This window comes from Sphingomonas sp. 1185 (assembly GCF_040544655.1).
Lineage (GTDB): Bacteria > Pseudomonadota > Alphaproteobacteria > Sphingomonadales > Sphingomonadaceae > Sphingomonas.
The window spans coordinates 1-113,820 of record NZ_JBEPKL010000007.1 but is presented as its reverse complement, the minus strand read 5'-3'; the positions used below and the strand labels follow the sequence as shown (position 1 = coordinate 113,820).

The 113,820-nt window shown below is 66.6% G+C and carries 104 protein-coding genes, 1 tRNA gene, 1 pseudogene and 1 riboswitch (1 of these 107 only partly in view); of the genes and pseudogenes, 47 read left to right on the top strand and 59 right to left on the bottom strand.

All coding sequences use genetic code 11. From position 1 onward, the window contains the following. Positions 1-122: the end of a Ros/MucR family transcriptional regulator gene (locus tag ABIC44_RS07675; RefSeq protein ID WP_307102164.1), read on the top strand. Its footprint begins 370 nt before the window's first position; only the last 122 of its 492 coding nucleotides appear in the window; its start codon lies off the left edge, out of view; it ends in the stop codon at positions 120-122. Between the two features lie 195 nt (positions 123-317). On the opposite strand, the gene ABIC44_RS07670 is transcribed toward ABIC44_RS07675, so the two are convergent. The 13 genes from ABIC44_RS07670 to flgB form a co-directional block, all read right to left on the bottom strand. Then, complete coding sequence (locus ABIC44_RS07670) at positions 318-1,211, bottom strand: flagellar motor protein MotB (RefSeq protein ID WP_354294659.1); 894 nt, start codon at positions 1,209-1,211, stop codon at positions 318-320. 3 nt (positions 1,212-1,214) lie between these two features. Beyond that, positions 1,215-2,078: a flagellar motor stator protein MotA gene (gene motA / locus ABIC44_RS07665; RefSeq protein ID WP_219018840.1), complete on the bottom strand. Its 864-nt coding sequence runs from the start codon at positions 2,076-2,078 to the stop codon at positions 1,215-1,217. 100 nt (positions 2,079-2,178) lie between these two features. After that, entirely contained in the window at positions 2,179-3,072 is an 894-nt protein-coding gene (gene flgL / locus ABIC44_RS07660) for a flagellar hook-associated protein FlgL (RefSeq protein ID WP_354294657.1), read from the bottom strand. 5 nt (positions 3,073-3,077) lie between these two features. Further along, positions 3,078-4,430, bottom strand: a complete 1,353-nt coding sequence (gene flgK, locus ABIC44_RS07655; protein WP_354294655.1) for a flagellar hook-associated protein FlgK — start codon at positions 4,428-4,430, stop codon at positions 3,078-3,080. Between the two features lie 15 nt (positions 4,431-4,445). Further along, positions 4,446-4,787 (bottom strand): rod-binding protein, encoded by a 342-nt coding sequence (locus tag ABIC44_RS07650; protein ID WP_307102154.1) that lies wholly within the window; start codon positions 4,785-4,787, stop codon positions 4,446-4,448. Further along, positions 4,784-5,878 (bottom strand): flagellar basal body P-ring protein FlgI, encoded by a 1,095-nt coding sequence (locus ABIC44_RS07645; protein WP_307102152.1) that lies wholly within the window; start codon positions 5,876-5,878, stop codon positions 4,784-4,786. The genes ABIC44_RS07650 and ABIC44_RS07645 overlap by 4 nt, the downstream gene beginning before the upstream one ends. A gap of 11 nt (positions 5,879-5,889) precedes the next feature. Further along, positions 5,890-6,549, bottom strand: coding sequence for a flagellar basal body L-ring protein FlgH (locus ABIC44_RS07640; RefSeq protein WP_307104708.1), 660 nt, complete (start codon positions 6,547-6,549; stop codon positions 5,890-5,892). A 74-nt stretch (positions 6,550-6,623) separates the two neighbouring features. Further along, complete coding sequence (gene flgG / locus ABIC44_RS07635) at positions 6,624-7,412, bottom strand: flagellar basal-body rod protein FlgG (RefSeq protein WP_309691588.1); 789 nt, start codon at positions 7,410-7,412, stop codon at positions 6,624-6,626. Between the two features lie 13 nt (positions 7,413-7,425). After that, positions 7,426-8,181: a flagellar basal body rod protein FlgF gene (locus tag ABIC44_RS07630; protein ID WP_309691587.1), complete on the bottom strand. Its 756-nt coding sequence runs from the start codon at positions 8,179-8,181 to the stop codon at positions 7,426-7,428. Positions 8,182-8,223: 42 nt separating this feature from the next. Further along, the gene (locus ABIC44_RS07625; protein WP_307102149.1) at positions 8,224-9,516 is read right to left on the bottom strand and encodes a flagellar hook protein FlgE; all 1,293 of its coding nucleotides are present in this window, start codon (positions 9,514-9,516) and stop codon (positions 8,224-8,226) included. Between the two features lie 29 nt (positions 9,517-9,545). Further along, on the bottom strand, positions 9,546-10,241 hold the full coding sequence (locus ABIC44_RS07620) for a flagellar hook assembly protein FlgD (RefSeq protein ID WP_309699786.1): 696 nt from the start codon (positions 10,239-10,241) through the stop codon (positions 9,546-9,548). Positions 10,242-10,243: 2 nt separating this feature from the next. Next, positions 10,244-10,654 (bottom strand): flagellar basal body rod protein FlgC, encoded by a 411-nt coding sequence (gene flgC, locus ABIC44_RS07615; protein WP_307102145.1) that lies wholly within the window; start codon positions 10,652-10,654, stop codon positions 10,244-10,246. Between the two features lie 3 nt (positions 10,655-10,657). Next, positions 10,658-11,014 carry a flagellar basal body rod protein FlgB gene (gene flgB / locus ABIC44_RS07610; RefSeq protein ID WP_307102142.1) on the bottom strand — a complete coding sequence of 119 codons (357 nt, stop codon included), beginning with the start codon at positions 11,012-11,014 and terminating at the stop codon, positions 10,658-10,660. Between the two features lie 291 nt (positions 11,015-11,305). Between flgB and ABIC44_RS07605 the strand changes: the two genes are divergently transcribed. From ABIC44_RS07605 to ABIC44_RS07565, 9 genes are all read left to right on the top strand, one after another. Then, complete coding sequence (locus ABIC44_RS07605; RefSeq protein ID WP_309691582.1) at positions 11,306-12,013, top strand: motility protein A; 708 nt, start codon at positions 11,306-11,308, stop codon at positions 12,011-12,013. Then, positions 12,010-12,558: a flagellar motor protein MotB gene (locus ABIC44_RS07600; RefSeq protein ID WP_307102137.1), complete on the top strand. Its 549-nt coding sequence runs from the start codon at positions 12,010-12,012 to the stop codon at positions 12,556-12,558. Before ABIC44_RS07605 ends, ABIC44_RS07600 begins: the two co-directional genes overlap by 4 nt. After that, positions 12,558-13,055 (top strand): flagella basal body P-ring formation protein FlgA, encoded by a 498-nt coding sequence (locus ABIC44_RS07595; RefSeq protein ID WP_307102135.1) that lies wholly within the window; start codon positions 12,558-12,560, stop codon positions 13,053-13,055. The genes ABIC44_RS07600 and ABIC44_RS07595 overlap by 1 nt, the downstream gene beginning before the upstream one ends. Before the next feature lie 165 nt (positions 13,056-13,220). Then, the gene (gene flgM / locus ABIC44_RS07590) at positions 13,221-13,457 is read left to right on the top strand and encodes a flagellar biosynthesis anti-sigma factor FlgM (RefSeq protein WP_354294651.1); all 237 of its coding nucleotides are present in this window, start codon (positions 13,221-13,223) and stop codon (positions 13,455-13,457) included. Beyond that, positions 13,454-13,765: a flagellar protein FlgN gene (locus ABIC44_RS07585; RefSeq protein WP_307102131.1), complete on the top strand. Its 312-nt coding sequence runs from the start codon at positions 13,454-13,456 to the stop codon at positions 13,763-13,765. The genes flgM and ABIC44_RS07585 overlap by 4 nt, the downstream gene beginning before the upstream one ends. 213 nt (positions 13,766-13,978) lie before the next feature. Continuing rightward, positions 13,979-14,845, top strand: a complete 867-nt coding sequence (locus tag ABIC44_RS07580) for a lytic transglycosylase domain-containing protein (protein WP_354294649.1) — start codon at positions 13,979-13,981, stop codon at positions 14,843-14,845. A 3-nt stretch (positions 14,846-14,848) separates the two neighbouring features. Continuing rightward, positions 14,849-16,915, top strand: coding sequence for a flagellar biosynthesis protein FlhA (flhA, locus tag ABIC44_RS07575; RefSeq protein WP_307102126.1), 2,067 nt, complete (start codon positions 14,849-14,851; stop codon positions 16,913-16,915). Further along, entirely contained in the window at positions 16,912-17,721 is an 810-nt protein-coding gene (locus ABIC44_RS07570) for a sigma-70 family RNA polymerase sigma factor (protein ID WP_354294647.1), read from the top strand. The genes flhA and ABIC44_RS07570 overlap by 4 nt, the downstream gene beginning before the upstream one ends. A 95-nt stretch (positions 17,722-17,816) precedes the next feature. Then, positions 17,817-19,043: an ABC transporter permease gene (locus ABIC44_RS07565; RefSeq protein ID WP_354294645.1), complete on the top strand. Its 1,227-nt coding sequence runs from the start codon at positions 17,817-17,819 to the stop codon at positions 19,041-19,043. Between the two features lie 137 nt (positions 19,044-19,180). Here the strand turns inward: ABIC44_RS07565 and ABIC44_RS07560 are convergent, their stop codons facing one another. Beyond that, a complete protein-coding gene (locus ABIC44_RS07560) occupies positions 19,181-20,029 on the bottom strand; it encodes a flagellin N-terminal helical domain-containing protein (RefSeq protein ID WP_309691570.1) in 849 nt (282 codons plus the stop codon). A gap of 212 nt (positions 20,030-20,241) precedes the next feature. After that, positions 20,242-21,102, bottom strand: coding sequence for a flagellin N-terminal helical domain-containing protein (locus ABIC44_RS07555; protein ID WP_354294643.1), 861 nt, complete (start codon positions 21,100-21,102; stop codon positions 20,242-20,244). A gap of 285 nt (positions 21,103-21,387) precedes the next feature. On the opposite strand from ABIC44_RS07555, the gene ABIC44_RS07550 reads away from it, so the two are divergent. From ABIC44_RS07550 to ABIC44_RS07465, 18 genes are all read left to right on the top strand, one after another. Continuing rightward, positions 21,388-22,671: a sigma-54 interaction domain-containing protein gene (locus ABIC44_RS07550; RefSeq protein ID WP_354294642.1), complete on the top strand. Its 1,284-nt coding sequence runs from the start codon at positions 21,388-21,390 to the stop codon at positions 22,669-22,671. After that, the gene (fliE, locus tag ABIC44_RS07545) at positions 22,668-23,042 is read left to right on the top strand and encodes a flagellar hook-basal body complex protein FliE (RefSeq protein ID WP_307102113.1); all 375 of its coding nucleotides are present in this window, start codon (positions 22,668-22,670) and stop codon (positions 23,040-23,042) included. The genes ABIC44_RS07550 and fliE overlap by 4 nt, the downstream gene beginning before the upstream one ends. A 1-nt stretch (position 23,043) precedes the next feature. After that, entirely contained in the window at positions 23,044-24,867 is a 1,824-nt protein-coding gene (gene fliF, locus ABIC44_RS07540; protein WP_354294640.1) for a flagellar basal-body MS-ring/collar protein FliF, read from the top strand. After that, the gene (gene fliG / locus ABIC44_RS07535) at positions 24,867-25,880 is read left to right on the top strand and encodes a flagellar motor switch protein FliG (protein ID WP_309699813.1); all 1,014 of its coding nucleotides are present in this window, start codon (positions 24,867-24,869) and stop codon (positions 25,878-25,880) included. The genes fliF and fliG overlap by 1 nt, the downstream gene beginning before the upstream one ends. After that, complete coding sequence (locus ABIC44_RS07530) at positions 25,873-26,676, top strand: FliH/SctL family protein (RefSeq protein WP_309691562.1); 804 nt, start codon at positions 25,873-25,875, stop codon at positions 26,674-26,676. Before fliG ends, ABIC44_RS07530 begins: the two co-directional genes overlap by 8 nt. Beyond that, a complete protein-coding gene (locus ABIC44_RS07525; RefSeq protein WP_307102105.1) occupies positions 26,670-28,007 on the top strand; it encodes a FliI/YscN family ATPase in 1,338 nt (445 codons plus the stop codon). The genes ABIC44_RS07530 and ABIC44_RS07525 overlap by 7 nt, the downstream gene beginning before the upstream one ends. A 21-nt stretch (positions 28,008-28,028) precedes the next feature. Beyond that, positions 28,029-28,466, top strand: a complete 438-nt coding sequence (locus ABIC44_RS07520; protein ID WP_307102103.1) for a hypothetical protein — start codon at positions 28,029-28,031, stop codon at positions 28,464-28,466. Between the two features lie 10 nt (positions 28,467-28,476). Continuing rightward, on the top strand, positions 28,477-30,012 hold the full coding sequence (locus ABIC44_RS07515; protein ID WP_354294637.1) for a flagellar hook-length control protein FliK: 1,536 nt from the start codon (positions 28,477-28,479) through the stop codon (positions 30,010-30,012). A 10-nt stretch (positions 30,013-30,022) separates the two neighbouring features. Next, on the top strand, positions 30,023-30,706 hold the full coding sequence (locus ABIC44_RS07510; RefSeq protein ID WP_354294636.1) for a flagellar basal body-associated FliL family protein: 684 nt from the start codon (positions 30,023-30,025) through the stop codon (positions 30,704-30,706). A 3-nt stretch (positions 30,707-30,709) separates the two neighbouring features. Next, positions 30,710-31,696, top strand: a complete 987-nt coding sequence (locus ABIC44_RS07505; protein ID WP_354294634.1) for a flagellar motor switch protein FliM — start codon at positions 30,710-30,712, stop codon at positions 31,694-31,696. Then, entirely contained in the window at positions 31,693-31,983 is a 291-nt protein-coding gene (fliN, locus tag ABIC44_RS07500) for a flagellar motor switch protein FliN (protein ID WP_007406148.1), read from the top strand. The genes ABIC44_RS07505 and fliN overlap by 4 nt, the downstream gene beginning before the upstream one ends. Positions 31,984-31,991: 8 nt before the next feature. Further along, positions 31,992-32,348, top strand: coding sequence for a flagellar biosynthetic protein FliO (locus tag ABIC44_RS07495; RefSeq protein WP_307102093.1), 357 nt, complete (start codon positions 31,992-31,994; stop codon positions 32,346-32,348). After that, entirely contained in the window at positions 32,345-33,226 is an 882-nt protein-coding gene (gene fliP / locus ABIC44_RS07490; protein WP_354294632.1) for a flagellar type III secretion system pore protein FliP, read from the top strand. The genes ABIC44_RS07495 and fliP overlap by 4 nt, the downstream gene beginning before the upstream one ends. Positions 33,227-33,418: 192 nt before the next feature. After that, on the top strand, positions 33,419-33,688 hold the full coding sequence (gene fliQ / locus ABIC44_RS07485; RefSeq protein WP_307102089.1) for a flagellar biosynthesis protein FliQ: 270 nt from the start codon (positions 33,419-33,421) through the stop codon (positions 33,686-33,688). An 18-nt stretch (positions 33,689-33,706) separates the two neighbouring features. Further along, positions 33,707-34,480, top strand: a complete 774-nt coding sequence (gene fliR, locus ABIC44_RS07480; RefSeq protein ID WP_354294631.1) for a flagellar biosynthetic protein FliR — start codon at positions 33,707-33,709, stop codon at positions 34,478-34,480. Next, positions 34,480-35,607 carry a flagellar biosynthesis protein FlhB gene (gene flhB / locus ABIC44_RS07475; RefSeq protein ID WP_307102086.1) on the top strand — a complete coding sequence of 376 codons (1,128 nt, stop codon included), beginning with the start codon at positions 34,480-34,482 and terminating at the stop codon, positions 35,605-35,607. The genes fliR and flhB overlap by 1 nt, the downstream gene beginning before the upstream one ends. 100 nt (positions 35,608-35,707) lie before the next feature. After that, the gene (gene fliD, locus ABIC44_RS07470) at positions 35,708-37,162 is read left to right on the top strand and encodes a flagellar filament capping protein FliD (protein WP_354294630.1); all 1,455 of its coding nucleotides are present in this window, start codon (positions 35,708-35,710) and stop codon (positions 37,160-37,162) included. A 1-nt stretch (position 37,163) separates the two neighbouring features. Next, positions 37,164-37,583: a flagellar export chaperone FliS gene (locus ABIC44_RS07465; protein WP_307102081.1), complete on the top strand. Its 420-nt coding sequence runs from the start codon at positions 37,164-37,166 to the stop codon at positions 37,581-37,583. A gap of 408 nt (positions 37,584-37,991) precedes the next feature. Here ABIC44_RS07465 and ABIC44_RS07460 read toward each other — a convergent pair whose 3' ends face one another. From ABIC44_RS07460 to argH, 5 genes are all read right to left on the bottom strand, one after another. After that, positions 37,992-38,945 carry a zinc transporter ZntB gene (locus ABIC44_RS07460; RefSeq protein ID WP_354294628.1) on the bottom strand — a complete coding sequence of 318 codons (954 nt, stop codon included), beginning with the start codon at positions 38,943-38,945 and terminating at the stop codon, positions 37,992-37,994. Further along, positions 38,942-39,715 carry a precorrin-2 dehydrogenase/sirohydrochlorin ferrochelatase family protein gene (locus tag ABIC44_RS07455; RefSeq protein WP_354294626.1) on the bottom strand — a complete coding sequence of 258 codons (774 nt, stop codon included), beginning with the start codon at positions 39,713-39,715 and terminating at the stop codon, positions 38,942-38,944. The genes ABIC44_RS07460 and ABIC44_RS07455 overlap by 4 nt, the downstream gene beginning before the upstream one ends. A gap of 124 nt (positions 39,716-39,839) precedes the next feature. Next, complete coding sequence (lysA, locus tag ABIC44_RS07450; RefSeq protein ID WP_354294624.1) at positions 39,840-41,102, bottom strand: diaminopimelate decarboxylase; 1,263 nt, start codon at positions 41,100-41,102, stop codon at positions 39,840-39,842. Continuing rightward, a complete protein-coding gene (locus tag ABIC44_RS07445; RefSeq protein WP_307102074.1) occupies positions 41,102-41,338 on the bottom strand; it encodes a hypothetical protein in 237 nt (78 codons plus the stop codon). The genes lysA and ABIC44_RS07445 overlap by 1 nt, the downstream gene beginning before the upstream one ends. After that, complete coding sequence (argH, locus tag ABIC44_RS07440) at positions 41,335-42,702, bottom strand: argininosuccinate lyase (RefSeq protein ID WP_354294712.1); 1,368 nt, start codon at positions 42,700-42,702, stop codon at positions 41,335-41,337. Before argH ends, ABIC44_RS07445 begins: the two co-directional genes overlap by 4 nt. 16 nt (positions 42,703-42,718) lie before the next feature. Here argH and ABIC44_RS07435 point away from each other — a divergent pair, with 16 nt between their 5' ends. Next, on the top strand, positions 42,719-43,318 hold the full coding sequence (locus tag ABIC44_RS07435; protein ID WP_354294623.1) for a TlpA family protein disulfide reductase: 600 nt from the start codon (positions 42,719-42,721) through the stop codon (positions 43,316-43,318). 3 nt (positions 43,319-43,321) lie between these two features. On the opposite strand, the gene ABIC44_RS07430 is transcribed toward ABIC44_RS07435, so the two are convergent. Further along, on the bottom strand, positions 43,322-43,552 hold the full coding sequence (locus ABIC44_RS07430) for a hypothetical protein (RefSeq protein WP_354294622.1): 231 nt from the start codon (positions 43,550-43,552) through the stop codon (positions 43,322-43,324). Between the two features lie 256 nt (positions 43,553-43,808). Here ABIC44_RS07430 and ABIC44_RS07425 point away from each other — a divergent pair, with 256 nt between their 5' ends. After that, positions 43,809-45,320, top strand: coding sequence for an OpgD/OpgG family glucan biosynthesis protein (locus tag ABIC44_RS07425; RefSeq protein WP_354294621.1), 1,512 nt, complete (start codon positions 43,809-43,811; stop codon positions 45,318-45,320). Continuing rightward, entirely contained in the window at positions 45,317-47,116 is a 1,800-nt protein-coding gene (gene mdoH / locus ABIC44_RS07420; RefSeq protein WP_354294620.1) for a glucans biosynthesis glucosyltransferase MdoH, read from the top strand. The genes ABIC44_RS07425 and mdoH overlap by 4 nt, the downstream gene beginning before the upstream one ends. A 109-nt stretch (positions 47,117-47,225) precedes the next feature. On the opposite strand, the gene ABIC44_RS07415 is transcribed toward mdoH, so the two are convergent. Continuing rightward, entirely contained in the window at positions 47,226-48,224 is a 999-nt protein-coding gene (locus tag ABIC44_RS07415; RefSeq protein WP_354294619.1) for a ligase-associated DNA damage response exonuclease, read from the bottom strand. Positions 48,225-48,243: 19 nt separating this feature from the next. Here ABIC44_RS07415 and ABIC44_RS07410 point away from each other — a divergent pair, with 19 nt between their 5' ends. The 4 genes from ABIC44_RS07410 (at position 48,244) to ABIC44_RS07395 (ending at position 55,813) form a co-directional block, all read left to right on the top strand. Beyond that, positions 48,244-50,655, top strand: a complete 2,412-nt coding sequence (locus tag ABIC44_RS07410) for a ligase-associated DNA damage response DEXH box helicase (protein ID WP_354294618.1) — start codon at positions 48,244-48,246, stop codon at positions 50,653-50,655. Between the two features lie 231 nt (positions 50,656-50,886). Further along, on the top strand, positions 50,887-52,986 hold the full coding sequence (locus ABIC44_RS07405) for a RelA/SpoT family protein (protein WP_309699845.1): 2,100 nt from the start codon (positions 50,887-50,889) through the stop codon (positions 52,984-52,986). A 384-nt stretch (positions 52,987-53,370) separates the two neighbouring features. After that, the gene (locus tag ABIC44_RS07400; RefSeq protein WP_354294616.1) at positions 53,371-54,786 is read left to right on the top strand and encodes a M48 family metalloprotease; all 1,416 of its coding nucleotides are present in this window, start codon (positions 53,371-53,373) and stop codon (positions 54,784-54,786) included. 34 nt (positions 54,787-54,820) lie between these two features. Beyond that, positions 54,821-55,813, top strand: a complete 993-nt coding sequence (locus ABIC44_RS07395; RefSeq protein ID WP_354294614.1) for a glycosyltransferase family 2 protein — start codon at positions 54,821-54,823, stop codon at positions 55,811-55,813. Positions 55,814-56,121: 308 nt separating this feature from the next. Here the strand turns inward: ABIC44_RS07395 and pnp are convergent, their stop codons facing one another. The 4 genes from pnp to ABIC44_RS07375 form a co-directional block, all read right to left on the bottom strand. After that, positions 56,122-58,446: a polyribonucleotide nucleotidyltransferase gene (gene pnp / locus ABIC44_RS07390; RefSeq protein WP_354294613.1), complete on the bottom strand. Its 2,325-nt coding sequence runs from the start codon at positions 58,444-58,446 to the stop codon at positions 56,122-56,124. Between the two features lie 250 nt (positions 58,447-58,696). Further along, entirely contained in the window at positions 58,697-58,966 is a 270-nt protein-coding gene (gene rpsO, locus ABIC44_RS07385; RefSeq protein ID WP_261268525.1) for a 30S ribosomal protein S15, read from the bottom strand. Between the two features lie 12 nt (positions 58,967-58,978). Further along, positions 58,979-59,980, bottom strand: coding sequence for a tRNA pseudouridine(55) synthase TruB (truB, locus tag ABIC44_RS07380; protein WP_354294611.1), 1,002 nt, complete (start codon positions 59,978-59,980; stop codon positions 58,979-58,981). A 27-nt stretch (positions 59,981-60,007) separates the two neighbouring features. Then, complete coding sequence (locus tag ABIC44_RS07375) at positions 60,008-60,616, bottom strand: thymidine kinase (protein ID WP_309691510.1); 609 nt, start codon at positions 60,614-60,616, stop codon at positions 60,008-60,010. A gap of 52 nt (positions 60,617-60,668) precedes the next feature. Here ABIC44_RS07375 and ABIC44_RS07370 point away from each other — a divergent pair, with 52 nt between their 5' ends. Then, positions 60,669-61,259 carry a YceI family protein gene (locus ABIC44_RS07370; protein ID WP_354294609.1) on the top strand — a complete coding sequence of 197 codons (591 nt, stop codon included), beginning with the start codon at positions 60,669-60,671 and terminating at the stop codon, positions 61,257-61,259. Positions 61,260-61,574: 315 nt separating this feature from the next. Here ABIC44_RS07370 and rbfA read toward each other — a convergent pair whose 3' ends face one another. The 6 genes from rbfA to rimP form a co-directional block, all read right to left on the bottom strand. Continuing rightward, the gene (gene rbfA, locus ABIC44_RS07365; RefSeq protein WP_307102046.1) at positions 61,575-61,976 is read right to left on the bottom strand and encodes a 30S ribosome-binding factor RbfA; all 402 of its coding nucleotides are present in this window, start codon (positions 61,974-61,976) and stop codon (positions 61,575-61,577) included. Positions 61,977-62,077: 101 nt separating this feature from the next. Further along, positions 62,078-64,963, bottom strand: a complete 2,886-nt coding sequence (infB, locus tag ABIC44_RS07360; RefSeq protein ID WP_354294607.1) for a translation initiation factor IF-2 — start codon at positions 64,961-64,963, stop codon at positions 62,078-62,080. Next, complete coding sequence (locus ABIC44_RS07355) at positions 64,960-65,763, bottom strand: DUF448 domain-containing protein (RefSeq protein WP_502959827.1); 804 nt, start codon at positions 65,761-65,763, stop codon at positions 64,960-64,962. Before ABIC44_RS07355 ends, infB begins: the two co-directional genes overlap by 4 nt. Continuing rightward, on the bottom strand, positions 65,744-65,980 hold the full coding sequence (locus ABIC44_RS07350; protein ID WP_307102042.1) for a tautomerase family protein: 237 nt from the start codon (positions 65,978-65,980) through the stop codon (positions 65,744-65,746). The genes ABIC44_RS07355 and ABIC44_RS07350 overlap by 20 nt, the downstream gene beginning before the upstream one ends. Next, positions 65,980-67,596: a transcription termination factor NusA gene (gene nusA / locus ABIC44_RS07345; protein WP_307102040.1), complete on the bottom strand. Its 1,617-nt coding sequence runs from the start codon at positions 67,594-67,596 to the stop codon at positions 65,980-65,982. The genes ABIC44_RS07350 and nusA overlap by 1 nt, the downstream gene beginning before the upstream one ends. Continuing rightward, the gene (gene rimP / locus ABIC44_RS07340; protein WP_354294605.1) at positions 67,596-68,174 is read right to left on the bottom strand and encodes a ribosome maturation protein RimP; all 579 of its coding nucleotides are present in this window, start codon (positions 68,172-68,174) and stop codon (positions 67,596-67,598) included. The genes nusA and rimP overlap by 1 nt, the downstream gene beginning before the upstream one ends. A gap of 172 nt (positions 68,175-68,346) precedes the next feature. On the opposite strand from rimP, the gene ABIC44_RS07335 reads away from it, so the two are divergent. Together ABIC44_RS07335 and ABIC44_RS07330 are read left to right on the top strand one after the other, a co-directional pair. Next, positions 68,347-69,552 (top strand): PQQ-dependent sugar dehydrogenase, encoded by a 1,206-nt coding sequence (locus tag ABIC44_RS07335; protein ID WP_354294604.1) that lies wholly within the window; start codon positions 68,347-68,349, stop codon positions 69,550-69,552. Positions 69,553-69,710: 158 nt separating this feature from the next. Then, positions 69,711-70,964, top strand: coding sequence for an ROK family transcriptional regulator (locus tag ABIC44_RS07330; protein WP_354294602.1), 1,254 nt, complete (start codon positions 69,711-69,713; stop codon positions 70,962-70,964). Between the two features lie 101 nt (positions 70,965-71,065). Here ABIC44_RS07330 and ABIC44_RS07325 read toward each other — a convergent pair whose 3' ends face one another. Further along, positions 71,066-72,469, bottom strand: coding sequence for a sugar porter family MFS transporter (locus ABIC44_RS07325; protein WP_354294710.1), 1,404 nt, complete (start codon positions 72,467-72,469; stop codon positions 71,066-71,068). Between the two features lie 203 nt (positions 72,470-72,672). Then, the gene (locus ABIC44_RS07320; protein ID WP_307102032.1) at positions 72,673-73,740 is read right to left on the bottom strand and encodes a LacI family DNA-binding transcriptional regulator; all 1,068 of its coding nucleotides are present in this window, start codon (positions 73,738-73,740) and stop codon (positions 72,673-72,675) included. A 114-nt stretch (positions 73,741-73,854) separates the two neighbouring features. After that, positions 73,855-73,965, top strand: a riboswitch (SAM-I-IV-variant riboswitch). A 46-nt stretch (positions 73,966-74,011) separates the two neighbouring features. On the opposite strand from ABIC44_RS07320, the gene ABIC44_RS07315 reads away from it, so the two are divergent. Continuing rightward, a complete protein-coding gene (locus ABIC44_RS07315; RefSeq protein ID WP_354294600.1) occupies positions 74,012-75,082 on the top strand; it encodes a threonine aldolase family protein in 1,071 nt (356 codons plus the stop codon). A gap of 12 nt (positions 75,083-75,094) precedes the next feature. Here ABIC44_RS07315 and ABIC44_RS07310 read toward each other — a convergent pair whose 3' ends face one another. From ABIC44_RS07310 to ABIC44_RS07280, 7 genes are all read right to left on the bottom strand, one after another. Beyond that, positions 75,095-75,451 carry a hypothetical protein gene (locus ABIC44_RS07310; RefSeq protein ID WP_354294599.1) on the bottom strand — a complete coding sequence of 119 codons (357 nt, stop codon included), beginning with the start codon at positions 75,449-75,451 and terminating at the stop codon, positions 75,095-75,097. Between the two features lie 67 nt (positions 75,452-75,518). Continuing rightward, complete coding sequence (locus ABIC44_RS07305; protein ID WP_354294597.1) at positions 75,519-76,046, bottom strand: OmpA family protein; 528 nt, start codon at positions 76,044-76,046, stop codon at positions 75,519-75,521. A gap of 91 nt (positions 76,047-76,137) precedes the next feature. Continuing rightward, positions 76,138-77,217 carry an AI-2E family transporter gene (locus ABIC44_RS07300; protein WP_354294595.1) on the bottom strand — a complete coding sequence of 360 codons (1,080 nt, stop codon included), beginning with the start codon at positions 77,215-77,217 and terminating at the stop codon, positions 76,138-76,140. Positions 77,218-77,505: 288 nt separating this feature from the next. After that, positions 77,506-82,020, bottom strand: coding sequence for a glutamate synthase large subunit (gltB, locus tag ABIC44_RS07295; protein ID WP_354294708.1), 4,515 nt, complete (start codon positions 82,018-82,020; stop codon positions 77,506-77,508). Between the two features lie 47 nt (positions 82,021-82,067). Next, on the bottom strand, positions 82,068-83,519 hold the full coding sequence (locus ABIC44_RS07290) for an NAD(P)-dependent oxidoreductase (RefSeq protein ID WP_354294593.1): 1,452 nt from the start codon (positions 83,517-83,519) through the stop codon (positions 82,068-82,070). A 153-nt stretch (positions 83,520-83,672) separates the two neighbouring features. Beyond that, positions 83,673-84,482 carry an undecaprenyl-diphosphate phosphatase gene (locus tag ABIC44_RS07285; RefSeq protein WP_309699876.1) on the bottom strand — a complete coding sequence of 270 codons (810 nt, stop codon included), beginning with the start codon at positions 84,480-84,482 and terminating at the stop codon, positions 83,673-83,675. Between the two features lie 93 nt (positions 84,483-84,575). Continuing rightward, complete coding sequence (locus ABIC44_RS07280; protein WP_354294591.1) at positions 84,576-85,508, bottom strand: complex I NDUFA9 subunit family protein; 933 nt, start codon at positions 85,506-85,508, stop codon at positions 84,576-84,578. Positions 85,509-85,614: 106 nt separating this feature from the next. Between ABIC44_RS07280 and ABIC44_RS07275 the strand changes: the two genes are divergently transcribed. Next, positions 85,615-85,701, top strand: a tRNA-Leu gene (locus tag ABIC44_RS07275). A 519-nt stretch (positions 85,702-86,220) separates the two neighbouring features. On the opposite strand, the pseudogene ABIC44_RS07270 reads toward ABIC44_RS07275, so the two are convergent. After that, positions 86,221-87,246, bottom strand: a pseudogene (locus ABIC44_RS07270) (recombinase family protein); the annotation flags it as partial. Between the two features lie 458 nt (positions 87,247-87,704). After that, positions 87,705-88,595 (bottom strand): LysR family transcriptional regulator, encoded by an 891-nt coding sequence (locus ABIC44_RS07265; RefSeq protein WP_354294589.1) that lies wholly within the window; start codon positions 88,593-88,595, stop codon positions 87,705-87,707. Positions 88,596-88,686: 91 nt separating this feature from the next. On the opposite strand from ABIC44_RS07265, the gene ABIC44_RS07260 reads away from it, so the two are divergent. From ABIC44_RS07260 to ABIC44_RS07250, 3 genes are all read left to right on the top strand, one after another. Beyond that, positions 88,687-89,865 (top strand): epoxide hydrolase family protein, encoded by a 1,179-nt coding sequence (locus tag ABIC44_RS07260; RefSeq protein ID WP_354294587.1) that lies wholly within the window; start codon positions 88,687-88,689, stop codon positions 89,863-89,865. 15 nt (positions 89,866-89,880) lie between these two features. After that, positions 89,881-90,459: an NAD(P)H-dependent oxidoreductase gene (locus ABIC44_RS07255; protein ID WP_058745205.1), complete on the top strand. Its 579-nt coding sequence runs from the start codon at positions 89,881-89,883 to the stop codon at positions 90,457-90,459. A gap of 357 nt (positions 90,460-90,816) precedes the next feature. Continuing rightward, positions 90,817-91,743 carry a transposase gene (locus tag ABIC44_RS07250; RefSeq protein WP_354294585.1) on the top strand — a complete coding sequence of 309 codons (927 nt, stop codon included), beginning with the start codon at positions 90,817-90,819 and terminating at the stop codon, positions 91,741-91,743. Positions 91,744-91,877: 134 nt separating this feature from the next. Here the strand turns inward: ABIC44_RS07250 and ABIC44_RS07245 are convergent, their stop codons facing one another. The 13 genes from ABIC44_RS07245 to ABIC44_RS07185 all read right to left on the bottom strand — a co-directional run bounded on the left by ABIC44_RS07245 (position 91,878) and on the right by ABIC44_RS07185 (position 105,761). Continuing rightward, positions 91,878-92,501, bottom strand: a complete 624-nt coding sequence (locus ABIC44_RS07245) for a hypothetical protein (protein WP_354294583.1) — start codon at positions 92,499-92,501, stop codon at positions 91,878-91,880. A 465-nt stretch (positions 92,502-92,966) separates the two neighbouring features. Then, entirely contained in the window at positions 92,967-94,598 is a 1,632-nt protein-coding gene (locus tag ABIC44_RS07240; RefSeq protein WP_354294581.1) for a DUF6119 family protein, read from the bottom strand. 462 nt (positions 94,599-95,060) lie between these two features. After that, positions 95,061-95,798 carry an ImmA/IrrE family metallo-endopeptidase gene (locus ABIC44_RS07235; protein WP_354294580.1) on the bottom strand — a complete coding sequence of 246 codons (738 nt, stop codon included), beginning with the start codon at positions 95,796-95,798 and terminating at the stop codon, positions 95,061-95,063. Next, entirely contained in the window at positions 95,795-96,145 is a 351-nt protein-coding gene (locus ABIC44_RS07230; RefSeq protein ID WP_354294578.1) for a hypothetical protein, read from the bottom strand. Before ABIC44_RS07230 ends, ABIC44_RS07235 begins: the two co-directional genes overlap by 4 nt. After that, a complete protein-coding gene (locus ABIC44_RS07225; protein ID WP_354294576.1) occupies positions 96,142-96,771 on the bottom strand; it encodes an RNA polymerase sigma factor in 630 nt (209 codons plus the stop codon). The genes ABIC44_RS07230 and ABIC44_RS07225 overlap by 4 nt, the downstream gene beginning before the upstream one ends. A gap of 148 nt (positions 96,772-96,919) precedes the next feature. Beyond that, positions 96,920-97,414, bottom strand: coding sequence for a hypothetical protein (locus ABIC44_RS07220; RefSeq protein ID WP_354294574.1), 495 nt, complete (start codon positions 97,412-97,414; stop codon positions 96,920-96,922). A 105-nt stretch (positions 97,415-97,519) separates the two neighbouring features. Then, positions 97,520-98,155, bottom strand: coding sequence for a hypothetical protein (locus ABIC44_RS07215; protein ID WP_354294572.1), 636 nt, complete (start codon positions 98,153-98,155; stop codon positions 97,520-97,522). Next, positions 98,155-98,691 (bottom strand): hypothetical protein, encoded by a 537-nt coding sequence (locus tag ABIC44_RS07210; protein WP_354294570.1) that lies wholly within the window; start codon positions 98,689-98,691, stop codon positions 98,155-98,157. Before ABIC44_RS07210 ends, ABIC44_RS07215 begins: the two co-directional genes overlap by 1 nt. A gap of 202 nt (positions 98,692-98,893) precedes the next feature. Next, on the bottom strand, positions 98,894-99,319 hold the full coding sequence (locus tag ABIC44_RS07205; RefSeq protein WP_327556477.1) for a hypothetical protein: 426 nt from the start codon (positions 99,317-99,319) through the stop codon (positions 98,894-98,896). After that, the gene (locus tag ABIC44_RS07200; protein WP_354294569.1) at positions 99,316-99,771 is read right to left on the bottom strand and encodes a hypothetical protein; all 456 of its coding nucleotides are present in this window, start codon (positions 99,769-99,771) and stop codon (positions 99,316-99,318) included. The genes ABIC44_RS07205 and ABIC44_RS07200 overlap by 4 nt, the downstream gene beginning before the upstream one ends. A 12-nt stretch (positions 99,772-99,783) precedes the next feature. Next, positions 99,784-100,428, bottom strand: coding sequence for a hypothetical protein (locus ABIC44_RS07195; protein WP_354294567.1), 645 nt, complete (start codon positions 100,426-100,428; stop codon positions 99,784-99,786). 134 nt (positions 100,429-100,562) lie between these two features. Beyond that, positions 100,563-102,590, bottom strand: a complete 2,028-nt coding sequence (locus ABIC44_RS07190; protein ID WP_354294565.1) for a S8 family serine peptidase — start codon at positions 102,588-102,590, stop codon at positions 100,563-100,565. A gap of 900 nt (positions 102,591-103,490) precedes the next feature. Further along, on the bottom strand, positions 103,491-105,761 hold the full coding sequence (locus ABIC44_RS07185; protein ID WP_354294563.1) for a MobA/MobL family protein: 2,271 nt from the start codon (positions 105,759-105,761) through the stop codon (positions 103,491-103,493). Positions 105,762-105,984: 223 nt separating this feature from the next. On the opposite strand from ABIC44_RS07185, the gene ABIC44_RS07180 reads away from it, so the two are divergent. The 3 genes from ABIC44_RS07180 to ABIC44_RS07170 are packed head-to-tail and all read left to right on the top strand — an operon-like array spanning position 105,985 to position 108,204. Continuing rightward, positions 105,985-106,644 carry a hypothetical protein gene (locus ABIC44_RS07180; RefSeq protein WP_354294562.1) on the top strand — a complete coding sequence of 220 codons (660 nt, stop codon included), beginning with the start codon at positions 105,985-105,987 and terminating at the stop codon, positions 106,642-106,644. 1 nt (position 106,645) lies between these two features. Continuing rightward, on the top strand, positions 106,646-106,849 hold the full coding sequence (locus ABIC44_RS07175; RefSeq protein ID WP_354294560.1) for a hypothetical protein: 204 nt from the start codon (positions 106,646-106,648) through the stop codon (positions 106,847-106,849). After that, positions 106,846-108,204, top strand: a complete 1,359-nt coding sequence (locus ABIC44_RS07170; protein ID WP_354294558.1) for a hypothetical protein — start codon at positions 106,846-106,848, stop codon at positions 108,202-108,204. Before ABIC44_RS07175 ends, ABIC44_RS07170 begins: the two co-directional genes overlap by 4 nt. Positions 108,205-108,533: 329 nt before the next feature. Here ABIC44_RS07170 and ABIC44_RS07165 read toward each other — a convergent pair whose 3' ends face one another. From ABIC44_RS07165 to ABIC44_RS07155, 3 genes are all read right to left on the bottom strand, one after another. Next, positions 108,534-109,973 (bottom strand): P-loop ATPase, Sll1717 family, encoded by a 1,440-nt coding sequence (locus ABIC44_RS07165; RefSeq protein ID WP_354294556.1) that lies wholly within the window; start codon positions 109,971-109,973, stop codon positions 108,534-108,536. A gap of 628 nt (positions 109,974-110,601) precedes the next feature. Then, the gene (locus ABIC44_RS07160) at positions 110,602-112,329 is read right to left on the bottom strand and encodes a TonB-dependent receptor domain-containing protein (RefSeq protein WP_354294554.1); all 1,728 of its coding nucleotides are present in this window, start codon (positions 112,327-112,329) and stop codon (positions 110,602-110,604) included. 284 nt (positions 112,330-112,613) lie between these two features. Continuing rightward, positions 112,614-112,955, bottom strand: coding sequence for a hypothetical protein (locus ABIC44_RS07155; RefSeq protein ID WP_354294552.1), 342 nt, complete (start codon positions 112,953-112,955; stop codon positions 112,614-112,616). Between the two features lie 357 nt (positions 112,956-113,312). Between ABIC44_RS07155 and ABIC44_RS07150 the strand changes: the two genes are divergently transcribed. Next, on the top strand, positions 113,313-113,792 hold the full coding sequence (locus ABIC44_RS07150; protein WP_354294550.1) for a hypothetical protein: 480 nt from the start codon (positions 113,313-113,315) through the stop codon (positions 113,790-113,792). Positions 113,793-113,820 lie beyond the last annotated feature (28 nt).

Here is a 113,820-nt window from a genome sequence, read left to right as displayed (position 1 = left end):
CGGAAAGCCGTCGCGCGATGGCCAAGAAGATCGGCCTGGGCCGCAAGCCCGGTCCGCGCAACGCGGGCGCCGCGCCTGCCGCGCGCAAGCCGCGCAAGGCCGAGGCCGCCGACGCCGAATAAGCGACGGCGCGATCGACCGATCGCATGAAGGCCCGTCCGACCGTCCTGCTCGTCTCCCGGAGCAGGATGGTCGGGCGGGCCTTTTGCTTGGGTGGGGTTGTCATCCCTTCCCTCTCCCCGGACAGGGGAGAGGGAAGAATACCCATTACGGACTGTCGATCCCCCAAAGACGCCCGGACGAAACGAACCGCCCGCTTACTGCCCGAAAGCGCCCTTGCGGTAGAGCAGCGTGATCGCCACGCGGCGGTTGCGCGGGTCGGAGGGGTTGTTGGCGATCATCGGTTCGCGATCGGCGACGCCCTCGATCCGCTCGAACCGCGACTCCGGGAGCCCGCCCGATGCCAGCCGGCGGCGGGTCGCCTCGGCGCGGCTGGACGACAGCAGCCAGTTGTTCATCGCGCGCGGATCGCCGTAAGGCACGCCGTCGGTGTGGCCGCGGATCATGATGGTGTTGGGCACGTCGGCGACCGTCTTGGCGATGGTGCCGATCAGCTCGGACGCCTCCGGGGTCAGCGTCGTCGTCCCCATCGCGAACATCGAATAATTGGCATTGTCGACGAGGTCGATGCGCAAGCCGTCATCGGTCGGGATGAAACGCACCTGCTGCGCCAGCTTTTTGAGCTGGGGCGTGACCTCCATCTTCTTCAGGAGCTCACGCTTGACCGCGTCGAAGGTCTGCTGGTCGCGCGCCATGCTGTCGGGATTGCGCAGCGAGCCCTTGTTGCCGGTGCCCGGCTTGTTGCCGCCCTGGCCGTTGATCTTCATGACCATGGTCTGGGTGATGGCCGCGCTGCTTTCCTTGTGCATCTGGCCCAGCCCCGCGCCGCCGTTGAGGACGCCGCCGCCGATGCCCACCGACTTGGTGTCGAGCAGGGTCGGCGCGAAATAGTCGGCAATGCCCTTGCGCTGCTTTTCGGTGGTGGCACCCAGCAGCCAGAGCAGCAGGAAGAACGCCATCATCGCCGTCACGAAATCGGCATAGGCGACCTTCCACGCGCCGCCATGATGCCCGCCATGACCATCGGCGATGATCTTCTTGACGATGACGATCTTGGGCGGCTCGTTCTTGCCGTGCGGTGCGCGGGCCATGGCTTATTTGCCCCGCAGGCCGTCGAACACCTCGGCGAAGCCGGGCTGGTCCTTGTGCGCGATGCCGGAGCGTGCCGCCTCGATGACCAGCGGCTGCGGATGGCCGTGGAGCGAGGCGATGATGATCTGCTTGACCACGTGATAGATGGCCGCGTCGGCGTCGATCACCTGCTTCAGCCGCCCCGCGAACGGGTTCACGATACCGTATGCCAGGAGCACGCCCATGAAGGTGCCGACCAGCGCCGAGCCGATCATCCCGCCCAGCACGCTCGGCGGCTTGTCGATCGAACCCATGGTCTTCACGATGCCGAGCACGGCGGCGACGATGCCGAGCGCGGGCAGCGAGTCGGCCAGGCTCTGAAGCGTGCCCTGCGGCCCCTCGACCTCGTGGTGGTGGGTCTTGATCGCATTGTCCATCACCTCCTCGACCGCATGCACGTCGAGCGTGCCCGACGAGACGACGACCAGCCGCAGCGTGTCGGCGATCAGGTTGACGAGGGTATGGTCGGCGACGAGGCGCGGATATTCGGCGAAGACTGAGGAGGACTTCGGGTCCTCGACATGGGGTTCCAGCGCGATCGGGCCTTCGGTGCGCAGCATCTTCATCAGCTTCGAGACGAGGAAGATGACGTCGAGATAGTCCTGCTTCTTGTATTTCGGGCCCTTGAAGATCTTGCCCATCGCGCCGCCCAGCGCCTTCAGCTCCTTGCCGGAATTGCCGATGACGAGCGCGCCGACGGCCGCGCCGCCGATGATGAGCATCTCGTGCGGGATCGCCTCGAACACGGGGCCCAGCTTGCCGCCGGTGATGGCGAAGCCGCCGAACACCATGCCGAGCAGGATGACGAGGCCGATGGCAGGAAACATGGTGAACCGATTCTCCCGAAGACCGGCGCTGTGCCTGTCAGACCACCCGCCTACGCCTGTTAGGTCAAAATAGGGTTACCGGGCGCGGGCCCGGACAGCATCACTTGAGGTAATCGAACAGCGACAGGTTCGACAGCTTGGTGAAGCTGGCCTGGGTCGCCTGCAACACGGTCATCGTCTGCTGCAACTGGGTGATGGTCGTGACGGCATCGGCGTCCTCGACGCTGGAGCGGAGCGCCGTGCGGTCGGTGGCGGCCTTTTGCTGCAACCCCTGCTGCAATTCGACACGCGCCGCGCGCGCGCCGACCGAAGCCTGCACGCTCGCGATATTGTCGTTCGCGGCACTCAACTTGTTCATCGCGTCCTTGATGGACGCGCTGACGTCACCAGATCCTGACTGAAGTGCGGTAACCAGGTTGTTAAGCACGTTGAGCGTGTCGTCGCTGCCCGTCTTGAACACCCGGTCCGCGCCGACCGACACGTTGATCGACTGGCCGTCGGCAATCGGGATGTCGGAGACACTGGCCCCCGAATAGACATAGGTGCCGTTGACCTGCTTGACGGCATCGGTCCCCGCCGCCGCGCCGAACAGCGGCAGGCCGCGCGCATCCTTGGAATTGGCAAGCCCGACCAGCGCGTCGCGAATCGAGGCGATCTGGTCGCCCACGCTCGACCGGTTGGCGGCCGACAGCGTGCCGTTGGCGGCCTGGGTCGCCAGTTCCAGCGCCTTCTGCACCTGCTTGCCGATCTGGCCCAGCGTGGTGTCCGCCTGTTGCAGCAGCGATCCCGCCACCGTCAGGTTGGTCTTGTAGACCGCGTCATTGGCGTCGCGCCGGTTGAACTCGGCGATCTGGGCCGATGCGGCGGCGTCGTCGGACGGGGTCTGCAGCTTCTTGCCGGTCGAAATCTCGACCTGCAGCGCATTCGCCTTGCCCGTCAGCTCCGACATCCGGCGCGACGCCGTTTCATAGAAGACGTTGGTGGAAATCTGCATGGCCGTTACCGGAGCTCGAGAATGGACTGGAAGGTGTCGCGCGCGGCCTGGATGACGCGGCTCGACGCGGAATAGGCCTGCTGGAACCGCATCAGCGTCACCGCCTCCGAGTCCAGCGTCACGCCCGAAGCCGCCGACAGCGTGGCCTTGGCGCCGTCGCTGATCGCGGTCTGCGCGTCGGCGACGGTCTGGCGCTGCTTGAGCGTGGTGGCGTTGCCGGTGACGATCTGGGTCAGCCGGTTTTCGAAATTGCCGGTGCTCGTGTTGCTGCGCGCCTGTTCGAGCAGGGTCAGATTGTCGGCGTTGCGCGATCCCGCGCCATTGCTGGCCGCCGCGATGGCGGAGCCGCTGGTCAGCAACAGGCTCATATTGGCGGTGCCGTCGGTCAGGGCGAACATCTTCGCGCCCTGCTGACCGTTCACGTCCTGGCCGCCCGCCTGCAAGGTGTTGACGGTGTTGACGAAATCCTTCGCGACCTGGTTGAAGGCGCCGCGCGTGGCGTTGATCCGCTCCGCCCCGTCGAGCATCCCCGCCATCGACCCGCCGGTGGGGATGAAGTCGTGAAGCTCGCCCTGCACCGCCACCTTGAAGGCCACGCTGCCGTCGGTTCCGCGCTGGTAGGTCACCGAACCCGTCACATCGGGTGCGGCCAGCACCGGCCCGGCGCGATCGCCCAGCCGCACCGTCGCGCGCCCGAGATAGTCGGTGGTGCTGGTGATGTCGGCCAGCGCGCTCATCTTGGTCAGGATCTGGTCGCGCTGGTCGGTCAGCTGCGCCGCCGCCGCCGTTCCCGCCTGGGTCCGGCCCAGCCCGTCATTGACGCGCACCAGCGAGACGGCGAGCGAGGACAGGTCCTGCGCCGCCTGCCGCGCCTGGCCGTCGAAATCGGACTGGACCTGGTCGAAGGCCGCATTGGTCGCGCTGAAGGCGCTGGCGGTCGACCGCGCCGCCTCCAGCATCGTCGCGCGCAGCGCGTTCGAGCTCGGATCAGACGCCAGGGTGCGCGCGGCGGTGAAGAAGGAGGTCAGGCGGGTCTGCACCTGGTCGCCGGTCAGCGTGCTCTCGATCCGGCTCAGCCAGGTCGCCCCCGTCTGGGTCCGCGACAGGTCGGAGGTGGCGGCGCGCACCGCGGCGGTGGCATAGACGTCGGTCGAACGCGCGATGCCCAGCACCACCACGCCCGAGCCCGCCGACACCTTGTTCGCCGACAGCCCCGCCGCCGGCGAGACCTCCTGCGTCGTGACCGTCCGGCGCGAATAGCCGTCCGTCGCGACATTGGCGATATTCTCACCAACGGCGGTCAGCGCGGTTTGATATGCGCGGACGCCCGAAGCGCCGATAGAGAGCAGATCGCTCATGCGACTCGTGCTACATTATTTCTGGTTAACGGCAGGTTGAGATTTGGCGAGGAAGGCGGTGACCGCCTTGCCGATGCCCAGCGGCGCCTGGACCGCCATCGTCTGCGCGACCTGCTGATCCTGCATGTCGCGGAACGTGTCCAGCGCCTTGGATTCGAACATCGTGTCGCCCAGCTTGGTCTGGCGCATCGCCTTGAGCATCATGCCGGTGAAGATCGCCTCGAACTGGGTGCCCGCCTTGTCCAGATTGGCGCCGTTGGACAGCCGCCGGGTGTCGGTCGACACGCTTCCCGAAATCGCCGAGGCGGGGGCGGAAGTCGGCGAAATCGCCGAGCTGGGTGCGATGCTCTGGGTCACAGGACGATCAACTCCGCTTTCAGCGCGCCGGCTTCCTTCAGCGCTTCGAGGATGGCGACCAGGTCGGACGGGGCCGCGCCGATCGCGTTCACCGCCTTGACGATGTCGGCGAGCTTGGGACCGGGGGCCAGGACGAACATCGGGCGACGCTCCTCCTCGACCGAGACGCCCGATTTCTGGGTGATCGCGGTCTGGCCGCCGCTCAAGGGGCCGGGCTGGCTGACGCGCTGCTGCTCGTCGATCTTCACGGTCAGCTTGCCGTGCGTCACCGCCGCCGGGCCGACCCGGACCGCCGAGTTGATGACGACGGTGCCGGTGCGCGCGTTGACGATCACCTTGGCGGGCGGCTCGGCGGAGGCGACGTCGAGATTCTCGATCTCGGACATCAGCGTGGCGCGGACATCGGCACCCATCGGCGCGCGGACCGCGACCGACACGGCGTCCATCGCCTGCGCGATGCCCATGCCGAGGCGCGCATTGATCGCCTGCGCGACATTCTGCGCGGTGGTGAAGTCGGCGCGGGCGAGGTTGAAGGTCAGCATCGGCGCGGTGTCGAAGCCGGTCGCGACCGCGCGCTCGACCGTCGCGCCCTCGGGGATGCGGCCGGTTGAGGGGACGTTGACGACGATCTTCGACCCGTCCGCGCCCTCGGCACCCAGGCCACCGACCGCGAGATTGCCCTGCGCCATCGCATAGATCTGGCCATCGGCGCCCTGGAGCGGGGTGAGGATCAGCGCGCCGCCGCGCAGCGACTTGGCCTTGCCCATCGAGGACACGGTGATGTCCAGCTTCTGCCCCGGCTTGGCGAAGGGCGGCAGCTCGGCGGTGACCATCACCACCGCGGCGTTCTTCATCCCCGGATTGGCGCCCGGCGGCAGCTGCAACCCGAAGCGCGAGACGACGGCCTTCAGCGACTGGACGGTATATTCCAGATTGTCGTCGCCCGTACCCGGCAGGCCGACGACGACGCCGTATCCGGTCAGCTGGTTGGTGCGGATGCCCTGGAACCCGCCCAGGTCCTTGATCCGGTCGGCCGAGGCCGGGGCCGCGATCAGGAGCGTGGCGAGGAGCGTGAGGAGGAAGCGGATCATGTCTCTATGCCTCAGAACGGGCTGACGGCCTGGAAGAAACGGCTCAGCCAGCCCTGGCGGCTGGCGCGGGCGACGTCGCCCTTGCCGGTATAGGCGATCTGCGCATCGGCGACGCGGGTCGATTCGACGCGGTTGTCGATGCCGATATCGGCCATGCGGACCAGCCCCTTGATCCGGATGAACTCGTCACCGCGGTTCAGCGTCACGCGCTTCTGCCCCTGGACCAGCATGGTGCCGTTGGGGAACACCTGTGCCACGGTCACGCTGATCTCGCCCGACAGTGAGTTGGACTGGTCGGCCGCGCCCGAACCGTTGAAGTTGCGGCTGCCGCCCATGCCGATATCGGTCGACTTGAGCAGCGAGCCCAGCGGGCCGGTGGTCGGCGGATTGATCCCCAGATCGCCCTTCGAGCCGAGCTTGGAGGTCGCCGACTTGGACGCCGCCGTCCGCTCGACGAGGACGATGGTGAGGGGATCGCCGACCCGACGCGCGCGCCATCCCTCGTACAGCGCGGCATAGCCATCGGCCGCCTGGAAGATCGAGCCGTTGGCGGGCTGGACCGGCTGGGCGGGCATGGGCGCGGGGCGGGTGGTGGTGAAATCCTCGACCGGCTGCTTCTTGCCGAAGAGGCTGGCCTGCGCGGGCAACGGCGCGAGCGCGGCGACGACCATCGCGGCGGCCGCCGTCGACAGCGCCAGTTCGACCCAATAGTCGAAACGGGAAAGAGCCAGACGCATCACCGGCCTCACAGATTCTGGTTGGCGTATTGGAGCATCTCGTCGGTCGACTTGATCATCTTCGAGTTGACCTCATAGGCGCGCTGGGTCTCGATCATGTCGACCAGCTCCTCGACGACGTTGACGTTCGACCCTTCGAGCATGCCCTGGCGAATCTGGCCGCGCCCCTCGAGCCCGGCGACGCCCATGCCGACCGCGCCCGAGGCGGCGGTCTCGGTCAGGTAATTGTCGCCCTTGGACTGGAGGCCCGCCGGGTTGGGGAAGGTCGCGACCTGGATCTGGCCGATCTCGGCGGGGGCGACCTGGCCCTGGATGGTGGCCGACACGGTGCCGTCGGAGCCGATGGTGATCTGGGTCGCGCCCTGCGGCACGGTGATGCCCGGCATCACCTGATAGCCCTCGGACGTGACCAGCAGCCCCTCGGCCGAGCGGGAGAAATTGCCCGCGCGGGTATAGCCCAGCGTCCCGCCCGGCATCTGCACCTGGAAGAAGCCCTCGCCGTCGAGCGCCATGTCCAGGCTGTTGTTGGTGGTCTGCATCGACCCTTGCGTGTTGATCCGCGCGGTGCCCTGGATGCGCACGCCGGTGCCCAGGTTCAGGCCGGTCGCATATTTGCTCTCGGTCGAGCTGGCCGCGCCCGGCGCGGTGATCGTCTGATAGGCCAGCGTCTCGAACGCGGCGCGATCGCGCTTGAACCCGGTCGTGTTGACGTTGGCCAGGTTGTTCGAGATGACCCGCATGCGCATGTCCTGGGCGTCGAGCCCGGTGCGCGCGATGTGCATGGCGGCGGAAGACATAAACCCTTAATCCTCAGCTCGGCAGCCGCATCAGCGATGCGCTGTTCTCGTCCATCGACTTGGCCTCTTTCATGAGGTTGGCCTGCACCTCGTAGCTGCGCTGGTTCTCGATCATGTCGACCAGCGTCTGGGTCATGTTGACGTTCGACCCTTCCAGCGCGCCCGACTGGACGGTGGCGTCCATGTCCTGCGGCAGCGCCCCGCCGCCCTTGACGCGCAGCAGATTGTCCAGCCCCTTGACCGTCTGGCTGCCGCGCGTGTCGGCCAGCTTCATCCGGTCGATCACCTGCGGCTGGGTGCCGGGCCCTGCGCCCAGCGGCACGATCGACAGCGTGCCGTCGGGCGAGACGCTCATCGAATTATAGGGGGGCACGGTGATCGGGCCGTTCTGGCCGATCACCGGAAAGCCGTCGCCGGTCTGCAGCACGCCCGAGGCCGTGACCTCCAGGTCGCCGCGACGGGTATAGGCTTCCGACCCGTCGGGAGCCTGCACCGCCAGCCACGCGCTGGAGGTCGCGACCGCGACGTCCAGCGGATTGCCGGTATGCTGGACGGTGCCGGGCTGGCGGTCGGCGTCGGTCACTTCCTCGGCGGTGGGCATCCGCGCCTCGAACGCCGCGCCGCCGCCCTTGAGGTCGATACGGTCGAACACGACCCGGTCCGAACGGAAACCGATCGTCGAAGCATTGGCCATGTTGTTGGCGATCGCCGACTGCGCCGACATGTGCGCCCGCAGTCCCGTCGCCGCCGTATAGACCAGCTTGTCCATCGCTGCCCCCCGTTACCTGTCCCGTTACCCGGCCCGTTTCGCTTAGCTGCGGATGTTGAAGATGGTCTGCGAGATCTGGCTCGACGTATCGAGCGCCTTGGCGTTCGCCTGGAAGTCGCGCTGCGCGGCGATCAGGTTGACCAGCTCCTCGGTGATGTCGACGTTCGACCCCTCGATGGTGCTCGACCGGATCGCGCCGTACGCGCCCTGGTTGGCGGTGCCGAACTTGGCCGCGCCCGACTTGCCGGTCGCCTCCCAATAGCTGTTCCCCTCCTGGCGCAGGCCCGGCATGTTGACGAAGGTCGCCACCGCGACCTTGCCGAGCGCGGCGGTCTCGCCGTTGGAGAAGGAGGCGGTCACCAGGCCGTCGTCGCCGACCGACACGCCCGACAACAGGCCCACCGACTTGCCGTCCTGGGTGCGCGAGGCGACCGAGAAGATCGAACCCGACTGCGACGAGCCGGTATAGTCGATCGACAGCGGCTGCGACGTGGTCGAGGTGCGCGGGGTGAAATTGTCGAACTTGGTCGCCCCGGTCGGCGACTTCAGGTTGCCGCCCGAATCGAAGGTCATCTTGATCGGGTCCTTCGACCCGCCATTGGTCGTCATCTGCTGATCGCCGACGAAGCTGTAGACCAGCCAGCTGCTGCTGCCGTCCGAGGGCTGGATCGCATTGCCATTGGCATCGACCGGCAACGGCGCACGGACATAATAGTTGGTCAGCGTCATGGCGTTGCCCGCCGTGTCGTAGATCTTGGTCTGGGTCGTGTTGTTGTACGTGCCCATGTTGGTGCGGTCGAACGCGGCGGTCGGCGCGACGGCGGTGCTCGACAGGTTGATCGCCATCGTCACCTTCTTGGTGGCGACCGGCGTGCCGCTGGTCGTGGGCAGCTGAAGGCTGGTCAGGCCGTCATTGCCGAACGCGGTGACGTTGCCGTCCTTGTCGACCGGGAACACCTGGACGCGGTTGCCCTGCGTGTCGGTCACATAGTTCTTGGTGTCGACCTGGAACGAGCCGTTGCGCGTGTACTGGAGCGTACCCGCGGTGCCGCCCGCCTGCACCGTGAAGAAGCCGTCGCCCGAAATGGCGAGGTCCAGCGCGTTGGAGGTGCTGGTGTAATTGCCCTCCTTGAACTCCTGCCGGTTGGCCTTGACCACGGTGCCCGAGCCGACCTGCTTGAACGGGTCGGTGGCGAAATTGGCGGCCATCACGTCGGCGAATTCGGCGCGGCTCTTCTTGAAGCCGTTGGTGCCGACGTTGGCGAGATTGTGCGAGATGACCGACATGTCGGTCTGCGAAGCCTGAAGGCCGCTGAGCGAGGTGTAGAAGGACATGGGCTATCTTCCTGGTACGTGAAGGGGGATCAGCCGACGGCGCGGACGGCGGAGAGCTGGACCTGGCCCAGACCGGCGACGGTCAGGACCGGCGAGCCGGTGGAGGGCAGCGAGACGGACTGGACGGGCGCCCAGACCAGCGAGCGGCTGGTGACGGCGGTGCTGCCGTTGTTGGCGGACACCGAGATGGTGAAGGGCCCCGATCCGGCGCTCTTGCCGTCGGCGGTCTTGCCGTCCCAGTCATAGCTGGCCGCGCCCGCCTTCTGCGCGCCGAGTGACAGCGTCTTGAGGACCCCGCCGCTGGCATCGGCGATGGTCACCGTCACGTTGGACGCCGCGGCATCCAGTTCGACTTGGCCCGCCAGCCCGCCGCTGGTGCGGCCATAGGCGGTCGTGCCCTGGGTCAGCACGGTCTTGCCGACATAGTTCATCGCGGCCGCGGGCGTGGTCCCGGTCAGCTTGTTCGCGAGCGAGGTCAGCGTGGTGTTCATCTCGGAGATGCCCGCCACGCTGGAGAATTGCGCCATCTGGGCGACCATCTGGGTATTGTCCATCGGCGAGAACGGATCCTGGTTCTTCAGCTGCGCGGTCAGCAGCTTCAGGAAATCGGCCTGGCCCAGCGTCGTGGACTTCTTGGCCGCCGTGGTGGTCGAGGACGAGCCGGTCGACCCGGTTCGCGCGATGCCCAGACTGTCGAGCGTCGACTCGAGCGCGGTGGATGTCATGATCAGCGTCCCAGCTTGAGGGTATCGAGGATCAGCGACTTGGCCGTCTGCATGACCTCGACATTGTTCTGGTAGGTGCGCGAGGTCTCCATCATGTCGACCAGCTCGCGGGTCTCGTCGACGGCGGCCTCGTAGATATTGCCGTCCTTGTCGGCCAAGGGGTTGTTCGGATCGTGCCGCTTGGCGGGGTCTTCCCCGGCGGTCACGATCTTCTCGACATCGACGGTGGACAGGCCGGTCGCGGCGTCGAAGCTGGTGCGGAAGACCGGCTTCATCGTCTTGTACGCGGTCTCGGCCGACCCGGCGACGCCGCCCGCATTGGCGAGGTTCGACGCGGTGGTGTTCATCCGCACCAGCTGCGCCGACATGGCGCGGCCCGCGACCTGGAAGATGGAGAGAGGCGTGTCGGCCATCGCTTATTCGCCCTTCAGCGCGCGGGTGATGGTGGAGATGCGGCCGTTCAGGAACGACAGCGTCGTCTGATACTGGACGGCGTTTTCGGCGAAGGCGGTCTGTTCCTGGTTGAGTTCGACCGTGTTGCCGTCGAGCGAGGTCTGGAGCGGCACGCGATACTTCGTCGCGCCGGCGATCCCCTTGCCCTGGCCCTGGTCGGAGCCGCCCTCGATCGCGGCGAGCGCCGCCTTGAAATCGATGTCGCGCGCCTTGAATCCGGGGGTGGAGGCGTTGGCGATGTTCGAGGCCAGCACACCCATGCGCTGCGCCCGGACTTCCAGCGCCGCGCCGTGAATTCCGAAAAGCGTTTCTGCGGCCATCGTTCAACCTCCTTTCCCACGCGGATCATCGCGATAGCCGGGGATACGCAATCACCGTGCCAACCTGCCGAAAGGCGCGGAAAGGCGCGGGGTCGGGCTGGCCCACCCGCCCGGCCCGCCCGCCCTCCGGCAAGGCGTTGCCGCCTTTTGCCGGTCGGCGGCAACGAAGCGGCAGCGGGTTCCTGCCGCCCCGCCCGCGCCGCGCGCGCCGCGCCGACGCGCTCCCCCCAGCGGGTGCGACTTTGGCGAATCCGCACAGGCATTTGGCCTGGTCTTTGCGTGGCGGCGCGCATGATAGCCCTTCCACCGCTCCACCAGTTCTTCGACTCCGCGGCGCTCGCCATCGTGCTGGGCGGTACGCTGATCGCGACGCTGTTGCGCACGCCATGGCGTGACGGGCGGCGCGCGCTCCGGGCGCTGGCCGTACTGGCCCGGAAGCCCTTCGCCGCCGAGCCGCTGATCGAACAGATCGCGCATCTGTCGCGCGTCGCGCGGCGGCACGGGGTGCTGACGCTCGACCGTTCGGTCGTCACCGACCCCGATCTGGCCGAGGCGATCGCCGCGATCGTCGATGGCGAAGGGCCGGAGGCCGTGACCGCGCGGCTCGACCTGGCGCGGCAGGGGCGGATCGAGCGCCATGTCGCGGTCGCCGACATCTGGACCGGCGCGGCCGAGGTGGCGCCCGCCATGGGCATGGTCGGCACGCTGATCGGGCTGGCGGCGATGTTCGCGACGATGAACGATCCGCAGCGGATCGGCGGCGCGATGGCGATCGCGCTGCTCGCCACCCTCTATGGCGCGCTGTTCGCCAATCTGGTCGCCCAGCCGATCGCGATGCGGCTGCGTCGCGCCGCGCGGATCGAAGCGTTCGAGCGGACCCGCATCGTCGCCCCGCTCGCCGCCCTGGCCGCGCGCGAGGCCCCGCGCCCCTCGCGCGGATCGACGGCGTCGTCCAAGTCGGGCCCGTCCTCGCCGCCCAGCCTGATGAGCGTGGCATGAGCGATCCGGTGTTTCCCGATCCCGTGCCGTCGCGACCGATCTGGCTGATCACGCTGGCCGACCTTGCCCTGTTGCTGGTCGGCTTCCTCGTTCTGGTCCAGGCGACGGGGGCGGAGCGGCGGCCCGCGCTGCTCAACGGACTGCGCGCGCAGTTCGGCGCCAACACCGATCCCGCGTCGCAGGCGCTCCGCCTGCCCCCCGCCCCGCCGCCCGCCATGCCGGTCGCGACCGCCTCGTTGAGCTTCGCCCCCGGTTCGGCCGAGCCGGTCGATCCCGACCCGCTGCTGGGCCCCTGGGCGCGCGAGGCGCTGGCCGATCCGCGCATCCGCCTGTCGATCACCGGGGCGACCGACGGCAGCGCCGCCGATGTCGATCCCGTCACCCATAGCGCGGTCGTGCTGGCCGCCGATCGCGCCCGCGCCGCCGCCGCGCTGATCGGCCCCGCCGCCGCCGACCGCCTGATCCTTTCCACCGCCGCCAAGCCGGGCCCGCGCATCGCGATGGTCACGCTCGTCTTTGCCGGCGATCCGCCACGGAGACCCTGATGATCCTGTCGCTGCTTCTGGCCGGTGCCGCCGGCTTTCAGGATATTGCCGCGCTCGACGCCGCCGTCACCGCCTTTACCGGCCGCCCCGTCGGGGTGGAGGGGGGCGCCCGGTCGCCGGTCGATGCCAGGCTGAAGCTCAGCCAATGCCCCACCGTCGCGCTGTCGTGGCGCACCGAGATGCACGACGCGGTGGTCGTCACCTGTTCCAGCCCGCAATGGCGCATCTTCGTGCCGGTGCTGGCCGTGCCGAAGCCCGCCGCCGAGCCGCGCCCGATTCCCGTCGCCGCCGCCCGGGTGGAGCCGGTCATCAGACGCGGCGATCCGGTGGTGATCGAGGCGGGATCGAACGGCTTTTCGATCACCCGCGAAGGCGTGGCGATGGCCGATGCCGCGCCCGGCGCGCATTTCCTGGTCCGCATCGATTCGTCCCGCCAGCCGGTCCAGGCGGTCGCGCTGGCCAGCGGTCGCGCCACCCTGCCCGGCTGGGCCGAATAGCGGAATGCCCATCGGCCGGAAAATCGGGGGCGAGAGCGTAAATTCTCGCTAAAGATTCCCCGGATTCGGCCGTTACCCTCCATGTCAGCGGAACCAGAAGGTGCGGACATGGTGGATGTAACAAGGCTGAGTGCCGGGGAAGCGAGGATCGGGCGGATCGCCGCCGTGACGCGTCCCAACGCGCTCGCGGCGAGCACCCAGACCGCTCCGAACCCGGCCAAGGCGGCCAGCGAGACCAGCGGCGTCGGCAATCTGGCGCGCGACCTGGCGGCCCAGCCGCCGGTCGACATGGATCGTGTCGCCCAGATCAAGAAGGCCATCGCCAATGGCGATTTCCCGATCCTGCCGGCGACCATCGCCGACCAGATGATCGCCCTGAAGCTCGACTGGAACGGTAAATGACGCGCCGTGACGCCCTGATCCAGGTCATCGAGGCCCTGCACCGCGAAATCGCGGCGCTGAAGTCGAACGACGTGGTCGCCCTCGAACGCGCCACCTCCGAAAAGCTGGCCGCGATCGAACAGGTCGCCGCGCTGGGCACCGGCCCCGCCGGGCCCGAGCTGCGCGAGCTGGCAGACGAGGCCAACCGCCTGAACGAGACCTGCCGTATCTATGTGAACCTGATGGCGGCCAATGTCCGTCGCAAGCTCCAGACCCTGACCGGGGATGCCGGCATGGGCTATCGCCCCGCGATGCGCGCCTACGCCTGATTGCCGCTTGCCGGGCGGCAAGCCGTTGCCGCTTTGCCGCCAAACCCCCTGCCGACCCTGATGGCCGGTCCTGCCGGTCCCCAGCACGAAAGCCCGCTTTGCCGGGCTTTTTTCGTCTCCCGCGCCGGATTCGCACCGATCCCCGGCAGAGCCGCGGGAAATTGGCACGCCCTTTGCTGAGTAGAGCCCGAACAAGGGCTTTTACCGAACAGCATGACCGTCCAACCCGTCTCTCAAACCAGGATCCAATCGGCCATCGCGCTGGCGTCCAGCCGCACGGGTGTCGATTTCGGCTATCTGCTGGGGCAGGCCAAGCTCGAGTCCGGGCTGAACGCGAATGCCCGTGCGGGGACATCTTCGGCCTCGGGTCTGTACCAGTTCGTCGAGCAGAGCTGGCTCGCGGTGGTCAAGAAGCACGGCGCCGAGCATGGCCTGGGCTGGGCGGCGGATTCGATCGGCCAGTCGGGCGGACGCTATCATGTGTCGGGCGAGGCGCGCGCCGCCGTCATGGGGCTGCGCAACGATCCCACCGCCGCCTCGCTGATGGCGGCCGAACATGCCTCGGACAATAAGAGCGCGCTGGAGGCCACGCTGGGCCGCGAGGCGGGCGGCACCGACCTGTATATGGCGCATTTCCTGGGCCTGGGCGGCGCGACCAAGTTCCTGAGCACGATGGCCTCCAGCCCGCAGGCGACCGGCGCCGCGCTGTTCCCCGCCGCCGCGCGCGCCAACCGCTCGGTCTTCTACGCCGCGAACGGCCAGCCGCGCACGCTCTCCGACATCTACAACCGCTTCGCCGACAAGCTGGCGGGCAGCAGCGCCGACAGCGACGCGACCCGCGCCGCCAACCTGCAGTTCGCCGCACAGGCGCTCGCGCTGAAGGGCATGGGCGAGGATGCGACCGTCGTCACCGGCAACAACGAAAGCGCCGCCGACGCCATGGCCTGGGCCAACAGCACGATGAACCGGCTGGGCCTGCGCAACGGATCGGCCAGCATCACCGACAGCGACAGCGTGCTGCGCCCCAAGCCCGACCATGCGCGGCTGGCGTACATGATGCTCGCGAGCATGGGGGGTTAAACGATGGGCAAGCTGTTTTCCGGCGGCCGCACCATGGCCCTTCCCGCGGCGATCCTGCTGCTCGTCCTGGTCATGGTCGTGCCGATCCCGCCCGCGCTGCTCGACATCTTCTTCGTCGCCAATATCGCGATCAGCCTGGCCGTCCTGATGGTCGCGCTGAACGCCGAAAAGCCGCTCGACTTCTCGGCCTTTCCGACCGTCCTCCTGTTCGCCACGCTGTTCCGCCTGGGCCTCAACGTCGCCTCGACCCGTATCGTGCTGGTCCATGGTCATGAGGGCGAGAGCGCGGCGGGCCATGTCATCGAGGCGTTCGGCACCTTCCTGATCGGCGGCGACTATGTCGTCGGTCTCTTCGTCTTCGCGATCCTGATGATCATCAACCTGATCGTCGTGACCAAGGGCGCGGGCCGCGTGTCCGAAGTGTCGGCGCGCTTCACCCTGGACGCGCTGCCCGGCAAGCAGATGGCGATCGACGCCGACCTGAACGCCGGGCTCATCACCCCCGACCAGGCCAAGGCGCGCCGCGTCGAGGTGTCGACCGAGGCCGATTTCTACGGCTCGATGGACGGTTCGTCCAAGTTCGTGAAGGGCGACGCGGTCGCCGCGATGCTGATCCTGGCGGCCAATATCATCGGCGGCCTGATCCTGGGCCCGGTCAGCCACGGCATGGGCGTGGCCGATGCGGCCAAGACCTATATCCTGCTGGCCATCGGCGATGCGCTGGTCGCGCAGCTGCCCAGCCTGATGCTGTCGATCGCCGCCGCCGCCATCGTGACGCGCGTGTCGTCCGACAAGGATCTGGCGGGCCAGATCGGGTCGCAGTTCGGCGCGTCCAAGACCTGGATCCCGGTCGCGGTGATCCTGGGCCTGCTCGGCGCGCTGCCCGGCATGCCGCACCTGGTGCTGCTGCCCGCCGCCGCCATTGCCGGGTTCACCGCGTGGAAGCTGCGCCAGATCGAGAAGCGCCCGGTCCCCGTCCCCCCGCCCCCCGCGGCCGAGCCGGTCGATCCCTCGCGCATCGGCTGGGACGAGGTCATCGACGGGATGCAGGTGCATATCGATATCGGCTATGGCCTGGTGCCGCTGGTCGACGAGCGTCGCGGCGCCCCGCTGATGGCACGCATCACCGGCGTCCGCCGCCAGCTGTCCAAGGAACTGGGCTTCGTCGTGCCGCAGGCGCGGGTCCGCGACGACATCAATCTCGGGCCGTTCAACTACCGCATCCTCATCAACGGCGTCGTCGCCGCCGAGGATCAGGTGTCGCCCGACGAGATGCTGGCGCTCGACACCGGCCAGGCCTTCGGCACGCTGGACGGCAAGCCGGTCCAGGACCCGACCTTCGGCCTGCCCGCGACCTGGATCCTGAAGGGCGACGCCGATGCCGCCACCGGCATGGGCTATCTGGTCGTCGATCCGGGCACCGTCATGGCGACCCATCTGAACCATATTCTGGGCTCCAACGCCGCCGAGCTGCTCGGCCCCGACGAGGTCCAGTCGCTGCTCGACGGGCTGAAGGAACGCGCGAGCCAGCTCGCCGCCTCGCTCAGCCCCAACCCCCTGCCGCTCACCACCCTGACCCAGGTTCTCAAGGGCCTTCTTTCGGAGAATATCACCTTGAAGGAGTTCCGCCGCATCGCCAGCGCGATCGCCGTGGCGGCCCAGAAGACGCTCGACGCCGAAGAGATTGTCGAGCTGATCCGGCCGCAGCTGGGCGCGCTCATCATCCAGAAACTGTGCGGGATGCGCGAACCGCTGCGCGTCATGACGCTGGACGGCCAGCTCGAAGGGCTGCTGGGCCAGGCCATGCGCGCCGACACCGCGCGCCGCCATGTGATCGAGCCCGATCTGGGCCGCCGCATCACCGAGGCGCTGACCCATGCCGCCCAACCGCTGATCGCCGAGGCCAAGCCGTTCGCGCTGGTCGTCCAGCCGGGCGTGCGGCTCGCGATGCGCAAGCTGCTGCGCACCTGCATGCCCGACACGCCGGTCCTGTCCTTCTTCGAGGTGCCCGAGGAGAAGGCGGTCGAGGTCGTCGCCGTGATCGGCGCTCCGCAGGCGCTGGCCGCATGAGCGCGCATCCCCTGAGCGGCGCGTTCGTCAACGCCCAGAGCCTCAACCCGGCGAATTTCGATCCGGCGCTGGCCAACCCCACGGTCGCCGACCGCCCGATCACCTATCGTCCGGTCGTCCGTCGCCCCGGCGGCGACACCGATGCGATCATCCGCCAGCATCTGCCGCTGGTCCGCCGGATCGCGTGGCATGTGCACGGATCCATGTCGAGCCTGATCGAGGTCGAGGATCTGGTCCAGGTCGGGCTGGTCGCGCTGGTCGAGGCCGCCGCCTCGTTCGAGGAGCGCGGGGTCGAGTTCGGCCATTATCTGAAGTCGCGGCTGCGCGGCGCGATGATCGACGAGCTGCGCCGCCAGGCCACGACGACGCGCGGCGCGATGCGCCGCCGCCGCCAGTATAGCGAGGCGGTCACCACCCTGTCGCAGTCCGGCGGGCAGGCCCCGACCGACGAGGCGGTGGCGGAAAAGCTGGGCGTCTCGGTCGAGCGGCTGCGCGCCGACTACAAGACCGCCGAGGCGGTGCGGATGGAGGCGATCGACGATGTCTATGCCGACGACCTGCCCTGGTTCGCCGACGACACCCCCGACGCCTTCGAGCAGCTGGCCGAAAGCGACCTGCGCGACGCGCTGATCGCCGCCATCTCGGCGCTCCCCGAGCGCGAGGCGATGGTGATCCAGCTTTATTATGTCGAGGAACTCAACCTGGAGGAAATCGGCCAGGTGCTGGGCGTCGGCGCCGCGCGCATCTGCCAGATCAAGAGCGCGGCGCATGCCCGCCTGAAAAAGGCGCTCGCCAGCCAGCGGTAAGGCGATTCCTCCCCTGCGAGGGGGAGGAATGGGCCCGCGCCATTTCCGATGGCGCCATCTTCCTCTAAGCGCGTCCCCGATGACCGGGGACGCCGATGTTCGCACGCCATGAACGCCGACTGATCGCACGCTATCTGTGGCCGGGCGCGGGCGGGCGGCTGGTCCTGCTGGTTGCCGGGATCGGATGCACCGGCGTCATGATCGGCGTCGCCGCGCTGGTGCTGGTCATCGCGGTCATGAACGGCGCACAGACCAAGCTGGCCGACAGCGTCGCGCCGGTCGATGGCCATCTCAGCGTCATCGTGCCCGCCCGTGCCGCGATGACCGAGGGCCAGGTCGCCGCCGTCATCGCGCACCTGCCCGGCGTCGCGCGCACCGAGCCGATTCGCGAACTCACCGCCGCGCTGTCGATCGACGGGCGGATCACTCCCATCCAGTTGCAGGGCCGCGACCCGGCGACGCTCGCCCGGCTGGTCCCGACGATGCGGTCGGCGCTGGCCCATAGCCCGGACCCGGCGAACGCGGTCGCGATCGGACAGGATGCCGCGCTGCAACTGGGGCTGTTCCCCGGCGATACCATCGCGATCGGCCGGGTCCGTCTCGGCCCCGACCATATGCCGTCGCTCGACCTGTTCGACGCGAGGGTCGCCGCCTTCTATCCCGACGAGGACAAGGGGAGCGACCGGGTGACGGTGTTCGCGCCGCTCGATTCGCTGCCCATCCTGAAGGACGACGCCGCCGTCACCCGCCGGATCGCCGTCGTCCTGACCGATCCCGCGCGGGAGGCGGCGGTCGCGGCGGCGATCCGCAGGCGCCTGGGCCCCGGCTATCCGATCACCAGCTGGCGGCAGGCCAATCGCGCGCTGCTCGCCGCGCTCGTCACCGAGAAGATCGGGATGACGATCGCGGTCGGGCTGGTGACCCTGGTCGCGCTGTTCAACATCCTGTCGTCGATGACGCTGCTGGCGCGGGCCAAGCGGCGCGAGATCGCGATCCTGCGGACGATGGGCGTGTCGGTGGCGAGCATCGCGCGGATCTTCACGACGGTCGGCAGCATCATCGCGCTGACCGGCGCGGGCGTCGGCCTGGCGCTGGCGGCCGGATTGCTGACCCAGCGCGCCGCGATCGTCGCGGCGGTCCGCCATCTGTCCCCGGCGCGGCAGGCGGAATGGGACGTCTTCCTGTCCTTGCCGATCGGGATTTCGCGGACCGAGCTGGCCGCGATCGGCCTGAGCGTGGTGGCGGGGGCGGTGCTGGCCAGCCTCTATCCCGCGTGGCGGGCGGGGCGGACCTCGCCCGCGCTGGTGCTGCGCGCCGATTGAGCGCGGACATGAGTAAACCCCGGCGGCACGGCGGCCGCCGGGGTTTGTCCTGCAAACCGGCTTGGCGAGGGACTCGCGGCCGGTCGGCCCCGTCACCCGAGTGGGGGCGCGGTGCCGGGGCGCTCAGGAACCGGGTGTTACTGGCCGAGCAGCTTGAGCACGCCCTGCTGGGACTGGTTGGCCTGGCTCAGCATCGCGGTCGATGCCTGGCTCAGGATCTGGGCCTTGGCGAGCGCGGTGGTTTCCGCCGAGAAATCGGTGTCCTCGATACGGCTGCGCGCATCGGTCAGGTTCGTGACGTTGGAGGTCAGGTTGTTGACCGCCGACTGGAGCCGGTTCTGCGTGGCGCCGAGGCCCGCGCGGATATTGGCGACCTTGCCGATGGCCGAGTCGAAATTCTCGAGCGTCGCCGTGGACTTCACCGAGCTGGTCGTGCCGGCATTCGGATCGCCCAAGACCATGACGTTGGTCATTTCGGTCGCCGTCGTCAGATCGCTGAAATTCATGGTGATGGCGTCGCTGGTGTTCGCGCCCGCCTGGATCTGGACCGCGCCCGAATTGCCCGCGGTGCCGTTCAGCAGCTTCTGCCCGTTGAACTGGGTGTTGCGGAGAATCGTCGAAACCTGTGCCGCCAGGGCGTTCTGTTCGGCGGTAATGTTGTCCTTGTCGGTGGTCGAATAGATGCCATTGGCCTTCTGCACCGCCAGTTCGCGCATCCGCTGGAGCATGTTGCTCACTTCCTGGAGCGCACCTTCGGCGGTCTGCGCCATCGAGATGCCGTCGTTGGAATTGCGGATGGCCTGGTTCATGCCGCGCACCTGCGCCGACATCGAGGCGGCGATGGCGAGGCCGGCGGCGTCGTCCTTCGCGGAATTGATTCGCTTGCCGGTCGACAGGCGCTCCATCGACACGTTCAGCGCTTCCGATGCGGCGCCGTTGGCGCTCGACGCGCGTAACGCCGAAATATTACTGGCGATAACCGTCATGGTCGTTCTCCAAAGCCGGAGCTCTCCGCCGCCCCCAAGGCGAAGGTCGAGCTGCCAAGACGGGTAACGACCGCCTGGGACCAGACTTTAGAGAAAAGAGTCGTTTGGGCGCGTTTTTTCGGGCGGAGCCCCCCGGCACCCTATTATAAGGTACCGGGGGGTCCACCTTCCGCGACCGAGGGGATAACCGCGGTCGGCATTCGCCCAGGGCGTTAGCCGAGGAGCTTCAGCACGCCCTGCTGCGACTGGTTGGCCTGGCTCAGCATCGCGGTGGACGCCTGGCTCAGGATCTGCGCCTTGGCGAGCGCGGTGGTTTCTTCCGAGAAGTCGGTGTCCTGGATGCGGCTGCGCGCTTCGGACAGGTTGGTCATGTTCGACGTCGCGCTGTTGACCGCCGACTGGAGACGGTTCTGGGTGGCACCCAGGCCCGCGCGGATCTTCGACACGTCGGCGATCGCGGCGTCGTAATTGTCCAGCGTGTCCGACTTCAGCGAGGTCGAACCCGAAGCCGGGGCGAAATCGACCACTGCGCTCAGCTTCGAACCCGTGTCGGCCGCGCCGCCGGTACCGGCCGCATAGGTCGCGGTCATGTCGCGCAGATTGATCGAAACCGTATCGCTGCTGGTCGCGCCGGTCTGGATCGAGACCGAGGCGGCCGCATTGAACAGCGCCGTGCCGTTGAACTTGGTGTTCTTCACGACCGAGCTGATCTGGTCGGCGAGCGTCGTCTGCTCGTTGGTGATGTTCCTCTTGTCGTCGGCCGAATAGGTGCCGTTCGACGACTGGACCTTCAGCTCGCGCATGCGCTGCAGCATGTTGCTGACCTCGTTCAGCGCGCCTTCGGCCGTCTGCGCCATCGAGATGCCGTCATTGGCGTTGCGGATGCCCTGCGCCATGCCCTTGATCTGCGCGGTCATCGAGTTGCTGATCGCCAGACCGGCGGCGTCGTCCTTTGCCGAGTTGATGCGCTGGCCGGTCGACAGGCGCTCCATCGAGCTGCTGAGGGCCAAGGACGCCGAGGTCGACGCGGCGGTAGCACGCAATGCACTGATATTGCTGGCAATAACGGTCATGTGATGTCTCCAAATCTGCTCGGCGATCCGTCTGTGTCCCCTCTGGATCACCGAGCCGCCGAGTGGAGTAACGGCCGCTTTCCGGCAGGCTTTAGCCGGTGGCATGCAAATTTTTGCCGGTTGCCTTGCCGGTTTTGCCGGAACGGTCGCGCGCGCGCCGGTGCGTCGCGAGCACACATACGGGCGCGCGTCGCGCCCGGAAAAAACTTGCCGTTCGCGTTGCCGCATTAACCACGGTTTTACCAAAGAAGGGGCATTGGAGAGTCACGAAAGGACTCAAGCCCGATGTCGTCGATTTTCCCCTCCGCTGCGCTGGTTAAGCAGAAATACGCGCTGATTTCCGCGCTGCGTGCCCAGGGCCTGGCGATCGCCGAGTCGGGTGCCGTTCCCCAGGCCGGGGACATGTTCCTGCTGGCCGAGGGCGACCCGGTCGAGCATCCGGCACGCTCGGTCGTCGTCATCGACGGCCCGGCCCCCGCCATCGTCCCGGCAAGCGGCGGCCGCCCCGCCACCGTGACCTATTCGGCGGCCGAGGCGGGCGTGGGCAACAGCTTCGTGCGCGCACTGGTCGCCGGGCCGACCGTGCCGACCGCCGCCGACCCGGAGAGCCTGGCGCTGTTCACGCTGGCCGAGCGCGTCGCCCAGTCGGACATCACCGTCCTCATCAACGGCCCGACCGGCACCGGCAAGGAAGTGGTGGCCCGCGCCATCCACGCCCAGTCGGCCCGCGCGGCCAAGCCCTTCGTCGCGATCAACTGCGCCGCCCTGCCCGAGTCGATGCTCGAGGCACTGCTCTTCGGCCACCAGAAGGGCGCGTTCACCGGCGCGGCGCAGGCGGGCGAAGGCTTTTTCCGCGCGGCGGACGGCGGCACGCTGCTCCTCGACGAGATCGCCGAGATGCCGCTCCAGCTCCAGGCCAAGCTGCTCCGCGTACTGCAGGAGCGCGAGGTGATCCCGCTCGGCGCGTCGATGCCGCAGTCGGTCGATGTCCGCGTCATCGCCTGCGCCAATCGCGACCTCCAGGCCGAAGTCGCGGCGGGCCGGTTCCGCGCCGACCTCTACTACCGCCTGTCGGTCTTCCCGCTGACCACCAAGGCGCTGGGCGAGCGTCGCATGGACATTCCCGCGCTCGCCGCGACGATGATCCTGCGCCACGCCGCCGGCCGCACCGTCATGCCCTGGCCCAGCACCGCCGCGATCGAGAAGCTGGCGATGCACAACTGGCCCGGCAATGTCCGCGAGCTGGAGAATGTGATCCAGCGCGCGCTGCTCTTCGCGGGCGGTGCGACGATCGAGGCCGAGCATATCGTGTTCGACCGCCCGATGGTCGCCAACGACACCGATGACATGCCGCTGACCGTGACGACCGCGGAAGCCACGCTGGGCAAGGTCGTGCAGATGAGCGAATTCGCCGCGATCCGCGAGATGCTGGCCGCGTGCGGCGGCAACCGGGTCGAGACCGCCAAGCGCCTGGGCATTTCCGAGCGCACGCTGCGCTATCGCCTCGCCAAGGCGCGCGAGCAGGGCGAGGAGATCATCCGCCCCTCTAGCCGGGCCATGATGGCATGAGCGTCGGCGGTGTCGGCGGCGCGATGAGCGTCGACCGGGTGATGGCGCTTCGTGCCCAGATCCTGGAACGCAATCAGGCGCTCAAGGCGGCAAGCCAGGCCGGTGCCAATCAGGCGGCACAGGCCGCCCAGACTCAAGCCCCGGCCGCGCCGGCGACCTTCGCCGACACGCTGGAGTCCGCGCTGAAGGGCGTGAACGAGGGCCAGCAACAGGCCGCCCGCCTGTCCGAAAGCTATGAACGCGGCGAAACCGTCGACATCGCCAAGGTGATGATGGCCCGCCAGCAGGCGTCGGTCGGGTTCGAGGCGACGCTGCAGGTCCGCAACAAACTCCTGTCCGCCTACAAGGACATCATGAGCATGCCGGTGTAAGATGAGCACTGCCCTCACCCCCGCATCGACCAATCCCGCACCGGCCCTGCCGCCGCTGCCGGAAAAGTTCGCCAACCCGCTTCGCCAGATCAAGTCGGTGATGGCGCAGCCCGCCGTCCGCCGCTCCGCGCCGATGGCGCTGCTGATCGGGCTGATCGCGGCCGCCGCGCTCGCCTGGATGGCGCTGTCCAGCCCGACGCAGAAGACGCTGTTCGAGAATCTGTCGGACGCGGACAAGCAGGCGGTGACGACCGCGCTGTCGGCGGCGAACATCAAGAGCAGGATCAACGACGGCACCGGCGCGCTGACCGTCAACGAAGAGGATTATTCCCGGGCGCGGATGCTGCTGGCGGGCCAGGGGCTGCCGAAGCAGGCGCCCGGCGGCTATGCGATCCTCGACCAGTTGCCGATGGGCGTCAGCCGCGCGGTCGAGGGCGAACGGCTTCGCCAGGCGCGCGAGAGCGAGCTGGCCCGCTCGATCCAGGAGATCGATGCGGTGGCCGAGGCGCGTGTGCACCTCGCCACGCCCGACGCCTCGCCCTTCATCCGCGACAAATCCTCGCCCTCGGCCTCGGTGGTGCTCAAGCTGAATGCCGGGCGCTCGCTGTCGGAATCGCAGGTCCAGTCGATCGTCAACCTCGTCGCCTCGTCGGTGCCGGGCATGAAGCCCGAGGATGTGACCGTGGTCGACCAGATGGGCGGCCTGCTGTCCAAGAAGGGCGCCGACGGCGCGACCGGCGACGATCGCCGGATCGATTTCCAGCGCCGCATGGAAGAGAAATACCGCACCCAGCTGATCCAGCTGCTGACCCCGCTGGTCGGCGCGGGCAACTTCACCGCAGAGGTGCAGGCCGACGTCAATCTCGACGAGACCAGCGCCACGAGCGAGCGTTACGACAAGGACGGCGCGCTGCGGGCCGAAACCGGCAACTGGACCGGCAACCAGAAGGACCCGACCACCCCCGGCGGCATCCCCGGCGCGCTGTCCAACACGCCGCCGCCCGCCAGCACGCTGCAACAGCCTCAACCCGCGAACGGCGCGAGCGGCAACCCGCCCGCCGATGGCAAGCCGGTCGCCGGTGGCCCGGGCCTCAATCCGGAAAAGCAGTCCGACGCCTTCCAGCGCGCCTATGACCTGAACAAGGAGGTTTCGGTGACGCGGGCCACGCCGGGTTCGATCAAGCGGCTGACCGTCGCGGTCCTGCTGCGCGATCCCGCCACCGGCAAGCGCAGCCAGATGGAGATCAGCCAGATTTCCGACCTGGTGAAGTCGGCGGTCGGCTTCGACCAGCAGCGCAACGACAATGTCACCGTCATCAGCCGCAAGTTCGCCGACGCCAGCCTGGACGACAAGCGCGCCTGGTATGACAATAGCTGGCTGCCGATCGTCGCCCGCAACGCCACCGCGCTGGTCATCGCGCTGCTGGTCCTGCTGCTGGGCGTGCGTCCGCTGGTCAAGGCGATGACCCGCAAGAAGGCCGAGGCCGAGGCGGCCAAGGCGCTGCCCATGGGCGCCGCCGACGGCGCGGGCGCGGGCGAGGGTGTCGGCGAAGTGCTGATGGGCGCCGATGGCCAGCCGGTGATCGGCCCCAACGGCGAACCCGTGCGGATCGGTCCCAACGGCCAGCCGGTGTGGGTCGGCGCGGACGGCCAGCCCCTGCCCGGCATGATCGGCACGCAGCCGCCCGCCGTGACGCTCGACGAGATCGAGGACACGAACAATTTCAACGAGCGCATCACCAAGGTGCGCGGCTTCACCCGTGACAATCCGGCGCGCGCCGCGCTGGCCGTCCGCGACATGATCCGTTCGGAGGCGCAGCAATAATGGCCTCTGCCGAAGAAGGGCGCGTCTATTCGGGTGTCGAGCGCGCCGCGGTCCTGATGATGCTGGTGGGCGAGGAAGAAGCCGCCGCTATCCTCCAGAAGCTGGAGCCCGACGAGGTCCGCGAACTGGGCAAGGCGATGTATTCGATCGCCGATGTCAGCGAGCAGGATGTCGGCTTCGTTCTGGACGATTTCGTCGGCTGTGCCCGCGCCCGCGCCTCGATCGCGTTCCAGCCCAAGCCGATCGTCGAGAATCTGATGAACCGCGCGCTCGGCCCCGAACGCGCCGGCAGCGTGCTGTCGCGCATCGTGCCCACCGAGGCGCAGTGCGAGATCGAGATGCTCGGCTGGCTCGATCCCGTCGACATCGCCAAGATCGTCGAGAAGGAACATCCCCAGATCGGCGCGGTCCTGATCGCCAATTGCGATCCCGCCGTCGCGGGCAAGGTGCTGGAACTGCTTCCCGAGACGATGCAGCCCGACATCCTCCACCGCGTCGCGCGGCTGGGCCCGGTGACGCCGCAGGCGATCGACACGCTGAACGAGATCCTCAAGCGCTGGAGCGAGGGCAGTGGCGGCGGCCAGGGCCTGGCGCTCGGCGGTTCGCGCGAGGCGGCCAAGATCCTGTCGAGCGCGCGCAAGGCGACCGAGCAGCGGGTCATGCCCAAGCTCTTCAAGATCGACCGCGACGTCGCCAAGCAGATCGAGGAGGCGCTGTTCATCTTCGAGAACCTGCTCGACATGGACGACAAGAATCTGGGCACGCTCATCCGCAACGTCGACGGCGAAATCCTCACCCGCGCGCTCAAGGGCGCGGAAGAGGCCGCCCGCGAACGCTTCCTGGGTTGCATGTCGGCACGCGCGGCGGCGGGTATCCGCGACGAGATCGAGTCGCGCGGGCCGATGAAGCTGTCCGAGGTGCTCGAGGCGCAGAAGGCGATGATCACCGTCGCGCGCAATCTCGCCAAGGAAGGTACGATCATGATGGGCGGAGGCGAGGACGACTATGTCTGATTTCGTCGCGGGTTTCTCCGCACGCCAGAATGCCGCCGCGGCCGCGCTGCACCAGGCCTTCGCCCCGCCGGGCGGCTTCGCGCCGTCCAACATGGCGGGGCTGGGCATCGACCTGGGCTCGGGGCCGATCTCCTTCCGGCCGCAGGGACCGGCGGGCACGGGCGCGGGCCAGACCGGCGGCGCGCCCCGGCAGGCCGACGGGCAACCGCGCCACTTCCACCCCGCCAATCGCGACCAGGACCCGACCGAGGGCTGGGACCCGTTCGCGGCGTGCGAGGACGCGGCGGCCCCTGCAATCGATCCGATCACCGCCGCGCACGATGCCGGTCATGCCGAGGGCTATGCCGCCGGGCTGGCCGCCGCCGCCGCGCAGTTCCAGGCGCGGGCCGAGGCCGAGGCGCGCGACGGCCAGATGGTCGATGCGATCGCGCAGGCGCTGTCCTCGCGCGTCGACCGGTCGATGATGGCCGAACAGCTGCGCCAGACCGTCCTTGCCCTGGTCGGCAAGCTGGTGGGCGAGATCGGCGTCGATGCCGACCGGCTGACCGGCCGGATCGAGGCCGCGATCGACCTGCTGGCCGATGCGCAGGAAGCCGCGATGCTGCGCGTCCATCCGGACGATGTCGCGCTGCTCGAAGGCCGCCTGCCCCAGACCGTCTTCCCGGTCGGCGACCCCGCCGTGGAGCGCGGCGGCTTCGTCCTCGAAAGCGCGTCCACCATCGTCGAGGACGGCCCCTCGCTGTGGCTCGACCAGCTTTCCGCCGCGATCGACAAGGTGCCCGTTCCCCAATGCTGAACCGTTTCACCGCCGATTATCTCGATACGCTGGCCCAGGCCGACTTCGCGCCGCGTCCCGTGGTGGCGGGGCGGCTGGCCTCCTATGACGGGTTGCTGATGGAGGCGGTCGGCCTCTCGCTGCCGGTCGGTACGGTCTGCGCGATCGGCGAGAAGGGCGGATCGTGCGTCGAGGCCGAGGTGATCGGCTTCCGCAACGGCCGCACGCTGATGATGAATCTGGGCGGCCCCGCGCCGCTGCTCCCGCGCGCGCCGGTGCGCCCGCTCGGCCCTCCGGGCGAGGCGGAAGTAGGTGCGGCGATGCTCGGCCGCGTGGTCGACGGATCGGGCAAGCCGATCGACGGCCTGGGCCCCATTCGCGGCGCGGGCCGCTGGCCGCTGGCGGGCCGGATGCAGTCGCCGCTCGACCGGGGTCGCGTGCTGGAGCCGATGGATGTCGGCGTGCGCGCGATCAACGGCCTGCTGACCATCGGCCAGGGCCAGCGCGTCGGCATCATGGCGGGCTCGGGCGTCGGCAAGTCGGTGCTGCTGGGCATGATGGTCCGCGCCGCACGCGCCGACGTCATCGTCATCGGCCTGATCGGCGAGCGCAGCCGCGAGGTCGCCGACTTCCTGGAAACCAAGGTCGCCGGTGAAGCCCGCGCGCGCTCGGTGGTGGTCGCGGTGCCCGCCAACCATTCGCCGGTGCTGCGCATCCGCGGGGCCCTCCGCGCCACCGCCATTGCCGAGGCCTTCCGCGCCGAGGGCAAGAAGGTCCTCCTCATCATGGATTCGCTGACCCGCGTCGCGCATGCCGGTCGCGAGATCGGGCTGGCGCTGGGCGAACCCGCCTCGGCGCGCGGCTATCCGCCCTCGGCCATTGCGATGCTGCCCAATCTGATCGAGCGGGCGGGCGCCGATGCGCATGGGCCGGGATCGATCACCGCCATCTACACCGTGCTGGCGGACGGCGACGACGGCAACGACCCGGTGGTCGACTCGGCGCGCTCGATCCTGGACGGGCATATCGTGCTCAACCGCCATCTCGCCGAGCGCGGCGTCTATCCCGCGATCGACATCGGCCCCTCGGTCAGCCGCGTGATGACCGACATTGTCGGCAAGCCCCATGCCCAGGCCGCGCGGACGCTGCGTCGTCATCTGGCGACCTATGAGGAAAACCGCGATCTCGTCCTGATGGGCGCCTATCGCGCCGGCGCCGATCCCGCGATCGACGCCGCCATCGCCTGCCATCCGGCGGTGATGGAATATATCCGGCAGGACGCCGACGAGGTCGTGCCGCTCGATCATGCGGTCGAGGAACTGGTGGGCATTTTCGGCCAGCCGCTCGGCTGAGCCCGGTAAAGGGGGACATCCATGGCATCCCGGCAACAGACGATGCTGAACCGGCTCCACCGGGTCCGCACGCTGCAACTCAACCTGACGATGGCGGAGGAAGCGCGCGCGCAGGAACGCGTCGCCACCGAACAGCAACTCTCCCAGCGTATCGGCCAGCTGATCGAGGCGGTATCCCCCGCCCCGACCGCCAGCGCCTCGGCGGGGTCGCTGATGGCCAATGCGCATTTCCGCAACCGGCTGCTCGAATCGGCCGATGCCGCGACCATGCGCATCCAGGTCGCCGAACAGCGCGCCGCCCATGCGGGCGAACAGACCAAGGCCGCCAAGCGCGACCAGACGGCGGTCGAGAAGCTGCTCGACCGCGCGCGCCTCGCCGCGATCCGCGCCGAGATGCGCGCGCTGGAGGACATGCCGTCCAGCGGCGGCAACCGGCGCAATCGGCACGAACCTTGCTGACATGTCTGTCATGATGTCGCCCCTCGCCTCCGTCCCCGCTTCCGGCCCCTCCGCCGTCCGCTCGTCGCTGACGGCGGGCGCGGGCGATGCGATGAGCTCCGCCTTCGCGATGCTGTTCGCGCTGGTGCCCGGCATGGGCGGGGACGCCACGGCGGAGACGGGCCAGGCCGCGAAACAGGGCAAGGGCAAGACCGGCGGCGATACCGCCGGGAGCGGCAGCGAGACGGACAAGGACGGCAAGCCCTTGCCGAGCGACGCCACCCTCTTGCCGATGGCGGTGCCGCCGCTCCCGATCCTTCCGGTCGAGGAGACGACCGTGGCGGCACCGACCGATGCGGTACGCGCCTCGGCCGCCCCGATCACGACGCTGCTCGCCACCATGCCGGTTTCGCCGGAACAGGCGATGCCCGTGGCCACTTCCACCAGCGACGGCGCGGCACCCGCCGATGCGGTCGCGTCGAACGGTACGATAGGCCTGGCGAAGGTGCCCCGCTTCCCGTCCGAAGCCCTGCCGGTCGCTGCGGACATACCGGCACAGGCGATGGCTGCTGCCAGCGACGGGACGGTAACCGCCAATACGGTCGCGTCAAGCGACACGACAGGCTTGGCGAAGGCGCCCCGCTTCCCGTCCAGAGTCCTGCCGGTCGCTGCGGACATACCGGCACAGGCGATGGCCGCTCCCGGCGATGGGCAGGCCCTTGCGACCACGGCATCCGCGACACGGACCACCGCCCCCCTGCCCTCCGGTACGGGGTCCACCCTCCGCTCGACGGGGGAAGCGGTGTTGGCGACCCTGTCGACCGATTCGACCGTAACCCAAGCCACTCGGGAGCAGGGCCCGGCGCTACGCTCGGACGTGCCGGCGCGCTTTGCCGCCACGGCGCAGGCCGTGCCGCTTGCCCCGCCGCCGACCGCCGAAGCCTCCGCCGCGGTCCTGCAGACGGGCCAGACCGCGCCCGCCATCCAGCTGTTCGCCGGTGCCATGCGCGCGGCACAGGACGAACCCGAGGAGCGGTCCGGCCGCCGCAAGGATACAGGGCTGGGCGCCATCGACCCCGCGACGCTGGCCCGCGCCGATTCGCTGACCGCCGCGCCGGTCGCGGCGATGACGGGCGCCGAGCAGGCCCCGCTCGACATGACGCAAGGCCATTGGCCGCAGGGCATGATCGACCGGATCGAGCGGATGCGCGAGGACGCCGCCACCGCCGACACCCGGATCCAGCTGTCTCCCGACGCGCTGGGCGGCATCGCGGTCGCGCTGCGCCATGAGGACGGCGCGACTCATATCCACTTCACCGCCGACCAGGCGCAGACCGCGACGATGCTCGCCGATGCGCAGCCGACGCTCGCCCGGCTTGCCGAGGAAAAGGGCATGCGGCTGGGCCAGACGGCGGTCGATCTGGGCCAGTCGGGCGGCGGCGGCGGCGAGCGCCAGCCGCAGCGCCAGCCCGAACCCGTTCTGCCCACCCGCCCGGCGCTTGCCGGGGGGACGGCCTCCAGCGACGCCGGGGATGCCCCCGCCGACGCCACCACCCGAATCGCCTGAGGATCGAGACATGAGCGACGCCAAGGAAACCGAAGAGAAGGCACCCAAGAAGAAGGGCAAGCTGGGCAAGATCATCGTGATGGTGGTCGGCGTGCTCGTCCTGCTGGGCGGGGGCGTCGGCGCGGGGCTCTATGCCGCCAATTCGGGCCTGATCGGCGGCGGCCATGCCAAGGAAGAGGACCATGGCGCAGCCGAGGCCGAGGCCAACCACCCCGGCCCCAAGCTGGTGCCCAAGTCCGAGCAGAAGCGCGCGGGTGAAGGCGGCGAGGGCGAAGGTGGCGAGGGCGGCGGCCATGGCGGCGGCGAGGGCGGCGAAGGCGGCGAGGCCAAGGAGCATGTCGGCATGGCGACCCCGGTCGGCGACGGCGGCGAACGCTATGCGTCCAACTATTACGAGATGCCCAAGGACTTCACCTCGAACCTGCGCGACTCGGTGCATGTCATCCAGGTCGGGCTGGCGGTGTCGACCCCCTATGACGACACGGTCATCAACAATCTGAAGACCAACGACCTGGCGGTCCGCTCGGCGATCCTGATGGCGCTGGGCGATGCCAATGAGGAACAGGTGTTCAGCAGCGAGGGCAAGCGCCAGCTGCAACGCAAGCTGGTCGACGCGATCAACGAGATTCTTCGGCAAAAGGAGGGATTCGGGGGTATCGCTAACGTCTACTTTACCAATTTCGTTGTTCAGTGAGGCATGGTTAACGCCCCCGCCCAGGCCGACGAACGCGAGCGTCTTCGTCCCCAAAGCGCCGATCACGGCGTGCTGGGGACGACGAAGCTCAATCCGTTCGGCGACCTGCACACGATGCAGCATCTGTCCGCGCGCCTCGCGCGGTCGCTGCGGGGGCTGTTCGAATCGCTTCTTCGCGAAGAGCTGCGCTGCTGGGCCGAGCCTTTGGTCGTCCAGCGTTTTTCCGACTATCGCGCCGAGCGCGGCGACGGCCTGAGCGCGTGGTTGCCGATGGCGATGGTGTCGGTCGGCGGCCCGCCGATCCAGGACAATGCCCATGCGCTGTGCGTGCTGGAGGGCGGGTTCAGCCTGTCGCTGATCGACCTGCTGTTCGGCGGGAACGGCACCGCGCCCGACACGCTGCCCGGCGAGTTCTCGCCCGCCGCCGACGCGATGATCCGTCGCCTGGGCGGCATGATGGCCGAGCCGCTGCGCCGCGCCTGGGAATCGCTCGCCCGGATCGAGTTCACCGCGGGCCCGCCCGAATCCTCGCCCGCGATGCTGCCGGGCCTGGAGGGCGAGGATGCGATGATCGTCACCCGCTTCGGCATTGCGGGGCATAACCGCCGCCCGACCATGCTCGACATCCTCTATCCGGTCGCCGCCCTGAAGCCGCACGGCTCGGCGCTGACCGGCAAGGTCGTCGACAAGCAGGCCGAGGCCGATCCGACCTGGCGCGGCGACCTGACCCGCGCGGTGATGACGGTGCGTTTCCCGGTCCGCTCGGTGCTGGCCGAACCCGTCGTCTCGCTCAGCCGCCTGATGGAGCTGAAGATCGGCGACGTGATCCCGATCAGCTTCGGCCCCGAAGTGCCGGTGATGGTCGGCGGCGACCTGCTCGGCATGGGCACGGTCGGCACCGCCAATGGTCGCGCCGCCGTCCAGCTCACCTCGCTTGCCCGCTCGGACGAAGGTCTGGCGCAGAATTTTCACGAAGGACCCGTAGAATGAACGATATGGCCGGGGGATTCCCCGTCGACACGTCGGTCGCCGCCAATTTCCGGCTGCTCCAGGATGTCGATGTCAAGCTGACCGTCGAGATCGGCTCGACCCAGCTGTCGCTCCGCGAGCTGCTGGCGCTGTCCGAATCGAGCGTGATCGAGCTGGACCGCCAGGCCAACGAACTGCTCGACGTGCTGGTCAACGGCACGCTGATCGGGCGTGGCGAGGTTGTGACGGTCGGCGACCGTTTCGGCGTGCGCATGACCGAGCTGGTCAACCCCGACAAGCGCGGCTGACCCCCGCCATGCTCTGGTCCTACATCCTGAAGCTCGCCGTCCTGCTGCCGCTGATCTGCGGGCTGATGATCGGGTGCCTGTATCTGTGGCGGCGGCTGGAAAGCCGGATGCCGGGCCGTCCCGCGACGCGGCTGATCCATGTCCGCGAGACGATGATGATCTCGCCCGGCCTGCGGCTGGCGGTCATCGAGTTCGAGGGGCGCAACCTGCTCGTCTCGGTCGGGCGCGGCGGCGTCCAGCTGGTCGACAAGGTGGAGGGCAAGGGCCAGGCCCCGATCGCCCCCGCGCCCGTGCCGCCCACCCCCCCGCGCCGCGGCGACTTCGTCTCGCGCTTCGCACCCAAGCCGACATCGTTCGACCAATGAGCATTTCCGTCACCCGTCGCGGCACCGGCCCCGCGCTGATCCGCGCCCATAGCCAGGGTGCGCCGCGCCGCAGCCTGAAGCCGCTGTGGATCCTGCTCGCGCTGCTGCTGGCGCTGGTCATCGCCATGCCCGCCTTCGCCCAGGCCGCACCCGGCGCAGCCCCGGCCGCCGCCCCCGCACCGGGTGTCGGCGACGCGGTCGACCGCGCGCTGGGCCAGCTGGGCGGCGGGGCCAATGGCGGTTCGGGCTCGCTGAGCCTGTCGCTCCAGGTCCTGATCATCATGGGCCTGCTGACGATCCTGCCGGGCATCATCCTGATGATGACCAGCTTCACCCGGATCGTCATCGTGCTCGCCATCCTGCGCCAGGCGCTGGGCCTGCAACAGACCCCGCCCAACCAGGTGCTGATCGGCCTGTCGGTGTTCCTGTCGCTGTTCATCATGGCGCCGACCATCAGCCAGATCAACGCGAACGCGATCCAGCCCTATGCCGAGGGTCGCCTGCCCGGCACCGAGATGATCAAGACCGCCGGCGCCCCGCTCCACGCCTTCATGGCCAAGCAGACGCGGGTGAAGGACGTCACGATGTTCGCCGAAATGGCCAAGTCGGGCCCCTATGCCAGCCCCAACGACATTCCCTATGCCGTGCTGCTGCCCGCCTTCGTCACCTCGGAGCTGAAGACCGCGTTCCAGATCGGCTTTCTCATTTTCCTGCCCTTCATCGTCATCGATCTGGTGGTCGCCACCGTGCTGATGGCGCTGGGCATGATGATGCTGTCGCCCTCGATCATCTCGCTGCCGTTCAAGCTGCTGCTGTTCGTGCTGGTCGACGGATGGGCGCTGACCATGGGCAGTCTGGCGAACAGTTTCGCGACTTGAAGGGTGGGGCGTGGGCTTCGACTTCGCTCAGCCTGAACGGCTGTAGGGAAGAGCCCCCTCCCCTCATCGGCTCAGCCTGAACGGCCGTAGCGGAAGGCCTTCGTTAACCATTTTCGGACCATAACCCCGTTCAGCCTGAGCGAAGTCGAAGGCCATGGGAAACCCTGACCCACACGGGACAAAGACCGCATCATGGACGCCCAATATTTCCTGACGCTGGCCAACCAGACCATGTGGGTGCTGGCGCTCGCCGCCGCGCCGATCCTGCTGCCCGTGCTCGTCTCGGGTCTGGTGATCGGCATGATCCAGGCCGCGACCTCGATCAACGAGCAGACGCTGTCCTTCGTCCCGAAGCTGATCGTCGTCGCCGTCTCGATCCTGATCTTCGGCAGCCTGATCGTCGGGCTGCTCAGCGACTTCACCGTCAGCATGTTCGAGCGCATCCCGGACTTGGTTAAGTGAAGGTCCGGGTAAAGTAACATGCTGGGCTTCGGCCTCTCGATCGAGCCGCAGGCCTGGGCGATCCTGTTCCTGATGATCCGCATCGGGGCGGCGTTCATCACCGCGCCCGTATTCGGTGCGGTGTCGATCCCCCTGCCCGTCCGGATCAGCCTGGCCGGGGCCATCGCCTTCCTCGTCAATTCGGTCCATCCGGTGGTGCCGCCGCCGGTCATCTTCTCGGTCCCCACCATCCTGTCGGTCGCGGCCGAGGCGATCGTAGGGCTGGCGCTGGGGCTGATCCTCCAGGTCGCCTTCACCGCGCCGCTGGTCGCCAGCGAGCTGATCGGCGGGTCGATGGGGATCAACTTCGCCGCGACCATCGATCCGCTCAACGGCCGTTCGACCCAGGCGCTGGGCCAGTTCTTCACCGTCATGCTGACCCTGTTGTTCCTGTCGGTCGACGGGCATCTGGTCCTCGTCGAGACGATCGTGAAAAGCTATGAGGCGCTGCCCCCCGGCCAGGCCTGGATGGCCCCGACGCAGTTCAAGGCGATCGCACTGTTCGGCGGCTATGCGTTCCTCGCCGGACTGCTGCTGGCGTTGCCGGTCGGGTTCCTGCTGCTCTGCCTGAACCTGGTGGTCGGCATGATGAGCCGCGCCGCGCCCGCGCTCAACCTCTTCTCGGTGGGCCTGCCCGCCGCGCTCGGCGTCGGCGTCATCGCCATCGCCGTCGCCTTCCCCGCCATGGGCGATTACATGCTCGTCATCATCCGCGAGGCGCTGTCCGCCACCGAAACATTGGTGATCGGCTGATGTCGGAGGGCGGCGAGAAAACAGAAGCCCCAACCCAAAAGCGTCGCGACAAAGCGCGCGACGACGGGCAGGTGCTGCGCAGCCGCGACCTGGCGGCGGCCCTGGTGATGATGGCGGGTATCGCCTGGCTGATGTTCGCGGGGCCCACCTTGCTCGGCGCGTGCAAGGCGGTGATGGCGACCAGTTTCCAGTTCACCCATGCCGATGTCGAGGATTTCGAGCCGTTCCGCCCGCTGATGGAGGCGGGATGGAAGCTGCTGCCCTCGCTCGCCTCGCTGTTCGCGGTCACGATCGTCGCGACCATCGCGTCGCAGGCGGGGCTGGGCTCGCTCCACTTCAACGCCAAGGCGCTGGCGCCCAAGCCGTCCAAGCTCAACCCCGCCTCGGGGCTGAAGCGCATCTTTGGGATGCAGGGCTGGACCGAGCTTGGCAAGTCGCTGCTCAAGGTCGTGCTGCTCGGCGCGATCGGCGGCGTGCTGTTGTGGCGCTCGTCGCGCACCACCATGGGGCTGGCCCAGTCCGACCTGAACAGCGCGATCGGGTCGCTGGGCGGCACCTTCACCACCATCCTGCTGGTGATGGGCATGGGGCTGGTCCTGATCGCGGGCTTCGACGTGCCGATCCAGATCTTCCAGCTGATGTCGAAGCTCAAGATGACCAAGCAGGAGGTCAAGGACGAGCATAAGGAAAGCGAAGGCAACCCCGAGGCCAAGGCGCATATCCGCGGCAAGCAGCGCGAGATGTCGCGCCGGGCGGTGCGCGCGGCGGTGCAGGAGGCGCATGTCATCCTGACCAACCCGACCCATTTCGCGGTCGCGCTGCGCTACGAGCGGGGCCAAGACGAGGTGCCGGTCGTCGTCGCCAAGGGTCGCGGCGCCACCGCGCTGGCGATCCGCGAGCTCGCCGCCGAGCTCGACACGCCGGTGCTGGAATATCCGCAGCTCGCCCGCGCGGTCTATTATACCAGCCGCGAGGGGCAGGAAGTGCGCGCCGATTTGTATCAGGCGATCGCGGTCGTCCTGGCCTTCGTCTTCGGGCTCAATGCGGGCGCGGGCGGCACCGCCCAGCCGCCGGTCGAAGTGCCGGAGGGCGCCCGCTTCGACGAGAACGGCGTGGCCCAGCCATGAGGGGCGAGGCCGTGATCGCCGCGCTCCATTCGCCGCATCCGCCTAAAGTTCGGACGCAGGCGGCCGTTAAGGATGTCGGGCGCGTGCCGAAGGATTGCCGATGACTGATGTTTCCGTGACCGCGTCGTCGACCAGTACGACGACCAGTACGACCGCCAGCACCACCAAGACGGCCGCCCAGGCGCTGTTCAACTCGCTGCAGACGGGATCGGGCATCGACCTGTCGTCGGTCGTCCCAGCGCTGATCGAGGCCCAGTTCGCCGCGAAGACGGCGGCGCTGAAGACCCAGTCGGACACGCTGACCTCGAAGATTTCGGACGTGTCCTCGATCAAGAGCAGCATCACCGATTTCGCCTCCGCCCTGGCCTCGCTGGCAAAGGGGGGGACGCTCGCGACGCAGGCGGTCAGTTCGGACCCCAACAGCCTGTCCGTCACCACCTCGGCGGGCGCCAAGCTGGCGGGCATGTCCAAGTCGATCACCATCAACGCGCTCGCGACCGCGCAGGTCTCCTCGACCAAATCCTCCTATTCCTCGACCGCCTCGCTGGGCACGGGAAGCCTGTCGATCAAGGTCGGGTCGAAGGATGCGATTTCGGTCACCATCAACAGCGCCGATTCGACCCCGGCGGCGCTCGCGGCCAAGATCAATGCCGCCAATACCGGCGTCAAAGCCGCCGTCATCACCGATTCGTCGGGCAACGCCTATCTGTCCTTCTCGGGCGCGACCGGCAAGGACAACAGCTTCACCATCACCGCGAGCGAAGGCGACACGGCCGGCCTGTCACGGCTGAACGTGGGCAACAATGCGAGCGGCACCTCCACCTCGTCGACCGCGGCCAATGCCAGCATCACGATGGACGGCGTCACCGTGGAACGCTCTTCGAACACCGTCAGCGATCTGGTCCAGGGCGTGACCATGACCCTGTCGGCGGTGACCAGCAAGGCGGTATCGCTGACCGGTTCGTCGCCGACCACCGCGCTCAGCAATGTCGTGTCCAACTTCGTGTCGACCTTCAACGACAATATGAAGGCGATCACCAAGGCGACCGATCCGATCACCGGCTCGCTGCGCGCCGACCCCGCCGCGCGTTCGCTGGCCCAGACCCTGCGGACCATCACCACGACCAAGCTGGTGCCCGGCGATTCGGCGGCGGGCGCCCCGCTGACCCTGGCCGATCTGGGCGTGAAGACCGAGAAGGACGGCACGCTGACCGTCGACCAGACCCGCCTGTCGCAGGCGCTCAGCAAATATCCCGACGTGGTCGAGAAGATGTTCCGGGCCAGCGACGACAATGTCATTGGCCTGTCGGCCCAGATGAACACGATCCAGATGTCGTCGACCAGCAGCATCTATGGCCTGACCGCCTCCTATAACAATCTGACCCAGCAGAAATCGGATACGGCCCTGGCGCAGACCAAGCTGGCGGACTCCCGCCAGACGGCCAGCGACGCGCTGACCGCGCGCTTCGCGCAGATGAACAGCCGAGTCACCGCCTATAAATCGGTGCAGAGTTTCATGGACCAGCAGGTGAAGATGTGGACGAAGGGCAATTGAGATGACGTACGCCTCCGCCCTTCTGACCGATCCTGCCGCCGTCTATCGCCAGATCGATGTGGTCGGCCGCACCGCCATGGCCGATGGCCCCGCGCTGGTCACGCTTCTCTACGAGGAACTGGTCGCCGCGCTCCGCTCCGCCGCCTGGGCGACCGAACATGGCCAGCTGGCGCGCAAGAGCGAGCGGGTGACGCGCGCCACCGCGATCCTGTTCGCGCTGGAGGCGGGACTCGATTTCGAGAATGGCGGCGAGATGTCGATCACCTTCGCCAAGCTCTATGGCGGCGCGCGCAAGCAGATCGTCGACGCCTCGCTGGGCCAGAACGCCCAGGTGTTCCGCAACGTCGCGGCCAGCATCGCCGACATTGCCGAGGCGTGGGAGACGGTGCGCAAGATGAACAACCCCAAGAAGGACAGCTGAGCCCCTTTCTCCAGTCCTACCGGCCCCCCTCCCTCCGTTCAGCCTGAGCGAAGTCGAAGGCCACGGGATGACAGGGGGTTCCTGGCAAAACGCGGGACATGCGCTTCGACTTCGCTCAGCGTGAACGGCCGTTGGGACCGTAAAGCGGTATGACCCAGGGCCGATCGACATTCAGCGACGCCTTTCCGTCCCTCGCCCCTCGTAGAGGGGAGAGGGTTGCGCAGACTTGGTCTTTGCGAAAGCAAAGGCCTAGTCGGAGCTGGGTGAGGGGTGGGCGCTCGCTTGGCGAGCGCGCGAGCCTTTGCCCCTCCCCCAAGCTGCGCTAGCCAGCAGGCTGGCAAGCTTCGCTAACCCTCTCCCCTATCCAGGGGAGAGGGAAGAAGAAGCAATACTAAATGTCGATACGCCCTACCGCCGGAACCAGTGTTTCTGCACGAAGTAGATCACGATCCCCGCCGAGATCAGCGCGCAGGCGCCCAGGATCGCGTCGAACGCCCAGGGCTCCTCGGCATAGGGCAGGTTCTTGACGTTCATCCCGTACAGCCCGGTGATGAAGGTCAGCGGCAGGAACACCATCGCCACGATCGAGATGACCAGCGCGCGATTGTCGATCTGTTCGGCGCGCAGGTCGGTCAGCGTCTCGTGGATCAGCGCCGAGCGTTCGCGGATCGATTCGAGCTCCTCGGCCATGCGCGCCGCGCGGTCGGCGGCGGCGGCCAGATGCAGCCGGTCGTCATCGGCCAGCCAGTCGCCGGGCAGTGCCGCCAGCTTCTCCAGCGCGGCCCGCTGCGGATTGAGGAAGCGGCGGTATCCGATCGCGGCGACGCGCACCCGGCTGACCGTGCGGCGCAGCTGGAAGACGCGGCGTTCGTCCAACTGCTCCTCGCAATCGTCCAGATCGTCCCCCAGGCCCGCGACATCGGGGTCGAGATCGTTGGTGATCGCGGTGGCGAAGGCGGTGATCAGGTCGCCGGGATCGTCGATCGCGCCCTTCTCCACCTCCTGCCGCACCAGATCGACCGCCAGCAGCGGACGGCGCGTCACCGAATAGACCCGGCCCTTCACCGCCCAGATCCGCACCGAGGCGAGCATGTCGGAGCCGTCGAGCGGTTCGCTGCTCCGCCCGCGAAGATTGACGAACGCCCCCTCGCCCACCGCCTCGCACCGGGGACGCGTCTCGGTCGCGGTCAGCGCGTCGACGACATAATCGCCGACATGCGCCGAATCGTTCAGCCAGCGCTGCGCGACCGCGTCGTTGGTCTCCAGATGCACCCAGACCAGCCGGGCCTGAGTCGCGACCGCCTCGCGGATCGGAATCGTCGTCGCCTGGCCCTGATCGACGCGATAGGCAAAGCCGGTCATGCCGGGGTCGCCATCGCCAGATCGACCACCTGCCCCTCGCCCGGATCGGCGGGGGCGGCGTCGCTGGCGATCCGCACCGCATCGGCGCGCGCGCGGTCGAGGATCGCGCCCGGCACATCGGCGCGGTGATAGACCCGGTCGGCCGCAGCGAGCGAGCGCGCCTGGCGCAGCGTCAGGTCGTCGGGATCGGTCGAGGTCAACACGAACGCCTCGAACCGCGCCGCAGGCCGGTCCGCCCCCGCCAGCCAGGCGGCGACATTGCCCTCCGCCTTGAGCGGGTCGAGCGGCCCACCCGGCGACAGCGCCGCCCCGATCGCCCGCCGCCGCTCCGCCCCGTCGGGAAAGCGCGCGCGCAAACCCGCCCGCGCGGCATAGAGTCCCTCGGCCAGCGCCCCCAGCCCGGCGGGCAGCAACGCCTCCAGCCGCTGGCGCAAGGCCGCCGCCAGCCCGGCTGACACACCGCCGGTTCCGATCGCAACGATCACGGGGCCGCGCTCGACGATGGCGGGCAGGGTGAAGTCGCACGCCGCCGGACGGTCCACCGCGTTGACCAGCACGCCGCGCGCCTTCAGCCGGGCGATCGCGTCTTGCGCTTCATCCTCATCCTCGATCGCGACGATGGCCAGCGCGGCCTGCGCCTCCTCGCCGACGACCAGCGCGCCCGCCCGGTCGAGCAGGCGGCGCTTGGCCTCGGCGGGCTCGCCGTCGCCCAGCAGGATCACCGGACGGCCGCCCAGCCGGACGAACAGCGGCAGGCTGGCGAGGCTCAACACTCCGCCCCCGCACCGTCGCCCCAGCGCAGGCTGGGGCCTATGGCGACGGAGGCACCGAAAGCCGCCAGAGATCCCAGCCTGCGCTGGGATGACGGCTGAGACGGCGACCCCGCCCGGCGCGTCACTTCTTCAGCCACTCCGGCACGCGCTCGGCGGCGATGATCGTCTCGGCGGCGATGCGGTCGGCGACGACGGCGAAGCGGTCGCCCTCGACCATCACCTCGGGCACCAGCGGGCGGCTGTTATAGGTCGACGCCATGGTCGCGCCATAAGCGCCCGCAGTGCGGAACACGGCGAGGTCGCCCGACTTCACCACATCGATCTCGCGGTTCATCGCGAAGGTGTCGCCCGTCTCGCAGACCGGCCCCGCGATATTCGCCATCATCGTCTCGCCGGTCGGGCGAACCGCGACGAAGTCGTGATGCGCGTCATACAGCGCGGGCCGCATCAGGTCGTTCATCGCCGCATCGACGATGACATAAGGGTTGGCGACGCCGGGCTTCACCCAGACGACCTCGGTCGCCAGCACGCCCGCATTGCCCGCGATCACCCGGCCGGGTTCGAACATCAGCTCGACATCCCAGTCCTTGGTCACGCGCGCCACCATCTCGCCATAAGCGGCGGGGGCAGGCATCACGTCGCCGGGCTTGTACGGCACGCCCAGACCGCCACCCAGATCGACGCGGCTGATGCGGTGCCCCGCCCCGCGCAACTCGGCGACCAGCTCGCCGACGCGCTTATAGGCGGCCTCGAGCGGCGCGAGATCGCCCAGCTGGCTGCCGATGTGGCAGGCGACACCCTTCAGGTCGATGCCGGGCAGCCCCGCCAGACGATCGAACATGCCCAGCGCCTGGTCGATCGGCACGCCGAACTTGTTCTCCTTGCGCCCGGTCGAAATCTTCGCGTGGGTGCCCGCATCCACGTCCGGGTTCACGCGCAGCGTGGCGGGGGCGACCAGCCCGCGCTCATGCGCCAGCTCGGCCAGGACCGCGCCTTCTTCCTCCAGCTCCAGGTTGAACTGGCCGATCCCCGCCTCGAGCGCGGCGACCAGCTCTCGCTTCGTCTTGCCGACGCCCGAGAAGACGATATCCTCCGCCTTCATGCCCGCCGCCAGCGCGCGGCGCATCTCGCCGACCGAGACGACGTCGGCGCCATAGCCTTCATCGGCCAGCACGCGCAGCACGGCGAGATTGGGGTTCGCCTTGATCGCATAGGCCAGGTGGACGCGCGGCAGGCCCTTGAGCCCCTCGCGGAACACCTGCGCATGCCGCCGGAAGGTCGAGGCGGAATAAATATAGACCGGCGTGCCGACTTCGGCGGCGATCCGGGACACGGCCACGTCCTCCACATGGAGTTCGCCGTCTTGGAAATGAAAATGGTCCATCAGCGGGGGGGCAAATCAAATTCGTCCGAACGCCGTTCCTGCGACTGGGTCATCAGTTCGTCGGAGCGTTGCGGGCGTTGTTGGGGGGTCGGCGTCAGCAATTGCTGCGCCGTGGGGCGGACGGTGGCGCCGCGCGGCGCGACGGGCAGTTGCTCGCCCTTGGGCGGTTGCAGCCGGTTGGCCGCGCCGCAAGCACTCAGGCCCAGCGCGACCAGCAGGACGAGCGCCCGCCTCATGCGGGAAGGCCCCGCGCGGTCGCGATGGCGGCGCGGACATTGGCGGGCGCGGTGCCGCCGAAGCTGACCCGGCTGGCGACCGAGGCATCGACCGACAGCACGTCATAGATGCCGTCATCGATGCGCGCGTCGATGCCGGTCAGCTCTTCGATCGACAACTGGTGCAGCATCACGCCCTTCTCCTCGGCCAGCTTCACCGCGCGGCCGGTGATGTGATGCGCCTCGCGGAAGGGGATGCCGCCGACGCGCACCAGCCAGTCGGCCAGGTCGGTCGCGGTCGAGAAGCCCGCCTCCGCGACGCCGCGCATCCGTTCCGTGCGGAAGGTCGCGCTCTGGATCATGCCCGTCATCGCCGCGATCGACAGCGCCAGCAGGTCGTGCGCCTCGAACACCGGTGGCTTGTCGTCCTGCATATCCTTGGAATAGGCGAGCGGCAGGCCCTTCATCGTGACCATCAGGCTGGTCATGCAGCCCATGATCCGCCCGGCATGGCCGCGCACCAGCTCGGCCGCGTCGGGGTTGCGCTTCTGCGGCATGATCGAGCTGCCGGTCGACCATTGGTCGGACAGCGCGACGAAGCCGAAGGGCTGCGATGCCCAGAGCACGAACTCTTCCGCAAGCCGCGACAGGTGCAGCGAGCAGTTGGTCGCGGCCTGCAGATAATCGATCGCGAAGTCCCGGTCGCTGACCGCATCGAGCGAGTTGCGCGTCGGCGCGTCGAAGCCCAGCGCCGCCGCCGTCATGTGGCGATCGACCGGAAAGCCCGTCCCCGCCAGCGCCGCCGAGCCCAGCGGGCACTGGTTCATCCGCGCGCGCGCATCGGCAAAGCGGCTGGCGTCGCGCACGATCATCTCGTGATAGGCCATCAGGTGATGGCCCAACGTCACCGGCTGCGCCGATTGCAGATGGGTGAAGCCCGGCATCACGCTGTCGGCATGATCCTCGGCGCGGGTCAGCAATGCCTCGCGCAGGGCACCCAGCGCGGTCAGCGTCTCGTCGATCGCGTCGCGCACCCACAGGCGGAAGTCGGTCGCCACCTGGTCGTTGCGCGACCGCGCGGTGTGCAGCCGCCCCGCGACCGGGCCGATCAGTGCGCTGAGCTTCGCCTCGGTCTGCATATGGATGTCTTCGAGGGTCAGGTCCTCGGCCACGCCGTTCGCGGCATAATCCTCGGCGACGCGGTCCAGCCCGGCGGAAATCGTCGCGGCGTCCTCGGCAGAGACGATGCCCTGTTTGCCCAGCATGGCGACATGCGCTTTCGATCCGGCGATGTCCTGTTTCCACAGTCGCTTGTCGAAGGGGATGGACGCGTTTATCTCGCGCATCACCGCGGCGGGACCTTCTGCGAAGCGCCCGCCCCACATTGCGTTGGAGCCGCCCATGTCGTCGCGTACCGTGATCGCCTGTCTCCTGGGGCTGATGGTCGCCGGGTGCGATAAGCAAAGCCCCGCGCCGGAGCAAGCCGCCAACACCGCCACGGGTGAAGTTTCGAGCGGCGAAGTGACGGGTGGGGAAGTCGCCTCGACGCCCGACGCGCCCAAGCCCGCCGGAGCCGTCAACCGCAGCCACAAGGGCGAGGCCGCCCCGACGCTGGGCTTCACCACGCTCGACGGCAAGCCGACGACACTGGCCGATTTCCGGGGCAAGCCGGTGCTGGTCAATCTCTGGGCGACCTGGTGCGGTCCGTGCGTCGCCGAGATGCCGACCCTGGCCGCCACGGCCGAACGGTTGAAGGGCAAGGTCGCGGTGATCGCGGTCGCGCAGGACGAAGCCGCCAAGGTGAAGCCGTTCTTGGCGGGCCGGAAGCTCGACGCGCTGCCCGTCTATCTCGACCCCAAGCTGGGGTTGAGCGTCCATTATCAGGCCAATCTGCCGACCACGATCCTCTATGGCGCGGACGGCAAGGAGATCTGGCGGGTAACGGGCGGATTCGACTGGGCCGGGGCCGAGGCCCAAAAACTGCTGTCCGAGGCGAAATAACCGTCACAGCGGCGGGAATTTTCGATACACGGCGGGGGAGCGCCGTTCGCGATACGCGAAAAAAAGCCCCGCCCGGCATGAACCGGGCGGGACAGGCTGGGGTAAACGGTCGACGAAGCGGATCGCAAACGGCGCTCGCCCGCTTTCGTCCTGACAAGACAAACAGATGCCGCGCCGGTCATCGGCCGCCGAACAACATCGTCGGCGCATCGCAAGGATGCGCGACTTCATCATCGTCTGTTATGCAAGGGAACGCGACGGACGGATCGAACACAGGATCCGCCTGAACTTTTCGGTCATTCAAGAGCCCCCCTCTTGATTTGCACTGGTCATAATCGATCCCGTCAGCCCGGTCAAATATATTATACTTTCCTTTGCTGCTGTCGGTTCGACAGTAACAGAGCAACCGATCGTCGCATGCTGCGTTGCACCACGAGCCATGTCCCGCCAGCGAGGGACGGATGGATTCACCGATGGAGACGCCGAGCCGATGATGCAGGCCAATCGCCGTGAACTGGTCGCGGCCCTCGCCATTCTGGGCGTATCGTCACGCCTCGCCGCCCAGGCGCTTGCCCCCGGTGGCGCGACCGGCGCTCCCCAGCCCTTTTCCTGGGCCGCGCTGCAACGGCGGGCGGAAGAACTGGCCCGCCAGCCCTATCGCCCCCAGGCCAAGGTCGAGGCGGCGGCGGCGATCGACTATGACGCGGTGGGCACGATCCGGTATCGCGACGACCGCACGCTGGCGGGCGGCATCCGCCTGTTCCCGCTGGGCCGCTATGCCCCCAATCCGGTCGGCATCAACATCGTCGCGAACGGCCAGGCGCGCGCTGTGCCCTTCGCGCCCGCGCTGTTCACCGCCGAGGCGGGCCATGCGCCGCCGCTGGGCATCGCCGGGTTCCGCGCGATGACGGCCGACGGCAAGAGCGACTGGCTGGCCTTTCAGGGTGCCTCCTATTTCCGCACGGCGGGTGCGCAGGACCAATATGGCCTGTCGGCGCGGGGTATCGCGATCGACACCGGCATCGACGGGCGCGAGGAATTTCCCGCCTTCACCGATTTCTGGATCGAGCGGACCGGCGCGCAAGCCTATACCGTCCATGCGCTGCTCGACGGGCCCAGCGTCGCGGGGGCGTATCGGATCGAGTCGCAAAAGGGCTCAGGCGGGATCGAGCAACGCGTCTCGGCCGTCCTGTTCTTCCGCCGCGATGTCGAGCGGCTGGGCATCGCGCCCGCGACCAGCATGTTCTGGTATGGCGAGGGCAACCGGGCAGCGGGCAGCGACTGGCGGCCCGAGATTCATGATTCGGACGGCCTCGCGCTGCTGACCGGCGCGGGCGAGCGGCTGTGGCGGCCTTTGGTCAATCCGCCGCGCCCGACGCTCGACAGCTTCGCCGACACCGATCCGCGCGGCTTCGGCCTGCTCCAGCGCGACCGGGACTTCGATCATTACCAGGACGACGGGGCCTTTTATGACCGCCGCGCGAACCTGTGGGTCCAGCCGCAGGGCGATTGGGGCCGGGGCCAGGTGATGCTTTATGCCTTTCCCACCGCGTCGGAGACGGTCGACAATATCGTCGCCTTCTGGAACCCCGCCGATGCGCCCAAGGCGGGGCAGAAGCGGCAGTTCGACTATCGCCTGAGCTGGGGATCGACCGATCCCACCATCGTCCCGGCCGTCGCCCATGCGGTCGACCTGTGGACCGGCGCGGCCGGGCGGCCCGGTGCGGAGCCGACGCCGGGCGCGCGCAAGCTGGTGGTCGACTTTACCGGCCCCGTGCTGGCCGGGCTCGACCGGCGGAGCGGCGTGACGGCCGATATCTCGGTCACACGCGGCAAGCTGCTGACCCAGGCCGCCTATCCGGTGGTGGGGCAGCCCAATCGCTGGCGCATCACCGCCGACATCGCGCCCGAAGGTCAGGGCCCCGCCGATGTCCGCCTGTTCCTGAAGCGCGGAACCAGGGCGCTGACCGAGACGGTGCTTGCCCCGGTCTTCCTGCCGTGACCCATCCGCGCGCCATCATGCCGCCGCCCGCACCGCTGACCATGGCGGTGCAGCGTTTCGATGGCCCGCCGCCGCCGCACTCCGCGCCCGAGCCGCGCGCTGGGGTCAATCTGGCGCCCGACGACATATTGACCCGCCGACTGCTGCTGGTTCTGCTGACCGGGTTGCTGGCGACCGCCGCCTCGGCCGCGGTCAAGGAAGCCCTGCTGAGCGACGGGCTGAACCTGCTCGACGGGCTGTTGCTGCTGCTGTTCTTTCCGCTGTTCGCCTGGATCTCGTTCGGCTTCGTGACGGCGGCGATCGGCTTCGTCCTGCTGATCTCGCGCGCGCATCCGGGCATCACCCCCGCGCCCAAGGGGGCCGCGCCGCCGACCGCGCGGACGGCGGTGCTGGTGCCGGTGCATAACGAGGATGTCGATGCGGTGTTCGACCGGATCGCGCGCATGGCCGTCATGATCGACCGGGCGGGGGCGGCCGACCGTTTCGCCTTCTTCGTCCTGTCCGATTCGGGCGAAGCCGCCGAGGCCGAGGAGCGCGCCGCCTGGGAAAAGCTCGCCCCCTGGCTGGCGGTGCCGCTCTATTATCGCCGCCGGACCGAGAATGTCGGGCGCAAGCCCGGCAACGTCGCCGACTGGATCCGCAACCAGGGTGCGGCCTATGACTTCATGCTGATGCTCGATGCCGACAGCCTGATGGGCGGCGACACCATCGTCGGCATGGCGCAGATCATGGAGCAGCGCCCCTCGATCGCGCTTCTCCAGACCGTGCCGATGATCATCGGCGCGACGACCTTCTTCCAGCGCTGGATGCAGTTCGCCAGCCGATTCTATGGCCCGATCTCGACCGCCGGGCTGGTCTGGTGGTCGGGGTCCGAATCGACCTTCTGGGGGCATAACGCGCTGATCCGTATCCGCGCCTTTGCCGAGAGTTGCGGCCTGCCCGACCTGCCCGGACGCCCGCCCTTCGGCGGCACGATCATGAGCCATGACATGGTCGAGGCCGCGCTGCTGCGGCGGCGCGGCTGGCGGCTGCACATGCTGATGGTCGAGGACAGTTTCGAGGAATATCCCCCCACGCTGATCGACCAGGCGGTGCGTGACCGGCGCTGGGCGCAGGGCAATACCCAGCATCTGAAACTGCTCGGCGCAAGCGGTTTTCACTGGATCAGCCGGTTGCAGCTGCTGATCGGCGCCTCGGCCTATCTGACCTCGCCCGCCTGGCTGATCCTGATCGCCACCTCGATCGCGCAGAGCCTGTCCGACGATGCCGCGACGGTGCGCGCGGTGACGTCGGCGCGGGTGCTGGTCGTGACGCTGATCCTGCTGTTCGGGCCGAAGCTGCTGAGCATCGTCTGGGCGATGGCCGACCGCGAACGCCGGGCCAGCTATGGCGGCGCGCGCGCGATCCTGGCCTCGGTGGCGCTCGACGTGCCGCTGTCGATCCTGACCGCGCCAGGCATCGCGCTGACCCAGACGATCGACCTCATCAACATCATGCGCGGCAAGCCCTCGGGCTGGAACCCGCAGAGCCGGGTGCGCGACGGGCTGGCGGCGGCGGATGCGATGCCGCGCTATCGCTGGCATCTGGCGCTGGGCGTGGTGTTCCTGGGGGTGTCGTTCCTGAACCCGGTGCTGGGCGCGTGGCTGTCGCCTGTGACGCTGGGGCTGTTGCTGGCGCCGTGGCTGGCGATGGAGACGGCCAAGGTCCGGCCGGGCGAGCGGTTGGCGAAGAAGGGCGTGTTCGCGGTGCCGGGGTCGGTGGTGGCGGACCCTGCCCGGCCCTTGGCCTTGGTGTGAGGGATTCGCTTGGGCTTCGACTTCGCTCAGCCTGAACGGCGGTTTGTAGAAGGCCGCATCCCCTCGCTCCGTTCAGCCTGAGCGAAGTCGAAGGCCACGCCCCGCCCTCTCAATCATCCTCATCCTCGAACCCCACCAGCGCCAAGGCCCGCGCCTTCATCTGACGCGTCTCGCACCAGTGGACCAGAGCCTCCTCGCGCCCATGCGTCACCCACACCTCGCGCGGGGCGATCTCGGTGAGCGTCCGGGTCAGTTCGTCCCAATCGGCATGGTCGGACAGGATCAGCGGCAGCTCGACATTCTTCTGCCGCGCGCGCTGGCGCACCCGCATCCAGCCGCTGGCCATGGCGGTGATCGGATCGGGCAGCCGCCGCGACCAGCGATCGTTGAGCGCACCGGGCGGACACATGACCACATGCCCCGCCATCTCCGCCTTGGGCGTGTCGGCCACCATGCGAAGCTCGCCCAGATCAACGCCCAATTCCTGATAGAGCGCGCATAGCCGCGCCAGCGCGCCGTGCAGATAGATGGGCGCCTCATGCCCGCGCACGCGGAGTTCGGCGATCACCCGCTGCGCCTTTCCCAGCGCATAGGCGCCGACCAGCACGCAGCGCGTCGGATTGGCGTGGAGCCGCGCGATCAGCTTGTCGATCTCGTCGCCCGTCTCGGGATGGCGAAAGACGGGTAGTGCGAAGGTCGCTTCGGTGACGAAGACGTCACATTTCACCGGCTCGAAGGCCGCACAGGTCGGATCGGCGCGGCGCTTGTAATCGCCCGACACCACCACCCGCTCGCCGCGATAGTCGAGCACGATCTGCGCCGATCCCAGCACATGCCCTGCGGGCACGAAACCGACCTCCACCTCGCCCAGCCGGATCGTCTCGCCATACGCCACCTCGACGCCGTTCTGCGGGCCGTAGCGCGCCGCCATGATCGCCAGCGTCTCGGGCGTCGCCCAGACCGTGCCATGCCCGCCGCGCGCATGATCGGCATGGCCGTGCGTCACCAGCGCGCGTGGCTCCGGTTCGGACGGATCGACCCACACATCGGCGGGGGCCACGTAAATCCCGTGTTTATGGGGCTGTATCCAGTCGCCGAGCTTGACCATGATACCTATATCCTTCGGGATGCTCCCCGGTTCCCTTCCGCCCGCCCTGACCGACTGGTTCGCCGCCAAGGGCTGGCACCCGCGCACCCATCAGCTGGCGATGCTGGAGGAAGCCCGCGCAGGCCGCCACGCGCTGCTGGTCGCCACCACGGGCGCGGGCAAGACGCTGGCGGGGTTCCTGCCGACGCTGACCGAGCTGATCGAACAGCCGAGCGAGGGGCTGCACACCCTCTACGTCTCGCCGCTCAAGGCGCTGGCGGTCGACATTCGCCGCAACCTCGTGACCCCGATCGAGGAGATGGGCCTCGACATCCGGGTCGAGACGCGGACCGGCGACACCTCGTCGGACAAGAAGGCGCGGCAACGGGTGAAGCCGCCGCACATCCTGCTGACGACGCCCGAATCGCTGTCGCTGCTGCTCAGCTATCCCGATGCCGCGACCATGTTCGCGGGCCTCAAGACCATCGTGGTGGACGAGGTCCACGCCTTCGCCACTGGCAAGCGGGGCGACCTGCTTTCCTTGTGCATGGCGCGGTTGCAGCGGCTGTCACCTGATCTGCGACGGGTCGCGCTGTCGGCGACCGTGGCGGACCCCGACGGCTATCGCGCCTGGCTCGCGCCCGACGGAGATATCGACGCGGTCGGCCTGGTCACGGGCGAACCCGGCGCGCCGCCGGACATAGCGATCCTGCTGCCCGAGGACCGCATTCCCTGGGCGGGCCATTCGGGCCGCTATGCCGCCGCGCAGGTGATGCGCGTCATCGAGGCGAACCGGACCACCATCGTCTTCTGCAACACGCGCAGCCTGGCCGAGCTGATCTTCCAGGATCTGTGGAAGGCGAACGACAAGAGCCTGCCGATCGGCGTCCATCACGGCTCGCTGTCCCTGGAAGCCCGCCAGAAGGTCGAGGCGGCGATGGCCGACGGGCAACTCCGCGCGCTGGTCGCGACCGCCAGCCTCGACCTGGGCGTCGACTGGGGCGATGTCGACTGCGTGATCCAGATGGGCGCGCCCAAGGGCTCGTCACGCCTGCTCCAGCGGATCGGCCGCGCCAATCACCGGCTGGACGAATCGAGCCGCGCGATCCTGGTCCCCGGCAACCGCTTCGAATATCTGGAAGCGCGCGCCGCGCTCGACGCGGTGGAGGCGGGCGAGCTGGACCCCGACCTCTTCCGCCCCGGCGCGCTCGACGTGCTGGCGCAGCATGTCATGGCCTGCGCCTGTGCCGCGCCGTTCGAACAGGGCGCGCTGCTGGGCGAAATCCGCTCGGCCATGCCCTATTCGGCGCTGGACGACGAGACGTTCGACCGGGTGCTGCGCTTCATCGCCGATGGCGGCTATGCCTTGCGCGCCTATGACCGGTTCAAGCGGCTGGTCCAGCAGCCGGACGGGACGTGGCGCGTCACCCATCCGCAGTTCGTCGCGCAGCACCGGCTGAACGCCGGGATCATCGTGGAAGCGACGATGCTGAAGGTTCGCTTCCGCAACGGCCGCCAGTTGGGCCGCGTCGAGGAAGGCTTCGCCGCCACTCTCGCCCCCGGCGACACCTTCTTCTTCGCCGGGTTGAGCCTGGAGGTGGAATCGATCGACGGCGAGGATTTGATCGTCCGCGCCACCTCCCGCCCTGCGCGCATCCCGACCTATGGCGGCAGCCGGATGCCGCTGTCGACCAGCCTGGCCGACCGGGTGCGCGCATTCCTGGCCGATCGGGGCGAGTGGGATCGCTTCCCGGCGGACGTGCATGACTGGCTGGAGATGCAGGACCGCCGCTCGGTCCTGCCCCGCCCCGGCCAGCTGCTGGTCGAGACCTTCCCGCGCGAGGGACGGCATTACATGGTCGCCTACAGCTTCGAGGGGTGGAACGCGCACCAGTCGCTGGGGATGCTGGTGACCCGGCGGATGGAGGCGCAGGGGCTGAAACCGCTGGGCTTCGTCGCCAGCGACTATGCGCTGGCCTGTTACGGGCTGGAGAAGGTGACCGACCCGGCCAGCCTCTTCTCCCCCGACATTCTCGAGAACGAGTTCGTCGACTGGGTGCAGCAATCGCACCTGCTCAAGCGCGCCTTTCGCGAGGTGGCGGTGATCGGCGGGCTGGTCGACCGCCAGCATCCCGGCAAGCGCAAGACCGGGCGGCAGGTGACCTTCTCGACCGACCTGATCTACGACGTGCTGCGCAAGTACGAGCCCGGCCATCTGCTGCTCCAGGCGGCATGGGACGATGCGCGGGCGCGGATGACCGATGTGGGGCGACTGGCGAATTTGCTCGACCGGGCGGGCGGCACGATGCTGCATGTCGATCTGGAGCGGGTGAGCCCACTCGCCGTGCCGGTGCTGGTGCTGATCGGGCGCGAGAAGGTGGCGACGGGAAGTGCGGACGACGACCTGCTGATCGAGGCGGAGGCTCTGGCGGCGGAGGCGATGGCGGGGTGATTCCCGTGGCCCAACGCTCTCCTCTGGCCGCTCCCCTCCCGCAGGCGGGAGGGGATGGGGGAGGGCACGGGGTCTCACAGAGACCAGCCCCCGTGGCTCTTGCCCCTCCCCAACCCCTCCCCCTGCCGGGAGAGGGGCTCGAAAAAGAAAGGGGCTTGAGAAGCCCGTCCGATCACCCTGATCGCATCAAAAATGTTGCAATGGTCATCCCACCCACGCAAATCTGATTTCGTGCTCCGCCAGTATGAACTCGTCGACCGCGTGCTCGACTATGACCCCCAGGCCGATGAGGCGCTGCTGAACCGCGCTTACGTCTTCTCGATGAAGGCGCATGGCAGCCAGAAACGTGCCTCGGGCGATCCCTATTTCAGCCATCCGATCGAGGTGGCCGGCATCCTGACCGACCTGCATCTGGATGACGAGACGATCGCGACCGCCATCCTGCACGACACGATCGAGGATACGGTCGCCACCTATGACGAGATCGAACGGCTGTTCGGTCCCAATGTCGCGCGGCTGGTCGACGGTGTCACCAAGCTGTCCAAGATCGAGGCGCAGACCGAGAGCGAGCGCGCCGCCGAGAATCTGCGCAAGTTCCTGCTCGCCATGTCGGACGATATCCGCGTCCTGCTGGTCAAGCTGGCCGATCGCCTCCACAACATGCGCACGCTCCATCACATTGCGAAGCCGGAAAAGCGCCGCCGCATCGCGAAGGAGACGATGGACATCTATGCCCCGCTCGCCGAGCGGATCGGCATGTACGAGTTCATGAAGGAGATGCAGATGCTCTCCTTCCAGCAGCTCGAACCCGAGGCGTATGAGTCGATCACGCTTCGCCTGGCGCAAATGAAGGAAGGCGGCGGCGACCGGATTTCCAAGATCGCCTCGGGGCTGAAGCTGCTGATGTCGCGCGGCGGGGTGGAGGCCGAGGTGACGGGGCGCGAGAAATCGGCCTTCTCGATCTTCCGCAAGATGAACGAGCGGCACATCAGCTTCGAGCAGCTGTCCGACGTCATGGCCTTCCGCGCGATCGTGCCGACCGAAGAGGATTGCTACCGCGCGCTGGGGCTGATCCATCGCCGCTGGCCGATGGTGCCGGGGCGGTTCAAGGATTATATCTCGACGCCCAAGCGCAACGGATACCGCTCGCTCCACACCAGCGTCATCCATGCCGACAATGCGCGTATCGAAATCCAGATCCGCACGCCGGAAATGCATGCCGAGGCCGATTTCGGCCTGGCGGCGCACTGGACCTATAAACAGGCGACCCGCCACGATGCGCAGGTCAGCTGGATTCGCGACCTGGTCGAGATTCTCGACACGGCGGGCAGCCCCGAAGAGCTGATCGAACATACGAAGATGGCGATGTACCAGGATCGCATCTTCGCCTTCACGCCGAAGGGCGAGCTGATCCAGCTGCCCAAGGGCGCGACGCCGATCGACTTCGCCTATGCCGTGCACACCGATCTGGGCGACCAGGCGGTGGGGGCCAAGCTGAACGGGCGGGTGGTGCCGCTGTCGACCGTCATCTCCAATGGCGACCAGGTGCAGATCCTGCGCTCGGCCGGGCAGACGCCGCAGGCGAACTGGCTGAACCTGGCGATCACCGGCAAGGCGCTGGCCGCGATCCGCCGCCATCTGCGCCATGCCGAACGCGCCGAGCAGGTGACGCTGGGCACCAAGTTGTACGAGGATATCGTCCGGCGTCTGCCTGCGCAGATCGGCGCGGACGCGCTGACCCATGCGCTGCAACGGCTGAAGATGCCCGACGAGGCGCATCTGATGATCGCGATCGCCAGGCGGACCGTGTCGGATGCCGCGGTGATGGAGGCGCTGATGCCCGGATCGGCGGGCGCGGACGTCGCCGCGCTGCCGCCGCAGTCGAGCGCGATTTCGATCAAGGGGCTGACGCCCGGCGTCGCCTATGACCTGGCGCAATGCTGCCACCCGGTGCCGGGCGACCGCATCGTCGGGCTGCGGCGGCCGGATGCGGGGATCGAGGTGCACGCCATCCAGTGCCCGGTCCTCGCCGAGCTGGCCGACCGGACTGACGAGGAAACCGACTGGGTCGACGTCTCCTGGGGCGACGACAGCGAGGGCGCGACCGCGCGAATCTCGGTGATGGTCAAGAACGAACCCGGCGCGCTGGGCATATTGGCGACGATCATCGGCCAGCATAAGGCGAACATCATCAACGTCCGGCTGGACACCCGCGACACGCGCTTCCATACGAACCTGATCGATGTGGAGGTGCATGACCTCCAACACCTGATGCGCCTGATCGCCGCCTTGCGGGCGGCGGATGTGGTGAGTTCGGTCGAGCGGGTTTAAGTTCGCGCGGAGACGCGGAGGTGTCTGGCTCCGCCGATCCGGCACGGGCCCTCTCGTCCGGAAGACGAAGTCGCCTGGTTGGGAATGGATGCCGCTTGGGCCGGGCGAAGCACCTCCGCGCCTCCGCGCCTCTGCGCGAACAGAATCTTCTTCGTTCCCCGGCGAAGGCCGGGGCCCAGTAGGGATGCACGATCGAAGGTGCTGGGCGGATGCCTCCACCGCATCGTTTCGCGCCTCCTAAGCCGCCAAGAAACTGGACCCCGGCCTTCGCCGGGGAACCATGCGGCATTGGATTTCCTGACACCCGGATGACGCCAGCGTAACAAAAAGCTGGAACCCCCGACGCGCCTGCGCTTTGGAGACCCCAAACAGGGGAGCCTTAACATGCGTTTCGTCACCGCCGCCGCCATGCTCGCGCTCGTCGCGGCCCCCGCCGTCGCCCAGCAGACCCGGTCGATCTCCGCCTCGGACAAGGCGCAGGGGGCGCAGGCCAACCCGGAACTGGTGAAGCAATATGGCGGCCGCTACACCGGCCCGCAGGCCGCGTTCGTCGAACGCGTCGGCAAGCGGGTCGCGGTCCAGTCCGGCCTGTCCAACGCGCAGGGCGATTTCGTCGTGACGACGCTCAACTCGCCGGTCGAGAACGCCTTCGCCATTCCCGGCGGCTATATCTATGTCACCCGCCAGCTGCTCGCACTGATGAATTCCGAGGCCGAGCTCGCCTCGGTGCTGGGCCATGAAGTCGGCCATGTCGCCGCGCGCCATTCTCAGAGCCGCAACACCCGCTCGACCATCGGCTCGATCCTGGCGGCGGGCGCGGGGCTGCTGACCGGCAGCAATATCGCCACCCAGTTGGTGGGCACCGGCGCACAGCTCTACACGCTGAAATATGGCCGCGATCAGGAATATCAGGCCGATGGCCTCGGCATCCGCTACATGACCGCCGCCGGATATGATCCCTATGCCTCGGCCGACATGCTCGCCTCGCTGGCCGCGTCGAGCAACCTCGCGGCGCGCACATCCGGCAAGGACGCCAACGCCATTCCGACCTGGGCCTCGACCCATCCCAACAGCGCCGACCGCGTCCGCCGCGCCGCTTCGCTCGCGCAAGCAACCGGCCGTCCCGAAACCACCCCGCCGCAGGACACCGCCTTCCTGCGGATGCTCGACGGCCTGCCCTATGGCGACGATCCCAAGGAGGGCGTGGTCGACGGCCAGAGCTTCCGCCATCCCGGCCTGAAGCTGAAATTCACCGCGCCCACCGGCTATGCCATCGCCAATGGCAGCGATGCGGTGACCATCGCCGGTCAGGGCGGCCAGGCCGAGATGCGTCTGGGCCAGGGCAGCGATCTGGGCCAGGCGATCGCGCAGCGCTTCGGCCAGCTCGGCACCGGCACCCCCTCGGGCCAGGTGCAGAACGGGACGGCCAACGGCATCCCCTATGCCTATGTCACCACCCGCGCCGCCGCCAACAACCGCGCGGTCGATGCGACGGTGGTCGCCTATCGCTTCCCCGCCGCGACCTATACCTTCACGCTCGTGACGCCGGCGGGCTCGGGCATCGGGCCGTTCCAGCCGCTGCTCGCCTCGGTCGCGCCGCTCTCGACCGCCGAGGCCAACGCCATTCGCGGCAAGAAGATCAGCATCGTCACCGTCCGCCAGGGCGACACGATCGACAGCCTGTCGGCGCGCATGGCCTTTCCCGATTACAAGCGCGAGCGGTTCGTGACGCTGAACGGGCTCGATTCGGAACAAGCGCTGGTGCCGGGTCGTTTGGTCAAGCTGGTCGTGAATGGGTGACGGACGCGCTCGACGCCGCTAAACCGGCGGCGTCATGAAGCGCCCTGCCCTGTCCGTCGTCGTCCCCTGCTATAACGAAGCCGCCTGTCTGGACGTGCTGCACGCGCGTATCTCGGGCGCGGCGCGCGTGGCGGTGGGCGAGGATTATGAGATCGTCCTGATCAACGACGGCTCGCGCGACGATAGCTGGCCGGTGATGCAGCGGCTGGCCGCCGCCGATCAGCATCTGGTCGCGATCAACCTGTCGCGCAACCACGGCCACCAGCTGGCGCTGACCGCTGGGCTGGACCTGTGTTCGGGCGAGCAGATCCTGATCATCGACGCCGATCTTCAGGACCCGCCCGAACTCCTCACCGACATGCGCGCGACGATGGCGGCGCAGGGGGCGGACGTGGTCTATGCCGTGCGCCGCAAGCGGGCCGGGGAAACGCTGTTCAAGAAGGCGACGGCGGCGATCTTCTACCGGATGCTCGACCGGCTGACCGACACGCCGATCCCGCTCGACACCGGCGATTTCCGCCTAATGAGCCGCCGTGCGCTCGACGCGTTGCAGTCGCTGCCTGAACAGGCGCGCTTCATTCGCGGCATGGTCGCCTGGGTCGGCTTCCGCCAGGTCCCCTTCCCCTATGACCGCGCCGAGCGGCATGCGGGCGAGACCCATTATCCGCTGGGCAAGATGATCGCGCTGGCCTTCGATGCGGTGACGGGCTTTTCGACCGCGCCCTTGCGCTGGGCCAGCCATATCGGCCTGGCGCTGACCGCCGCGTCGCTGTTGCTGCTGGTCTATATCGCGATCGGCTGGCTGACCGGCTCGGCGGTGCAGGGCTGGACCTCGACCATGCTGGTCACCGTCATCCTGGGCGCGGTGCAGATGTTCGTGCTGGGCATGATCGGCGAATATCTGGGGCGGCTCTATATCGAATCGAAGCGGCGGCCGCTCTATCTGGTCGCCGATGTGGCGGGCCCGGTACAGGGCCATGCCCGGCTGGGCTATAGCGCGCATGAGGGGGCCAAGGACCCGGCCTGACCGCCATCGCGCGGGCTGGGTCCAGCGCGGGCGCTTCCGCCCCTGCCGGACTCACCCGCCGTTCGTCGGGGTGGTGGTAGCGGGCTAACTTTCGCACGGGAATCTTGCCTCCGGAACGCACGCGGCGGAGGTCGGGGCGTGGCCTTCGACTTCGCTCAGGCTGAACGGATTTTTGTGTCCAGACCCATTCCCGAACCCCGTTCAGCCTGAGCGAAGTCGAAGGCCAAGGGAATCACCCACCCGCATCCCCCCAACGAAAAAGGGCCCGGGGTTTCCCCCGAGCCCTTTTCCTGCCTCATGGCAAAGGATCAGTCGCGATCGCCGGTCAGGAAGGCCGGAGCGGCGAATTCGGACGAACCGCCCTGCTCGCCGCCTTCGCGACGGGGACGGTCGCCACGGTCGCGACGCGGGCCGCTGCGGCCTTCGCCGCCACGGTCGCCGCCATCGCGACGCGGACCGCGACCGCCTTCACGGTCGCCGCGCGGACCACGGTCACCACGCTCGCCGCGCGGTTCGCGGGCCGGACGATTGTCCTCCAGCTCGGCACCGGTTTCCTGGTCGACGACGCGCATCGACAGGCGAACCTTGCCGCGCGGATCGATCTCGAGGACCTTGACCTTGACTTCCTGGCCTTCGCTCAGGACGTCCGAGACCTTCTCGACGCGCTCGTTCTTGATCTCCGAGACGTGGACCAGACCGTCCTTGCCGCCCATGAAGTTCACGAACGCGCCGAAATCGACCAGGTTGACGACCTTGCCGTTGTAGATCTTGCCGACCTCGGCCTCTTCGACGATGCCCTTGATCCAGTTCATCGCGGCTTCGATCTGGGCGGAGTCGGACGAGCTGATCTTGATCACGCCCTCGTCGTCGATGTCGACCTTGGCGCCGGTCGTCGCGACGATCTCGCGGATCACCTTGCCGCCGGTGCCGATCACGTCGCGGATCTTCGACTTGTCGATCGTCATCGTCTCGATGCGCGGGGCATGGGCCGACAGCTCGGTGCGGGTCTCGCCCAGCGCCTTGTTCATCTCGGCCAGGATGTGCGCGCGGCCTTCCTTGGCCTGCGCCAGCGCGACCTTCATGATCTCCTCGGTGATACCGGCGATCTTGATGTCCATCTGGAGCGAGGTGATGCCCTCGGAGGTGCCCGCCACCTTGAAGTCCATGTCGCCCAGGTGATCCTCGTCACCCAGGATGTCGGACAGGACGGCGAAGTCCTTGCCTTCCAGGATCAGGCCCATGGCGATGCCCGAGACCGGACGCTTCAGCGGAACGCCCGCATCCATCAGCGACAGCGAGCCGCCGCAGACGGTGGCCATCGACGACGAGCCGTTCGACTCGGTGATGTCGCTGGTCACGCGGATGGTGTAGGGGAATTCCTCCTTCGACGGCAGCACCGGGTGCAGCGCGCGCCATGCCAGCTTGCCATGGCCGATCTCGCGACGACCCGGCGCGCCGAAGCGGCCCACTTCGCCGACCGAATAGGGCGGGAAGTTATAGTGCAGCATGAAGTGCTGGTAGGACAGGCCGTTCAGCCCGTCGATCATCTGCTCGGCATCCTTGGTGCCCAGCGTCGTGGTCGCGATCGTCTGGGTCTCGCCGCGCGTGAACAGCGCCGAGCCGTGCGAACGCGGCAGGAAGTGAACCTCCGCCTCGATCGGGCGGATCTGGGTGGTCGAGCGACCGTCGATGCGGCGGCCGTCCTTCAGGATCGCGGTGCGAACGATCTCGGCTTCCAGCTTCTTGACGAGCTTGGCGGCGACGAGCTGCTCCTGCGGCGTGCGGTCGGCCATGGCGGCCTTCGCCTTGGCGCGGGCCTCGCCCAGCGCGGTCTGGCGCGCCTGCTTGTCGGTCAGCTTATAGGCGGCGGTGATGTCCTTGCCGACCAGCTTCTTCAGCTCGGCCTTCACGGTCTTCTGGTCGTCGCCGACCTTCAGTTCCCACGGGTCCTTGGCGGCCTGCTCGGCGAGATCGATGATCGCGTCGATGATCTGCTGCGACGCCTTGTGCGCGAACATGACCGCGCCCAGCATCACCTCTTCGGAGAGCTCCTTGGCTTCCGACTCGACCATCATCACCGCATTGTGGGTGGCGGCGACGACCAGGTCCAGGTCACCGGCCAGCGCCTCGGCGTCGGTCGGGTTCAGCTGATACTCGCCATCGACATAGCCGACGCGCGCCGCGCCGATCGGGCCCATGAAGGGCACGCCCGAGATGGTGAGCGCGGCCGACGCGGCGACCAGCGCCAGGATGTCGGGCTCATTCTCGCCGTCATAGGAGAGCACCTGGCAGATGCAGTTGATCTCGTTGTAGAAACCTTCGGGGAACAGCGGGCGGATCGGACGGTCGATCAGGCGGCTGATCAGCGTCTCACGCTCGGTCGCACCGCGCTCGCGCTTGAAGAAACCGCCGGGGATACGGCCCGCCGACGAGAACTTCTCCTGATAGTGAACGGTCAGCGGGAAGAAATCCTGCCCTTCCTTCACATTCTTCGCGGCCGTCACGGCGCACAGCACCACCGTCTCGCCCAGCGTCGCGATCACCGCGCCGTCGGCCTGACGGGCCACCTTGCCGGTTTCGAGGGTCAGCGTCTTGCCGCCCCACTCGATGGCCACTTTCTTGGTATTGAACATGGAATATCCTTCACTCCGACGGGCCTATCCCGCCGGGGCCTATGGGTTGAGCCAAGATTGGCTCTGGAGGTCGACCGAATTGCCGATCCTCCGATCCTGCCCGACCCTATCGTCGGGTTTGATGACATAGAGGCTTTGGGGATGCGCCCTTGCGGCATCCGGTCGGCCCGGTGCTTCATACACCAGCCGATAAAAAAAGGGCACCCCCTGATGGGAGTGCCCTTTTTGGTCGCCTGGCGCGCCCCGCGTCTTACTTGCGCAGGCCGAGCTTGGCGATCAGCGCCAGATAGCGGTCGCCATCCTTGTGACGCAGATAGTCGAGCAGCGAGCGACGCTTGTTGACCAGCATCAGCAGACCGCGACGCGAATGATTGTCCTTCGCATGGGTCTTGAAGTGGCCGGTCAGGTTCTGGATCCGCTCGGTCAGGATCGCGACCTGGACTTCGGGCGAACCCGTGTCACCCTCGGCGCGGGCATGGTCCTTGATGATTTCCTGGCGGCGTTCAGCGGTGATCGACATCGTGGTCCTTTCTTAATCGAGGTTGAAACCGCGCACGACCCGGACGTCCCCGTCCAGCGCCTCCACCAGCGCCACCGGGCGGTCGCCCAGCATCGCGAAATATTGGCCATCGTCAGCGGCAATCCCGACCAGCACACGCCCCTGACGGAGCGCCCCTGCCTGGTCGGGGTCGAGCGCGAGAGCCGGGATGTCGTCCAGCCCCGCCCTCAGCGGCAGGAGTATCTCTTCAAGCCCGCGCGCCTGCCCCATTTCGTTCAATTTGTCCAGCGATATCGCCGAGGCCAGGGTGAACGGCCCCGCCTTGGTCCGGCGGAGCATGGTGACATGGCCCACCGTGCCCAGCGCCAGCGCGATGTCGCGCGCGAGGGAGCGGATATAGGTGCCCTTGGAGACATGCGCGGTGAGGGTGATGTCTTCCAATCCTCCCTGAGCTTGCTCGGGGAGGGGGACCGCGCCCGCAGGGCGTGGTGGAGGGGCATCGCCGGTCCGTCCCGCCCCTCCACCATCGCTGGCGCGATGGTCCCCCTCCCCAAGCGAGCTTGGGGAGGAATGGAGGCTGTGAATCGTCACGCTGCGACTCGCCAGCACCACCTCTTCCCCGGCCCGCGCCAGGTCATAGGCGCGCTCGCCATCCACCTTCAGCGCGGAATAGGCGGGGGGCACCTGGTCGATCGGGCCGGTGAAGCGCGGCAGCACCGCCTCCAGCGCCGCGCGAGTCGGGCGGACATCGCTCTCGGCGACCACCTCGCCCTCGGCATCCAGCGTCGATGTCTGCGCGCCGAAACGGATGGTGAAGTCGTACACCTTGTCGCTGTCGAGCATCCGCCCGGCCAGCTTGGTCGCCTCGCCCACCGCGATCGGCAGCACGCCGGTCGCCAGCGGGTCGAGCGTGCCGCCATGGCCGACCTTGATCCCCTTGCCATAGCCGCCCTGGCGCAGCACGCGCTTGACCGCGCTCACCCCTTGCGTCGAGCCGAGCCCCAGCGGCTTGTCGAGTATGATCCATCCATGCATCGGACGGGCGTTAGTCGGGCTTGGCCCCTATCTCAAGGACGGCGCCTCAAGCACCGTGCCGCCCGCCAGCGCCTCGCCGAAATGGCGGCGGCACAAGGCGATGTAGCGGTCATTGCCGCCAATCTCGGTCTGCGCGCCCTCGGCGATCGCATGGCCCTGGCCGTCGACGCGCAGGTTCATCGTCGCCTTGGCGCCGCAGACGCACACCGACTTGATCTCGCTGAGCGTGTCGGCCAGCGCCAGCAACCGCGCCGATCCGGGGAAGAGCTGGCCCTTAAAATCGGTCCTCAAGCCATAGCAGAGCACGGGAATCCGGTGCCGGTCGGCCAGCCGGGCCAGCTGATCGACCTGTTCGGGCGTCAGGAACTGCGCCTCGTCGACCAGGATACAGGCCAGCGGCGTCTGCGCGTGCCGGTCGAGCGCGCAGGCCTCCAGATCGGTGGTGGCCTGGAATGGTGTCGCGGGCTGCGACAGGCCGATTCGCGAGGCGATGGTGCCATAGGCGAAGCGATCGTCGATCGCGGCGGTGAACAGCATCGTGTTCATCCCCCGCTCGCGATAGTTGAAATCGGCCTGCAGCAGCATGGTCGATTTCCCGGCATTCATGCTGGCATAGTAGAAATAGAGCTTGGCCATCCGCCGCCCTTATCGGAAGGGAGCCGCCATTTCGAGCATGGGACGAACCGGCATGTGGGTTGGCACGCGGATGGCGATGGCGGTGGCGGCCATGTTGATGGGTGGCGCCGGATCGGCAACCGCGCCCAGCTCGCTCGCCTATGGCATCGATCCCGCCCGTGCGCGCGTGCAGGCAAAGGTCGGCTTTTTCGGCCTGGGCAGCAAGACGGCGCATTTTCCCCGGCTGGAGGGTCGCGTCGCCCTGTCAGACCGGGATGCGCAAGCCGTGACGCTGGACGTGCGGATCGATGCGCAGGCGCTGGAGGCAGGGGATTCGCTGACCCGGTCCCGCCTGCGCGGACCCGATTTCTTCGATGTCGAGCGATACCCCCGCGTGATCTTCCATGGCTCGACCATGACCCGGACCGGACCGCATAGCGCGCAGGTCGCAGGGACGATCACCGCGCGCGGAGTCACCCGTCCGGCGACACTGGCGGTCGACTTCTCACGCGACTTCGCCGCGATGACCGGGCACGAGCCGGTGCATATCGCGGCGTCGACGCGGATCGACCGGCGGGACTTCGGAATGACCACCTATCCGCTGATCGTCGGGCGACAGGTGACGATTACGATCGATGCGGACCTGGTGCCGGGGCGGGATTAGGCCGTTCCCAACGGCCGTTCCGGCTGACAGAGGTTCGCGCAGAGGCGCGGAGGACGCAGAGAGGCATTGCCCCCAACGCTTCCACCCCGGCGAAGGCCGGGGTCCAGTTGCCATTAACGGGCGGCGGTGCAGGATATCTGCCTCCCCCGCCCCGGCGCAACGCGCCATCTACGACAGGGAGACTGGGCCCCGGCCTTCGCCGGGATGGGGCGACGTTTGAACGTGGGGCGCTTCTTCTCTGCGCCCTCTGCGCCTCTGCGCGAACCTTTTCCCTTGGCCTTCGACTTCGCTCAGGCTGAACGGAGCGAGGGTCCTTTAGCCCTCGTCCCCCTCCTCCAGATCGCGCGCGACCTTCGGCGAGCGCAGGAGCGAGTCGATATGGCTGCCCTCGTCGAAGCTCTCGTCCGCCAGGAACTTCAGCTTGGCGGCATATTTCATCTTCACCCGGTGCGCGACCTCGCGCTGAAGATAGGCGGTGTTGGTGCGCAGCGCCTTGATCACCACCTCCTCGTCCTTGCCGAGCAGCGGCTTCACGAAGACGGTCGCGTGGCGCAGGTCGGGGGACATGCGCACCTCGGTCACGCTGACCATATGCTTGGCGAGCGTCTCGTCATGCACGTCGCCGCGCGCCAGGATTTCGGAGAGGATGTGGCGCACCTGCTCGCCGACGCGGAGCAGGCGGACCGAGGGTTCGGCGGGGTTCTTGGCTTGGACCATGATAGTTCTTCTTCAAACGGAAATCGCGGCCGCCGGGCAGGCGACCGCGATCATGTCCGGCAGAGGCGGGCGGCAGGAGCGATCCCACCACCCTGCCCGCATCAGAGCGAACGCTCGCGCAGTTCGACCTCGAAGGTTTCGAGATAGTCGCCCGCCTTGATGTCGGTGAAGTTCTGCGTGAACGTCACACCACATTCCAGACCGGCGCGAACCTCGGCGACATCGTCCTTGAACCGGCGGAGCGAGTTGATCTCGCCCTGGTAGATGATGACGTCGTTGCGCGTGATGCGCGCCTTGAGCGCCTTGCGGATGACACCCTCGGTGACCAGCAGACCGGCGGCCTTGCCGATCTTGCCCGCCGAGAAGACCTCGCGGATTTCGGCGCGGCCGACGACCGTTTCGAACGCCTCGGGGCCCAGCTCGCCCGCCATGCCCGCGCGGATCTCGTCGATCAGGTCGTAGATGACGTCGTAATATTTCAACGCCACCTTGTTCCGCTCGGCGATCTCGCGCGCCTTGGCGTTCGCACGGACGTTGAAGCCGATGATCGGCGCACCGCTGGCGGCCGCCAGCGTCACGTCCGACTCGGTGATGCCACCGACGCCCGAGTGCAGGATGCGCGCCTTGATGAGGTCGGACGCGATCTTGTTGATCGACGCCACGATCGCCTCGACCGTCCCTTGCGTATCGGCCTTCACGACCAGCGGATATTCCTTGGCCTGGTTCGCCTTCAGCGCCGAGAACATCGACTCCAGGCTGGCCGGGGCCGAGGTGGTGCGCTTCTGGAGCAGCACGCTCTGGCGATATTCGGCGACCTCGCGGGCGCGGGCCTCATTCTCGACGACCTGGAGGAGATCGCCCGCCTGCGGCACGCCCGACAGGCCGAGCACCTCGACCGGCATCGCAGGCCCTGCTTCCTTCACCTGACGACCCTTGTCGTCGACCAGCGCACGGACCTTGCCGCTTTCGGCGCCGACGACGAACACGTCGCCGACCTTCAGCGTGCCGCGCGTGACCAGCACCGTCGCAACCGGACCACGACCCTTGTCGAGCTTGGCCTCGACCACGCTGCCCTCGGCGGCGCGGTCCGGGTTGGCGGCCAGTTCGAGCAGTTCGGCCTGAAGCTGGATCTTCTCGATCAGCGTATCCAGACCGATCTTCTTGAGCGCCGACACTTCGACGTCCTGGGTCTCGCCGCCCATGTCCTCGACCTGCACGTCATGTTCGAGCAGGCGCTCGCGGACGCGCTGGGCATTGGCGTCGTGCTTGTCGATCTTGTTGATCGCCACGATCATCGGCTTGCCCGCCGCCTTGGTATGGTTGATCGCCTCGATCGTCTGCGGCATCAGCCCGTCATCGGCCGCGACCACCAGCACCACGATATCCGTGACGTCGGCACCACGGGCGCGCATCTGGGTGAAGGCCTCGTGGCCCGGCGTGTCGAGGAAGGTGATCTTCGACTTGTCCTTCAGCGTGACCTGATAGGCGCCGATATGCTGGGTGATGCCACCGGCCTCGCCGCGCACCACGTCGGTGCCGCGCAGCGCGTCGAGCAGCGAGGTCTTGCCATGGTCGACATGGCCCATGATCGTCACGACCGGCGGGCGCGGCTGCAGGCTCTCGGCCGCATCCTCGCTGGTGTCGAGCGCCAGATCGATGTCGCTGTCGGAGACGCGGACGATGTTGTGGCCGAATTCGGTCACCAGCAGCTCGGCCGTATCCTGGTCGATGGTCTGCGTCATGGTGACGGGCATGCCCATCTTGAACAGCGCCTTGACCAGATCCGCACCCTTTTCGGCCATACGGTTGGCCAGTTCCTGGACGGTGATCGCCTCGGGCACCTGCACGTCGCGGACCTGCTTGACCTGCGGCTCGCGCGGGCCGCCAAAGCCACGCTTTTCCTTCTCGCGGGCACGCTTCAGCGCGGCGAGCGAGCGGGCGCGGGCGCCGTCCTCATTCAGGGCGCGCGTGACGGTCAGCTTGCCGCCACGACGCTCGTCACCCTTGCGATCGCGCTGCTGCGGACGGCCCGGAGGCGCGTTGCGCGGCGTCGGCTGGCCCGAGGGCATGGAGCGCGGCGCGCCGCCCGACGGGGCCGAGGCATTATTGTTGCTCGGCGCGCTGGCGGCGGCCGGAGTCGCGGCTGCGGCGGGCGCAGGCGCGGGCTTGGGCGCAGGCTTCGGAATCTCGGGACGCTGCACCGGCGAGAAGCGGCGCGGCGCGGGCATCGAGGGATCGCGACCCAGGATCGGCGGCGTCGGCACAACCGGAGCGGGCGCAGGCGCAGGCTTCGCCGCCACCGGAGCGGGGGCGGGCGTCGGGGCCGGCGCGGGAGCCGGTGCCGGGGCGGGTGCCTCGACCTTGGGCTCTTCCGCCTTGGGCTGCGGCGCCGGGATCACCGGGCGTTCGACCGGGCGGAAGGGACGCGGCTGGACCGAGATGGTCGGCGCGGCCGGAGCCGGGGCGGGTTCCGCCGCAGCGACGGGCGCAGGTGCCGGAGTCGGCTCGGGCGCTGGCGCAGGCTCGGGTGCCGGTTCCGGCGCGGGCGGCGGGGCGGCGGCAGCCTCGGCGGCGGCACGCGCGCGCTCTTCGGCCCGCGCACGCTCGTCCTCGGCGCGCTGCTGACGCTCGGCGTCCTCGCGACGACGAATCTCTTCCTGCATGGCGAGGCGCTGTTCCTCGGCTTCACGCAGCAGGCGCGCCTGGCGCTCCTGTGCCGTCTCGTTCGACGGCACCGGGCGACGCGGTGCGACCGGCGCCGCGGCGACGGGCGCTGCGGGCACGGGTTCGGGGGCCTGCGCGGGGGCGGCCGTCTCCGGCGCTCCCCCCTGCGGGCCCAGGACGCGACGGCGCTTCGTCTCGACGATCACGGTGTTCGAGCGGCCGTGGCTGAAGCTCTGCTTCACCTTGCCGGTCTCGACCGTGCGCTTCAGCCCCAGGGGCTGGCGCATTCCGAGTTTCGGCTTGTCGTTGTCGGTCTCGCTCACTCAAAATCCTCGTGTACGGTCACGGCCGGTCGGTCACCAGTAAGGTCGGACGCCGATGCGCCTTGCGAGGCCGTTTCGCAAGGCGTTGCCACAGGGTCGGGTCCGATAAAATGCAGCCAGCGGTCGAGCGCTTCGCTCACCCGCTTTGCCGCGTTACGATCTGTCAGGCCGATGTGTACCACATTTTCGCGGCCCAACGCCAATGACAATATGGGGCGTGTGGCGGGCAACGCCAACCCCTTGAGATCGGAACCTTCGCGGTCCGATCCGACGCGCCACGCCTGCGCCAGCTTGCGACACCCATCCTCGCCCGCATCGGCGGCATGATAGAGCGCGTGCAACTGACCCGAGCGCGCCGCCGTCGCGATCTTGTCCGATCCGGTCAGCAGCATCCCCGAGCGCGACTCGAGTCCCAGCCGGTCGAGCGCATTACGCTCCAGCGCGGCGGTGATCAGCGCGGGCAGGTCGTCGGGGATCGCAAACTCGCCCGTCTTGAACGCGCGCGCCAGTGCCCCCTTCAACTTGCCCTTGGCGATGGCCTCCTCAAGCTCGCTACGGGTCACGCCGATCCAGCCGCCCCGCCCCGGCGCTTTCGCACGGACATCGGGCAGCACCCGCCCGTCGGGCGCGAGCGCCAGACGGATCAGGTGCGGGCGCGCATCATGCTCGCCCGACAGGATGCAGCGGCGGACCGGCCCGTCGATCGAATCGCGGGCCGCCTTCGCGGCGTCTCTGGGGCTCCGGCCCTTCTTGGCCGGAGTGTCGTTTACGCCAGCGCGCTCATTGTCCCGGTTCCGCATGCGCGTCTCCCGGGGGCTTGGTGGTGGGCGCATCACGGTCAGCGATCAACTGACCGCCCGCGCCGTAATTTTCGGTGGAGACCTCCTCGATCACGATCTGGACGGCGGCCGGGTTCTTGCCCAGCCGCTCCACCAGCGAACGAGTCACGTCGGCGACGATCTCGGCCTTTTGCTGCTTGGAGGCGGTGCCCGCCAGACGGATCGAGACGAACGGCATCAGGCTTCGTCGCCCTCCGCCTGCGCCGCCTCGACGGCGGGCTCGTCCTCGTCGCCGAACCAGTGCGCGCGCGCGGCCATGATGATCTCATTGCCCTGCTCGTCGCTCAGGCCATATTCGGCCAGGATGCCGCCCTTGGGCGCGGCACGCGGGGTGTCGTCACCACGGCGACGCGGCTCGGCGCGCTTCTTCTCGACCAGCTCGTCGGTCGCCAGGTCGGCGAGATCGTCGAGCGTCTTGATGCCCGCCTTGCCCAGCGTGACCAGCATCGCCTCGGTCAGATAGGGCATCTCGGCCAGCGCGTCCTCGACGCCCAGGCCACGGCGCTCGTCGCGCGCCGCCTGTTCGCGGCGGTCCAGCGCTTCCTGCGCGCGGCTCTGCAGTTCCTGCGCGAGATCCTCGTCGAAGCCCTCGATCGCGGCCAGCTCGTCGAGCTCGACATAGGCGACCTCTTCCAGCGCGCCGAAGCCTTCGGCGACCAGCAGCTGGGCCAGCGTCTCGTCCACGTCCAGTTCGTTCTGGAACATCTCCGAGTTGGCGACGAATTCCTTCTGACGCTTCTCGGACGCGTCGGCCTCGGTCAGGATGTCGATCGCCTTGGCGGTCAGCTGGCTGGCGAGGCGGACATTCTGGCCGCGACGGCCGATGGCGAGGGACAGCTGATCGTCGGGGACGACGACTTCGATCCGGTCCTCTTCCTCGTCGATCACGACGCGGCTGACGTTCGCGGGCTGGAGCGCGTTGACCACAAAGGTCGCGGTGTCGGGCGACCAGGGGATGATGTCGATCTTCTCGCCCTGCATCTCCTGCACGACGGCCTGGACGCGGCTGCCCTTCATGCCGACGCAGGCGCCGACCGGGTCGATGCTCGAGTCGTGCGAAATCACGCCGATCTTGGCGCGGCTGCCCGGATCGCGCGCGGCGGCCTTGATCTCGATGATGCCGTCATAGATTTCGGGCACTTCCTGCGCGAACAGCTTCTTCATGAAGTCCGGATGCGCGCGGGACAGGAAGATCTGCGGCCCGCGATTCTCGCGGCGCACGTTCAGGATCAGCGAGCGGATGCGGTCGTTCACGCGGACGACTTCGCGCGGGATCTGCTGGTCGCGACGGATCACGCCCTCGGCGCGGCCCAGGTCCACGACGATGTGACCGAACTCGACGCGCTTGACGACGCCGGTGATGATCTCGCCCTGGCGGTCCTTGAACTCGTCATACTGACGGTCGCGCTCGGCGTCGCGGACCTTCTGGAAGATGACCTGCTTGGCCGCCTGCGCCGCAATGCGGCCGAATTCGATCGGGGGCAGCGGATCGACGATGAAGTCGCCGACGCTCGCGCCCTTTTGCAGCTTCTCGGCCCCCTTCAGGTCGATCTGCTTGTAATAGTCATCGACCTGCTCGACCACTTCGACGACGCGCCACAGGCGCAGATCGCCCGAATTCGGGTCGAGTTTGGCGCGGATGTCGTTCTCGGCACCGTAGCGGGCGCGGGCGGCGCGCTGGATCGCGTCCTCCATCGCCTCGATGACGATGCCCTTGTCGATCATCTTTTCCGAGGCGACCGCATTCGCGATCGCGATCAGTTCCGCCTTGTTGGCGGAAATGGCGGTAGCCATCAGTGCCGTCCTTCCGTGGTGGCGCCGTCCTGTTCGGGCGCGTCCTGATAATAAACCTCTTCCGCGCCATCCAGGGACAGCGGCACCGTCGCGGCGATCAGCCGGTCGGTCATGACGAGCTTGGCGTCCTCGATCGCGGCGAAGGGCAGTTCGTGGCGAACCCCCTCGACATCGGTGATCGCCACCGTCTCGCCCTCGACCCCGTTCAGGTCGCCCTTGAACTGCTTGCGGCCGTTCAGCTTCTCGGCGAGCGTGATCCGCGCCTCATGCCCCGCCCAGTCGGCGAAGTCCTTCAGCCGGGTCAGCGGGCGGTCGATACCGGGCGAGGACACCTCCAGCCGGTACGCATGGTCGATCGGGTCGCGGCCCTCGGCCTCCAGCGCGTCCATCACGTCCGAGATGCGGCGTGACAGGTCGGCGCAATCGTCGATGTTCAGCTGGCGCGTGTCGGGACGCTCGGCCATCACCTGCAGCGTGGGGTCCGACGTGCCGCCATACATCTTCACGCGCACGAGCTCGAAGCCGAGTGCTTTCGCCTCGGGTTCGATGAGTTGCGTCAGAAGGGCGATGTCCGCCATGAAAGCTCCAGATGTGCCGGTGCGCTGCCGCGGAACCCGTCCCGCAGCCTCTTTCACCCGACGATGTAAGAGAATGCCGCATTCTATACACATATCCCCCTGACGAAACAAGCATCCATGCCGAAGCGTTGGCGGCCCATCGGGCCGACAGGGCCAACCGGGAGAGTAGATCATGAAACTGCCGTTGCTCGCCGCCTTGCCGGTGGCGCTTCTCGCCTGTTCGGGCAACGGGCCGGGGCCCGACGAGACCGGAAACGCCCCGCCGGTCGCGGTGACGCCGGGCGGCACGCCGACCCCGACGCCCTCCCCCTCGGCCACCCCGCCCGCCACCGTGGTCGACGGCCAGCCCTTTGGCCGCACGGTCGTCGCCGATTTCGACGCGCCCTGGGCGATGACCTTCCTGCCCGACCGGCGGATGCTCGTCACCGAGAAGGACGGCCGGATGCTGCTGGTCGCCGCGGACGGGCAACAGCGCCAGACGATCGCGCGGATCGGCGTCGATTCGGCGGGCCAGGGCGGGTTGATGGACGTGGTCCTCGCCCCCGATTTCGCACAGAGCGGCCGCGTCTATTTCAGCTATTCGGCCGCGACCGAGGGCGGCAAGCATGTGGTACTGGCGCGCGGCACGCTGCGCGAAACGAATGGCACCGCGCAGCTGGCGGGCATCGAGACCCTGTGGAGCGCCAGCCCCGCCGTCACCGGCGACGGCCATTATTCGGGCCGCATCGCCTTTTCGCCCGATGGCCAATATCTGTTCCTCACCGCGGGCGAGCGGCAGAAATTCACCCCGGCGCAGGATCCCAAGGCGACGCTGGGCAAGGTCCTGCGCCTGACCCCGGACGGGAAGCCCGCGCCGGGCAATCCGCTGGCCGCCCAGGGTTTCGATCCGGCGGTCTGGTCCTATGGCCATCGCAACCTGCTCGGCCTCGCCTTCGACGCCTCGGGCAATCTGTGGGAACAGGAAATGGGGCCCAAGGGCGGCGACGAGGTCAATCTGATCCTGCCGGGCCGCAATTACGGCTGGCCCAATGCCTCCAACGGATCGCATTATGACGGGCGCGACATTCCCGACCACCGCGCGGGCGATGGCTATGAGGCGCCCAAGGTCTCGTGGAACCCGGTGATCTCGCCGGGCGGGCTGATGATCTATTCGGGGTCGCTCTTCCCGCAGTGGCGCGGCGACGCGTTCATCGGCGGTCTGTCGAGCAAGGCGCTGGTCCGCGTCGACCTGAACGGCACCAGCGCGGCCAAGGGCGACCAATGGGACATGGGCGCGCGCATCCGCGAGGTCGAGCAGGGCCCCGATGGCGCCATCTATGTGCTGGAGGATGGCGGCGAATCGCAGGGGCGGCTGATCCGCCTGACACCCGCCGCCTGATCGCCCCGACCCGCAGGGCGGGGCCGCCCGGACGCTGGCCGGGCGGCCCTGCGGCAATACCATTTGCGATATTCTACGATACCACTTGACCTCGACGGTCCATCCCGCCGATCCAAGCGTATAACAGGGAGCGGATGGGGGTCCGCTTCACAAGGGAGATGGATCATATGCGAGCGGTGCCGCTCCTGTCGCCAGAGCGCGGGCGACCTGCCGATGGGCATGCCCGCGACGCCCGCCTGTCGCGCGGCCTGTCGGGCACCAATCTGGAGCGGGCGGGGGACTATAATCTGCGCACCGTCCTGCAGGTCATCCGCTTCCACCGCGAAACCACACGAGTCGCGATCGCCAACGAAACCGGGCTGACGCCGCCCACCATCGCCAACATCACCGGCCGCCTGACCGATATGGGGCTGGTCCGCACCGCCGGGCGGCTGCATGGCGGACGCGGCCAGCCGGCGCTCAAGATCGAGCTGTGCCCCGAGGGCGCGTTCGGGATCGGGCTGACCATCGACCGCGACCATCTGTCGCTGGCGATCCTCGACCTGAGCGGCACGGTGCGCGCCCGCGCCACCCGCGAGATCGCCTTTGCCGGGCCGGACGAGGTGGTCGCCTTCCTTCGCGAGACGCTGGACGCGGCGCTGGCCGAGGGGGCGGTCGACCGGGCGCGCATCCTGGGCGTCGGCGTCGCCATGCCCGACGGGCTCGGCCGCTCGCTGCCCGACCAGCCCGAGGATTATGCCCAGTGGGACGCGGTCGACCTCGACGCGCTGCTGGCTCCGGTGCTGCCCTGGCCGGTGCTGCGCGACAATGACGCCGCCACCGCCGCGCTGGGCGAGGCGCAATATGACGAGACATTCTCCTGCCCCAGCTTCTTCTACCTGCTGATCACCGCGGGGCTGGGCGGCGGGCTGATCATCGACCGCTCCTATCATCGCGGCGCGCATCGCCGGTCGGGCGAGATCGGGCTGATACCCGACCCTACCGCCAGCCGCACCGGCGCGATCGTGCAGGACACCGTGTCGCTGGCGGGCCTGCGCGTCCGGCTGGCGGCGGCGGGCCGCGCCTTCGGGTCGCCCGAGACGCTGGGCGAGCATGACGATCCGGTCGTCTGCGCGGTGATCGACCAGTGGGTCCAGGACTCGGTCGCGGCGCTGACCCAGCCCTTCGTCGCGGTCACCACCCTGTTCGATCCCGACGCCATCCTGATCGGCGGACGCCTTCCCGGCTGGCTGATCGTCCGGCTGGCCGACGGGCTGAAACAGGCGCTGGCCGCGATCGAGCTGCCCGCCCGCCCCGAAATCCGCCCCGCCCGCATGGCGCAGGACGCCCCCGCCATCGGCGCGGCGATGCTGCCCTTCATGGACCGGCTGCTGCCCTCCGATTCGATCCTGATCCAGGCCGGGCGGGGCTGAGGGGCACACCCCTTCGCCCAGGCCGAACGGAGGGAGGCGCGCGCATAGAAAAAGGCCCGCCCCCGGAGGGAGCGGGCCTCGCCAGGTCTGGGACCTGCGGATCAGCCCGCCATGTCTTCCAGTTCGCGACCCCGGGTTTCGTTCACCATCGCCTTGACGAAGAAGAACGACGCCGCCGCGAAGAAGGCATAGCCGAAATAGGTGATGCTGAGCCCCGGCGACACCGCCAGCGCGGGGAAGCTGACCGAGATCGCGGCATTGGCGATCCACTGGGCAAAGCCCGACACCGCCAGACCCGATCCGCGGATCTGGTTGGGGAACATCTCGCCCAGCATGACCCACATGACCGGGCCCCAGCTGGCGTTGAAGAAGATGACGTACAGGTTCGCCGCGACCAGTGCGATCACGCCATTGTTGCCGGGCAGGGTCACGCCGCCGTTCGCGCCGGTGACGGCGGTCGAAAAGGCATAGGCGACGATCGCCAGCGTCACCGCCATGCCCGCCGAGCCGATCAGCAGCAGCGGCTTGCGCCCGATCCTGTCGACGGTCGCGATGGTGAACAGGCAGGCGCCGATCGACAGCACGCCCGACAGGATGTTGGTCTGGAGCGCATAGTCCTCCGAGAAGCCGACCGCTTCCCACAGGGTCGCGCCGTAATAGAAGACGACGTTGATGCCGACCAGCTGCTGGAACACCGCCAGGCCGATGCCCGCCCACAGGATCGGGCGGATCCGGCCGGTGGTCTTGTCGACCAGGTCGGACAGCTTGGGCTTGTGCTGGTCGGCGGCCAGGCTGCCACGAATATCGGCGACCTTGCGGGTCGCCTCGGCATCGCCGAACAGCTTGGTCAGCACGGCATGCGCCTCGGCATCGCGGCCCTTGGCGACCAGGAAGCGCGGGCTTTCCGGAATGATCGACAGCGCCGCGAAATAGATTGCCGCCGGGATCGCCTGGAGCCAGAACATCCAGCGCCAGGCGGGGAAGCCCAGCCAGAATTCGGCAGTCGAGCCACCGGCATAGCGGGCCAGCGCGAAATTGGCGACGAAGGCGCCGGTCAGGCCGGTGATGATCATCACCTGCTGCACGCTCGACAGGCGGCCGCGAATCGAGGCCGGGGTCACTTCGGAGATATAGACCGGCGAGATCACGCTGGCCGCGCCGACGCCCAGGCCGCCGATGATGCGCGCGAGGATGAAGATCGCCGAGCTGCCCGCGGCACCCGCCAGCAGCGCGCTGACCAGGAAGAGGCCCGCAGCCAGCATCATGACGTTGCGGCGGCCGATCGCGTCGGCCAGCCGCCCCGCGCCGAACGCGCCGATCGCCGATCCGACCAGGATCGCGCCGACATTGACGCCGACGCCCAGGCGGCCAAGGTCGAACGCGGCCTCCAGCCCCTTCTGGGTGCCGTTGATGACGCCCGAGTCGTATCCGAACATGAAACCGCCGATCGTCGCGACGACGACGATGGCGGCGATGAATCCATGGTTGACGCTGCCTGCGGTCAACCCTCTCGCATTATCGGTCACTCGGGCCCTCTCCTCGTCGCTGCGTGGCGTCTTCGCCTATCCGCACGAACTCGTCCTGTCACCGGTCCAAGATGCGACCGGCCTTCCGTGGTAACGCTATCTTAAATCATCGCTTCGTCAAGCGGGCGCGCGCGCATCCTGTCCCATGCCGGACGGATTCGCGGCCGCCGCCCACACCGTCGTCAGATTTCGCGCGGGCGGCGGCGCGGCGCGGCATCCGACTGGCGGCGAATCAGGCTGTAATCCAGCAGGCGATGGTCGACCGCCTCGGCGCTTTTCTGGCGGATCACGGTCGCGATCATCTCCACCGCCGCGCGGGCCATGTCGGCGATCGGCTGGTGGATGGTGGTCAGCTCGGGCCAGATGGTGGTCGACAGCGTGGTGTCGTCGAACCCGCAGACCGTCAGGTCGCTGGGCACGTCCAGCCCGCGCCGATGCGCCACCGCGACCGTCGCCGCCGCCATGTCGTCGTTCGACGCGATGATCGCGGTCGGCGGTTCGGCCAGGTCGAGCAGCCGCTCGGCGGCGTCCAGCCCCGATCGATAGGTATAGAGGCCCGGCGCCACCAGCGCCTCGTCAAAGGGCACGCCCGCCGCCTCCAGCGCGGCGCGGAACCCCTCATACCGGCGCGCGCTGGCCGACAGATTGGGATTGCCGCAGATGAAGCCGATCCGGCGATGGCCCAGCGTCATGACGTGGCGCGTCATCTCCTCGGCGGCGGCGCGGTCGTCGATCTGGACCGCCATGGTCGTGCCGGGCATCTCCTCGGCGGGCACGCCGGTCGCCACGACGATGGCGGGCACCCCCGCCTCGCCCAGCAGCGACAGGACCGCATCCGCCTCGCACAGGGGCGGCGGCAGGATCACGCCGTCGATCCCGCCCGCGATCAGGTGCCGGGCGACCTCCACCTCATGCTCGCCGATCTCGCATTTCTCGACCACCATCTGGATGTCGAGGCGCGAGGCCTGGTCCAGCGTGCCGAGCAGGAATTCGCTGAGAAAGCCCTGGCTGGGGTTGCTGTACAGCATCCCCACCCGGATCTGCGCCGCGCCCGCCAGGCTGCGCGCGGCGGGGTTGGGCGCATAGTTCAGCTGGGCGATCGCCGCCTCGACCTTTTCGCGGGTGGCGGGGCGGACATTGGCCTCGTTGTTAATGACGCGCGATACGGTCATCAGCGACACGCCCGCCGCGCGCGCGACATCGCTGATCGTGGGAGCGCTGCTGCCGCGGCGCGAGGTCCTGATGCTCATAACGTTTACGCTTCCACCTTTCGGCGACGATACGCAATGCTTTGCGCTATTTTGGTCGGCTTGGTCCGATCCGGCCGCGCGGCTTGATTTCCCCCCGCCGCGCGGCTAGGGGCGACGCAGCATCAAGAGTCGGGCCGTCGCCCGGCACCAACCTGCCTCCCGGCAAGGTGGTGCCTCTCCCCTTCGGAGAGGGATGTGGCCAGACCGGCAACAACGGGACGATCAGCCACTTTCCTCATCCCGACTCGCCCACAGGCACGAAGGATTTGTGATGGACGCGGCCATTCCCCAGCACCCTGCCCCCCAGCAGTTCGCCAGCGACAATTATGCAGGCATCTGTCCCGAGGCCTGGGCGGCGATGGCCGAGGCGAACCAGGGCTATGTCCCCGCTTATGGCGAGGACCCGTTCACCGACCGCGCCGCCGACGCGTTCCGCACGCTGTTCCAGACCAAGTGCGAGGTGTTCTTCGCCTTCAACGGCACGGCGGCCAACTCGCTGGCGCTCGCCGCGCTGTGCCAGAGCTATCACAGCGTCATCTGTTCGGCCTCCGCGCATGTCGAAACCGACGAATGCGGCGCGCCGGAATTCTTCTCGAACGGCTCCAAGCTGCTGGTCGCGCAGACCGAGGACGGCAAGCTGACCCCCGACGCGGTGCGCGCGCTGGCCACCGGCCGGTCGGACATCCATTTCCCCAAGCCGCGCGCGGTGACGATCACCCAGCCGACCGAGACGGGGCAGGTCTATACGCTGGCCGAAATCCATGCGCTGTCGGCGACCTGTCGCGAACTGGGGCTGCGGCTGCACATGGACGGCGCCCGCTTCGCCAATGCCTGCGCCGCGCTCGGCTGTTCGCCCGCCGACATGACGTGGCGCGCCGGGGTCGACGTGCTGTGCTTCGGCGGCACCAAGAACGGCATGGCGGTGGGCGAGGCGATCCTGTTCTTCGACCCCGTGCTGGCCGAGGATTTCGACTATCGCTGCAAACAGGCGGGGCAGCTGGCGTCCAAGATGCGCTACCTCGCCGCGCCGTGGATCGGGATGCTCGACACCGGCGCGTGGCTGTCCAACGCGACCCATGCCAATGACTGTGCCCGGCGGCTGGCCGACCGGGTGGCGGGCCTGCCCGGTATCGCGCCGATGTTCCCGGTCGAGGCCAATGCGGTGTTCCTGAGCGCGCCGCCCGCCGTCCTCGAAGCCCTACGCGCGCGCGGCTGGCGCTTCTATACCTTCATCGGCGGGGGCGCGCGGTTCATGTTCGCCTGGGACGCCGATCCGGCGCGGGTCGACCAGCTGGGCGACGATATCGCGGCGGTCGCGATGGAGGGGCTGGAGGCGGCGTAAGCCGCCCGCCGGTCATCCCTCGGTAAGAGGCGGGGCCGCCAGCAGGCGGTCGAGCCAGGCCAGCGCCTGCCGGGGTTCGCCGACCGCCTCGGGCCCGACCGGCCCGCGCGCGGCCAGGAACTCCGCATGAAGGTCGAACGGCGGCAGCCCCAGCTGCTCGCGCGCGTCGTCGATGCTCTCGCCGATCTCGGTCAGTTGCGCGACGACCGGCGCCACCGCCGCCCGCGCTGCGCGGTCCTTGCGATGATCGAACAGCCCCCATTTGCCCGCCGCCGTGGTGCGCAGCGCGGCGATCAGCGCCTCGCGATATTCGCCTTCCATATCCACGCGGTGCGCGTCGAGGCGAGCAAGTCGATCAGCCTTGGCCATGCCGATCCCCCTAAAGGGCGGCGACCCGGTCCGCAATCCGGGGTGACCGGCGCGCTTCCGTCGAGGGTCAGGCGGCGGGGTCCAGCGCGATCTCGACCCGGCGGTTGCGCGCGCGGCCCGCGCTGTCGTCGCTGCCATCGGGCTTGGCATTGGGGGCGATGGGACGGGTCTCGCCGAGCGCGATCACCTCGATCCGCGTGGCGGCGATGCCCCGCGCCACCAGATAGGCGCGCACCGCCTCCGCGCGCTTGCGCGACATGCGGCGATTGGAGTCATCATCGCCCTCGCTGTCCGAATGGCCCCGCAGGACGATCCGCCCCTGCCCCGCCGCCCGGTCGCCGGCCAGCCGGTCGAGCGCGGCGCGGGCCTCGGCGTTCAGCGCCGCGCCGCCCTGGGGAAAGCCGATGGTCGGGCCGCCCCGGCCCGCAACGGCGTCCGACCGAGGCTCCGCCGGACGGGCGGGTGAAGCGGGCTCGGGCACGGGCACTTCGATCACCGTTCCCCGGCTGGCCGTTGCGGACGTGCGCTCGCGGCATCCGCCCAGCACCACCGCGAGCCCGATGATCGCCATCCACCCGCCCGATCGCACCCTCATTACCGTCCCTTTGCCCCAGGCGCACCCCTGCCCCCGTGGCGGCGGACCATAGGGACCGGCTTGCCGCGGTGCAAACCGCGGCGGCGCGTCGTCAGCCCGCCGTTTCGGCAGCCGGGACCGCCCCGCGCTGCTCGCTCAGGATGCGCCATCCCGCCAGGAACAGCGCGGCGACCGCCGGTCCGACGACGATGCCGCTCAACCCCAGCAGCTCGATCCCGCCCAGCGTCGTCAGCAGCACGATCCAGTCGGGCAGTCCCGTGTCGCGCCCCACCAGGATCGGCCGCAGGATATTGTCGGCCAACCCGATGACCAGCACGCCCGAGGCGACGACCACCGCCCCCTGCCAGACCGCGCCGGTCGCGAGCAGATAGATGGCGACCGGCCCCCAGATGATCGCCGGGCCGATCGCGGGGAGCAGCGCCGCGATCGCCATCAGCACGCCCCAGAGCAGCGCGGCGGGCACACCGACGATCCAGAAGGTGATCGCGCCCAGCGCCCCCTGCACCAGCCCGACGATGACCGATCCCTTGATGGTCGCGCGCACCACCGCGACGAAGGTATCGACCAGCCGCGTCGCCACGCCCCGGTCCAGCGGCAGCGCGCGGACGAAATCGGGGCCCAGCCGGTCGCCGTCGCGGATCAGGAAGAAGGCGACATAGAGCCCGACGCCAAAGGCCAGCGCAAAGGCGAAGGCGTTGCGCCCGATCGACAGCGCGCGGGTCGCGATCTGGCTGACGCTGCTGCTGAGCGTGCGCGAGACGCGCGCCTGAAGCCCCTCGAAACTGCCGACGCCAGAATTGTCCATCGCCTGGCGCAGCCGCTGGGGAAGCGCGTCGCGAACCTGCTGGAAATATTGTGCGAAGTCGATCTGGCCGCTGCGCATCTTCAGATAGACGCCCGACGCCTGGTCGACGACCATGCTGCCGATCAACAGGGTCGGTACCACCACGGCAAAGGTGATGATCAACATGGTCAGCCCGGCGGCGAGATTGCGCCGCCCGCCGGTCTTGGTCAGCAGCCATTGGAACAGCGACCGAAACAGGATCGCCGCCAGCCCCGCCCAGAGCAGCGCGATCAGAAAGCCCGAAATCACCGCGATCAGGCCGATGGTGACGATCGCCAGGAAGAGGATGAATCCCCCTCGCTCGATCCTCTGGCGGTCGATGTTCATATGGCCCTCCCCTTCATGCATCGCGGCGTAACCGTCACGATCCCGCAACGGTTCCGCGATCCCTGTCGGCGGGATGACGGGGATGTCAGGACGCAAAAGGCTCTTGCCCTGCCCCACATCCCGCAGCCCCGTTCAGGCTGAACGGAGTGCGTCGCTATTCCTCCCCTGCAAGAGAGGTGGCAGCCCGAAGGGCTGACGGAGGGGTGTCGCGCTCTCGATAGGGTGACACCCCACCACCATGCTGCGCATGGTCCCCCTCCCCTTGCAGGGGAGGAAGAATATGGTCCGTTACTCCGCCGCCACCGCCTCGACGCTGTCATCGAGCGGGTGGGCGAGGCGGGTCAGCATTTCCTTAGGGCAGACCTGCCAGAAATGCCCGGCGACCCGGTCCCAGTCCTCCAGCAGACCCTTGGACCATTTGCTGTCGGTCGCGGCGGCATGCTGTTCGACCAGGTCGCGCAGCACGCCTTCCCAATGGGCGGAGGCCAGGCGCTGCCACACGATATTCTCGGGGTTGGCGCGGCGGGCGAAGCGATCCTCTTCGTCATAGATGAACGCCATGCCGCCGGTCATGCCCGCGCCGAAATTCGCGCCGACCTGACCCAGCACCACCGCGACGCCGCCGGTCATATATTCGCAGCCATTCGCGCCGCAACCCTCGACCACCACGGTCGCGCCCGAGTTGCGGACCGCGAAACGCTCACCCGCCTGGCCCGCCGCGAACAGCTTGCCCGAGGTCGCGCCGTAGAGGACGGTGTTGCCGATGATCGTGTTCTTCTGGCTGGCCAGCGGCGAACTGACCGCCGGGCGTACGATGATGGTGCCGCCCGACAGGCCCTTGCCGACATAGTCATTGGCATCGCCGAACACTTCCAGCGTCACGCCCTTGCACAGGAACGCGCCCAGCGACTGGCCCGCACTCCCACGCAGCCGCACGGTGACATGCCCGTCGGCCAGCTTGCTCATGCCGAACTTGCGGGTGATCTCCGACGACAGGCGGGTGCCGACCGCGCGGTGCGTGTTGCGCACCGAATAGGTCAGCTGCATCTTCTCGCCGCGCGAAAAGACCGCGCTCGCGTCCTTGATGATCTGCGCATCCAGGCTGTCGGGCACTTCGTTGCGGAAGGTCGACAGGCTGAACCGCCGCTCGGCATCGGTCGCATCGACCTTCGCCAGAACGGGATTGAGGTCGAGATCGTCGAGATGCTCGGCACCACGGCTGACCTGGCGCAGCAGCTCGGTCCGCCCGATCACCTCGTCCAGCGAGCGCACGCCGAGGCGTGCCAGGATGTCGCGGACTTCCTCGGCGATGAAGGTCATCAGGTTGATGACCTTTTCGGGCGTGCCGGTGAACTTGGCGCGAAGCCGCTCGTCCTGCACGCAGACGCCGACCGGGCAGGTGTTGCTATGGCACTGGCGCACCATGATGCAGCCCATGGCGACCAACGACAGCGTGCCGATGCCGAACTCCTCGGCACCCAGGATCGCCGCGATCACGATGTCGCGCCCGGTCTTCAGGCCGCCGTCCGCGCGCAGGCGGATACGCCCGCGCAGGCCGTTCAGGGTCAGCGTCTGGTTGACCTCGGACAGACCCATTTCCCAGGGCGTCCCGGCGTATTTGATCGAGGTCTGGGGCGAGGCGCCCGTGCCGCCGACATGGCCCGACACCAGGATGACGTCGGCATGCGCCTTGGCCACGCCCGCCGCAACCGTGCCGATGCCCGCCGAGCTCACCAGCTTCACGCAGACGCGCGCGCGCGGGTTGATCTGCTTGCAGTCATAGATGAGCTGCGCGAGATCCTCGATCGAGTAGATGTCGTGGTGCGGCGGCGGCGAGATCAGCGTCACGCCCGGCGTCGCATGGCGAAGCTTGGCGATGAACTCGGTCACCTTGAAGCCGGGCAACTGCCCGCCCTCGCCGGGCTTGGCGCCCTGCGCGACCTTGATCTCGATCTCGTCGCAGGCGTTCAGATATTCCGCCGTCACGCCGAAGCGGCCGCTCGCGATCTGCTTGATCGTCGAGTTGGCGTTGTCGCCATTGTCGTATGGCTGATAGCGCAGCTTGTCCTCGCCGCCCTCACCCGACACCGCCTTCGCGCCGATCCGGTTCATCGCGATCGCCAGCGTTTCGTGCGCTTCCGGCGACAGCGCGCCCAGCGACATGCCCGGCGTCACGAAGCGCTTGCGGATCTCGGTGATCGCCTCGACCTGATCGACCGGCACCCCTTCGTTCGGGAAGTTGAACTGGAGCAGGTCGCGCAAATAGACCGGCGGCAGGTCGCCGACCCCGCGTGCGAATTGCAGGTACGTCGAATAGCTGTCGGTCGCGACCGCCGTCTGCAACAGGTGCATCAGCTGCGCCGAATAGGCGTGCGTCTCGCCGCCATCGCGCTGGCGATAGAAGCCGCCGATCGGCAGCGTTGCGACATGCTGGTCCCAGGCCGCCTCGTGACGGACCATCGCCGAGTAATGGAGCGAGTTATAGCCCTCGCCCGAAATCTTGGCGGGCATGCCGGGGAACAGGTCGTTGACCAGCGCACGGGACAGGCCGACCGCCTCGAAATTATAGCCGCCGCGATAGCTGGAGATCACCGCGATCCCCATCTTGGCCATGATCTTGAGGAGGCCATCCTCGATCGCGGTGCGATGGTTGGCCAGGCACTGGTCGATGGTCAGGTCGCCGAACAGGCCGCGCTGATGACGGTCGACGATCGCGGCTTCGGCCAGATAGGCGTTCACCGTGGTCGCGCCGACACCGATCAGCACCGCATAATAATGGGTGTCGAGGCACTCGGCCGAGCGGACGTTGATCGACGCATAGCTGCGCAGCCCCCGGCGGACGAGATGCGTGTGCACCGCCGCCGCCGCCAGCACGCCCGCGATCGCGACGCGATCCTCGGAGACATGCTCGTCGGTCAGGAACAGCTCGGACCGGCCCTCGCGCACCGCCTGTTCGGCCTGGTTGCGGATGCGCTGGATCGCGGCGCGCAGACGGTCGGGGCCGCCATCGGCCTCGAAGGTGCAGTCGATCTCGGCGGCCGAGCGGCCGAAATGCGTCTTCAGCCTATGCCAGTCGGCGCCGGTCAGGACCGGGGACGGCAGGACGAGCACCCGCTCGCGCCGATCCTCGGTGTCGAGGATGTTGGCGAGATTGCCGAACCGGGTCTTGAGCGACATCACATAGCGTTCGCGAAGCGAGTCGATCGGCGGGTTCGTTACCTGCGAGAAGTTCTGGCGGAAGAACTGGCTGATGAGGCGCGGCTTGTCGGAAATGACCGCCAGCGGCGTGTCGTCGCCCATCGACCCGATCGCTTCCTTGCCCCCCTCGGCCATGGGCGACAGGATCAGCTCCATATCCTCCATGGTCTGACCGGCGGCGACCTGACGGCGCAGCATCTCGGCACGCGGCATGCGCACCAGCGCTTCTTCTTCCGAAGGAGCGGGCAACTGGTCCATGGTCAGGAACTCGCCGATCATCGCGGCATAGTCCTGTTCGCCCGCGATCTGGTCCTTGATCGCGCGGTCGTCGTACAGCTTGCCCTCGGCCAGATCGACCGCGATCATCTGCCCCGGCCCCAACCGGCCCTTGGCGGTGACGGTCGCCTCGGGCACCACCACCATGCCGCTTTCCGACCCGACGATCAGCAGCCCGTCGGCGGTCAGCGTGTAGCGAAGCGGGCGCAGCGCGTTGCGGTCCATGCCCGCGACCGCCCAGCGGCCATCGGTCATCGCCAGCGCGGCGGGGCCGTCCCACGGCTCCATCACCGAGGCGAGATACTGGTACATCTCGGCATGCGCCTTGGGCGTGTCGAGGTCCTTCTGCCACGCCTCGGGCACCAGCATCAGCTTGGCGGTCGGCGCGTCGCGACCCGACCGGCAGATCGCCTCGAACACCGCGTCGAGCGCGGCGGTATCGGACGCGCCCGCCGGGATCACCGGCTTGATGTCCTCCGAATTGTCGCCGAACGCGATCGAGGCCATCCGGATCTCGTGGCTGAGCATCCAGTTCTTGTTGCCGCGGATCGTGTTGATCTCGCCATTATGCGCCAGGCAGCGGAAGGGCTGCGCCAGCCACCATTGCGGGAAGGTGTTGGTCGAATAACGCTGGTGGAAGATCGCCACCCGGCTCTCGAACCGGTGGTCCTGCAGGTCGGGATAGAAGACCGACAGGCTCTCGGCGAGGAACAGCCCCTTGTAGATGATCGAGCGGCAGGACAGCGAACAGATATAGAAGCCGCTGATCTGCGCCGCGATCACCCGCTTTTCGATGCGACGGCGGACCAAGTAGAGATTCTTCTCGAACTCGGCGGCATCGACCTCGTCGGGCATCGGCCCGGCGATCATGATCTGCTCGATCTCCGGCCGGGTCGCCTGCGCCTTCAGCCCGATGACCGAGACGTCGACCGGCACCTGGCGCCAGCCATAGATGGTATAGCCCGCCTCGATGATGACGCTCTCGACGATGGTGCGGCAGGTCTCCTGCGCGCCCAGATCGGTGCGCGGCATGAAGATCATGCCGACCGCCAGCCGGTTCGGCAGCACCTTGTGCCCCGACGCGGCGATCGCATCGTCGAAGAAGCGGTGCGGCAGGTCGACATGCAGGCCCGCGCCGTCGCCGGTCTTGCCGTCGGCATCGACCGCGCCGCGATGCCACACGGCCTTCAGCGCGTCGATCGCCGACTGGACGACCCGGCGCGAGGGCTGGCCATCGGTGGCCGCGACCATGCCGACGCCGCACGCATCGCCCTCGAACTCGGGGCGGTACATGCCATGCTCGGCGAGATATTGGCGCTGGTCGGTCATCACTTCTTGTCCTGCTGGAACGTCCTGCATCGGGGTGGCGTCGCGCATCATGCCGCCACCTTCTCGCGCGTCGCCGTCTTGGCGCGCGCCTTCAGCCACTGGTGCATCGCCTTGGCCACGTCGCGACCGTCGCGGATCGCCCACACCACCAGCGAGGCACCGCGCACGATGTCGCCCGCCGCGAACACGCCGTCCAGGCTGGTCATCAGCGTGCGGCCGTCGACCAGCACCGTGCCCCAGCGGCTGACGCCCAGTTCGGCGGTGCCGAACAGGCTCGGCAGGTCCTCGGCATCGAAGCCCAGCGCCTTGATGACCATGTCCGCCTCCAGCAGATGGTCGGCACCCGGCTCGGCCTCCGGCGCGCGGCGGCCGCTGGCGTCGGGCGCACCCAGCCGCATCTTGGCGGCGCGCACACCCGTCACCGACTCGCCACCCTCGAAGCCGAGCGGCGCGGACAGCCAGACGAACTCGGCGCCTTCCTCTTCCGCATTGGCGACTTCGCGCTGCGAGCCGGGCATGTTGGCCCGGTCGCGGCGATAGAGGCACTTCACCGACTTGGCGCCCTGGCGGATCGCGGTGCGGACGCAGTCCATCGCGGTGTCGCCGCCGCCGATCACGACGACATTCTTGCCCTCGGCATTGAGCGAGCCATTCTCGAACGCCTCGACCGTATCGCCGAAGCTCTTGCGGTTCGACGCGGTCAGATAGTCGAGTGCGGCGATCACGCCGTTCGCGCCCGCACCGTCCACATCGACATTGCGCGCCTTGTAGACGCCGGTCGCGATCAGCACCGCGTCATGGCGGCGGCGCAGATCCTCCAGCGTCGCGTCCTCACCGACCGCGAAACCTTCGTGGAAGACGATGCCGCCTGCCTTCAGCCGCTCGACCCGGCGCATGACGACGGGCTTTTCCAGCTTGAAGCCCGGGATGCCATAGGTCAGCAGCCCGCCCGCCCGGTCGTGCCGGTCATAGACATGGACCTCATAGCCCGAGACGCGCAGATATTCCGCCGCCGTCAGCCCCGCAGGCCCCGCGCCGATCACCGCGACCGACTGGCCGCGCGCGGGGCCGGGGACCAGCGGCTCGACCCAGCCTTCTTCCCAGGCGGTGTCGGTGATGAACTTCTCGACCGATCCGATCGTGACCGCACCGTGGCCCGAAAACTCGATGACGCAATTGCCCTCGCACAGCCGGTCCTGCGGGCAGATGCGGCCGCAAATCTCGGGCATGGTCGAGGTGGCGTTGGACAGCTCATAGGCCTCGCGCAGACGCCCTTCGGCGGTCAGGCGCAGCCAGTCGGGGATATGATTGTGCAGCGGGCAATGGACCGAACAATAGGGCACGCCGCATTGCGAGCAGCGTCCCGCCTGATCCTCCGCCGCCGGGGGCGCATAACGCTCGGCGATCTCGCGGAAATCCTCCGCGCGCGCCTCGGCCGCCCGCTTGGCCGGATAAGCCTGCTCGCGGCCTACAAACTTCAGCATAGAATCGTTCGCCATATGCGCCTCCGAAGATGCGGATATTGCGCGAACGACCCCATGTCACGGGCAAATCGACATATAGGACAGTTACTACGTCCTATTTGGACCCTTATTTATGCGCGACACGCCCTTATTGCGAGCGGCCCGCAAATAAATGGGTCCGATACGGTATCAATGCAGCGTCAGCAGCGCCAGCGCGATGCTGCCCGCGACGATTCGATACCAGGCAAAGGGGCCGAAGCCGTGCTTGCCGACGATGCCGACGAACCAGCGGACGACCAGCAAGGCGACCACGAAGGACACGACGAAGCCGACACCGATTTCGATCGGCCCGACGCTGCTCCCGCTGCGCATCGCATCCAGATGCCCCGCCGTCTCGACCACGCTGGCGCCCAGCATGGTGGGGATGGCGAGGAAGAAGCTGAACTCCGCCGCCGTGCGCCGCTCGACACCCAGGGTCAGTGCGCCCAGGATCGTCGCGCCCGAGCGGCTGACGCCCGGAATCATCGCCAGACACTGGAGGAAGCCGACGCCCAGCGCCGTCCGGGCCGGGACGGCCGCGATGCCGCGCGTCGTGCCGGGCTTCACCAGCCGCTCGATCACCAGGATCGCGATGCCGCCGACGATCAGCGCGATGGCGACGACCTTGGGCTGGAGCAGCAGCGCCTCGATATGCTTTTTCGCCAGCACGCCGATGACGGCGGCGGGGATGAAGGCGATCAGCAGGTTGCGCACGAAGCGGATCGAACCCGGATCGCGCTTGAACAGCCCCTCCAGCACGGTCCAGAAGGTCCGCCAGTAGAGGACGACGACCGCCAGGATCGCGCCCAGCTGGATGACGATGTTGAACATCTGCCACCGCGCATCGTCATAGCCGAGCAGCGCGCCCGCCAGGATCAGGTGTCCGGTCGAGGACACCGGCAGGAATTCGGTGACCCCCTCGACGATACCGAGGATGATGGCGGCTAGCAGATCGTTCACGAGCGTCCCCAAAAAATTGGCCCCGTCGCCATAGGACGACGGGGCCGACAGGGAAACGCCTAAGCGGCGACCCGTGGGGCGTTATGGGACGGCTCAGGCCGCCAGCGTCTGCGCCCGCCGCCCGAACCGGCCCGCCTTGCGGAAACGGATCAGATATTCGGGCGCTACGGTCGCCAGCGGCGCGGGGGTGACGCCCAGCGCGGCGAGACCCGGCGCACCGGCGGCGGCGACATTGTCCTGCTGAAGCATCAGCCACTGGTCCCAGCTGATCGGCGAGCCGGGCAGCCGGGCGAGCAGCGCGCCCGCAAAGTCGGGCAGTTCGACGAAGTTCGGCTTGCGGCCCAGCGTCGCGGCGATCCAGCGGATCAGCTCACCCATCGACAGCACGTCCGGCCCGCCCAGCTCATAGGTGCGGCCGCCATGCGTCTCGCCGTCCAGGATCGCCGCGACGATCGCCTGGCCGACATCGCCCGCGAACACCGGCTGGAACTTCACCCCCGCGCGCAGGATCGGCACGATCGGCGCCGACACCATGCCCGCAAAGCGGTTCACGAACTGATCCTCGCGCCCGAACACGATCGAGGGGCGCAGGATCGTGGCGTTCGGGAAAGCCTGGCGCACCGCATCCTCGCCCTGCCCCTTCGACCGGGCATAGGCCGCCGCGCCGTTCGAATCGGCGCCGATGGCCGAGACATGGGCCAGCGCCTCGACCCCCGCCCCGCGCGCGGCCTCGGCGACGGTGCGCGCGCCGTCGACATGGATACGCTGCATATTGCCGCCCATCACGCCGACCAGATTGACGACGGCATCCGCGCCCTCGACCGCGCGCGCGACCGTGTCGGGCCGTGCGATATCGGCCGCGACGAACTGCGTCTGGCCCAGCCCGCCCTGGGTGCGCAGGAAATAGGCCTGGCGCGGATCGCGCTGCGCGACCCGCACCCGCGCGCCCGTGCGCATCAACTCGCGTGCGACATAGCGGCCCAGAAAGCCCCCGCCGCCAATCAGCGTCACCAGCTTGTTCGTCATGACCGTCCCTATTTTTTCGAGAAAAATCGTCTTTCGCCCCTTTGCCTCGCAAAAAAGCCGTTGACAAGGATTCGAACCCTACCCTAAAGGCGCGGGCCTACCCCGTGCCCAGATGGCGGAATTGGTAGACGCACCAGCTTCAGGTGCTGGCGATCGCAAGGTCGTGGAGGTTCGAGTCCTCTTCTGGGCACCACTCCCGGTCAAAGATGGGCACCTCGCCCTCTTTGACGGGAAGTCCGACAGAGACGCCATTTTCCAAGCTCGACATGGGGCCCGAGATCACGATCTCGTGATCCGACACGATGACGTTCGAGACGAACATCTTGAGGTAGGACGAACGGAGCGTGCTGTCGTCGCTTCGCATTTTCTTGCGAAGCATGTCGCCGAAACGGTCAATGGTTTGCTCGTCGATCCTGCGCTTGCCCTTCGCCAGTTGCGCTTCCAGCACATCGATCCGGCTTGATACCGCCGCCAGTGCCGCCCGGTTGGTCGCCATGCGGTCGACAAACGCCGGGTCTCTCGCGCTCATCGTCCCTTCTTCGATCAGGATCAGCAGATTACTGATCGCAGTGTTGAGCCGCGTCCGCTCCGAACGGCTTCGGGTAAGGTCTGCCTCACGTTCCGCCTGTCGACTTTGTGAGACATCGAGAACGCCAGCGAGCAATGTGCGCAACCGATCGCGCGCCAGCAACCTTGCCTCGATCGCATCCAGAACCAAGCTGTCCAGCTTTTCGCGCCGGATGCTCGGACAGGCGCAGGTGCCGCTACGGTTCACCCGGTCGTTGCAGACGTAGTAGGTATAGCGACCACCTTTCCCCGTGCGGATCGTCATGCCGCTCGAACAGCCGGGCATGCCGCAGCGGGCGACCCCGGTGAGTAGCGTGGTGCCGGCGGCGACATGCGGTGCCATCCGCCTGGGATTGCGCGTTGCCCGCATGGCGGCCACGCGATCGAACTGGTCCCGGGTAATGATCGGGGGACAGGTGACTGCGATAGCATCTTCCACGTCCGGGGTGATCCCATCGTCGTCGGCGGTACGATCGTGATAGACGCCGGTGTACACCTCGCGCGCCAAAATGCCGGCAACATTGCTGTTGGCGAACCTCGCACCGCGCAGGGTTCGCCCCGCTTCGTTTAACTGTTTGACGATCCAGCGCCCGCCACGGCCCACGTCAGCCCAGTCGAAGATCTGGCGTACGATCGCCGCTTCGGCTTCGACGATCGCCAGCTTTCGCCGTTCCTTCTCGCCGTCCTGCCGGGCGACGTAGGTCTCGTAGCCGAACGGCACCGGGCCGCCATTGTAGAAGCCTTGCCGCGCATTCTCCCTGCGGCTCTTCCGCGTGAGGATTGCCGCGTCTCGCGCCTGCTCCTCGTTCATCATCGCCGTGATCGTCCGGCCGATCCGCTGGCCACGGCCCTGACCGAAATCCTCGGTGATCGACCGAACCTCGACGCCTGCGTCGTCCAGCTTGCCCACCACGTCGAAGAACAGTCGCATGTTTCTGGCCATACGGCTGAACATGAACATCAGGACCAGATCGACCGGATGATCGGCCGCGGTAGCTTTTTGCACCAGCCGCTGAAATTCGGGGCGCTTGTCGGTCTGACCGCTGAAGCCGGCGTCGGCAAACTCCTCAACGATCATAATGTCATGCTTGGCCGCGTAGGCGAGAATAGCACTGCGCTGGGCATCGATGCTCTGAGGCGCACCGCCCTCCTTGTCGACCGACAAGCGCATATACGCGAAAGCCCTGGTCCGGCTGCGGTTGGTTTTTGCCAATTTTCCTGTCCCTATCTGTGTTCGAACAGTGAATCGAACTCACTGGCGAGCGCGTCGAGCACGAGCATGCATTCCCGCCGGGTGACGGCGGGTTGTCCAGACGAAGGCGGCATGTCGAGGCAGCATCGAAGCTGCGCTTCGACGTTCGCTACCTCTCGTTGTTCGTGATCGCTTTCGCCTGCCATCCGCTAGCGATGGCGAATCCCAAGATTCCAAGCGTCAACTCAGCCAGCCAAAAGATTGGTTCCGCTCGCACCCGCGTACGACGTCTCAACGGCACGACTTTATCTAGGTGAAAAGACCCAGAAGCGGACACTCGCAGCTTCCCGCCTGCTTACCAGGATCCGACATTCGTTCAGGTTGGAGGTAGCCGATGCCGCGAGTATTCCTCATGTCGCTGCAGCCAACCGAAATCCTCATCCATCTGCGTGGCTCTTCGCAGCTTCGACCAAGGCGTCGATGAAGACCCGAACCTTCGCCGACAAGGCCCGGTGGCTTGGATAGAGCGCGTGGATGGCAACCTCGTGGGTACGACCGGCAGGCCACAACCTGACCAGTCGGCCCTCCTCGACAGGAGCTTTGACGAGGAAGTCCGGAAGCCGTGCGATGCCGCAGCCGCCAAGAACGGCGGGCAGGATCGCTGCGGCGTCGGAGATCACGGCTTGCGGGCGGAATTCGGCGATGCCCGCTTGTTCAGCTGCGCCGTCGTGATAGGCCACTGGCCGATCCGCATAGTCGAGCAGCGTATGGGCCTGGAGATCGGACGCGCGAAGCGGCGTGCCGCGCACCGCGAGATAGTCAGGGCTCGCACACAGCCATGTCTTCGATGTCAGTAGGTGCTTCGCGATCAGATCGCTGTCGGCCAACGGGCCAACCCGGACAACCATGTCCACGAGCTCGGCCGGCATGTCGATGACGCGGTCATCGATCTTCAGGTCGACGCGCACTTGTGGATAAGCCGCCATGAAGGACGGCAGCATCGGCGCGACCAGCGCGCTTGCGATCGTGAACGGCAGACTGATCCGCAACGTGCCGCTCGGCACGGCGGCAAGACCTTCGAGCGCCGCCCCCGCCTCGTCGACATCGGCGAGGATGCGAAGGGCGTGCGGCCGGAACAGGATGCCAGCGTCGGTCAGGCGCATATGCCGGGTCGAGCGATCGAGGAGGACGGCACCGACCTGCTGCTCAAGCCTGGCCAATGCGCGACTGACCCCTGATTTTGATAAGCCCAATGACCTTGCCGCGGCCGAAACGCTCATCAGGTCGGTGATGCGCACGAAGGCACGAAGATCAGACAGGTCCATCATTGTTGCATCGTATGCAACACCTGTCGCGCATAGGCCATCTAATCGGGTCGCTATGCAACGACTATCCTTTCCCGACACGAAAGGATGCACCATGAGATCCACGATCAATCAGGTCCAACCCGATGCGGTGACGGCGTTCCCGATCCACATACCCGAAGCCGACCTCAGCGACCTCGCCGACCGGCTCGATCGTGTGCGCTGGCCCGACCCCGGCACGACCACGGATGGGCGTCAGGGGCCTGCTTTGCCGACGATCCGGCGATTGGTCGAGCACTGGCGGGACGGCTACGATTGGCGGTCTACGGAGGCCATGCTCAACGGATGGGGCAGCAGCAGGACCGTTATCGACGGACTGGGCATCCACTTCCTACACATCCGGTCGCCACACGCGAATGCCACTCCATTGCTGCTGACCCACGGCTGGCCCGGCTCGATCCTCGAATTCCGCGACCTGATCGGGCCGCTCACCGATCCGCAATCGCATGGCGGCGATGCCGCGGACGCCTTCCATCTCGTGATCCCGGCGCTGCCGGGCTTCGGCTTCTCGGACAAGCCCACCGGGCCCGGCTGGGGCGTGGGCCGCACCGCCGCGGCATGGGGGCAGTTGATGCAACGGCTGGGCTACGGCGACCGCTGGATGGCGCAGGGCGGCGACTGGGGGGCTGCGGTGACGACAGCGCTCGCCCATATGCGCGCGCCCGGTCTGGTTGGCATCCACCTCAACATGGTGATGTTTCAGCCAACGCACGCAGAAATCGCCGACGCAACGCCCGACGAACAGCGGATGCTTGACGACGCCCGGCGCTATGACCGGGAATACTCGGGCTATATGAAGCTGCAATGCACCCGTCCGCAATCGGTCGCATTCGCGCTGGCCGACTCCCCTGTAGGTCTGGCGAGCTGGATCTACGCGCTGTTTCAGGACGTATCCGACAGCGATGGTGAGCCCGAGCGCGTGATCTCGCTCGACCATCTCATCGACGACGTGATGCTCTACTGGCTACCAAACTCCGGGCCGAGTTCGGCGCGCTTCTACTGGGAGGCCGCGCAGGAGATGGCGCAACGAATGCCACACGGTCCGATCCCGTTACCGGCCGGGGTCAGCATGTTTCCCGGCGAGCAGGTTCGGCTCTCGCGGCGCTGGGCTGAAGCGCGCTTCGCGAACCTGCGCTTCTTTGCCGAGGCGGACAGTGGTGGACACTTCGCAGCGATGGAGAACCCGCAGATGCTGGTCGAGCATATCCGTTCAACCTGCCGCACAATCCGATAAACGGGAGTAGCAGCAGTGCACATCCTCGTCGTCATGGCGCATCCTGCCGGCCCGTCGCTGACCCGCTCCGTTGCGTCTTCAATTCTCGATGCAGGAGCAGCGCTCGGGCACACCGTCGAGCTTGCCGATCTGGTGGCGGAAGAGTTCGATCCGGTCTTCGGACCTGCTGACCATGCAGCGTTCACCGCAGCTGGCCCGACGCCGCCAGATGTACGCCGGGAACAGCAGCGGATCGATCGAGCGGATCATCTCATTCTCGTGCACCCGGTCTACTGGTGGTCAATGCCAGCGGTCCTCAAGGGCTGGATCGACCGCGTGTTCATATCCGGGTGGGCGTTCGAGGAAGATACCGATCGAGGCATCGTCAAGAAACTTGGACGGTTGAACGTCCATCTCGTCGCGCTAGCAGGCGCCAGCGTCGCGACCTATGCCAAGCACGGCTATCGCAATGCCATGCGCGCCCAAATCGATCATGGCATCTTTGACTTCTGCGGCGCGACGGTGGTCACGTCCGAACTCGTCGATGGGCAAACGGACGATCTCGCCTCGGTGCCAGCAAGGGTTGCCAGCCTTATTGGCTGCCACCTTGCGTGACGGCCGATGCAGCTGCGCTGCCTGACAGACCCATTTGTCGACACTCGCTGGCGCTTTTCGACTTCCCAACTCCGGTCATTGGTTCATGTTGCGGGAGCGCTGGTTGAATGGCTCGGTTTGGGACGCACTCGCCGTTCGCATTCATGGCCGAGAATGGCAGATTCATATCCAACACCCGACATTCCCGGAGCCCCCCTGTCTGATGCGACGGTGGTATGAAGGTGTTGCGGAAGGGAGCCCGTCCCCCCCGAGGGTTTGGAGCCCGATAGGGAGCAAGGGTCCCTTCCGCGTTGGTCACAACCCTGAACAGTTGCTTGGGACTGCTGATCCCGCACGACATGGACAGGGGCCTATACCATGCCACAAGCCGTTATCGGCTGCGACCTTTCGCGTGCCGTCATCGACATCTGCGAGCTGCCATCAGGCCGGATCCGGCAGATCGCCAATACATACGATGCCATCGCCGTCTGGCTCGACACGCTCGACCACGATATCCGCCTCGTCTTCGAGGCCACAAGCGGCTGCGACGGCGACCTGATCGCTGCGCTGGCGACACGCGGCCAGCCCTTCTCGCGCGTCAATCCGCGTCAGGCGCGAGAGTTCGCCAGAGCCACCGGCACGCTGGCCAAGACCGACCGTGTCGATGCCCGCGTGCTCACGCAGATGGGCGCGGCGCTGAACCTGCCCGCTACCATCCCGCTCAGCCCAGCCCGTTCGCGCCTGGCCAATTTCCTGCGTCGTCGCAAACAGTTGGTCGACATGCGCAAAGCCAAAAAGCTGCATCGCCACAGCGCAGGCCAGCCCGAAATCGCCCAAGCCATCGAAGCCATGATCGACCTGCTCAGCCAGCAGATTGCCGAGCTCGACCGACAGATCGCAGGCTTCATCGCCCAGGATCAGGTTCTGTCCGAACAGGCCCACTTGCTGAACGCCGTTCCCGGCATCGGACCCACCGTCCTGGCAACCCTGCTCGGTGAACTTTCCGAACTCGGCACGCTCTGCCGTCGCAAGATCGCCTCGCTCGCAGGCCTGGCCCCGCACGCCCGCGAAAGCGGGACATGGCGCGGCGCCAGGCGCGTTTGGGGCGATCGACGAAAAGTCCGAGAAGCCCTCTACATCGCCGCCCTCAATACCTCACGGCGTATCCCCGTCCTCACCGCCATGCGCGACAGGATGCGTGCCAAGGGCAAGGCGCCGAAAACCATCCTCATCGCCGTCGCCAGACAACTCTTCATCATCCTCAATGTCATGATTCGAAAGCGACAGCCTATCGCTCTCGCATGAACATCACAGTTGCCCCCTACGATCGGTCGACGAACGCGTAACACTGGCCGATTGCGGTCTGGCAAGCTTTGGGCAGAGAATAGCAGGAAGCCGCCACCCTGATTCGGTCTAAGCTCCCTGCCCACATTTGCGCGTTAGTAGGTCGCGACCACAGCCTTTTCAAAGTACTGCACGATCATCCGATTAAACGTACGAAATACATAGCCATCATCGGCTCCATAGAAACTTTCCCCCTCCGAAATATAGTTCGGATTCGTGAGTGCTCGGCGAGCGCGCTGGGGGAATCCGCGGCGGGATTGCTCAATCGTATCATAAGTCTGAAAATGGGTGAGGAACAAGATTTTATCATCAGGCATCAGCTTGATGAGCCCGATGCCATTATTTTTAGCTGTAGAAAGAGTGCCTGACTGGAATCCGTTACGGGTCACCATGTAAGCTTTTACGTTAAAGCCGTAGCCTCCAGAAAGGCGACCAACAAGTTCGTCCATAAGCTTGACTTCTAGATCCCGCTCGTGATCCTTGCATTCAAATATTACGACATGAGTAGGCTTTGCACCGTCTTTTCCAAAATTGTCTTTTACGTATACTTCAAGTACGTTCTCGAAATCCACTTCAGCTTCTCTATTTCGTGAATAATATTTCGCTTTTGCCTTGAATTTACATAGCTCGGGTCGATAGGGGAGGTCGCCTGATTGCAGTAAATTGGCGACGAGATCTGCAACTTCTTTCTCAAGCGCTTTGCCGTCATTCTTGCTCATTCTCTTCCCCGTAATCTCAAATGGACACTCTACCTATCACCAGACCGTTGCTGAGAGGAAAATGCCGGTCAGACCGTGTACCATCGCATCCAGGTTGAAGGCAGAGTCTGAACGGATGGAAGGTTTCAGGATAAAAGAGATCGGATTCTAAAAACCGCAAGTGGCGCGCTCTTGCCGAGCATTTAACGCACCAGAAATGGCCGGTTGCGGTGGTGGCGGTCATTCACAAGCGCAATCAGGAACGTCTTGAGTTGGTCGGTATTCGACTGGCAGTTCCGCGGCCGAGCCGCCGCTGCGCTAGACGATCGATATCCATCACATCGGCGATCCGAACTTTCCGATGAATTCCGCCCCAAAGTGGGCCACGGCATCAATAATTCCGGTAAGCAGCCGCGTTTCGCTTTGGTTGGCGAGCCGCTTCTTCGTTAGAGAAGGCTAGGACATAAAATGCCTCGATCGCGCGCATCAAACTGGTGCGTCTGGCGAAACTGCCTTCGCCTTCTTCTTGCCGGCACCCACACCTGGCTTCTTGATCCACGCGAAAGCCACGCCGTAGCCGAGTTCGTTAGCAATCCGCCTCGCAGCATGACGAAACGAGATCAGGCTGAAGAATGGCAGCTTCAGGTCCTTGCCCGGTGCGGCGTTGACCAGCACGCCGAAAACTACCCTGAATTTAGAAGTATCGAATGGCTGGTCGGCCGCCGGAATAATGTCTTCGAAGACAGCCCCGCCTGGCTGAGCCGCTATCTTTGCTCGAACCGCGTCGCGAAATTTGCCGTCGCGCTTCAGCACGACACTCGACACCAAGCCTTGGTTGAACAAGTGACTGAGCTTCGAAGACTCAGATTTGTCCTTGATATGAATGAGCGCGCCACCCTTAGAAAGGAAGTCGCACACCTCAATCGGCGAGGAAGCATCACTCGGCTTCACGAGTTGGACGTCCAGCGATAGCAAGTCACCGCCTGCTGCTCCCAGCGCGGCGTTATAAGTTTTCTCGTTATCTCCGGGGGCAGCCGCCGGCAAGTCGACCTTGGCGACATCATCGAAGTACGCCTCGACCTCCTCCGCGAGGGCGTTGTCGATCTTGTACCAGCGCCCTCCGGACAAGGTGTAAGTTGAGCCTTCCAGCTTCGTCTCGTAGACTAAGCAATCCCGCATCTTCCAAGATGAACCGGCGGAGGTCCCGTCCTCGTCAACTTCCTGTACAAAATGGCTGTCGAGCATATCCGCCGTGTAGGCGGCCTTGCCCTTGTCCTTCAGGCCCTGAAGGTAATGCGCCACCTCTAGATCAGGATAGACCAGACGCGAGCCGTAGCCACGAAAGGTGACCGATCCACCTTTGTCTGGATCGTACATAGCAGGAAAGGCCAGGCTGACCTCATCAACTTCGGATGCGTTTTTTATGAGCGTTCCCGTCATCGTATTGACAAGGCTTGCTTCGAGCTTGGCGAGCGTATCTCGATCACGAACATGCCTGATGTGGTCGATCCAGCCAAACTCGGCTTTATACGCGTCCTCGTTGTATAGCTCGAATGCCCTCGCGCAGATCGCTGGCAAGTCGCCCACCGTCGCCTTGCGGCGAATCGACAAGCTGTCGCTCCCGCTGATACGTGTCGCAAATGCCTTGTCCTTCGGCTCGCCGAGCAAGCCTCTAACGATGTCCCGTTCGGGGTCGATTTCGAACACCGTTCGCTCGGCGCCACGACTCGCCTGCGATCGACGATTCAGCGTGTTCGCGTCCGGTGTGCGGACATCTGCACTCTTCAGCTTGCGATGGTCGACGGCATTAAGAACCACGCGGAGGCCGAAGTCCTGCTCGATGGCTGCGGCGTCAAGCTTCGCATGGCCAAGCCCAAAAGCAACAGCGAACCAGCGTTCCGCCGCCCTGACGAAGACCAGCCCATAGCTTGAATGCTGGAATAGGTCAGCCTTCTGCCCTTCCGTGAGCCCCAAGAATTCCGCCCAATTAGGCGTACCACCGCCAACTGGCCCAGCTGCGATCTTTGCTCCGGCTAGCGAAGGTAAGTCGCTTAGGACAACGCCCGCACGCACAGCGTCCGCCGGCTCCACGCCCTGCCGTATCAGTCGCAGCGCCAAGTTTTGAGTTCTTTCAGACACAGTGAAATTTGACGCTTCCAACCCGGCCGAGTCAACTCATTAAAGAACCATAAGTTTAAGCCAATGTGGATCGTTCTCTTCGGCGAAACTTCGCAGTCGCTAAACTTCGCGCAATGGATTCAGTGACGTTGCTGCCATAAAGTCCTCGGTAGAGAGCTGTTCATGGCTGCCGCTTGCAACGAGGCGGCAGCGGTCTGGCAGCCCTTTTTGATCTGGCCGTCTACCGGGTGAGAATGGGCGCTTTTGACCAGTAGCGGCGTTAGCCAGCAGGTCGGGCAAACGGCAGCTTTCGGGATCGCCGCCGATCAACTTAAAAGACGAAAGTCAAGGCGCGTAGCTACCGTCTGACGGTTGGCGAACGAACGGCTGGGAACGCAAACCTGACGGCCCAAACCGGCCGTTCCGCTATCCACCAGGTATCTTCCGTAGCTCACCGTCAGACTATGTCACTACAACAAGGTGCACAGCCCGGCCGCATGCCATCCTGTCGATGGCGTACATCGCTTCCGCGTCTCCAACACCTTGGCCCAAGAACCATTGCTGCGCTGGCGCAGCGAACGCGACATTCGCACGAGGCAATCGACATCGATCCGCCGTTGCCCTCATGTCTGATGCTGCAGACCGCACGAACCAACGAGGGTTCAGGCTTGCTGATCGTCTGAACCATCTACGCCCGTCCGCTTCCTCGACGACAAGGGCGAATGCCGCAGGATGAACATCGGCAAGCCGCAAGGCGGCAGCCATCGCGCTGACGCCGAACGTGCTGGCAACTTGATAAACGAGACCGAATGACATCGGGACGCCAGCGACGAGCGGTTCCAGCATGAAGCGGGGCATGAGCAGGTCGGCAGCATACCCGTCCGCCTCGCGTTCACAGCCTGCCGCTCCGTCTTGCTGTTCGGCAACATGGCAGATCAGCCGCCGGCCGCGATGATGGTGCCAATGACCGAGCTCATGCGCGACGGAGAAACGCTGCCGGACGCGGCTGGCACGGTCGTCGACCGTGATGATTGCCCGGTCGCCCAGACCGACGATCCGCGCATCGCCAACGCCAAGACGACGATAGCGCACCGTCACGCCGACGGCACAGGCGATGACCTCGACATCGATCTCGCCCGGTTTGGTGATGCCGAGGTCATGCAGCAGACGCTCGGCAGGCGGTACGACTTTTGCCGTCACGCAGGGCGGTCGCCTGCTTCGTGGTCGAGTTCGGCCAGATCATCGATCAGGTCGTCGATGTCGTGGTCATCGTTGCCGCGAGCAGCCAGCGTCATGCGCAGGTCGGTATCGCCCGACATGGCTTGTTGCAGTTGCGCTCGCAGACGCGCCCGATCGATCGGGACGACCCGAGCATCGGTGCCGGCATCGAGTTTGGCGCGGATCGCGCGCAGGTTCGCCTTCTTCACTGCCAGCTGTGCCTGAGCGATCTCCGCCTGCAGGTCGGCCAGATCAGGTTCGACATCCTCACCGTCGAGGAAGTCGTCGAGCAGTCGCAGCTGCGCCAGTTCGTCCACATCGGCGTTCATGGTATGCTCCTGTCCTTGGCGGCGGCCGCCAACTTGCGCTGCAATTGCTTGCGCACCGATGCGAGGCCCTTGGCGTCGAGCCCCAACCGGTTCTGCAAGGCGATGCCCTTCTCGCCGTCGAGCACCGCATCCAGCAAGGTGACCAACTGCGGGTCGTTCCCGATCGACTGCTGGATCGCGGCGAGGGTCCGCCGGTAATGCAGCGCATCATGCCCGACCTGCTCCGGACTGGGCGCCAACGACGCCATCGCCAGCGTATCGTCGTCGAGGTCGAGCGGGACCGGGTGCAGGCCGTCGCGTTCGGCTTCCCGTTCCTGCGAGGTCAGGCTGCGCATGATCCCGATCAGGAAGTTCACGATGTCGTAGCCGCGCCGACATTGGCGACGACCATCGAGCGCCCGGACGAACGCCTCCTGCCGAAGGTCACTGGCAAGCATGTAATGCCCCTGCGCCAGATAGAGAGACCGCCGCCGCAGGTAGCTGTGGTCGGTCGTCGTCATTGCCTCCAGCATCGCATTGACCTCGGCAGTCGAATAGACATCGGCGGGCGGCTGAACCGGTGTCGCTGTCGGCGTGACGGCTGAGATGACGGCCTCCCTTACTCTATAAAGCGGACGGCTCGGCATTCTCGGACAGAAGCATGAAATATTTATTGGCCGCTGTCCGAATTTGTGAGGTCGTCCGCTTTATAGGTAGAGAGGTTTTGTCACCGGGATGCTGAGCCGTCACGATCGGTCGACGCGATGATCGACCGACAGTGTCAGCCGGTTTGGATCAGGCTGCCAGCGGCCGGGTCCGGACGGCAGCACGATCGGCGAAAGCTGCGCGGCGAGCGACCAGCTTGGCGAGCCGCGCCTCGGCGCGGGCAATGCCCTCGTCACGGTCAGCCGGCTGGTTGGCCAGTTGGATCAGTTCGCCAGGTGCGAGCCGGTACGCCTTGCGGATGCCGGGCCGCGGCAGGATGATCGCCCGCGATCCATTTCGGCTCAGATACAGGCGGCAGTCGGTCTGCAGGTGGCAAATGCCGTCGCGAACGGCGCACAGCGTGATGCCGGTCAGCTGATAGCCGGTCTCGCCATCGGCAAAATCCAGATAGACCAGATCGTTGCCGCTGCTGTGCGCGATGGCACTGATACGCAACCGCCCTTCGGCTCCGCCCATTTCGCCGGCGAGGATCGCCGCGCCGGGCTTCATCGTGCGGCTGCCGACCAGCAGCTGGGCGACTGCCTCGGTGTGGCGGCGGATGATCGTGCTCTTGTCGGTCGTCATTATCGTCTTCTCCATTTTCATCCCCGGATCGGGGAGCATCCTCCTTCCTTCGTATCTTGCCCCCGGCAGGCAGGCGGGACCGCTGCGGATCCCGCCCTCAAGGAGTCAGCCGTCGCGGTAGCGCGGCACCCAGACGTCGTAGAAACCCTCCCATTCCTGCTGGAACCGCGCTTGCGCGCTCTTGGCGATGAGGTCCGGATGCACCTCGCCCCAGCCAGAAGGGCGATGGACGCGCGACAGACACACGACATGGGCGTGCGGACGACGAGCCGACAGTTCGTCACCTGGCATATGCACGACAATCATGCTGGTCAGTCGGCGTTGCAGCGCCAGCTTTTCCAGTGTGTACATACCGACCAGCGACAGGATGTCGGCAGGTTGCCAGCTGTGCGGGAATCTCATGGTCAGCACGACCGCCAGCAATTTCTGATGCGCTTTCGCTCTGGCGTCATACCCGTGGAAGATTTCTTCCAGCGCGCCAGCCGGGACCGCGACACCGGGCGCGGTGACGATGCGGTGCATCGTGCAGGTGATCGGCCACAGGCCATCTGCCAGCCAATCCGCATCAGCCGGCTTGCTAGGTTGCAGCTTGGCGCGGGCCAGATCGGCGACGCTGTTCTGCTTTCCCTTCGCACTCTTGCGCAGCAGGGCGTAGCCGAAATCGGGCGTCGGCCCGAGCGGATCGTCGTACACCATGTCGTCGGCGTCGGACGGGCTGATCCAGGGCAGCGGCTTGCTCATCAGCGATCCCCCCAGACGGCGGCAAGGAAAGCATCGGCACGTTCCAGCCCGGGTTTCAGATCGCAGCCTCCGTCAGCGGCGGACATCCGTGCCAGCATCATCGGGCGCAGGCGACCAGGGGAAAGGCGGAAGAGCGCCCCGCTTTCGTCCGGCTCCGCCGGGTCAGGCACCAGCCATGGCTTAGAGGTACGCGAAAGCCAGAGCCGGCGGGCATGATGCCAGACGGTGCCATGGCGCTGCCACTCGCCGACCGCACAATAAACGGTTCGATGTCCGGCGCTCGACGCTTTCACCACCAGCGCATCGCACCGGGCAATGCGGGTGCCGCGCTCGACGGTGTCGAGATCGCCGCGTGACGGCTCGATTGACGGCACGAGCAGCAGCTCGGCGGCAGCGATGTGGAGAAAATTGCGGAAAGGAACGGGCAGGATCGGCACCGACCGGTCGATCCGCCAACCGGCGCGCTCGGCGATGGCCAGCGCTCCGGACAGGGCGCGCGCCTTTGCGAGCTCGCGCTCTCGATTTACGATGTACATGGAAGTCCTTGATATTGTGCGGGAGCGGCGGGCTGCTCGCCGGTCCCGCACCATCATTTCGCCTCTACGGCACAGCCGCAGGCACCTTCCAAACCATCATCCCGGCCGGGCCGGCCGGTCTACCTTCGCCTTCGCGATGAAGGCGCATCGTCATTCGACCGAATGCAGGAAAAGGTTGGTCAAACCTTCGTGATCATCAGGATTACGAGCCGCAGATCATCGATCCGCGCAGCCGGATCGTCACGTTGCGACGGGTGACGATCAGCACCGCGTCGGTAGTGACCGTTTCGTAACCCATCGCCCGAATCCGGGCAGTATCCACGACTCGGATGGTCAGGTCATCGGCCCGCCAGGCGTCATGGGTGAACGGGAAAAGGGGCTTCGCATCGCGTCGTGGTTTTAGGATGACGATGCGACCGCCGACTTTGGTCATCGCCGTGTTACCGGCAGCGACGAAGTGGATCGGTCCGCCCCGACGCGGCGACCAGTAGCAACCGGTCCCGTCGAGTTTGGCCGACCGCCAGTCGGCCATCGTCGTTGCCTCCAGCACGACCGGTCGAGGTGCGGCAGCCACTGTGACGGTGGGTATCAATGCCGCGACTATGCGCAGCGTCAGCCGATACCTCATGCGTCCACCTCAATGATGCTGCGCTGGCCCATGATCCGGTGCGAGCGGGCGACCTGCGCGCCCAGTGCCTGCTGCACCAGCCAGAAAAAGGTGGCGGTCGCCGCCTGCGGCCATTCCCCCGCTAGCCAGCGGTCGATACGGAACTGGGCTGCGACAAGGCCGATGGCGAAGGCGATGCCAGCCCACCACATCGCCAGCCGGGCGGCGAGATAGACGCCATCAACGATCCACAGCCGCAGTCGCGATGCCGCCGGATGCCAGATCGCCCAACCGAACAGCGCCAGCGGTGCTGCTGCGCCGCCGCCGTAGGCAATCGCCGGGTCCAGGTTCGCCGCCACCAGACGATAGGCGAGGAACGCGACCCCGCCCAGCAGCAGCGTAGCACCGGCGGCGCGGAAGAACCCGATCCGGCCGAGCACATCGCCCAGGATCATGCCGATGAGGTAGGGCATCTGCCGCTCCGCTTAAAAAGAGGTGCCGACTGCGCCGAGCCGGGCAGTCACCGCCCGGTCGACCAGCGCGCGGGCTTCACGGTCCGCCGCACTGCTTGGCGACAGCGTCAGGTGCATGCCGGTCGAGTCCACCTCGAGCGACATCGTCTCGCCGAGCTTGCCCTGCGGTGCGATCAGTACCCGTTGGCGCGGGCCATAGATCGATGGGCCGTAGCGAGCGATCACCTCGGCACGAATCTGCTCGTAGCTGCGGCCAGCTTGCGGCGCCCGATACTGGACCAGACCAACCCGGCCACCGTCCGGCGTCGGGGTGACATTGAGCGAGACGCTCTCTTCGCCCTTGGCGGCGCTATAGCTGTACACGCCCGACCGTGCGGAGTTTGGCGGCATCTGATCGCGACGTCGGGCAACCGCATCCGCCACGACCTCTGCCCAGCTGTCGCCAGGATTGGCACGCACTGTCCACCCCGTCCGCTGCAGCAGCGCCACTGCGTCGGCCGTCTTCATGCCGGGGCGGATGCCGGCAATGTCGAGCGTCTTGGCCGGCTTGGGTGCCGTCTTCACCGGCTGTGCCACGCTCGGTACGCTGACCGTACCGCCTATCGCCAGCAGCATCATGGTCGGGATCGCCATCATTCTGCAAATCGTCATCGTCACTTTCCTCGTTCGTTGGACGCGCGACATCGTTCGCCAGGAAGCCGTGCCGACGTCGGAAATTTTGGTGGTCTTCGACTTGGTCGCCGACTGGCGGCGTCAGCCCGCAGGCGGTGCGCGTGCGGCGAGGTGGCAGGTCATCGCAGCACCAGCATCACGTATCCCGCAGTGTCGGTCGCACCTGCGACATGGCCGGCATCGAAAGCGCGGGCGATGCCGAAACGTAGCGACGACATCGGCGACAGTGCCGCCGACCAGCCCAGTTCGATGTCGAGTTCACGCGCCGATGGGACCAGATCGACCACCGCCATCCGCGTCGTCAGCGCCCCGGACATCAGGTCGTAGCTGACCGGTACCAGCATAGTGGCGCGCGCACGTTCAACACGAAGGGGTGAGGACAGACCGAGCGTCGCCATACCACCGAGCAGGCCGCGCGAGCCTTCGACTGCGAAGGCAGTGCTCAATACTGACCGGTCAAAGCGCATCATGGAAGATCCGCCCAAAACGTGGGTGGTGGCAGCCGTCGACCGCACCGAAAGCGCCACCCCGGCGATGGTACGCCGCATCGTCAGCGTCGCCATTGTCGTCGCGGCACCCTCCAGCCCGAGGTCTGGACCGCCGCTCATTCCCAGCGCCCTGCCATGCTCGGCGAGGTCGGTCAGCTCCATGCCAATCCCAAGTGGCGTCGTCACCGCGATAGTGCGCTGCCCGGTACGACGATCACGCGAGATGCCTGACGCGAACGATGCCGACCAGCCCCCGCTGGCCCAGCTCGACGATATGCCGACCGGTGTCGCGCCGATCCCGCGCAATGGCGATCCGGCAATGGCGGCACTTTGGCCGATCGCCACGTTCGCGCCCAGCGTGACCGTCTGCCCCGGTGCCGGAGAAAAGGAGGCAAAAGCCGGACGATTTGATCGCGCGCCCTGCCAGTAGCCGGTGGTCGTGGCTGGCGATACGAAGCCGAACCTTGCGTCGGTCGTGTTAGGCGTCAGCCAAGGCGGATCGACCGGCATAAGCATCGCACCCGCCAGCAAACCCGAACTCTGCGCTCGAATGCCGGAGGCGCCTTGCATACGGAAATCGCGACCGTAGCGGTCGAAGACTGTCATGCCAGCAACCTTCTTGCCCAACGCCGCCGAACCGGCGGCACCACCGAACGGAGCCGACATGCTGAGCGACGAATAACGCGCCAGTAAGGCCTGCGCGGCGGCGAAAGAGGTGGCAGGTGCCTGTGCCTGCATCGCCTTCTCGACATTGAGCAGGCCAGCGCCGAATTTTTCGTCCACACCTGCCGCACCAAGGTCGGTAGCGGTGTCGAGCAGGATGCGGCTGATTTCCTTGCCGCCGAGTTGCGGCCAATATTGCTTGAGCAGCGCTGCCGCACCGGCGATCGCGGGAGCGGCGTAGCTGTTGCCAACGACGGTAACGGCTTCGCCGTCCTTGCCCACGGCCGCTACATCAGCCGCGACCACGGCAAGCATGCGGTCAGCGAGCAAACCCGGGGTGCCATTGCCTGAGGGAGGCTGCAGGTTCTTGTCGACGCGAATACCGAACAGGAACCAGTTCTTGTTGGCGAGGTCACTGCCGATCAGGCTCTCGGTTATCTGCCCGCTAAAACTGTTCTCGTCGACGGAGTTGGAGACGGACTGAACCAGCAGCCTGTTCTGCGCCCGCACCAGATCCATCGCCGCCCGCTGTTCGACAGCGATCTGGCCGCCCGCAAAGCCGTTCAGGCTTATGCTGATGACGAACGCGCCCTTTCCGACCGCGTAGGTGATCGCGGGCGCGATAAGCGCCGCGTTCGGACCACCACCTTCCGGCACTGGTCCCGACGTCTCCGTCACGTTCGACATGTCCGGCCCGGCGATCTTGAGAGCGAGCAGCGTCGCGTCCGGCGCGACGCCCTGCATACCCCGGCCGTCACGGGCGGCGAGCGCGATGGCCGCAGTCTGTGAGCCATGACCGTTATTGTCCTTCAGATCGTATCGCACCGTCTCGGCAGGGCAGGTCCGGCAGCGGGCAATCTTCTGATCGAAGCTCGTGCTGTCCGGCGAAATCCGACCGGCGAACTCGGTCCCGTTCGTATCGATGCCGGTATCGACGATGGCGATCGTCACGCCCTTGCCGGTGATGCCTTTGTCATAGGCATAGGTGGCCTTCATCGCCGCAACGCCGGCCGATGCCTTGTACTCTACACTGTCCGCTGCCGTCGGCGGCGGTGTGGGCGCTGGCGTAGGTGTGGGAGCCGGCGCCCCGGTCGGGGGCGCGTTGCTGCCGGGCGAATTGACGCCACCGCCCCCACCGCATGCAGCCAGCAGCATCGTTGCGGTTACCACCGCCGTATTTCTGATAATGGTCGACCGCTTGCCCCGGCCCTTTTTCATCGCACCCACGACCGAACCCCCGTTCGCGTCGGTGCCGACAGGCTTTCCCAGCCGGCGGCACCGCCCCACATTGACGAGGCGGTGCCGGCCCGTGAGCCGGAGATTGACAACCTGCGGTAAGACAGGCGCGAGCGTCTTTAGGCCCCGAAGAGCCCTGGACATGCACGCCCGCTCCCCGGCCGAAACTGGTTCGGGCCGGGCATACGGCTACTTACCGACGAGGTTGTCACGCCTCGGTCCGCCTGCTGGCGAACAGGCCGACTCTATCCCGAGCAGGTTAACAATCTCAAGCGACGATCGTAGCGCCAGACGTGATCGTGAATAAAATGGTCGGCCAAGATCACCGTTCGTGTTCGGCCTTTTGCGAGGCAACCCGTGTCCTGTCCTCATCGCCCCCCATCAGTCGAGCGGGTATAGGCCTGGTGTATCGGACTCGCAGCGCATCAAAGGGCCGATCGTCCGTGCAGCGGATGGCTTTACTGTGTAGCGCAGCCACCATTCGATTGGCCGGAGCATGTTGGCGAGCAGTCGGACGCGGTTGTGGCGCGGACCGATCAAAAAAGAAGGGCATCGCAAGGCTTTCGGCAACAGGATCACCGTCCGGTCGGGTGGGATCATGCTGCCCGTGCTTTCTCTCGCGAAGCAGGTTCGCGTTGCTGCCGCGCCTTTTCGGGCGTCTTACCGCCCGTGATCGTCACGGCCTTGGCCGGACACCGTCCCGTCACTGGTATCGGCGCGCCCCCTCGGCCAAGCCGGCTGGTGCGCCCCATCCCGGGCAGTTTCCTCCGCCTGCTCCCTCAATCCTCGCCTGGTCTCTGGGTCACGGTGACCCCAGGCTTGTTCGGACGTTGAGGTCGCCGCGATACCTGCGGTATCGGTCAGGCGATCGGCTGGTGCGCCTCGCACTTCGAGATGAACCGCGCTTCCTCGCCGAACGTCATCCCCCCGAAGGTCTGGCAGAACGCCCGCGGCGTCTCGCGATCGATCATCCACACCGACTGCGCGCAGGACGCGCAAGCCGGCCAGCCCTGCGGGGGATCGGATACCGGCGCGTCGGTGAGGAAGCGCTTGATCACGGGTTCTGTCATGTCGTTTACGTCCAGGCTCGTTGCTGAAGCGATCGTTTTGGCCGAGGCCGACTGCTGTGGTCGTCAACTCACCCAAGCTAATCGGTGCATTCGCAATCTCGCGGGCGAACAGCTCAGCCAGCGCTTCCTGCACGCGTGGATCGGCCATGTGCTGGGCCAGCACCTTTCTTTCGGTCACGGACAGGCTCGCGATGTCGGCGACGAACAGTCCGTTGGCGTCGCGCCGTATCGCCTTGGCCTTGCGCTTCAGTGACGCCAGAGCCTTCCCGACCATAGCCCGCGCAATTGTCTGCGCAGCCTGTTCGGCCTTCGCCGACTCGGCATCCGCCGTTGCGGCACTACGGATATCGGCCGCGGGGTCAGAGTCGGCGGCGGCCGTCATTGTATTGTTATTCTCGGTTGCCGTGTCGGACATCAGCTCCTCCATCACCGGCATTCGCTGGCGGGCTTGTGTGACGTCGGTTTGGAGCTGCTGGATAGTCTCGTCCGCGTGGATAGCGATGGCGTCGAAGCGTTTGATGGTGCCAGCACGGTCATCGATACGGGCAATCCCGGTTATCGACACTGGGATATGTGTCGCGGCCCAGCGGCGACGAGCTTGCACAGCGCGCCGCGCCGACTCCAGGCGGAGATCAGCATTCGCCGTTGAACGACCAACCATGTCATAGGCGCGATCGAGCGCCTCTCTGACCTTGCCGCGACGTTCTGTGGGCGTGATGATCTCCATGGCGTCGTGGCCAAGCGCGATGGACGCCGCGGCAAGATGGCGCGTCACCTTCCGGCGTGCCGCATCCAGCCGGTCCGCGACATCGAGCAGCCTCTGCCGCACCCATCGCGTATGGGCCTGCAATGCCGCCAAGCGTGCGTGACGATCCTCAAGCGCGGCCAACCGCCGCGCCGACGCGGTCTCCTGCTGCCCGACCTTGCCGCGTTCCGGCGGCGCCATACCGCGCTCGCGGTTAGACAATGGCGTGTAGCGCTTGGCAATACCGGCTTCCCGCAACGTCTGGTTGACTGCGACCACCACGGCGCAACGGCGCTGCGTGATCCCGGCCGGCGTATTGATCTCGGTCCGCTTGGCAGCGGCGAAATCCCATTCATAGGGCGCGATCCGCTGGCACGGCCGCATCGAGTAGACCAAGTGCAGGTGGAAATTGCGCTGGTCGCCTGCCGCGTCGGGCAAGTGGATCCCGATGGTATAGGCCAGACCCAGCGTTTCGAGCCGGCGACAGATGCGCTCGGCCGCCTGCCGCCGTTGCATGGCAGTGAGCTCAGCCGGCAACGCGATGACCTCGACGATATAGACGTTGGCGTTGGCACGGTCGTGCTTTTCCAGCGCCTCCGATGCACGATAATGGGCAACGAGTTCGTTGCGGTCGGCGGCGATGTTCGACCACCAGCCCAGTTCCCCATCCTCCAGCGCATCTTGGCGAACCGAATAAAGTGCGGCGCGCTCCGCCTCGCCGGCACGCCAGCGCCGCCCCTTCTTCGACCCGAAGCCGCGCGGGGTGAAGGAATAGTGGATCGCGTGGCGATCATCGGGGCCACGGGCATCGGTGAGTCCCGTCGTCCCCTTCAGCATCTGCTCGACGCCACGCGTGAACAACCGGCGCGGCGTGCGTGATCCTGTCCGCGGGCGGTCGGCGTCAGCGACCCTGATCCGCAGGCGTCGCTTCAGGAACGCGTCTGCCTCCTGGTCCGTGATCGCCTTGCGTCGACGTCGCACGCCTTCCGCGATCTGCTCATCACGCTCGTCCGCACGCTTGCGGCGACTCGACAGGTTCCGCGCGCTACGCGCATCGGCAAGCGCGGCGGAAACATCCGCCGATCGCGCCTTCAACACCGCATAGTCGATCGTCACCTGCCTTGCCCTTCGTGGCGGATGAGGGGGTGGGCGCGTCGTTTGTCTGCCTCTGGCAGAACAAACCTTTATCGCGCACCACCCCCTCTACCTCCCACCTTCTGACACCGTTCTGCCTTTGGGTGCCTCCACCGACCCTGGGCAAAAGTCGGATGGTGGCTTGGTCGTTTTACCGGGGGTGGGTTGAGGCGCGCAGCGCGTCGGCTCGGCATCGCTTGCGGGCATGGACGCAGTCACCACCACCCCTTCCGATCGGTTGCAGGCGATCGCCGACGACCTTGCGGCGACCGAGCAAAGGATCGTCGACACGCTTGCCATCGTCGCCGAAAGCGCCGCTGAGCTTCGGCGTCAGTACCGCGCGGCGGACAAGCGGCGTGGCGGCCCCGGCTCGGCTGACGCTCGCAAATACGCGCTCGGCTCCACCCTCGTCATGGCGGGGCTGGACGGCATCAGCGACACCGCGCTCCTCGGGCTGTTCGCACATCCAGAGCGTATGGCGCGCTGGATGACCACCGCCATTACGGCAGGCGCGGGACCGATGATCAGTGACATCATCAGCTCGATTTTCGCTGATCCCACCCGGCTGGCCTGGTGCGATCAGTGGGGGCGTATCCTGCAATGGCGCCGCCGCAAGGCGCTCTACGACCAGGAGGTCGAGCGCTTCCTCAAGACCGGGCCAATCGATCCCAAGGCATCGTGGCGGACCAAGCCGATCAGCATCGGCCAGGCTGAGCTCGTCGCCACCCTTTGCGAGCTTCTCGCCGTGCCGGGCCCCGATCTCAAGAACCGCGGCGAGGCCTTCGAATGGATCCGCCTGCACAATGGCAACCCGACTTACTGGCGCGAGCCTTCGCTGCCCAACCTGGAGGACGACAATGGATGACATGACCACGATCGACGCGGATATCGCCGCGTACAAGCGGCTCGCCGAGGAGTATAACGAGGCGGCCGCGCGCTTCGACGCCGAATTCAACGCCGGTGGCACCGGCTATGAGGCCTTCGCCAACATGGCCGCACTCGGCGAAAAGCTCGCCCGGGCGGCGGACGCATTGAAGGGCCGTATCGACGCGGCGCAGCGTGCCCTGTGAAGCCGACCTATCGCAATCACCTCAAGGCTAACGGCCGCAAGACCGATGCGCCGAGCCTGCTCGGCGGCGTGCTGGCAAGCGACGGCGATCTCGTCGGCTTGGTCCGCGACATGCACGCACGGATCTATTCCGGTGGCATCGCCGAGGACCGGTTCGACCGCCTCCTTTTCAGCCCCTCGACCACCGACATCCGCACGCTGCCGCCTGCAATCCTCGATGCCAAGGAAGCATTGGTCCCGCTGGACCTCATCCCGACGACCCAAGACGATCTCAGGCACTTTCTGAAGCGCATGATGGTGGCGACGGGGAGAGATTTCGAGCCCCATGAACTGGTCGGAGACTGGTTCGGAGAAGGGTCGTCCGGGCGCGCCTTCGACGACCACGTCGATCGGCTTTGGCAGCTGAGTGCCGAGAAGCCCTGTTTTTACACGGCACTGGTCGGAGGGCGCCTCGGTTCTGTCGTCCGCCATCTCCAGCAGAGCCAGGCGGTGACCGACGCGACGAAGCGCCTGCGCGACCTGTTAGTTGGGCAAGCGCTGATCTGGTGCGCCCATGACGTCCAACTGGTCAGCGCACGACTGACCAAGACGCCGGACTATGGCTTTCTGCTTCCGGGCAACCGCTCGCTCGAGGGTTCGCTCAACGACCTGCGCGATCGCCGGGTCGCCCTCGACACGGTGCTCGACCTGTTCTTCGGTTCGGGCGAATGGCGCAATCGCGAGATTGAGCCAGCCTGGTCGGGCGTCAACATGTCGCTCACCCAGCACACCGATCCCATCATCCGACGCACCGCCAAGCATGTCGGACGGGCTGATCAGAATGTTGAAACCAGACTGTCGCCGACCGATGTCGCCGCCATGATGCAGCGGATCGCGGCGCAGCTTCGCGCCGATCCGTTCCTGGCCCGTACGGCAACGCCCCGAACCGGCAATGTCGAGGCCAAGGCCTATGCTATCGAGTGGTATGGCTTGCAGCGATTGGCCGCCATGAGCGTCGCCATCCGCCGCCTGATCCAGGCCGAGCAGCAGCTGCCCGCCATGATCGATGCAGTGATCGCCGGAAAGGCGTCACCTGCGATGACGATCCTGCGGCCGCTGCCCGCCTATTGCCGCGCCAAATTGCGCCGCTTGTCTGTCGCGCGACAGGTTGGACTGCTCGCCTTCTATCGCCGCACCGTGTTGGCCGATGGCAATCGCAACTCTTCGAATCCGTGGAAGGCCATCGAGGCGTCCCGAGACTTTCTGCGCAAGCGAGGACTGCGCGGTTCGGGCGATCATCATGGTTCCGTAGCCGACCCGCGCCGGGCTTTTTACCTTCTCGACGTCATCCCCGAGCATAGGGCTGCGATTGGCTGACGCCGTTTAGCGATCTTACCTCCTAGGACGGCCCAGCAACTGCCCTTATGCTCGCGTTAATCGACCGGAATGAAGAGCGGAGTACGCGCACGACGAGGCGAAGGCACTCACACCCGGACGTTCCAGCTTGCAGGCTGGACTGTCTATAACGGACATACGTTAAGCGTGATCTTCCCCGCGTTCTCGGCGCCCGATATGCCATTACGGAAAAGAGCAATCGGGAACATATTTTTGCGGAACTTATTTCCGAGAGGCTACTACGGCGCACTTTGCACGTCTGGCCGCCTCGCTACCAGTTCCCAAGCAGGAAGGTTCTACGTTTAATGCCGTTACCGAAGATTGAGGCTTTTCCACAGTCCCTTATGCAAGAGTATCCGTTCCGCCTTGGTGAATTTCGATTGCCTGTTTCTGTAAGAAAAAGTGTAATGTGTATTACCACCCGAACGATGTTGAACATTCCCAATCGCACTGCAGTCAAATAGCGTACGCAGCACATCATCGACACGATCTTCGTTTCCGCCGGATTCTATAAACTCACCCTTAAATGATGCGTAACTGAATTCGCGCTCTCGCAATGATGATAAAGTTGAAAAAACAGCCTCCACCTCCTCTACAGAGCAGTAGCCATCGAGTTCATCTTTTATTTCTGGAAGAAAATAGTTTATTGAATATGTGCGAGCGCCTGCTTTGATTTCTGCCTCTGTCGCCCTTTCACCCTTAGAAGACGACTGTACATTTTTGAGAAGCTGAAGGAAGTCTCGTGGAGTATGCCGGGTAAGATCAAGAAGCCATCGCTCAGTATAGATGCCATCTATCTTCTGGGGAAAAAAGTCAGCAAAGACATCCGTTTGCCGTTTCAAGGCAAGCGTCGCCCGCGCATTCGCTGCTTCGATAAGGCGTGAGTCTTGCGGCGATTGTGGATCGTGATACCAATCAAGAACTATTGCACTGTCCTGCCGCGCCTTATTTTTGTTAGCATTCGAAACTCGCTCAAACAAATCCGTGCGGCATAGAACAATTATTTTAGCCGGAACTCCTTGAGCCATAAACTCCTCATTAAGACGCCCGACTTCAAAAAATAATGAACCGAGAGCGGAGTTCTGTGTCCCTCTTTTCGTGATTATGTCATCCAAGCCATCAATTACAATGTAATGAGTGCTTTCACTGCGAGTAGCAAAAACTATTCCCTTTAATCCTTCCACATATAAAGCAACGTCGGCGCCCTCTATCGCCGGACCACTTTCCCTCATATACTCAAGAACTTTTGGAATTTGCAGCTTAAACCCAGATTTAGTGGTTTTTCTAACAATCGAGGCAATGTCTTGATTTGGAGCCAAGCCTAGTTGTTTAAATGCACCCATCGCTTCTTCAAAGAGGGCGGGGCTCTGATGCACTAAACCTGAATCTTTCGAAAAAGACTCTATAATGTAAACTAACATTAGCCAAGACCATGCAACTGGGTACTTGGACTCCGGCTCCGCATTACCTCGAATAATTTTTGAAAAAGGCGTGAAAGGAAAGTCTCCAATCAATACATTCTTCACAAATGTAAGCGGATCATTTTCCGCATTAATCAATAACCTTTGGCCAATACCACTCTTCCCGGATCCCTTGTATCCAAGAAATAGAAACTGGTGGCCAGCCTTTGCTGATGCTGCTGCATTGTCAATGTCAACATAACCATTGACGAGAAGCTGGGGGCGAAGCGCTTTTTCCTTTTCCGCGCTTGCGAACCCAAACTCGACTTTGCCGAAATCACCAGTTGCCATAATCCGCCGCCCCCTCGCGGTGGTAGTTTGCCGTATATTGGACATCTCTGTCCAGCGATGGTGCGCCGGTAATGTCGTTTGGTATATGCCGGTGAGGCGACCCAGCGCTTGAACGCCTGCAGAGGAAGTCGCTGGGTTGAGGTTGGGACACCCGGCAATGCAGCCCTCCCAAAATAGGAATGAACACCAAAATGATGTGAGCGCTCTCGGAGCCGATCCCGATGGGAACGTCATAGGCGCATTGCAGGGCGCTTCCAATCGGGAAGGGCGGTTATGAAATCAATCGGTTTCTGAATTGTCGCTGATGGCCTTGCTAGCGGCGGCGCCGATCAGCATGATCGCCGATGTATATCAGTATCAACCACCACAAATTGAATGTAGCAACGTATGCTATGGTAAACGCCATCGCGGATACGATACTGCCTACAAATTGCTCGGACTTTTGAAGCCGTGCGCTGCTCCATATCCCAATTGAACTATGGCCTGAAGGCCTGCGTATCCTCGATCGTCCATCAACCGCTAGAAAGCCGGGCAACCTGGCCGCTTAATTCTTCAGATCGCTAGCGATAGAGAACCCGACGTAGCGGCCGGAACTGTAGGTCAGACCCTCCGATGAGTCTGCGATCCATCAATAGGTGTTGAACAGGTTCGTCACCTGCACGCGCGCGATCACATCGCGGCGCGCCAACCGAAGTCGGTGACGCGCACCCAGGGCGACGGTCGGGCGCGACGGCAGACGGACGGCGTTGGCCTGGTCGGCGAACGATCCGCCATGTCGCGTCACCTGAATGTCGAAGGACGATCCGCTCCAACTCTCCGGATGCACGTCGAGAGCCAGCACGACGCGGCTGCGGCTTGTGCCGACAGGACGCGCGCCGATCGTGCCGTTGTCGACCAACTCCCCGGTGACGCGCGGATCGAGCAGAACCGCCCCCGCGATGAGGCTGGCGAACTGCGTCACGTCTCCGCTCAACGAACCCTCAATGCCGCGATGACGGACCTCGCCGAGCCGGCGGTAGAAGTCCGCACCGTCGAGGTTGAAATAGGGCTTGCGGACATCGAACACGCCCACCGCCGCTTGCAGCTTCCCCAGCGAGGCGCGCATGCCGGCATCGACTTGCCGCGTCCGGAGGGCGGGCGGTGCGGCGTTGCGGTTCACGGCAATGTCCGGCGCGACCTGGCTTTCCTCCAGCCCTCGCGTCACCCCGGCATAGGCCGACAGACCGGACACCACGTCGAGCGAGGCCATCAGGTTGAACAGCCACGGCCGATCGCGCGACGTAATGGCCTCGCGCCCGGGCGGGCGGACATGCTTGCGGTAATCGGTCTTCTGGATGCCGATGTTGAGGCTGCCGCGCCCCTTCCAGCGTCCTTCGTAAGCGATGCCGCCCGTCACCTGCCGAACGTCATCAGGCGTGCGCTCCACGAAGGCGAACGGCGGCTCGGCGAACGGCGCGCGCGTCGCGATGTTGCGACGGGACAGCTCGACCGCTTCCGCCTCGCCGTAGAGCCGGTCCTGACTGCGGGCGCGCACCGACGCATGGAAATGATGCAGCCGTGGACCTTCCGCGAAGGTGCGGGACACACGGACCTCTCCCGACGTGGACGCATAGCGCGACGATGGAGCCGCATAGACGCTTTCCGTGCCGGTGCCTTCTTCGTCCACATCGAGCCACAGCGTCGTCCGATCGCGGCTGACGGCGAACACTGACCGGAACAGGCCGCCCGCCAGCGACCAGTCGCCCAGCTTCGTGCGGGCGATCACGCCGGCATTGCTGCCGCGACTGGTATTGGTCGCCCAATCCTGCCCGGTGTAGCGGTGACGCTCGCGCACGCGCGGGGGGACGAACGCCCCGCTGGTGAAGTAGGTCGGCAACGCCTCCTCGCTCCAGATCGTGTCGAGGCTCCAGAACGGGATGATCTCGGTACCAGGGGCGGGGCGCCACCTGAAGCTGATCCCGCCGGAAAATATCTTCGGCGTGCCTCCAAACCACTCATTGTCCCGGTAGAGGCCGAACCCGCCGGCCGCCGACAAGGCGTCACCGGCGATCGGAGCGCGCACGTCGAACTCCACGCTGGCATCGCCGAAGGTGCCGGCGTTCAGCCGCGGGCTGAGGACCAATGCCTCGGGCGCATCGGGCAGCCGAAAATCGGCGATCCCGGTCGGCGCCGGGAATGGATAGTCGATCGCCGTCATGCCGACGCGGATGATCGAGCTATCGACGATGCGGTAGCTGAGGTCCGCCTGCTGATCGATATACAGCCCCTCGATGCGGACGTTGCCGGCATCGATCGGGGAGAAGCCGCGAACATCGTCTTCGTCGTAAAGCCCCACGGATTCATTGGCGTAGCTCACGCCGAACGCATCCTCGGCCGCGCGCGGCGTTCTGATCGGCGCGCTGCGCCGCTGCCTCGCCCGCGAAACCGAAGGTCGCGAGCGCCATCAATGCCAACTGCCTCATAGTCGCCCCCGGCAGATCTCTTACCGATTGGCCGGGGACCAACCAAGATTAAACTGAACCGGCGTTGATACCCGACCTACCTATGCCTGTTTGTTCAATTTCCCAGATGTTCGGCCCGTTCTTGAGGCACCATCCCGTTGACCGGCGATTGATATATGCGGGTATATCATCCTCAATTCTAGCCGTTCGCCCACGTCTGTCCACTTGAGGTGTTCACCGATTCCGGATCTTGCAGTAAAGGCCCGTAGAGTGAGTGATTTTTCAATTCATCGGCTTCCGCCGGTTCCGTTTCAGCTTCGACGTTGTCTCGCATAACCTCGTAGCAATGATCCTCAGCGGTAGCCTTACAACTACCTTCCAGCTGATCCGACCACTCCAACTCGCGACGTTCAACAGCTTGCCAGCTTTCAGACAGGAGATGTCGCTCAATGGCGGCGCATGCCTTCTCTTTGTCGGCAGCGGCGACGTACACCTCGCTAGTATGAAACCTGTTTCCGATAAGGGCTTTGAAAACTTGCATATTTACCTCCGCGTTCAAAATACCCTCCACGGAGTAAAAATTGTATAATGCTATTTGCCAGCTCATTTCAGTCGAGCTGGCCCTTGTTTGGCAACGATGCGTTAAAGCAGGACGCAAAGGCGACGCCAAATCTGCTATGCTGGGTCCACCGACCGGCGAACAGCACGAGTAGCGTATCAATATGAACGACCAAAAGAACGGCGTGGTGGTTCAAAGCGGCCTAATTGCCTTCCTTCGTCGATCAGCTCAGAACGGACGCATCATTCAGATTAGCCCGTTGGCACCGAAATTTCCCAATGTTCTGAGTGCCCACCTTCGGCCTTTGTGGGGCACCACTTTCCAACATTGGTGGAAAATGTGAGGCGGCTGTCGAAAGACAGCCGCCGACACGTGTTTGCCCCGATGCTTTGGCATATCGCGCGGAATCATCGCGCCGTCTTTTTCGATTCCGGCCGCCACGACGATGCCGCCGAGGCTTTGCTTGCCGATATTCACCCCTTGGGGACGATTATCTCGGAGGAAGCGGCCTCGAACGGTAGCCCCCTGCCGCCATCACGCATCGCGACGATACGCGACGGCACCTACGCCGGGCGCACGAACGAATTTGCGAAGGCCACCCCGGCAAATGATCGACGGCGGGAAGCGCACGGCGACGTCCGGGATTCGCGCGCGACCCGATTCGATGACGGGATAGAACGATTCGCCACGAAACAGGCCGAAACGGCCGACATGCTCGCCTGGGACCGATCGACATTCAGCGCTGCCTTGTTCTTCCCTCGCCCCTCGCAGAGGGGAGAGGGTTGCGCAGACTTGGCCTTTGCGAAAGCAAAGGCTTAGTCGGAGCTGGGTGAGGGGTGGGCGCTCG

What these genes read in the sequence shown, in the direction of transcription:
- ABIC44_RS07670 (WP_354294659.1), bottom strand. Translation starts at nt 1,211, where the DNA reads ATGGCCCGCGCACCGCACGGCAAGAACGAGCCGCCCAAGATCGTCATC.
- motA (WP_219018840.1), bottom strand. Translation starts at nt 2,078, where the DNA reads ATGTTTCCTGCCATCGGCCTCGTCATCCTGCTCGGCATGGTGTTCGGC.
- flgL (WP_354294657.1), bottom strand. Translation starts at nt 3,072, where the DNA reads ATGCAGATTTCCACCAACGTCTTCTATGAAACGGCGTCGCGCCGGATG.
- flgK (WP_354294655.1), bottom strand. Translation starts at nt 4,430, where the DNA reads ATGAGCGATCTGCTCTCTATCGGCGCTTCGGGCGTCCGCGCATATCAA.
- ABIC44_RS07645 (WP_307102152.1), bottom strand. Translation starts at nt 5,878, where the DNA reads ATGATCCGCTTCCTCCTCACGCTCCTCGCCACGCTCCTGATCGCGGCC.
- ABIC44_RS07640 (WP_307104708.1), bottom strand. Translation starts at nt 6,549, where the DNA reads ATGGTCGTCGCCGCGCTCGCGCCGTTGCCCGCGCAGGCCAGCCTCTTC.
- flgG (WP_309691588.1), bottom strand. Translation starts at nt 7,412, where the DNA reads ATGTCTTCCGCCGCCATGCACATCGCGCGCACCGGGCTCGACGCCCAG.
- ABIC44_RS07630 (WP_309691587.1), bottom strand. Translation starts at nt 8,181, where the DNA reads ATGGACAAGCTGGTCTATACGGCGGCGACGGGACTGCGGGCGCACATG.
- ABIC44_RS07625 (WP_307102149.1), bottom strand. Translation starts at nt 9,516, where the DNA reads ATGTCCTTCTACACCTCGCTCAGCGGCCTTCAGGCTTCGCAGACCGAC.
- ABIC44_RS07620 (WP_309699786.1), bottom strand. Translation starts at nt 10,241, where the DNA reads ATGACATCCACCGCGCTCGAGTCGACGCTCGACAGTCTGGGCATCGCG.
- flgC (WP_307102145.1), bottom strand. Translation starts at nt 10,654, where the DNA reads ATGGCCGACACGCCTCTCTCCATCTTCCAGGTCGCGGGCCGCGCCATG.
- flgB (WP_307102142.1), bottom strand. Translation starts at nt 11,014, where the DNA reads ATGGCCGCAGAAACGCTTTTCGGAATTCACGGCGCGGCGCTGGAAGTC.
- ABIC44_RS07605 (WP_309691582.1), top strand. Translation starts at nt 11,306, where the DNA reads ATGATAGCCCTTCCACCGCTCCACCAGTTCTTCGACTCCGCGGCGCTC.
- ABIC44_RS07600 (WP_307102137.1), top strand. Translation starts at nt 12,010, where the DNA reads ATGAGCGATCCGGTGTTTCCCGATCCCGTGCCGTCGCGACCGATCTGG.
- ABIC44_RS07595 (WP_307102135.1), top strand. Translation starts at nt 12,558, where the DNA reads ATGATCCTGTCGCTGCTTCTGGCCGGTGCCGCCGGCTTTCAGGATATT.
- ABIC44_RS07585 (WP_307102131.1), top strand. Translation starts at nt 13,454, where the DNA reads ATGACGCGCCGTGACGCCCTGATCCAGGTCATCGAGGCCCTGCACCGC.
- ABIC44_RS07580 (WP_354294649.1), top strand. Translation starts at nt 13,979, where the DNA reads ATGACCGTCCAACCCGTCTCTCAAACCAGGATCCAATCGGCCATCGCG.
- flhA (WP_307102126.1), top strand. Translation starts at nt 14,849, where the DNA reads ATGGGCAAGCTGTTTTCCGGCGGCCGCACCATGGCCCTTCCCGCGGCG.
- ABIC44_RS07570 (WP_354294647.1), top strand. Translation starts at nt 16,912, where the DNA reads ATGAGCGCGCATCCCCTGAGCGGCGCGTTCGTCAACGCCCAGAGCCTC.
- ABIC44_RS07565 (WP_354294645.1), top strand. Translation starts at nt 17,817, where the DNA reads ATGTTCGCACGCCATGAACGCCGACTGATCGCACGCTATCTGTGGCCG.
- ABIC44_RS07560 (WP_309691570.1), bottom strand. Translation starts at nt 20,029, where the DNA reads ATGACGGTTATCGCCAGTAATATTTCGGCGTTACGCGCGTCGAGCGCC.
- ABIC44_RS07555 (WP_354294643.1), bottom strand. Translation starts at nt 21,102, where the DNA reads ATGACCGTTATTGCCAGCAATATCAGTGCATTGCGTGCTACCGCCGCG.
- ABIC44_RS07550 (WP_354294642.1), top strand. Translation starts at nt 21,388, where the DNA reads ATGTCGTCGATTTTCCCCTCCGCTGCGCTGGTTAAGCAGAAATACGCG.
- fliE (WP_307102113.1), top strand. Translation starts at nt 22,668, where the DNA reads ATGAGCGTCGGCGGTGTCGGCGGCGCGATGAGCGTCGACCGGGTGATG.
- fliF (WP_354294640.1), top strand. Translation starts at nt 23,044, where the DNA reads ATGAGCACTGCCCTCACCCCCGCATCGACCAATCCCGCACCGGCCCTG.
- fliG (WP_309699813.1), top strand. Translation starts at nt 24,867, where the DNA reads ATGGCCTCTGCCGAAGAAGGGCGCGTCTATTCGGGTGTCGAGCGCGCC.
- ABIC44_RS07530 (WP_309691562.1), top strand. Translation starts at nt 25,873, where the DNA reads ATGTCTGATTTCGTCGCGGGTTTCTCCGCACGCCAGAATGCCGCCGCG.
- ABIC44_RS07525 (WP_307102105.1), top strand. Translation starts at nt 26,670, where the DNA reads ATGCTGAACCGTTTCACCGCCGATTATCTCGATACGCTGGCCCAGGCC.
- ABIC44_RS07520 (WP_307102103.1), top strand. Translation starts at nt 28,029, where the DNA reads ATGGCATCCCGGCAACAGACGATGCTGAACCGGCTCCACCGGGTCCGC.
- ABIC44_RS07515 (WP_354294637.1), top strand. Translation starts at nt 28,477, where the DNA reads ATGATGTCGCCCCTCGCCTCCGTCCCCGCTTCCGGCCCCTCCGCCGTC.
- ABIC44_RS07510 (WP_354294636.1), top strand. Translation starts at nt 30,023, where the DNA reads ATGAGCGACGCCAAGGAAACCGAAGAGAAGGCACCCAAGAAGAAGGGC.
- ABIC44_RS07505 (WP_354294634.1), top strand. Translation starts at nt 30,710, where the DNA reads ATGGTTAACGCCCCCGCCCAGGCCGACGAACGCGAGCGTCTTCGTCCC.
- fliN (WP_007406148.1), top strand. Translation starts at nt 31,693, where the DNA reads ATGAACGATATGGCCGGGGGATTCCCCGTCGACACGTCGGTCGCCGCC.
- ABIC44_RS07495 (WP_307102093.1), top strand. Translation starts at nt 31,992, where the DNA reads ATGCTCTGGTCCTACATCCTGAAGCTCGCCGTCCTGCTGCCGCTGATC.
- fliP (WP_354294632.1), top strand. Translation starts at nt 32,345, where the DNA reads ATGAGCATTTCCGTCACCCGTCGCGGCACCGGCCCCGCGCTGATCCGC.
- fliQ (WP_307102089.1), top strand. Translation starts at nt 33,419, where the DNA reads ATGGACGCCCAATATTTCCTGACGCTGGCCAACCAGACCATGTGGGTG.
- fliR (WP_354294631.1), top strand. Translation starts at nt 33,707, where the DNA reads ATGCTGGGCTTCGGCCTCTCGATCGAGCCGCAGGCCTGGGCGATCCTG.
- flhB (WP_307102086.1), top strand. Translation starts at nt 34,480, where the DNA reads ATGTCGGAGGGCGGCGAGAAAACAGAAGCCCCAACCCAAAAGCGTCGC.
- fliD (WP_354294630.1), top strand. Translation starts at nt 35,708, where the DNA reads ATGACTGATGTTTCCGTGACCGCGTCGTCGACCAGTACGACGACCAGT.
- ABIC44_RS07465 (WP_307102081.1), top strand. Translation starts at nt 37,164, where the DNA reads ATGACGTACGCCTCCGCCCTTCTGACCGATCCTGCCGCCGTCTATCGC.
- ABIC44_RS07460 (WP_354294628.1), bottom strand. Translation starts at nt 38,945, where the DNA reads ATGACCGGCTTTGCCTATCGCGTCGATCAGGGCCAGGCGACGACGATT.
- lysA (WP_354294624.1), bottom strand. Translation starts at nt 41,102, where the DNA reads ATGGACCATTTTCATTTCCAAGACGGCGAACTCCATGTGGAGGACGTG.
- ABIC44_RS07445 (WP_307102074.1), bottom strand. Translation starts at nt 41,338, where the DNA reads ATGAGGCGGGCGCTCGTCCTGCTGGTCGCGCTGGGCCTGAGTGCTTGC.
- argH (WP_354294712.1), bottom strand. Translation starts at nt 42,702, where the DNA reads ATGTGGGGCGGGCGCTTCGCAGAAGGTCCCGCCGCGGTGATGCGCGAG.
- ABIC44_RS07435 (WP_354294623.1), top strand. Translation starts at nt 42,719, where the DNA reads ATGTCGTCGCGTACCGTGATCGCCTGTCTCCTGGGGCTGATGGTCGCC.
- ABIC44_RS07430 (WP_354294622.1), bottom strand. Translation starts at nt 43,552, where the DNA reads ATGATGAAGTCGCGCATCCTTGCGATGCGCCGACGATGTTGTTCGGCG.
- ABIC44_RS07425 (WP_354294621.1), top strand. Translation starts at nt 43,809, where the DNA reads ATGATGCAGGCCAATCGCCGTGAACTGGTCGCGGCCCTCGCCATTCTG.
- ABIC44_RS07415 (WP_354294619.1), bottom strand. Translation starts at nt 48,224, where the DNA reads ATGGTCAAGCTCGGCGACTGGATACAGCCCCATAAACACGGGATTTAC.
- ABIC44_RS07410 (WP_354294618.1), top strand. Translation starts at nt 48,244, where the DNA reads ATGCTCCCCGGTTCCCTTCCGCCCGCCCTGACCGACTGGTTCGCCGCC.
- ABIC44_RS07400 (WP_354294616.1), top strand. Translation starts at nt 53,371, where the DNA reads ATGCGTTTCGTCACCGCCGCCGCCATGCTCGCGCTCGTCGCGGCCCCC.
- ABIC44_RS07395 (WP_354294614.1), top strand. Translation starts at nt 54,821, where the DNA reads ATGAAGCGCCCTGCCCTGTCCGTCGTCGTCCCCTGCTATAACGAAGCC.
- pnp (WP_354294613.1), bottom strand. Translation starts at nt 58,446, where the DNA reads ATGTTCAATACCAAGAAAGTGGCCATCGAGTGGGGCGGCAAGACGCTG.
- rpsO (WP_261268525.1), bottom strand. Translation starts at nt 58,966, where the DNA reads ATGTCGATCACCGCTGAACGCCGCCAGGAAATCATCAAGGACCATGCC.
- truB (WP_354294611.1), bottom strand. Translation starts at nt 59,980, where the DNA reads ATGCATGGATGGATCATACTCGACAAGCCGCTGGGGCTCGGCTCGACG.
- ABIC44_RS07375 (WP_309691510.1), bottom strand. Translation starts at nt 60,616, where the DNA reads ATGGCCAAGCTCTATTTCTACTATGCCAGCATGAATGCCGGGAAATCG.
- ABIC44_RS07370 (WP_354294609.1), top strand. Translation starts at nt 60,669, where the DNA reads ATGTGGGTTGGCACGCGGATGGCGATGGCGGTGGCGGCCATGTTGATG.
- rbfA (WP_307102046.1), bottom strand. Translation starts at nt 61,976, where the DNA reads ATGGTCCAAGCCAAGAACCCCGCCGAACCCTCGGTCCGCCTGCTCCGC.
- ABIC44_RS07355 (WP_502959827.1), bottom strand. Translation starts at nt 65,763, where the DNA reads ATGCGGAACCGGGACAATGAGCGCGCTGGCGTAAACGACACTCCGGCC.
- ABIC44_RS07350 (WP_307102042.1), bottom strand. Translation starts at nt 65,980, where the DNA reads ATGCCGTTCGTCTCGATCCGTCTGGCGGGCACCGCCTCCAAGCAGCAA.
- nusA (WP_307102040.1), bottom strand. Translation starts at nt 67,596, where the DNA reads ATGGCTACCGCCATTTCCGCCAACAAGGCGGAACTGATCGCGATCGCG.
- rimP (WP_354294605.1), bottom strand. Translation starts at nt 68,174, where the DNA reads ATGGCGGACATCGCCCTTCTGACGCAACTCATCGAACCCGAGGCGAAA.
- ABIC44_RS07335 (WP_354294604.1), top strand. Translation starts at nt 68,347, where the DNA reads ATGAAACTGCCGTTGCTCGCCGCCTTGCCGGTGGCGCTTCTCGCCTGT.
- ABIC44_RS07330 (WP_354294602.1), top strand. Translation starts at nt 69,711, where the DNA reads ATGGATCATATGCGAGCGGTGCCGCTCCTGTCGCCAGAGCGCGGGCGA.
- ABIC44_RS07320 (WP_307102032.1), bottom strand. Translation starts at nt 73,740, where the DNA reads ATGAGCATCAGGACCTCGCGCCGCGGCAGCAGCGCTCCCACGATCAGC.
- ABIC44_RS07315 (WP_354294600.1), top strand. Translation starts at nt 74,012, where the DNA reads ATGGACGCGGCCATTCCCCAGCACCCTGCCCCCCAGCAGTTCGCCAGC.
- ABIC44_RS07310 (WP_354294599.1), bottom strand. Translation starts at nt 75,451, where the DNA reads ATGGCCAAGGCTGATCGACTTGCTCGCCTCGACGCGCACCGCGTGGAT.
- ABIC44_RS07305 (WP_354294597.1), bottom strand. Translation starts at nt 76,046, where the DNA reads ATGAGGGTGCGATCGGGCGGGTGGATGGCGATCATCGGGCTCGCGGTG.
- ABIC44_RS07300 (WP_354294595.1), bottom strand. Translation starts at nt 77,217, where the DNA reads ATGAACATCGACCGCCAGAGGATCGAGCGAGGGGGATTCATCCTCTTC.
- gltB (WP_354294708.1), bottom strand. Translation starts at nt 82,020, where the DNA reads ATGACCGACCAGCGCCAATATCTCGCCGAGCATGGCATGTACCGCCCC.
- ABIC44_RS07290 (WP_354294593.1), bottom strand. Translation starts at nt 83,519, where the DNA reads ATGGCGAACGATTCTATGCTGAAGTTTGTAGGCCGCGAGCAGGCTTAT.
- ABIC44_RS07280 (WP_354294591.1), bottom strand. Translation starts at nt 85,508, where the DNA reads ATGACGAACAAGCTGGTGACGCTGATTGGCGGCGGGGGCTTTCTGGGC.
- ABIC44_RS07265 (WP_354294589.1), bottom strand. Translation starts at nt 88,595, where the DNA reads ATGATGGACCTGTCTGATCTTCGTGCCTTCGTGCGCATCACCGACCTG.
- ABIC44_RS07260 (WP_354294587.1), top strand. Translation starts at nt 88,687, where the DNA reads ATGAGATCCACGATCAATCAGGTCCAACCCGATGCGGTGACGGCGTTC.
- ABIC44_RS07250 (WP_354294585.1), top strand. Translation starts at nt 90,817, where the DNA reads ATGCCACAAGCCGTTATCGGCTGCGACCTTTCGCGTGCCGTCATCGAC.
- ABIC44_RS07245 (WP_354294583.1), bottom strand. Translation starts at nt 92,501, where the DNA reads ATGAGCAAGAATGACGGCAAAGCGCTTGAGAAAGAAGTTGCAGATCTC.
- ABIC44_RS07230 (WP_354294578.1), bottom strand. Translation starts at nt 96,145, where the DNA reads ATGAACGCCGATGTGGACGAACTGGCGCAGCTGCGACTGCTCGACGAC.
- ABIC44_RS07225 (WP_354294576.1), bottom strand. Translation starts at nt 96,771, where the DNA reads ATGCCGAGCCGTCCGCTTTATAGAGTAAGGGAGGCCGTCATCTCAGCC.
- ABIC44_RS07220 (WP_354294574.1), bottom strand. Translation starts at nt 97,414, where the DNA reads ATGACGACCGACAAGAGCACGATCATCCGCCGCCACACCGAGGCAGTC.
- ABIC44_RS07215 (WP_354294572.1), bottom strand. Translation starts at nt 98,155, where the DNA reads ATGAGCAAGCCGCTGCCCTGGATCAGCCCGTCCGACGCCGACGACATG.
- ABIC44_RS07210 (WP_354294570.1), bottom strand. Translation starts at nt 98,691, where the DNA reads ATGTACATCGTAAATCGAGAGCGCGAGCTCGCAAAGGCGCGCGCCCTG.
- ABIC44_RS07205 (WP_327556477.1), bottom strand. Translation starts at nt 99,319, where the DNA reads ATGAGGTATCGGCTGACGCTGCGCATAGTCGCGGCATTGATACCCACC.
- ABIC44_RS07200 (WP_354294569.1), bottom strand. Translation starts at nt 99,771, where the DNA reads ATGCCCTACCTCATCGGCATGATCCTGGGCGATGTGCTCGGCCGGATC.
- ABIC44_RS07190 (WP_354294565.1), bottom strand. Translation starts at nt 102,590, where the DNA reads ATGAAGGCCACCTATGCCTATGACAAAGGCATCACCGGCAAGGGCGTG.
- ABIC44_RS07180 (WP_354294562.1), top strand. Translation starts at nt 105,985, where the DNA reads ATGGACGCAGTCACCACCACCCCTTCCGATCGGTTGCAGGCGATCGCC.
- ABIC44_RS07175 (WP_354294560.1), top strand. Translation starts at nt 106,646, where the DNA reads ATGACCACGATCGACGCGGATATCGCCGCGTACAAGCGGCTCGCCGAG.
- ABIC44_RS07165 (WP_354294556.1), bottom strand. Translation starts at nt 109,973, where the DNA reads ATGGCAACTGGTGATTTCGGCAAAGTCGAGTTTGGGTTCGCAAGCGCG.
- ABIC44_RS07155 (WP_354294552.1), bottom strand. Translation starts at nt 112,955, where the DNA reads ATGCAAGTTTTCAAAGCCCTTATCGGAAACAGGTTTCATACTAGCGAG.